Origin of the sequence: Enterobacter sp. MGH 33 (assembly GCF_000534535.1) — a bacterium.
Classification (GTDB): Bacteria; Pseudomonadota; Gammaproteobacteria; order Enterobacterales; family Enterobacteriaceae; genus Enterobacter; species Enterobacter hormaechei_C.
This window is the reverse complement of record NZ_KI973212.1, coordinates 2969277-3084619: the sequence shown is the minus strand read 5'-3', so window position 1 is coordinate 3084619 and position 115343 is coordinate 2969277. Positions and strand designations below refer to the sequence as shown.

The following is a 115343-nucleotide window of genomic DNA, read 5'->3' as shown; positions in this document are numbered from 1 at the left end:
CAGTGGCGTAGCCCATATGTTGACAGGCTTTGGTTGCCGTACCGTTATTAACATACTCATCAGACCAGGCGTTTTGCAGCATGGCCTGGCCATAGTCGAGGCGCACAATTCCGTTTGGGGCATCCGTACTGCTGACTTCTGCCTGACGGTTGATACTGCACCCGGCGAGCAACAGGATCGTTCCGGCTATGATTACACGTTTCATGGTTCACTCTGCGTGACGGGAAATACGCCATTGTAACCAACGCGATGGTACGCAATGGCTGGAATAGCCGGAGGATCTGCCCTCTCACTGTGCAACGAGCCGGGCCAGCGCGCGAAATTGTGAGCGCATCTTTGTTTTTTAAAACAAGTTTTCACTTAATTTGAAAGTGCGTTTGTTTGATAGTAAGGTTAAGTTGAAAAGGTATCCACAGCGGGATCGCCCGCCATGCATTCAGGAGAGACAAGATGAAAATTGCACTGATGATGGAAAACAGCCAGGCCGCTAAGAATCCCATCATCCTTAATGAGCTGAAAGCCGTTGCTGATGAGAAAGGTTTTCCGGTCTATAACGTCGGTATGAGTGATGAGAACGATCATCATCTCACCTATATTCACCTGGGCATCATGGCGAGCATTCTGCTTAACGCTAAAGCCGTTGATTTTGTTGTTACCGGCTGCGGTACCGGGCAGGGCGCGCTGATGTCCCTGAACATCCATCCGGGTGTGATTTGCGGTTACTGCATCGATCCTGCGGATGCTTTCCTGTTTGCGCAAATCAACAACGGTAACGCGCTTTCTCTGCCGTTTGCGAAGGGCTTCGGCTGGGGGGCAGAACTGAACGTACGCTTTATCTTTGAGAAAGCGTTTACCGGACGCAATGGCGAAGGCTATCCACCAGAGCGTAAAGAGCCGCAGGTGCGTAACGCCGGGATCCTGAACCAGGTGAAAGCGGCGGTGGTGAAAGAAAACTATCTGGATACCCTGCGAGCAATCGATCCTGAGCTGGTTAAAACCGCCGTATCAGGCCAGCGCTTCCAGCAGTGCTTCTTCGAGAACTGCCAGGACAAAGAGATTGAAGCCTTCGTGCGCGGTATTGTTGGCTGATTTACTTTGCCGGGCGGTGCGTTGCCTGCCCGGCAGATAGCGTTACTTTTTCGATGAGACCGCGCTGCCAGCATCTTTGGTCAGACGCAGCGTGTCAACCATTCCCACCAGGAAGATCAGCGCGATTGCCACAAATGCCAGCCGGAAGCTCATTCCCGGCATACCGGCAATCCCCATCGCCTCACTGACTTTTTCCCCGATACGAATACCAATCGCCCCGAGCGTGATCCCAAGCCCCACGGCAAGCTGCGTTGCGGTTGAAAACAGGGTATTGGCATAGCTCATCTGCGCCGATGGCACATCCGCAAAAGCCAGCGTACTGATGGCTGTAAACTGAATCGAACGGAAAACGCCGCCCAGATAAAGGATCAGCATGATGAGCCACGCGGGCGTCTGCGGCGTAAGAAACGCGCAGGCCAGCAACGCCAGGACATTCAACGCACCGTTAATCAGCAACAGCCGCTTAAACCCCAGGCTGCGGATAAGCGGCGTCGTCGCCGGTTTAATGGTGAGATTGCCAACGAAAACCGCCAGCACCAGCAGGCCAGAATGGAACGCGTCCATGCCAAAGCCGACCTGGAACATCAGCGGTAACAGGAACGGAACCGCGCTGATGGAGGCGCGAAACAGCGATCCGCCGTACAGGGTGACGCGAAACGTCGGCACCTGCATCGCATCGAGCCTGATCATCGGCCAGGTTGCCCGCTTAAAGTGACGCAGCGCCAGGCTTAAGGCGACGACACCGACGATAAACAGCGTGGCGGTTAATCCTGTTCGCAGAGGCTCTGCGCCCATCAACTCCATCGCATAAACCAGGCTCACCATGGCAAGGGTGGTGACAACAAAACCCGGTAAATCAAACGGTCGGCGCGTATCTTCATGCAGGTCTGGAATGATGCGCAGCGCCAGCAAAATGGCGATTATCCCCAGCGGCACGTTAATAAAGAAGATCCAGCGCCAGTCGGCATAGCTGGTAATGAACCCACCCAGCGGCGGGCCGATGATCGGCGCGACCAGCGCAGGCCACGTCAGGGTGGCGATTGCCGTGATGAGCTGATGTTTTGGCGTGGTGCGTAGCACGGCCAGGCGACCTACGGGCACCATCAGCGCGCCACCCATGCCCTGGAGGACGCGCATCGCAACGAACTGATCGAGCGTGGTGGACAGGCCGCAAAATACCGAGGCCAGCGTGAAGATCGCCAGCGCGAGGGCAAACACTTTTCGCGCGCCGAAGCGGTCGGCGATCCAGCCGCTGGCGGGGATCAGTACGGCCAGGGTGATCAGATAGGCGCTGATGCCGATATTCAGATCCACCGCCTGGTCGCCGAAGCTTTTTGCCATATCCGGCAACGCGGTGGCGATCACCGTCCCGTCCAGAAACTCCATAAAGAAAGCACCGGCCACCAGCAGCGCCGCAGGCGATAATCCACGGCTCTCTTTGCCGGATACGTTTTCACTCATTCTCTTCCTGCCCGCTCAAAAAATTTTATAAACATTTACTGGAATTTATAAGCCTGTAACGTGCGGATTTATCATGGCTTTTTTTAACAAACCAGCAGCACTGAGGGTTTAATAACCGTGATGCAGGTCACAAAATGGTTGATTTTTGTGATGGTGGTCATATTATAAGCGTATTGACAATAACACCTGCATAACACGTTACTGGAGCAACATAATGAAACTGCGCAAAATCCTGAAAAGCATGTGGGCAAACTACTGCACAACGTTTAAAGACGTCCCACCGGGTGCGATGTTCTGATAAAAAAACCTGCTTCGGCAGGTTTTTTTATGTCTGCGGTCGACGAGAAGGAGATGGAAGGGCGTCTGTTTTGCTACTATGGCGGCCTTTGAATAAGGAGAACCCCATGTCACAAAACCTGAGCGCCGATCAGGAACTGGTATCTGACGTCGTCGCCTGCCAGCTGGTTATCAAACAAATCCTTGATGTGATTGACGTTATCGCGCCGGTAGAAGTGCGCGAAAAGATGTCGACCCAACTGAAAAACATCGATTTCACCAACCATCCTGCTGCGGCGGACCCGGTTACGCTCCGCGCGATCCAGAAAGCGATTGCGCTGATTGAACTCCGCTTCACACCGCAGGGTGAGTCTCACTAAAATAAACCGATGTTTTAAAATTAGAAACTCTTTTCTGCTTTTACGTCGAAGGGCGACAGAGCCTGTCGCCCGCAGAAGGATCAGAAGAACGTCTGCACCAGCAGATAGCTCACCACGCAGGCACAGCTGACGCCAATCAGCCCCGGCAGAATAAAGCTGTGGTTGATGATGAATTTACCGATGCGGGTGGTGCCGGAGCGATCGAATCCGATACAGGCCAGATCGCTCGGATAGGTGGGCAGCACAAAGTAGCCGTAGGATGCCGGGAAGAAGGCCACCAGCATTTTCGGATCGATGCCCAGCATCAACCCCATCGGGGCGACCGCGGTCAAGGCCGCAGCCTGGCTGTTGACCAGTTTTGATACCAGGAACAGCACGATGGCATACGTCCAGGGATGACTCTTCACCACCCCCTCCAGCGCCATTTTCAGCTCGTCGAGATGCGCCTGAAAAAAGGTATCGCTCATCCATGCCACGCCAAACACCGAGAAAATCGCGACCATCCCCGCCTTAAACACCGCCCCGTTTGAAATGGCCGACGCATTCACCTTGCAGGTCATCAGCATGATGGCCCCGGCGATCAGCATCATCATTTGAATGACAAGGTTCATCGACAGGGCCGTCATTTTGCCTTTGATCTCAAACGCCGGACGCAGCTCGGGCAGCGCACCCAGCAGGACCACAACGGCAATCCCGGCGAAGAAGATCCACGTGGACCAGTAGGCCTGTTTCGGGAAGCGCTGATCCATCAACGTCTCCGTTCCTCCATAGATAAACTCCCGCTGTTTCGGATCTTTCAGCTTTTCCTGAAATTCAGGATCGTCTGCGAGGTTTTTCCCGCGGCGTAAGCTCCACAGTGCCGCAATGGCGACGCCAGACAGTGAGGCCGGTACGGAGACCGCAAGAATTTCGAGGATCCCCCACGCGTGGCCGATACCGTGCTGCGCACCCAGAATCGAGACCAGCGAAACGACGGCCACGGAAACGGGGGAGGCGGTGATCGCCATCTGAGAGGCCACCGAGGCCACCGCCATCGGCCGTTCCGGGCGTATGCCTTTTTTCAGGGCGATATCCGCAATGATGGGAAACATGGTGTAGACGACGTGGCCGGTCCCGCACAGGAAGGTCAACATCCAGGTGGTAAACGGTGCGAGAAGGGTGATGTGCTGGGGATGTTTACGCAGCAGGCGCTCTGCGAACTGCATCATTACATTCAGGCCACCGGCGGTCTGTAGCGTGGCCGCACAGCCGATGACGGCGAGGATCGTGAGCATCACGTCAACCGGCGGTTTACCGGGTTGCAGACCAAAGACAAAACTCAAAATAAACAGGCCGATACCGCTTATCAGCCCCAGGCCCATCCCGCCGAAGCGGGTGCCTATCAGCAGGCAGAGGATAATGACAATAAACTCAATGGTGATCATGATGCTCCCTCGTCAATGAATGTAATTAAACAAATCATTACACGATGTGTGGTTATTCATTGGGAGCAAGATCTGATTTGTTAAATGTCAGCAAAAGCAGGGAGTTGGTACCCACTCCCTGACGGGCTGAGGGATCCCCAGTAATTTGAAAGCAAAAGCGATAACGTTGCCTCAGAATAACTGAGGGCTTTCAGCGATGCCTCGGTCCGGCTGTAAATCGCTGAGGCGTTTCCTGTAGGCCGGGGCGAGGCGCAGGGATGCGCCGAGAGGGCGGGCTTTACAGGGATGTTACCTCCGCCCGTCCCCGATAAGCCGGAAGGAATAAGCCGAAGGCACCGCGAAGCGGCGATTTTCCGCCGGAAGCCCGGGTCGCCAGGGTGGTGGCGACTGAGCCACCCTGGCACGTTCACCGGTTATGCCGTGACAGAGTTGCAAGGAACATAAAGTGAACGGAATGACCACCAGAGCCGTATGTTCCCCCTCACCCCAGCCCTCTCCCTCAAGGGAGAGGGGGCCGTCTGTGCAGGCATTATTTTGTGGGGAACTCTCAGCCCTGACGGGAGCGGGTGAAGGACTTAGTGGTGTTGCACGGTCGCAATGTCGAGAAGATGGCGGTCCGTCTGCTCCAGACAAATCCCCGCGCGTTTCGCATTGCGGATTTCATCTGCGAGCGTCTTCAGCAGCATGCCATCCTGCTGCTGCTCTCTGTCCATATCGCGTAAAAACTTGAGGGTAATGATGTCCTGTTGCGCCTTGGCTTCATCAGCCAGTTTGCTCAGCTTCGCACAGCGTTGCTCATACTCTTCAAGCGTTTTCTGGAACAGATCTTCCAGAGAAGTGTAATTATCTTCAATCGTTTCAAGCTCTTTGACGGTAGGGTTTGCCCCGACAGCTTTCAAAAAGTTAAAGACGCGCATCATGTGCGTGACGTTACTTTGCGCCTGAGTACGAAAGAAGGTGGCAGTGCCGTTGAGGCTTTTTCTGGAACACCACGCGCTCAAATGCAGATGCAGATTTGAAGCATAAAACTCCAGGTTCATCTGGGCATTCAGTTTTTGCATCATCGTTTGGGTAGTCATTCTCATATCCTTATTGACTGTGGGACTTGATGTCCGCTACTTAACCTGACCCGGCAGGTATTGACGATTGAATGGCAGAAATAGATTTCTGCAAGGTAAAAAACTCGAAAATTCACTTCCTGTGTTCGATTAAAATAAGCATACGCTTCTCTTTGACTTAAGAAAACTCTTAATTGGGCTGTGTTTACCATACATTACAAATTTAAATATAGCCCAGAACAGAAAGAGGGGTAAGAGATTGAATTTGATATAACCTGTTGATTTTAATGGGTGTGAAATTAATATCGCTCATTTTTATCGTTTCAGGAAACGTTCTTTGGCGGGAAATTCTGTAAAAGTGTTAAATTAGAAATAATATCTGCAAATATATCCTGTCGTATCAAATTTGAGCTAAATCAATTTTCACTTAATATACGGTTCTGTGATCGCGTCGCAAGATTGTGATCTGATAAAGAGTGAAAATGAAACACTGTTTTACATCGTTTAATTCGTTGAGGTTTATGATGGCTAACGTTGCGGTGCTGCTGGCACCCGGTTTTGAAGAAGCAGAAGCGATTATCACGATTGATATTCTGCGGCGTTTACAGATTGAGGTGGAGACGCTGGCCTGTGCGGCGTCCCGTGCGGTAGTGAGTTACCACAATATCCCCATGGTGGCTGACAGTACGTTAACGGAGCGCATTAATACGCTGTATGACGCGGTCGTGTTGCCCGGTGGGCCGCAGGGGAGCGTCAATCTTGCGGCTAACCAAGAGGTGATCCGCTTTGTTTCCGCCCATGACGAGCAGGGCAAACTCATCTGCCCGATCTGCTCTGCGGCCGCGCGGGTGCTGGGCGGTAACGGGCTACTGAAGGGGCGCCGCTACGTCTGTTCCGGCGACCTCTGGCAGAGCGTTGATGATGGAGTATATGTGGATGCGCCGGTCGTGGTAGATAATAACCTCATCAGCGGCAAGGGGCTGGGGCACGCTTTTGACTTTGCGCTGGCGCTCTCTGCTCGTCTGTTGGGTGACGACGCCCCCGTGCGCGATCATGCTGAACACATCTATTACCGCTGGTAATTTTTTCTGCCGGGCGCTAAGGCGTCCGGGTTACAGGGATTTCTTAGCTGACCTTATGGATAATCCTGCTTAACTCCTTTCCATTTGTAGGACAATTACGTCCTTTTTTATGTCATTTTTCGCTGAATTTATGTACGCAATTACTGTAATTCTGCGGTGTGATGTCGCTCTCTTATGGATGATTAATTTCCCGCTAAAACTATCTCCAGCAATAACGCTTATGACGAGGTAAGCGCTAATGCCTTGTTTTAAGTCCGATTAAATAAGTTGTTCGCCATTATTCCCTACAGATAAGAATGCTAAAGCTGGAGTTTACCATGCACAAATTTACTAAAGCGCTGGCGGCCATCGGCCTGGCTGCCGTTATGTCACAATCCGCTATCGCTGAAAATTTAAAGCTCGGTTTTCTGGTTAAACAGCCGGAAGAGCCGTGGTTCCAGACCGAATGGAAATTTGCTGATAAAGCCGGAAAAGATTTGGGATTTGAGGTAATTAAAATCGCCGTACCTGACGGTGAGAAAACGCTGAACGCCATTGATAGCCTGGCGGCCAGCGGCGCGAAAGGTTTCGTTATCTGTACGCCGGATCCAAAACTGGGGTCAGCGATTGCCGCGAAAGCGCGCGGTTACGACATGAAAGTGATTGCGGTGGACGATCAGTTCGTGAACGCCAAAGGTAAACCAATGGATACCGTTCCGCTGGTAATGATGGCGGCCACTAAAATCGGTGAGCGTCAGGGCCAGGAGCTCTACAAAGAGATGCAAAAACGCGGCTGGGATGTCAAAGAGACCGCCGTGATGGCCATTACCGCTGACGAGCTGGACACCGCCCGTCGTCGTACCACCGGGTCCATGGACGCCCTGAAAGCGGCTGGCTTCCCGGAAAAACAGATCTACAAAGTTCCGACCAAATCCAACGATATTCCGGGCGCCTTTGATGCGGCGAACTCCATGCTCGTCCAGCATCCGGAAGTGAAGCACTGGCTGGTTGTGGGGATGAACGACAACACCGTACTGGGCGGCGTGCGTGCAACGGAAGGCCAGGGCTTTAAAGCACCGGACGTGATCGGGATCGGCATCAACGGCGTTGACGCCGTGAGCGAACTGTCTAAAGCGCAGGCGACCGGCTTCTATGGCTCTCTGCTGCCAAGCCCGGATGTCCACGGTTATAAATCCAGCGAAATGCTCTACAACTGGGTGACTAAAGGGGTTGAGCCGCCGAAATTCACCGAAGTGACCGATGTGGTGCTGATCACCCGCGATAACTTCAAAGAGGAGCTGGCGAAAAAAGGACTGGGCGGTAAGTAATACGCTGTGATTGCGCCCCTCACTCACAGTGAGGGGCCAGACGTACACACTACAGGAATCACGGAGTCGTTATGCAACAGTCTGATCCGTATCTCTCTTTCCGCGGCATCGGTAAAACGTTCCCCGGTGTAAACGCGCTGACCGATATCAGCTTCGACTGCTATGCCGGCCAGGTTCACGCCCTGATGGGGGAGAATGGCGCGGGAAAATCCACGCTGCTAAAAATTCTCAGCGGCAACTACACGCCCACCACCGGCACGCTGGCTATTCGCGGCGAAGAGGTGGCCTTTGCCGACACCACGGCAGCGTTAAATGCGGGCGTCGCTATCATCTATCAGGAGCTGCATCTCATTCCTGAAATGACCGTGGCGGAGAACATCTATCTGGGCCAGCTTCCGCATAAAAGCGGCGTGGTCAACCGCTCGCTGCTCAACTATGAAGCGGGCTTGCAGCTCAAGCACCTTGGGCTGGATGTCGATCCGCAAACGCCCCTTAAGTATCTCTCCATCGGCCAGTGGCAGATGGTGGAAATTGCCAAAGCGCTGGCACGTAACGCCAAAATTATCGCTTTTGACGAGCCAACCAGTTCGCTCTCGGCGCGTGAAATAGAAAATCTCTTTCGCGTGATCCGCGAGCTGCGCAAAGAGGGCCGCATCATTCTGTACGTTTCTCACCGAATGGAAGAGATTTTTGCCTTAAGCGATGCCATCACCGTGTTTAAAGATGGCCGCTACGTGCGCACCTTCACCGATATGCAGCAGGTCAACCATGACCAACTGGTGCAGGCGATGGTCGGACGCGATCTGGGGGATATTTACCACTGGAAACCGCGCGAGTATGGCCCTGAGCGTCTGCGTCTGGATAACGTCAAAGCCCCGGGCGTGCGCACGCCCATTTCACTCTCGGTGCGCAGCGGCGAAATCGTCGGGCTGTTTGGCCTTGTGGGGGCAGGGCGCAGCGAGCTGATGAAAGGGCTGTTTGGCGGCACCCGAATAACCCAGGGCCAGGTTTTCGTCGACGGGAAAAAGGTCGATATTCAGAAGCCTGCGCAGGCGATTAACGCGGGGATTATGCTCTGCCCGGAGGATCGAAAGGCCGAGGGCATTATTCCGGTGCACTCGGTGCGCGACAACATCAACATCTCTGCCCGGCGCAAGTTCATCCGTGCGGGATGTCTGATTAACGACGGCTGGGAGGCGAGCAACGCGGATCACCATATCCGTTCGCTGAACATCAAAACCCCCGGGGCTGAACAGCTGATCATGAACCTGTCCGGCGGCAATCAGCAAAAAGCCATTCTGGGGCGCTGGCTGTCGGAAGATATGAAGGTCATTTTGCTGGATGAGCCAACGCGCGGTATCGACGTGGGGGCGAAACACGAAATCTATAACGTCATCTATGAACTGGCAAAACGCGGTGTGGCGGTCCTGTTCGCCTCCAGCGATCTGCCTGAGGTGCTGGGCGTCGCCGACCGCATTGTTGTGATGCGTGAAGGTGAAATTGCCGGTGAATTGCTGCATGAACAGGCGAATGAACAACAGGCGTTGAGTCTCGCCATGCCTAAAGTTAGCCAGGCTGTCGCCTGAGTAAGGAGTCAATGATGTCCTCTGTTACTACATCCGGAGCGCCGAAGTCGGCTTTCAGTTTTGGCCGCATCTGGGACCAGTACGGCATGCTGGTGGTCTTTGCTGCCCTGTTCGTCGCCTGCGCGATTTTTGTGCCGAATTTCGCCACGTTCATCAATATGAAGGGGCTGGGGCTGGCTATCTCCATGTCTGGCATGGTGGCCTGCGGAATGCTATTCTGCCTGGCCTCCGGCGATTTTGACCTGTCGGTTGCCTCGGTGATTGCCTGTGCTGGCGTCACCACTGCCGTGGTGATCAACATGACCGAAAGCCTGTGGATCGGCGTGCTGGCCGGGCTGCTGCTCGGCGTGCTGAGCGGCCTGGTGAACGGGTTTGTCATTGCGCGCCTGAAGATTAACGCCCTGATTACGACGCTGGCGACCATGCAAATCGTGCGTGGTCTGGCCTATATCATCTCCGACGGGAAAGCCGTGGGGATTGAAGACGAGCGTTTCTTCACGCTGGGCTATGCCAACTGGCTGGGTCTGCCTGCGCCAATCTGGCTGACGGTAGGCTGTTTGATCCTGTTCGGTTTCCTGCTTAACCGCACCACGTTTGGCCGTAACACGCTGGCGATTGGCGGCAATGAAGAGGCGGCGCGTCTGGCGGGTGTTCCGGTCGTACGGACCAAGATCATTATCTTCGTGCTTTCCGGGCTGGTATCGGCGGCGGCGGGGATTATTCTGGCGTCGCGTATGACCAGCGGCCAGCCAATGACCTCCATTGGTTATGAGCTAATCGTCATCTCAGCCTGCGTTTTAGGGGGCGTTTCCCTCAAGGGCGGCATCGGAAAAATCTCATATGTGGTGGCGGGGATCCTGATTCTGGGGACCGTGGAGAACGCCATGAACCTGCTTAATATTTCTCCGTTCTCTCAGTACGTCGTACGCGGCCTGATCCTGCTGGCGGCGGTGATCTTCGACCGTTACAAGCAAAAAGCGAAGCGTACCGTCTGATTTATTTTTAGCCATCAATATGCTCAACTATTAACCATAGTTGACCCCCTGACCGGCCCGCCAGTTTTGCTGACGGGCCGGTTGCCAAATGGCGAGCACCGTCACACTGTCTATACTTACATGGCTGTTTTGTTCACTGTAAGGAGGATTAGGGTGGCTGACTTGTTAACCGCACCGCCTGTACTGCCCGGAAAATTTGCTTTCTTTTTTGACCTCGACGGGACGCTCGCCGGGATTGAACCGCATCCGGAAGACGTCGTTGTACCGGACACGGTGTTAGAGAATTTGCAGCAGCTCTCCCGACAGAACGAGGGGGCACTGGCATTGATTTCAGGGCGCTCAATGGCCGAGCTGGACGTGCTCGCCAGTCCTTATCACTTTCCGCTGGCCGGTGTGCACGGAGCGGAGCGCCGCGATATCCATGATCAACTGCATATAGTTTCACTCCCCGACACGCTGATTCAGGCGCTGCATACGCAACTCTCTTCGGCTCTGGAAATGCTTCCCGGTACGGAACTGGAAGCCAAAGGCATGGCCTTTGCGCTGCACTACCGTCAGGCGCCCCATCATGAGGCGGCGATCTTTGCGGTGGCAAGAAGCGTGGCGGAAGCCCATCCGGAGCTGGCGTTACAGCCGGGTAAATGTGTGGTCGAGATTAAACCGGCAGGAATTAATAAAGGCGCTGCCATTGCAGCGTTTATGGCGGAAGCGCCGTTCAAAGGGCGTACGCCAGTCTTTTTTGGGGATGACCTGACCGACGAGGCCGGGTTCAGGGTGGTAAACCAGGCCCAGGGCATGTCTGTCAAGGTTGGATCTGGTGAAACCATTGCCGGATGGCGGCTGGAAAATGTCGCCAGCGTCTGGCAGTGGATATCTGACGTCGCTAACCAGCAACAACAACAAATAGCGCAAAACAACGGGAGAAATCATTATGGGTCGCTTAGTCGTCGTCTCTAATCGCATCGCACCGCCGGATGATAAAAAAGCCAGTGCCGGTGGCCTGGCGGTCGGGGTATTAGGTGCCCTCAAAGCCGCGGGTGGTCTCTGGTTTGGCTGGAGCGGGGAAATCAGTAATGATGAGAAACCGCTAAAAAAGGTGTCACGGGGCAATATCACGTGGGCCTCCTTCGCCCTTAGCGAGAAGGACTACGATGAATATTATTCCGAGTTCTCAAACGCCGTGCTGTGGCCAGCGTTTCACTATCGTCTGGATCTGGTGAAATTCCAGCGTGAATCCTATGAAGGCTACATGCGCGTTAACGCGCTGCTGGCAGATAAACTGCTGCCGCTAATCGAAGAAGACGATATTTTATGGATCCACGATTACCATCTGCTGCCCTTCGCCAGGGAGCTGCGTAAACGGGGTGTGAAGAACCGGATCGGCTTCTTCCTGCATATTCCGTTCCCGACCCCGGAGATCTTTACGGCGCTGCCGCAGCATGATGAAATTCTTGAAGCATTGTCTGATTACGACCTGCTCGGTTTCCAGACGGAAAATGACAGGCTGGCGTTCCTCGACAGCGTGTCGGGTAAAACCCGGCTGGTCACTCACGGCGGCAAATCTCACACCGCGTGGGGACGAAATTTCCATACCGAAGTCTACCCGATTGGTATTGAGCCAGACGAAATCGCCGAGCAGGCCTCTGGTCCGCTGCCGCCGAAGCTTGCCCAGCTCAAGGACGAACTCAAGCACGTTAAGAATATCTTTTCGGTTGAACGACTGGATTATTCCAAAGGGTTGCCGGAGCGATTCCTCGCTTATGAAACCCTGCTGGATAAATTCCCGCAGCATCACGGCAAGATCCGCTATACCCAGATAGCGCCGACCTCGCGCGGTGAGGTTCAGGCTTACCGGGATATTCGTCACCAGCTGGAGACCGAAGCAGGGCGCATCAACGGGCGCTATGGTCAGCTCGGCTGGACTCCACTTTTCTATCTGAATCAGCACTTTGAGCGCAAAATCCTGATGAAAGTGTTCCGCTATGCGGACGTCGGGCTGGTCACCCCGCTGCGCGACGGGATGAATCTGGTGGCAAAAGAGTATGTAGCAGCACAAGATCCTGCTGACCCGGGCGTGCTGGTGCTGTCCCAATTTGCCGGTGCGGCAAACGAGTTAACCTCGGCGCTGATTGTGAACCCTTACGATCGCGATGACGTGGCAAATGCCCTGAACCGCGCGTTAACCATGCCGCTTGCGGAACGTATTTCACGTCATTCAGAAATGATGGAGACCATCGTCAAGAATGATATCAACCGCTGGCAGGCGCGTTTTATTGACGATTTGCGCGCGATCCAGCCGCAAACTCAGGAAGGTGATCTGCAAAAAAAGATCGCGACCTTCCCTAAACTCGCCTGATTTTCTCCGGGGGCATTAATTGCCCCCGAGAGGCACCAGCAGGACATCCACCTGGCTTGACGAAACGATGGATTTTGCCGAGCATGCCGCCCGGGAAAAAAAGCTCTGGTTATGATTTCCGCAAATGACAAGGTCAACATTCTGTTTCTGACAAATGTCGAGAATATGTCCACTTAACTCGCCGGTGGCAATCACCGTCTGGTGGACAGGATATTTTGCCCGCTCAACCAGCTCGCGCAGAAATTGCTGCGTTTCCTCCTGAAGAACCTCACGAATATCTTCCAGCATTGGCGCTGCCAGTTGATTATACATTTCGGGTTCAGCTGCCAGGGTGATCAGACTTATGCGGGCATTATTCGGGCGGGCAATGGAAACGGCACGGGCGACGAGTTGATGACTTTCGGGGGAAACCGCAACAGAAACAAGAAGATGGGAGTAACTCATCACACACTCCTTTTATGTCAGAATGACACGTTTCTCAAGCTTTACCGCGAATCTGCCGCTTCTGCAAGAGGCACATGCGACAATAGTGTGAAGCTTATCATAATTATTCATTAATTATTCTTATAAGAAGAATAACGAAATGGGGACGCTAAATGAAAGTAATTAACAACTTAACGTAAATCACACATTTAGCCTTCCGTGCTGTTAAATCGCGTTAACCGATCGTCAACGCAAGCGTGATGGTTACCCATGGAAACTTTTTTCTCGAAAGGAAAACTTAAGCTGCTGTTTTTACTTAATTAACTCCGCCTCTTCTCTGGCGTTCGCGCCCGTTGTGACGCGAAAGGGCAGTGCTTCTTCGACGTAGCAATTTTCATACCCGATCCCCTCATCCCTCTGCATGAGTATTCGTTCCATAAGAATATAAACAAGCTTCAGTTGCTCAATAAATAGTCAAATTACAAGTCACGCTGATGGATTTATGGGTTACATTCGCGTAAATTATGTGACGTAGATCACATTTTTTTTAAATTCCAGGGGGGGCTGCATTGTATGTGTCAAAACTGACGAGTAGAGTTTGCGTCGAATTAGGAAAAATCTTAGTTATTTGTAAGAAAAGATAAAATGTGTAACCGACATTTTGGCCATGTTAACCGGTCACGCGCTTTACGACGTACAAACCTAAATTCAACTATGCATTTGGCCTTTTCTTTTTATACCGGGTGATTTCCCGGCGACATCACGGGGTGCGGTCTTTCCGCATAAAAATAATAGTTGGTTATTCGGGATGGGAAAAATGCATACATCCGAGTTGCTAAAACATATTTATGACATCAATTTGTCGTATTTATTGCTCGCGCAGCGTTTGATTAGTCAGGACAAACCGTCAGCGATGTTTCGTCTGGGTGTTAACGAAGAGATGGCAACCATGCTGGGTGGATTAACCCTCCCGCAAATGGTCAAGCTGGCTGAAACCAATCAACTTGTCTGCCAGTTCCGTTTTGATAACCCGCAGACCATTACGCGTCTGACTCAGGAATCCCGCGTGGACGATCTGCAACAGATCCACACTGGTATTCTTCTCTCCACCCGCCTGCTCAACGAAATCAGCCAGCCTGATGACGTAGCCCGGAAGAAAAGGGCTTAACAATGAGCGAAAAAAGCATTGTTCAGGAAGCCCGTGATATCCAGCTGGCGATGGAACTCATCACGCTCGGTGCGCGTTTACAAATGCTGGAAAGCGAGACGCAGCTGAGCCGTGGTCGTCTGATCAAGCTGTACAAAGAATTGCGTGGTAGCCCGCCGCCAAAAGGCATGCTGCCGTTTTCGACTGACTGGTTCATGACCTGGGAGCAGAACATTCATGCTTCCATGTTCTGTAACGCCTGGCAGTACCTGCTTAAAACGGGCTTATGCAGCGGCGTTGATGCCGTGATCAAAGCCTACAAACTTTACCTTGAGCAATGCCCGCAGCAGGAAGAGGGACCCCTGCTGGCGCTGACCCGCGCCTGGACGCTGGTGCGTTTTGTTGAAAGCGGAATGCTTGAATTGTCCCGCTGCAACTGCTGTGACGGCAATTTCATTACCCACGCGCACCAGCCTGCGGGCAGCTTCGCCTGTAGTTTGTGCCAGCCTCCATCCCGAGCCGTAAAAAGACGTAAACTTTCCCGGGATGCTGCCGATATTATTCCACAACTGCTGGATGAACAGATCGAACACGCTGTTTAACCCGAACCTGTGGGCAAGATTCCAGCAGCGGTAAGCGATTACCGCTGCTTTTTTTTACCCTGCGTTCAGGTCATGCGCTCGAAATGAACGTCCTGCCATAGTCACTAGCGGAAGGATGATGTCGTGCTTATCTTATTAGGTTACCTGGTAGTTCTCGGTACAGTTTTCGGCGGTTACATGATGACCGGCGGGCACCTTGGAGCACTCTATCAACCGGCTGAACTTGTCATCATCGGCGGTGCAGGGGTAGGGGCTTTTATCGTTGGTAACAACGGTAAATCGATCAAGGGCACGCTGAAGGCGATTCCGCTGCTGTTTCGTCGCTCGAAATACACCAAAAGCATGTATATGGATCTGCTGGCGCTGCTCTATCGCCTGATGGCGAAGTCACGTCAGCAGGGGATGTTCTCGCTGGAGCGGGACATCGAAAACCCGAAAGAGAGCGAAATTTTCGCCAGCTACCCGCGTATTCTGGCCGACGCGATGATGCTCGATTTTATCGTCGATTACCTGCGACTGATCATCAGCGGCAACATGAACACCTTCGAAATTGAAGCCCTGATGGACGAAGAGATCGAAACCCACGAGAGCGAGTCCGAAGTACCGGCCAACAGCCTGGCGCTGGTGGGCGACTCGCTTCCGGCGTTCGGCATCGTGGCGGCGGTCATGGGCGTCGTTCATGCCCTGGCCTCGGCGGATCGCCCGGCGGCTGAACTGGGGGCGCTGATTGCCCACGCGATGGTGGGGACGTTCCTCGGTATTTTACTGGCCTACGGCTTTATCTCCCCGCTGGCGAGCGTGCTGCGCCAGAAGAGCGCCGAAACCACCAAAATGATGCAGTGCGTGAAAATTACGCTGCTCTCAAACCTCAACGGCTATGCGCCACCGATTGCCGTCGAATTTGGTCGTAAGACGCTTTACTCCAGCGAACGTCCGTCGTTTATCGAACTGGAAGAGCACGTGCGCGCGGTGAAAAACCCTAACCAACAGACGACAACTGAGGACGCATGAAAAACCAGTCCCATCCGATCGTCATCGTAAAAAAGCGCAAGCATAAGGGGCACGGGCACGGTTCTCACGGCTCCTGGAAGATCGCGTACGCCGACTTTATGACCGCCATGATGGCCTTCTTTCTGGTGATGTGGCTAATCTCCATCTCCAGCCCGAAAGAGCTTATTCAGATTGCGGAATATTTCAGAACGCCGCTGGCGACGGCGGTTACCGGCGGGCCGCGCATTTCTAACAGCGACAGCCCGATCCCCGGCGGCGGTGACGATTACACCCAGCAGCAGGGTGAAGTGAAAAAACAGCCTAACATCGACGAGCTGAAAAAAAAGATGGAGCAGGCGCGTCTGAAAAAACTGCGCGGTGACCTGGATCAGCTGATTGAAGCAGACCCTAAGCTGCGCGCGCTGCGTCCGCATCTGAAAATTGACCTGGTACAGGAAGGGCTGCGTATTCAGATCATCGACAGCCAGAACCGGCCGATGTTTAAAACCGGCAGCGCCGACGTGGAGCCCTACATGCGCGATATTCTGCGTGCGATTGCACCGGTGCTGAACGGTATTCCTAACCGCATTAGCCTGTCCGGACACACGGATGATTTCCCGTACGCCACGGGAGAGAAGGGATACAGCAACTGGGAGCTTTCTGCCGATCGCGCCAACGCCTCGCGTCGCGAGCTGGTGGCGGGTGGGCTTGATGATGGCAAGGTCCTGCGCGTGGTCGGCATGGCTGCAACCATGCGCCTGACTGACCGCGGACCGGATGACGCCATCAACCGTCGTATCAGTCTTTTAGTGCTGAACCAGCAGGCGGAGCAGGCCATCCTGCATGAAAACGCCGAAAGTCAGAATGAGTCACTGGACGATTTAAAACAGCCTGGGGCCGTCCCTTCGGCTGCCGTTCCAACATCGCCACCAGCCAATCCGAGGTGATAGCGTGAGCATGGATATTACCGATTTTTACCAGACATTTTTTGATGAAGCCGACGAATTGTTGGCCGATATGGAGCAACATTTGCTGGATCTGGTGCCCGAGGCACCGGACTCAGAACAGCTCAATGCCATCTTCCGTGCGGCGCATTCCATTAAAGGCGGAGCCGGAACGTTTGGATTTACCATTTTGCAGGAAACCACCCATTTAATGGAAAACCTGCTGGATGAAGCACGACGCGGTGAGATGCAGCTCAATACCGACATTATCAACCTGTTTTTGGAAACGAAAGATATTATGCAGGAACAGCTCGACGCCTATAAAAGTTCGGCAGAGCCTGATGCCGCCAGCTTTGAATACATCTGCAACGCGCTGCGTCAGTTAGCGCTGGAAGCCAAAGGTGAGGCGTCTGCGCCCGCTGTCCCTGCGGCAAAACTGAGCGTTGTTGACGCCGTGGCCGAACCCGATACGGCGCCTGACGCGCCCGCAGGAAAACTGCGCGTAGTGCTGTCACGTCTGAAGGAGAACGAGGTCAACCTGCTGGAAGAGGAGCTGGGGAACCTGGCGACGCTCAGCAACGTGGTGAAGGGCAAAGACAGCCTGGCCGCGACGCTCGACGGCGGGATTGGCCAGGATGACATCGTGGCGGTGCTCTGCTTCGTGATTGAAGCGGATCAGATTGCGTTTGAAACCGAGGCGGCGGCCGTTGAAGCGCCTGCTCCGGCAGAGAATACCCCTGCGGTAGTTGCCGCTGCCCCGGCCCTGAAAGCCGTGCCAAAAGAGACGGCCGCTCCGGCCCGCGGTGAAAAACCAGCGGCGCGTTCCAGCGAGTCCACGAGCATTCGCGTGGCGGTGGAGAAAGTGGATCAGCTGATCAACCTGGTGGGTGAACTGGTCATCACCCAGTCGATGCTGGCCCAGCGCTCCAACGAGCTGGACCCGGTGACCCATGGCGATCTCATCACCAGCATGGGCCAGTTACAACGTAACGCCCGCGATTTACAGGAATCGGTGATGTCCATCCGCATGATGCCGATGGAATATGTCTTCAGCCGCTTCCCGCGCCTGGTGCGCGACCTGGCCGGCAAGCTCAACAAACAGATCGAACTCACGCTGATGGGCAGCTCCACCGAGCTGGACAAGAGCCTGATTGAACGCATTATCGATCCGTTAACGCACCTGGTGCGTAACAGCCTCGACCACGGCATCGAGCTGCCGGAAAACCGCGTAGCAGCCGGAAAATCGCCCGTGGGCAACCTGATCCTGTCAGCGGAACATCAGGGCGGCAACATCTGCATCGAAGTGACCGATGACGGCGCGGGCCTGAACCGCGAGCGCATTCTGGCGAAGGCGATTTCGCAGGGAATGGCGGTCAACGAAAATATGACCGACGAAGAAGTGGGTATGTTGATTTTTGCCCCGGGCTTCTCAACCGCAGAGCAGGTCACCGACGTTTCCGGCCGCGGCGTGGGCATGGACGTGGTGAAACGTAACATTCAGGAGATGGGCGGTCACGTTGAGATCCAGTCTAAGCAGGGCGCGGGCACCACGATTCGTATCCTGTTGCCGCTGACGCTGGCCATTCTTGACGGCATGTCCGTTAAAGTGGCGGACGAAGTCTTTATTCTGCCGCTGAACGCGGTGATGGAGTCCCTCCAGCCGCGTGAAGAAGATCTGCATCCGCTGGCGGGCGGCGAGCGCGTGCTCGAAGTGCGCGGCGAGTACCTGCCGCTGGTGGAACTGTGGAAAGTGTTTGAAGTGGACGGGGCAAAAACCGAGGCCACGCAGGGTATCGTTGTGATCCTGCAAAGCGCCGGACGCCGCTACGCGCTGCTGGTCGATCAGCTGATTGGTCAGCATCAGGTGGTGGTTAAGAACCTGGAAAGTAACTACCGCAAAGTGCCGGGGATCTCTGCTGCCACCATCCTGGGTGATGGTAGCGTCGCGCTGATCGTCGATGTATCGGCACTTCAGGGATTAAATCGTGAACAACGTGTGGCGAACACAGCCGCCTGATTAAGTAAAAGGTAATAACATGACCGGTATGAGTAACGTAACGAAACTGGCGGGCGAGCCATCTGGACAGGAATTCCTGGTTTTCACTTTAGGGGATGAAGAGTACGGTATCGACATCCTGAAAGTGCAGGAAATTCGCGGTTACGACCAGGTAACGCGCATTGCGAACACGCCAGCGTTTATCAAGGGTGTGACCAACCTGCGCGGTGTGATTGTGCCTATCGTGGACCTGCGCGTGAAGTTTAGCCAGGGCGATGTGGAGTACAACGATAACACGGTGGTGATCGTCCTGAATCTGGGGCAGCGCGTGGTGGGGATCGTGGTGGATGGCGTGTCTGATGTGCTGTCGCTGACCGCCGATCAAATCCGTCCTGCGCCGGAGTTTGCGGTCACGCTGTCGACGGAATACCTGACGGGGCTGGGTGCGCTCGGCGAGCGTATGCTGATTCTGGTGAATATTGAGAAGCTGCTGAACAGCGAAGAGATGGCGCTGCTGGATATCGCGGCGAATCATGTAGCATAAAACAAAGCCGGGTGGCGGCTTCGCCTTACCCGGCCTACAAATGGCTCGAACACGTAGGCCGGGTAAGCGTCAGCGCCACCCGGCTCTTTTGTAACCTTACGCCTCCTGCTCCACCAGCGCTGCTTCCGCTTCCCGCGCCCCTTCATTCTGCGACAGCATCGCCGTTGCAATCCCGTTCCCCAGCACGTTGATGGCCGATCGTCCCATATCCAGGAAATGGTCAATCCCCATCAGGAGCAGGATCCCGGCCACCGGAATGTTAAAGCTCGGAATGGTCGCCGCCAGCACCACCAGCGACGAGCGCGGTACGCCCGCAATCCCTTTCGAGGCCAGCATCAACGTTAACATTAGCACCGTCACCTCGGTGAAACTCAGGTGAATGTTGTATGCCTGGGCGATAAACATCGAGGCGAACGAGCAGTACACCATGGAGCCGACCAGGTTAAACGAGTAGCCGATCGGCAGGACGAAAGAGGCGATATTACGTGAACAGCCGAAGCGCGCTAACTGCTCCAGCGTTTTCGGGTATGCCGCTTCTGAGCTGCTGGTGGTAAACGCGACCAGCACCGGATCTTTCAGCATCGCCACCAGACGTAAAATCTCTTTTTTCAGTACCATGTAACCTACCGCCAGCAATACCAGACAGGTCAGAAGGATCGCCACATAGTAACCGCCAATGAACGAGGCATAGTTCAGCAAAATGCCCAGACCCTGAGTGGCAATCACGGACGAAATCGCGGCAAAAATGGCCAGCGGCGCAACGTACATCACGTAGCCCGTCACTTTCAGCATAATGTGGGAGACCACATCCAGCGCCGCCACCAGCGGGGAGTTGAATTTTTGACCTAATGACGCGCCGCCGATACCGAAGAACATCGAGAAGACCACAATTTGCAGGATCTCATTGTTCGCCATCGCGCCGGCAATGCTGGTTGGAATGGTGTGTGACAGGAAGGCTTTCAGCGACATCCCGCTAACGGCCAGGCCGGTATCAACCGTCTCTGTCGGAATGCTCAGGTTCAGACCGCTGCCGGGTTGTTCAAGGGTAACAATAAACAGCCCCACCAGAATGGAAAGCACGGATGAGCTGATAAACCACACCATCGCTTTACCCCCGACGCGTCCAATCGTCGACGTTTCACCCAGCTTCATAATGCCCACCGTCAGGGTGCTGAACACCAGCGGGGCAATCACCATCTTAATCAGCCGCAGGAAAATATCGGTCAGCAGGGTGATGTTCTCCGACCAGGCCTGTATCGCGTCGGGCGAAGCATACTCATGGATTGCCGCACCTGAAAGAATGCCCGCCAGCATGAAAATCACGATGAAGAGCGTGAGTTTGTTTGCACTTGCCACAAAAAGATCCTCTATGCGCTAAAAGAGTTTCCTGCGTCAATGCATACAAAATTTTTATTTAAGCGCAGGAAAATATTCGGGGCATAAATTGAAGTAAAGCTGCGTGAGTTACAACTTGTTTTTAATTTTTATGAAATTCGTTGTTTTTACAATGACGATATATTGTGACGCGGATCACATTACAGGCGATATATCCTCAAATTAAGCAAGAATAATGCCCGTTTTATTTTGCTAACTCTTTGTAATGTTTGTTAATAGTCTGTTAATTGGAGGGCGGGTGTCTCACCTTCGTTGAAAGTGGTTGAAGCGTGAACCATAAACTAAATTCTCAGTAACCGCGCCGGGGAATGTTTAAGCGGGGCTAACATATTGAACAGTATGAATAAAATAGGGCAAGCGAACCATTATTTCTTCTGGAGGGTGGTAAATGAAAAGAAAACTTCTTTTTATCTGCGCGGGTACACTGCTGTCGGCGGCGACTGTCGGTCAGGCGCTGGCAGTCACCAGTAGCGGTACTATCGGGGCGACGCTGACGCTGACGAACGGTTGTTTGATCAACGGCTCGCCAACGCAAAACGGCATTAACTTCGGGACACTCGATTTCGGGACCCATCCTGCGACATTCTCCACCCTGACAACCCAGTTAACCGGAGCCAGCGGCGGAAACACCTTTACCATTCAATGTACCACTGCCAGTTACACGGTGGCGATCACCGGCAACACCAACGCGACCGCACCCGGAACCGTTGTTGGCACCCCTGGCACACCCGCCCGCTATCTGGTGAACACCGCCAATGCGGCACAGGGCGTGGCATACAGCCTCTATAGCGACAGCGGGTACAATAACGTGATCGCTAACAACGCCGCGTTGCCCGTAGCTTCCACAGCGGGCGGGGTGAACAGCTATACCCTCTACGGGCGCATAACGGGCGGCGGCAATAGCGTAACGGTTGTACCGGGAACCTATACCGACACGATTAACGTCAGCGTCACCTACTGATTCAGCCATGAAGGCATTGTGTTTATGTCTGCGCGAAAGCGCAGAGGGCGTCGTGCACCCTTTTTTGGCTCTGATCGTCGCGCTGATGATGATCTGCGACGCCGGGGCGGTAACCTCCCAGTCCTTCAGGGTGAGCGCGACGGTAGTACCAGGGTGCTCGGTGAGTACCGGCACGGGCGGGCGCTTTGGGACGCTGGATTTTGGAACCCGCAATGGCGTGGACAACACGCCGGTCAGCACCAGCTTTGTCGCCGACGGCGCGTTGTCCATCGCCTGCACGCCGGGCGTGGCGCTGAGCATGAGCATTGACGGCGGCCAGAATTACAGCTCGGTGCGACGGATGACGCGTTCAGGCGGGACCGAAGTTGTTGGTTACCGGCTCTATAGCAGCAGCTCTCTGGCGGCGAACAGTGAAATTGGGGTTAACCAGGCCATACCGATTACCTATACCAACAGCAATAACATCGCGCTGCCTCTTTTTGGCGTCGCGCTCCTGACGGGGTTTAGCCTGCCGGGAACATATTCAGATCAACTCACCGTGACCTTGTCATGGTAGGAAAGGGAGAACATCGATGAAGCCATTTTTCAGGCGATCGGGCCTGGTGGGTCTGTTGGGGGCAACGGCTCTGGCAGCGGGCCAGGCGCAGGCAGCGGCAACCATTCTTCTGTGGCCCATCGATCCGTGGCTGTCGGCAGAGGCCAGAGCAACTGAATTGTGGATCCAGAATCAGGGCAACAGCGCCACGACAATGCAGGTGCGTATTGTGCGCTGGAAGCAGGAGGGAGGATATGAGCGATACACCGCCCAGCAGGATGTGGTTGCCAGCCCGCCGATCGTGACCATCGCCAAAGGCAGTAAACAGCTTATTCGCCTCATCAAGCAGGGGACGATCCCGTCGGGGGTTGAGCAGGCTTACCGCATTATTGTGGATGAAATTCCCCAGCCGGATGCCAAAGCGGAACCGTCCATGGGCCTCAAACTGCAAATGCGCTATTCGATTCCTTTATTTGTTTATGGGCAGGGGATCCCCACCCTCAACGAAGGGGCGCACCACGCGCTGGCGAACACGCAACAGCTGAGCTGGCGGGTCGTTCAGGAGGGGGGGAAACCCGCGTTTCAGGTCCGTAATCAGGGGGATGTTCACGTCCGGCTCAGCCAGGTTGCGGTTGAGCAGGGCGGGCAAAAACGCACGGTTGCCGAGGGGCTGCTGGGTTATGTGCTGCCAGGCAGCACCCGAAGCTGGCCGCTTCCGGCAGGGATTTATCAGCCGAACCGGATGAGCGCGCAAATTAATGCCAGGGATACGCAATGGCAATCGACGCCCGTCAACTGAAACCGGCGATGATGATCCTGCTTTGCGTCAGTACCAGCGCCTTTGCCGAAACCGGCGACGACAGTTTACCGCCGCCGCCGGATGCACGGACGATGAACGGCGAAGCAGTATTCCAGCTCGCCCTGGTGCTGAACCACTATGACACGGGTCTGGTGGTGCCGGTGACGCAGCGTGAGGGCGCCTGGTTTATTTCGGGCGCGGATTTGCTCCGCGCCGGGCTGCCGCCCGCGCATGTGCCAGCCGGAGAGGTGAATCTCTCGACGCTTACGTCGGTACGCGCAGAGTACGACAGCACGGCCCAGCGCCTGTTGCTGACGGTCCCCCGGGACTGGGTTGCCGCGCGGATCACGCCTTTCAGTGAGCAGAGCACGCAAAGCAAACCGCACTATGGCCGCGGCGCGCTGCTCAATTACGACGTTTATACCAATCATTCCGAACACACGGGCGGCCAGGCGTCGGTCTGGCACGAGTTCCGTTATTTCAATGAGGATTATTCATTTTCATCGACGGGCTACGCCCGGCAGAATTTCACCGGTAACAGCGGACAGCAGGAAGGGTATGTGCGTTATGACTCTACGTTACTGATCACCAACGAAGAGGATGCCACCACCTGGTCCGCCGGGGACGTCATCAGCGATGCGCTGAGCTGGAGCACCAGCGTGCGCATGGGCGGGATCAGCTACGGGCGCGACTTCTCCCTGCGTCCGGATCTGGTGACCTGGCCACTGCCCGCGTTTTCCGGCGAGGCGGCCGTCCCGACCTCGGTCGATCTCTTTATTAATGGCTACCGTTCCGGCTCCACCCGCCTTCAGCCGGGGCCGTTTACCCTCACCAATCTGCCGTATATCAACGGTGCCGGGGATGCGGTACTGGTTACCACGGATGCGCTGGGACGTCAGGTGAGTACCACGCTGCCGTTTTATGTCAGCAGCGATCTGCTTAAGCAGGGGTTAAGCGACGGCGCCGTGACGCTGGGCAGCCTGCGGCGTAACTACGGTATTGAGAATTTTGACTATGGCCCGGCGGCGGGCAGCGGATCGTACCGCTACGGGGTGACCGACTGGCTGACGCTGGAGGGGCATGCGGAAGGGGCGGAGTCGCTGGCGCTCGGCGGTGCGGGCACGGTGCTGAAGCTCGGGCGTTTTGGCGTGGTAAATACCTCGTGGACCCAAAGCCGCATGCGCGGCGATAGCGGCGGCCAGATAAACTGGGGCTATCAGTACAACACCAGCGAGTTTAGCGTAGCGACCCAGCATACCCGACGCGACCGTGGCTTCGGCAATCTCGCCCTGTACGATCAGCCCACCGTTTATGATGAAAATGATAACCCCGTTGCCAGCCTGAGCCGCAATACCGACCAGTATTCCTTAACCTTTAACCTCGGCGGATACGGCAATATCGGCGCGGCGTGGATCGGCGTTGAGAGTTTTGACAGCCAGAAAACTGAACTGCTCAACCTCTCCTGGAGCCGTAATCTGTGGGGCTCAAGCAGTATTTATCTGGCTGCCAGCCGTGACCAGCAGCGAGGCGACTGGACGGTTGCGCTGTCGTTGCAGGTTCCCCTCGGCGAACGTGACAGCGCCGCCGTCACCTTTGAAAACACCCCTGACGCAGGCAGCACTCAACGCATTAACTACAACCACTCGATGCCTTCAGACGGCGGCTTTAGCTGGAACATGGCCTGGGCCAACCAGTCGCGGTCGAGTAACTATCAGCAGGCCACGCTCGGCTGGCGGAATAACAACGTGGAGCTACAGGGCGGCGGCTACGGTGAGAAGGGCATGATGACCTGGTGGGGCGAGGCGATGGGCTCTGTCGTGCTGATGGACGGTGAGCTGTTTGCGGCGAACAAAATCAACGATGCGTTTGTGGTGATCAGCACCGACGGTCATCCGGATGTTCCCGTCAGCTACGAAAACCAGCCGGTCGGAAAAACCAATAACAAAGGCTATCTGCTGGTGAGCGGCGTTTCCGCCTATTACCCGGCAAGTTACCGCATTGATACCCTGAACTTACCTGCGGATACCCGGCTGAAAGAGACCGAGCGTCGGGTGGCGATTCGTCGGCATAACGGTTATCTGGTGGATTTCCCGATGGAGCAGGAGCGGGTTGCCAGCGTGATCCTGCACGATGCGCAGGGCAATGCGATCCCGGTAGGAAGCCAGGTCAGACGCGCGTCCCGCAGCAGCGCGGTTGTCGGCTACGACGGCCTCGCCTGGCTGGAAAACCTCAACGACGTGAATCCGCTCGAGGTCATCACCCCGGAGGGTAAACGCTGTACGGCAACGCTGACCGTTGGCGCAAACCCTGAACATAAGCTGCAAACCTACGGTCCGCTGACCTGTCGGGAGGCGCCGTGAGACGCCTGTTAATCGCGCTCCTGCTGCTGTGCTCCGGCGGCAGCTGGGCGGCCTGTACCGTCAGTACGGTGAATGCCTCGTTTGGCAGCGTCACCTCGTTCGCACTCAGCGGCACCGGGGAAGTGGAAACGACGGGCACGCTGGTGGTGACCTGCGATACCGTTCTCAACCTGTTAACTAACGACTCGGTGACGCTGAATTACACCTCGGCATCCGTCTTCGCGAATAGCCGGGCGACCATGAAGCGTACGGACAACGCGGCTATTACCGATGTCATCCCTGCGCGGCTGTGCGGGGCGTCCGGCTGCGGCGGAAACAGTGAAATACAAATCAGCAAAGCCTATACCTGGAGCGGAAACACGCTGCTCGGGCTGCTGGGTTCAAGGCGCTACAACATTCCCCTTTATTTCCGGACCGTAATGGGGCAGAACGTCACCGCCGGGCCGTATCAGGTGTTGTTAACGTTCAGCATTAACTACAACGTGTGCGCCGTTGGCGCGGTCGGAGCGTGCCTGACCCCGCAAACCGGTACGGCAACCACCTCGATCCTCCTCAACATGACCGTCACCAACGATTGCAGCACCATGACCACGCCGGACGTGAATTTTAACAGCGCGCCGCTGGTGCAAAATTTTCCCACCGTTTCACAGTCGGTTGCCGTCACCTGCACCAAAGGCAGCACCTACACCATAGGCATTAATAATGGGGCAAATGCCCTGAACAACGTGCGTCGTATGGTCAGCGGCAGCAACTTCATGAGTTACGACATCTACAAAGAGGCGACCAGCAACCGCTGGGGTAGCAGCGGCAGCGAGCGCTGGGCCAGCGCCAGCTCATCGCAGGTCAGTACGGACGGGCTTTTACGTACCTACAACTACACCGCCAAAGTTCTGACCAGCCAGGCCACGCCGCCTGCCGGAACCTATACCGACACGCTGATTGTCGACGTCGCATTCTGACTCCCGCGCTTTTCCCTTTCGCAAATGTAAAGTTCCTGTGGCCTGTGCCGATAACACCGTTAATAAATCTATGAGAAGGTGTTGTATGTTGAACCGTATCCGCGTTGTCACAATGCTTATGATGGTGCTGGTCATTTTCGCACTTCTTCAGCTTACTTCTGGCGGCCTCTTTTTCTCGTCGTTAAAACAGAACCAGGACAGCTTCGCGGCCTCGAACGATTTGCGTATGCAGCAAAGCGAACTGACCACGACCTGGGATCTGATGTTGCAGACGCGTATCAACCTGAGCCGCTCGTCTGCCCGCATGATGATGGACCCAAATAACCAGCAGAGCAGCGCAAAAACGGAACTGCTGAAGAATGCGCGCGCCACGCTGGCAGACGCGGCGAAACATTACGACGCCTTCAAAAAAATCGCCCCTCAGCCGGCAATGGCGCAGGCGAGCGCGAACATAGATGAAAAATATCAGGCCTACTTCGCCGGCCTCACGGAGCTGGTGCAGTTCCTGGAGATGGGCAATATGGACGCCTATTTCGCGCAGCCGACCCAGGGAATGCAGAACGCCCTCGGCGCGGCACTCGGCGAGTACGCTAAAGCCAGCGGCGAGCTTTATCACTCCGCGTTCACGCAAAGCCAGAACGACTACCGTTTCGCGAAATGGCAGATGGCGGTTCTCGCCCTCGCGCTGGTCATCGTACTGGTGGCCGTGTGGTACGGCATTCGTCATATCCTGCTTAACCCGCTTGGCCGCGTCATTGCCCATATCCGTGATATTGGCCGGGGCGATCTCACGAAAACGCTGACCGTTTCTGGCCGCAATGAGATCACCGAGCTGGCAACCAGCGTCGACCATATGCAGCGTTCGCTGATTGATACCGTCGCCAACGTGCGCGAGGGGGCGGATGCCATCTATACCGGCACGAGTGAAATCGCGATGGGCAACAACGATCTCTCGTCCCGTACCGAACAGCAGGCATCCGCTCTGGAAGAGACGGCGGCCAGCATGGAGCAGCTCACCGCGACCGTGAAGCAGAATGCCGACAATGCCCGCCAGGCGTCGCAGCTTGCAGAAAGCGCGTCCGACACCGCCCAGCGCGGCGGTCGGGTGGTCGACGGCGTGGTGAAAACCATGCATGACATTGCCGACAGCTCGAAGAAAATCGCCGACATCATCAGCGTAATCGACGGTATCGCCTTCCAGACCAATATCCTGGCGCTGAACGCGGCCGTTGAAGCGGCGCGTGCGGGCGAGCAGGGGCGCGGGTTTGCCGTGGTCGCCGGCGAAGTGCGTAACCTCGCCAGCCGCAGCGCCAATGCGGCGAAAGAGATCAAAGCCCTGATTGAAGACTCTGTTTCACGCGTGGATACCGGCTCGGTGCTGGTGGAAAGTGCGGGTGAAACCATGAATGACATCGTGAATGCCGTGACGCGCGTGACGGACATCATGGGTGAAATCGCCTCTGCATCGGATGAGCAGAGTCGTGGTATTGACCAGGTCGCCCTGGCGGTATCGGAAATGGATCGTGTGACGCAGCAAAACGCCGCCCTGGTGCAGGAGTCCGCTGCCGCGGCCGCTGCGCTGGAGGACCAGGCGAGCCGCCTGAAAATGGCCGTCTCGGCGTTCCGTCTTACTTCAAAAACGACAAATACGGTCAGCTCGCGGTCGGCGTACAGCGAAGCAACCCCGGCGCCCGTGACAACACGTACGCGCGCAGCGGTGACCGGACAAGATGAAAACTGGGAAACATTTTGACTGACAATTAAACCGCGGCTGCTTGCCGCTTGATGGGAGCGTGGATGTTAAATCGTATTCGTATCTCGACCACACTGTTTTTGATTCTGATCCTGTGTGGGGTTTTGCAGGTTGGCAGTAACGGGTTGTCTTTCTGGGCGTTTCGCGATGGCTATCAGAATTTGCAGGAAGTTGAGACGAGTAATCAGCAGCGCTCCGCACTGGCACAAACGCGTGCCGTGCTGTTGCAGGCAAGCACTGCGCTGAACAAAGCAGGGACGTTAACCGCGCTGAGCTATCCGCCGGAGGATATTAAGGCGCTGATGGTCGTGGCCCGCAGCAGCCTGAAGCAGGCCGACGCGCAGTTTAAGGCCTTTACGGCGCAGGAGGCGGTCAGTGAGAAAGAGAAAGCGCTGAAAGTCGCCATGAAAAAGACCTTTGATGTGTGGTACGGCGATCTCGACCATCAGGCGACGTGGCTGGAGAACAACCAGCTTTCTGACTTCCTGACCGCGCCGGTGCAGGCGTCTCAGGCGGCGTTCGACGGCAGCTTTAACGCCTGGCAGCAGGATATTAACCAGTTTGTGGCGCGTGCCGGTGCGGACAGCCGTACCAGCTACCGCATGTCAGGGGCGATTTTCCTGACCATGGTGATCCTGGCCGCCCTGCTGACCGGCGGCTCGCTGTGGTGGTCGCGCAAAATGATCGTCCAGCCGCTGGCCATCGTCAGCAGCCACTTCGACAGTATGGCGAAGGGCGATCTGGCGCGTCCGGTGGCCGTGTATGGCAGGAATGAAATATCAGCGATTTTCGCCAGCCTGAAGGCGATGCAGGGGTCGCTGCGGGAAACGGTAAGCAACGTTCGCCAGGGCAGTTACGCCATGCATACCGGGATCTCCGAGATTGCGGCAGGCAATAACGATCTCTCATCCCGCACCGAACAGCAGGCGGCATCGCTGGCGCAGACGGCGGCCAGCATGGAGCAGCTGACCGCGACGGTAAGCCAGAACGCCGATAACGCGCGTCAGGCGTCCGACTTGTCAAAACAGGCGGCGATGACGGCGAAACGTGGGGGCGATCAGGCCTCTCACGTCGCCAGTACGATGCAGGAGATTGCCGCCAGCTCGCAGAAAATTGGCGACATTATCAGCGTCATCGACGGGATCGCGTTCCAGACCAATATTCTGGCGCTGAACGCGGCCGTTGAAGCGGCGCGTGCCGGGGAGCAGGGGCGCGGGTTCGCGGTAGTTGCCGGTGAAGTCCGAAACCTCGCCAGCCGCAGCGCCAATGCGGCGAAAGAGATCAAAGGGCTGATAGAAGAGTCGGTCTCCCGCGTTCAGCAGGGCTCCGCGCTGGTGGATACCGCCGCGCAGACCATGCACGAGATTGTCACCTCCGTGACGCGGGTTAACGACATTATGGGCGAGATTGCCTCGGCGTCTGATGAACAACGCCGTGGTATTGAGCAGGTGGCGCAGGCCGTTACACAGATGGATCAGGTTACGCAGCAGAACGCCTCACTGGTGGAAGAGGCGGCGGCGGCGACCGATCAGCTGGCAAACCAGGCGGATCACCTTACCGGGTTGGTCGCCGTATTTAATGTGAAAGAGCACGTTGAAGCAGTAACAGAAGTCGGACGGTCACAGGCCGTGCCCGTTGTATCCTGAATGTGATTAAGAAGGCGCTATGACATCACCCATGCCCTCAGGGCAAACGTCATTATTGTTGCAGATGACACAGCGCCTCGCGCTGTCCGACGCGCATTTTCGTCGGATATGTCAGTTAATCTACCAGCGTGCGGGGATCGTGCTTGCGGACCATAAGCGAGACATGGTCTACAACCGGCTGGTGCGGCGCTTGCGTACGCTGGGGCTGGATGATTTTGGCCGCTATCTGAGCATGCTCGAAGCGAACCAGAACAGCGCCGAATGGCAGGCATTTATCAACTCATTAACCACCAACCTGACCGCGTTTTTCCGCGAGGCGCATCACTTCCCGGTGCTGGCGGAACACGCCCGTCGCCGTAGCGGGGAGTATCGCGTCTGGAGCGCGGCGGCCTCTACCGGGGAAGAGCCGTACTCGCTGGCCATCACCCTGGCGGACACCCTGGGCATGGCGCCGGGCCGCTGGAAAGTGTACGCCAGCGACATCGATACCGAAGTGCTGGAAAAAGCCCGTAACGGCGTTTATCGCCAGGATGAGCTTAAAACGCTGTCTCCTCAGCAGCTACAGCGTTACTTCATGCGCGGTACCGGCCCGCATGAAGGACTGGTGCGCGTACGCCAGGAGCTGGCGAACTGCGTGGAATTTGCTCCCGTTAATTTACTGGATAAGCAGTACAACGTGCCGGGGCCATTCGACGCCATTTTTTGCCGTAACGTGATGATCTATTTTGATAAAACGACGCAACAGGACATCCTGCGTCGCTTTGTTCCGTTGCTCAAGCCTGACGGTTTACTGTTTGCCGGGCACTCGGAAAACTTCAGCAACCTCGTGCGTGAGTTTAGCCTGCGTGGGCAAACGGTATATGCGCTGAGTAAGGAAAAAGCATGAGTAAAATCAGGGTATTGTCTGTCGATGATTCGGCGCTGATGCGTCAGATCATGACCGAAATCATCAATAGCCACAGCGATATGGAGATGGTGGCGACAGCACCCGATCCGCTGGTCGCGCGGGATTTAATCAAAAAATATAACCCCGACGTGCTGACGCTGGATGTTGAAATGCCGCGCATGGATGGCATCGATTTCCTGGAAAAATTAATGCGCCTGCGCCCGATGCCGGTGGTGATGGTGTCATCTCTGACCGGTAAAGGTTCAGAAATCACCCTGCGCGCGCTGGAGCTGGGGGCGGTGGATTTTGTCACCAAGCCGCAGCTCGGCATTCGCGAGGGGATGCTGGCGTACAGCGAGATGATCGCCGAGAAAATCCGTACCGCGTCGCGCGCAAAACTCGCGGCCCACAAGCCGATGGCAGCTCCGGCAACCCTGAAGGCAGGGCCGTTACTCAGCTCGGAAAAGTTGCTGGTCATTGGGGCGTCAACCGGAGGAACAGAGGCAATTCGCCATGTACTCCAGCCATTGCCGCTCTCAAGCCCGGGTATTCTGATCACGCAACATATGCCGCCAGGGTTTACCCGTTCGTTCGCGGAGCGCCTGAATAAGCTGTGCCAGATCAGCGTGAAAGAGGCGGAAGACGGCGAGCGCGTGCTGCCGGGTCACGCCTATATCGCCCCGGGTGACAAGCACATGGAGCTGGCGCGCAGCGGGGCGAACTATCAAATCAAAATTCATGACGGGCCGCCGGTTAACCGGCACCGTCCGTCGGTGGATGTGCTGTTTCATTCGGTGGCGAAACATGCGGGGCGCAACGCCGTTGGGGTGATCCTGACGGGGATGGGCAACGACGGCGCCGCCGGAATGCTTGCGATGCACCAGGCTGGTGCCTGGACGATTGCGCAGAATGAAGCAAGTTGTGTGGTGTTCGGCATGCCGCGCGAGGCCATCAATATGGGTGGCGTAAGCGAAGTGGTCGATCTTAGCCAGGTAAGCCAGCAGATGCTGGCGAAAATCAGTGCCGGACAGGCAATACGTATTTGACTCAGGAGTATTATTTTATGGCGGATAAAGAGCTTAAGTTTTTGGTTGTGGATGACTTTTCCACCATGCGTCGCATTGTGCGCAACCTGCTGAAAGAGCTGGGCTTCAACAATGTTGAAGAAGCAGAAGACGGGGTGGATGCGCTGAACAAACTCCAGGCTGGCGGGTTTGGTTTTGTGATTTCCGACTGGAACATGCCGAACATGGACGGTCTCGAACTGCTGAAAACCATCCGCGCGGATGCGGGCATGGCCTCTTTGCCGGTGCTGATGGTGACCGCAGAAGCGAAGAAAGAGAACATTATTGCCGCTGCACAGGCGGGCGCAAGCGGCTACGTGGTGAAGCCATTCACCGCGGCGACTCTGGAAGAGAAGCTCGGGAAGATCTTCGAGAAACTCGGCATGTGAGGTGATGGATATGTTGCAACCTGCTATGAAACCCGTTGAAGAACATTCGCCGAGCGACATTATTGCCCGCATTGGTAGCCTGACCCGCATGCTGCGTGACAGCCTGCGTGAGCTGGGGCTGGACCAGGCTATCGCCGAAGCGGCGGAAGCCATCCCTGACGCGCGCGACCGTCTGGACTACGTCGTACAGATGACCGCGCAGGCGGCCGAGCGTGCGCTGAACAGCGTTGAAGCCTCGCAGCCGCACCAGGATGCGATGGAGAAGGGTGCGAAAGCGCTGAGCAAACGCTGGGATGAGTGGTTTGAGAACCCTATTGAGCTGGCGGATGCCCGCGAACTGGTAACGGATACCCGTCAGTACCTGGGTGACGTGCCGGGGCACACCAGCTTCACCAATGCCCAACTGCTGGACATCATGATGGCACAGGATTTCCAGGACCTCACCGGCCAGGTGATCAAGCGCATGATGGATGTGATTCAGGAGATTGAACGTCAGCTGCTGATGGTACTGCTGGAGAACATACCGGAACCGGCTGCCCGTCCGAAACGCGAGAACGAAAGCCTGCTCAATGGTCCACAGCTTGACACCAGCAAAGCGGGCGTGGTGGCGAGCCAGGATCAGGTGGACGATCTGCTGGACAGTCTTGGTTTCTGATTGCCCGTTCTGCCTCAGGTCGTTAACGCGGCCTGAGGCAGCTCAGAACAAAAACAGTGAAAAGAGCCCGAATAAACGGGCTTTTCCCGCCATTGGATTTTCTCTGCGCTGGCATGATACCCGTGAATTAATGGGCTGCGAGCAGGCACAGTGGCAGAAGAGAACGACGACAAAACAGAAGCCCCCACACCCCACCGACTTGAAAAAGCCCGTGAGGATGGGCAGATCCCCCGATCCCGAGAGCTGACATCCCTGCTGATCCTGGTGGTGGGCGTCTGCATAATCTGGTGGGGCGGGGAGATGCTCGCCCGCAGACTGGCGGGAATGCTCTCGGCTGGCTTACGTTTTGATCACAGCATGGTCAATGACCCCAATCTGATCCTCATTCAGATCATCAACCTTGTGAAAAGCGCGATGATCGCCTTGCTGCCGCTGATCGCGGGGGTGGTCATCGTGGCCCTGGTTTCGCCGGTCATGCTCGGTGGCCTGGTGTTCAGCGGAAAATCGCTGCAACCGAAATTTTCTAAGCTCAATCCGTTCCCCGGCATTGCGAAAATGTTTTCCGCGCAAACCGGGGCTGAGCTTCTTAAAGCGATCCTGAAATCGCTTCTTATGGGCAGTACCGCCGGGTTTTTTCTGTGGCACCACTGGCCGGAGATGATGCGCCTCATCAGCGAGTCCCCGATGACGGCGATGAAGAATGCCCTGAACCTGGTCGGGTTATGCTCGCTGCTGGTGGTACTCAGCATTATTCCGATGGTGGCGTTCGACGTTATCTTCCAGATCTATTCCCATATCAAAAAGCTGCGAATGTCGCGTCAGGACATCCGCGATGAATATAAACAGATGGAAGGCGACCCGCACGTTAAGGGCCGTATCCGCCAGATGCAGCGCGCCGCCGCGCGTCGGCGCATGATGGAAGATGTGCCGAAAGCCGACGTCATCGTCACCAACCCGACTCACTATTCCGTGGCGCTTCAGTACGACGAAAACAAAATGAGCGCGCCGAAAGTGGTGGCGAAAGGGGCCGGGCTGATTGCGCTGCGCATTCGTGAAATTGCCACGGAAAACCGTGTGCCGATCCTGGAAGCACCGCCGCTGGCTCGCGCGCTGTATCGCCACGCGGAAATTGGACAACAGATCCCGGGCCAGCTCTACGCCGCTGTCGCAGAGGTGCTGGCCTGGGTGTGGCAACTGAAACGCTGGCGTTTAGCGGGCGGTCAACGACCTGTAAAACCTGAGAACCTGCCGGTGCCTGAAGCACTGGATTTTTTGAACGAGAAGGACACTGATGGCTAATCTGGTGGCAATGTTGCGCCTGCCCGGCAACCTGAAATCGACGCAATGGCAGATCCTTGCCGGACCGATTCTGATCCTGTTAATTCTGTCGATGATGGTGCTGCCGTTACCGGCATTTATCCTCGACCTGCTTTTCACCTTCAACATTGCCTTGTCCATCATGGTGTTGCTGGTGGCGATGTTCACCCAGCGCACGCTGGAGTTCGCCGCGTTTCCAACGATCCTGCTGTTCACCACGCTGCTGCGCCTGGCGCTGAACGTTGCCTCCACGCGTATCATCCTGATGGAAGGGCACACCGGCGCGGCGGCGGCGGGCAAGGTGGTCGAAGCCTTCGGTCACTTCCTGGTGGGCGGCAACTTCGCCATCGGTATCGTGGTGTTCGTCATTCTGGTGATTATCAACTTCATGGTTATCACTAAAGGGGCGGGGCGTATCGCTGAAGTGGGCGCGCGCTTCGTGCTCGACGGGATGCCGGGCAAGCAGATGGCCATCGACGCCGACCTGAATGCCGGGCTGATCGCGGAAGATGAAGCGAAAAAACGCCGTGCCGAAGTGACCCAGGAGGCAGATTTCTACGGCTCCATGGACGGTGCGAGTAAGTTTGTGCGCGGTGACGCCATCGCGGGCATTCTGATCATGGTGATTAACGTCGTCGGCGGCCTGCTCGTCGGCGTGCTGCAACACGGCATGGACATGGGCCACGCGGCGGAAAGCTATACGCTGCTGACCATTGGTGATGGTCTGGTGGCGCAGATCCCGGCGCTGGTGATCTCCACCGCGGCGGGCGTGATTGTGACCCGCGTCAGCACCGATCAGGACGTGGGCGAGCAGATGGTGGGGCAGCTCTTCAGCAACCCGCGCGTTATGCTGCTCTCCGCGGCGGTGCTGGGCCTGCTCGGTATGGTGCCGGGCATGCCAAACCTGGTATTCCTGCTGTTCACCGCCGCGCTGCTGGGGCTTGCCTGGTGGATGCGTGGCCGTGAAACGCAGCCTAAGGCAGAGCCTGCGCCGGTCAAAATGCCTGAGAACACCCAGGCGGTGGAGGCCACCTGGAACGACGTACAGCTCGAAGATTCGCTGGGGATGGAAGTGGGGTACCGCCTGATCCCGATGGTGGATTTCCAGCAGGATGGTGAGCTGCTTGGCCGTATTCGCAGCATTCGTAAAAAATTCGCCCAGGATATGGGCTTCCTGCCGCCGGTGGTCCACATCCGGGACAATATGGATCTCCCGCCCGCGCGCTACCGCATCCTGATGAAAGGGGTGGAAATCGGCAGCGGTGATGCGTACCCTGGCCGCTGGCTGGCGATTAATCCGGGCACCGCCGCAGGCACGTTGCCGGGTGAGCAGACGACCGACCCGGCCTTTGGTCTGGCGGCAATCTGGATTGAGAGCGCCCTGAAAGAGCAGGCCCAGATTCAGGGTTACACGGTCGTTGAGGCCAGTACCGTGGTGGCGACCCACCTCAACCACCTGATTGGCCAGTTCTCCGCGGAACTGTTTGGGCGTCAGGAGGCGCAGCAGCTGCTCGACCGCGTAACGCAGGAGATGCCGAAGCTGACCGAAGATTTGGTGCCGGGCGTGCTGACCTTAACCACCCTGCACAAAGTGCTGCAAAATCTGCTCGATGAGAAGGTGCCCATTCGCGATATGCGTACCATCCTTGAGACGCTGGCCGAACATGCGCCGCTGCAAAGCGATCCGCACGAACTGACGGCGGTGGTGCGCGTGGCGCTCGGACGCGCCATTACCCAGCAATGGTTCCCGGGAACTGGCGAAGTGCAGGTCATTGGCCTGGACACGCCGCTGGAACGTCTGCTGCTTCAGGCGTTGCAGGGCGGTGGCGGGCTGGAGCCGGGTCTGGCGGACAGATTACTGGCGCAAACCCAGGAGGCGCTGGCGCGTCAGGAGATGCTGGGCGCGCCGCCGGTGCTGCTGGTGAATCACGCGCTGCGTCCGTTGCTGTCGCGCTTCCTGCGCCGGAGCCTGAACCAGCTGGTAGTGCTGTCGAATATGGAGCTGTCCGATAACCGCAATATTCGCATGACGGCGACCATAGGAGGGAAATAATGCGTAAGTGGCTGTGGATCTTACTTTTCCCGCTGGCGGCGCAGGCCGCAGGCGAGGGGGCATGGCAGGCCAGCAGTATCGGCTTGACGCTCAACCATCGGGGGGAGTCGATCTCCTCCCGTCCGCTGTCCGCCTCTGAGCCCGTGTCCGGGCAGATGACGCTGGTGGCCTGGAATTACACCCTGACGGGACCCACACCGGCCGGGTTGCGGGTGCGGCTGTGCTCGCTGACCCGCTGCGCGGAAATCGAGGGTCAACGTGGCACTACCCAGGCCTTCAACGGGGTGTCTGCTCAGGAGCCTTTACGCTTTATCTGGGAAGTGCCAGGCGGTGGACGTCTCATCCCGGCGCTGAAGGTTCAGCGCAACGAGGTGCTCGTCAACTACCGCTAACTGCCCGCCTTTTCGCCAGTCTCCAGGCATTTCTGAAGGCTGGCTCGCAAAAATGACCTTCCCTTTTGATACAAAAGAAACGCTGTTTTATAAATCAGTGACACGCGTATTGACACTCTTTGCGTTTTTGCCATTCACCACTTTGTGATGGCAGAAACAGAAAGGTATCAACAGGTCGATACTTTTACTGTAGCCGTGTAAAAACTCCCGGACGAGGTTGCTTACAGGGAGTCTCCCAAAACTGATTAGGGTTGACGGCAATGAAAACACGTAAAATTGGACTCCCAAATTATTTTGCTTACGGGTCAGGGGACTTCCTCGGGGCGGGGACTACCGCCCTGACGGCCGCCTGGCTTTTGTATTTTTATACCACCTTCTGTGGACTCACACCGATTGAAGCAACCTTTATCTTCGCTGCCGCACGGGTGCTGGATGCGGTTGTCAGCCCGTTAATGGGCTTTTTAACCGATAACTTTGGCACCACCTGGCTGGGCAAGCGTTTTGGCCGTCGTAAGTTCTTCATCCTGCTCGGTATTCCCTGCGTTTTCAGCTACTCGCTGATGTGGGTAGGGGACATGAGTTTCTGGTACTACCTGCTGACCTATCTGATCTTTGATATCGTCTACACCATGATCCTGGTGCCGTACGAAACGCTGGTGCCGGAGATGACGGACGATTTCAAACAGAAAACCAAATTCTCCGGGGCGCGAATCTCTATGGCGCAGATGTCCGCCATTCTGGCCTCCTTCCTGCCGGGGATCCTGCTCACGCATTTCGGCAAAGACAACGCGATCTCCTTCTTCTATGCAAGCCTGGTCTTCTCCGTACTCTGCGCGCTGATGCTTACTTTCGTCTGGTTCTTCACCTGGGAGCGTCCGCGGGAAGAGTGGTCTGAAGCGGCTCTGCATGCCGAGGAAGAGAAGAAAAAGCTGACCCTGGGCCAGAGCCTGAACCGTCTTTTTGTCGAATTAAGTTCGACGCTGCGCATCAAGATTTTCCGCCAGCATCTGGGGATGTACCTTGGCGGCTACATCGCCCAGGACGTCTTTAATGCGGTGTTCACCTATTACGTGGTATTTGTGCTGATGCAGGAGGCGTCAATGGCGTCCAACCTGCTGGGCACGATGGCCATCTTCCAGTTCCTCGCCGTGATCGGCATGATCCCGCTGTGCATTCGCTTCGGACCTGCGCCGTCTTACCGCATGGTGGTCGTGCTGTTTGGTCTGGCCTCGCTTTCTTACGCGGTGCTTTATTACGCGGGCCTGAGCGACGTTTACGCTCTGCTGCTGCTGATCTCTGCGGTTGCCGGTCTTGGCCGCGGGGGTATCAACTACGTACCGTGGAATACCTACACCTACATTGCTGACGTGGACGAAGTGATCACCGGTCAGCGTCGCGAAGGGATCTTCGCGGGCATCATGACGCTGACCCGTAAAGCGTCTCAGGCCGGTGCGGTGATGCTGGTGGGGATCGTGATGCAGATGTCGGGCTTTGTCAGCGGGCAAAAAGTGCAGCCTGCGGAAGTGAGCCACACCATTCTGATGATCCTGAGCGTTGGCACTATTCTGGTGCTGTTCTGCGGCTTCCTTGTCTCCCTGCGCTTCAAACTCAATTTGCAGACCCACAGCACCCTGCGTGAAGAGACCGCGAAAATGCGCGAGTCCGGCCATGCGATGCCAGAGGCGGTGACCCCGCAGGCCCGCGCTACCGTGGAGATGCTGGCCGGACTGCCGTATGAATCCCTGTGGGGCAACAACAACATCGGTTATCTGAATCGCAATAAGCCGGCGGCACCTTCGCTGAAGGATCGCGCGGTACTGAATTCGACATACAACAGAGGTTAAGATGATGAAAGTTTGGCCTGTCAAACATAGCCCGTTACTGCGTCAGCCTGAGCGCTTTATCGCCAGGGATGAGCTGAAATCGCTGATTCAAAAGGTGACGCATAACCTGGTCAATATCCACGACAAAACGGGTGAGTTTTTGCTGCGGCTGGACGACGGGCGCGTGATCGACACCAAAGGCTGGGCCGGATGGGAATGGACCCACGGCGTCGGTTTATACGGTATCTGGCAGTATTACTGCCAGACCGGTGACGAAGGCATGCGCGAGATTATCGACAGCTGGTTTGCTGACCGTTTCGCTGAAGGCGCAACCACCAAAAACGTGAATACCATGTCGCCGTTCCTGACGCTGGCGTATCGCTACGAAGAGACCAAAAACCCTGCCTGGCTGCCGTGGCTGGAAAGCTGGGCGGAATGGGCGATGAATGAGATGCCGCGTACCGAACATGGCGGCATGCAGCACATCACCCTGGCGGAAGAGAACCATCAGCAGATGTGGGATGACACGCTGATGATGACGGTGCTGCCGCTGGCGAAAATCGGCAAGCTGCTGAACAAGCCGGAGTACGTCGAGGAGGCGATCTATCAGTTCCTGCTCCACGTACAGAATCTGATGGATCGGGAGACCGGGCTGTGGTTCCACGGCTGGAATTACGACGGCAATCACAACTTTGCCCGGGCTCGCTGGGCGCGCGGCAACAGCTGGCTGACCATCGTGATCCCGGATTTCCTCGAGCTGGTGGATCTGCCGGAAAACAACGCCGTTCGTCGCTATCTGGTGCAGGTACTGAACGCGCAGATCGCCGCACTGGCAAAATGTCAGGACGAGAGCGGATTGTGGCATACGCTGCTGGACGATCCTGATTCTTATCTGGAGGCGTCGGCCACGGCAGGGTTTGCCTACGGCATTCTGAAAGCCGTGCGCAAGCGTTATGTCGGCGCAGAGTACGCAGAGGTGGCGGAGAAAGCGATTCGCGGCATCGTGCAAAACATCTCGCCGGAAGGGGAGCTGCTGCAAACGTCCTTCGGGACGGGGATGGGGAGCGATCTGGCGTTTTACCGCCAGATACCGCTGACCTCGATGCCGTATGGCCAGGCAATGGCGATTCTGTGTCTGACGGAATATTTGCGGAAATATTTCTGATAATAAAAAACCCGGCGCTCGCCGGGTTTCTTTTTTACATACGTTCTACGGTTTCGATACCCAGGGTATCCAGACCGAGCTTCAGTGTCTTCGCCGTCAGCTGCGCCAGCTTCAGGCGGCTGTGACGCACCGCTTCGCTCTCAGCAGAGAGGATAGGGCAGTGTTCGTAGAAGCCAGAGAACAGACCGGCCAGATCGTACAGGTATGCACACATAACGTGCGGCGTACCGTCACGCGCGACCACGGAGAGCGTCTCTTCGAACTGAAGCAGGCGGGCAGCCAGCTGTGCTTCACGGTCTTCGGTAAGGGTCACCGTAGCATTCGCCAGCACGCTTTCGTCGATATTGGCTTTACGGAAGACGGAGAGTACGCGGGTATAAGCGTACTGCATATATGGCGCCGTGTTGCCTTCAAACGCCAGCATGTTGTCCCAGTCGAAGATATAGTCGGTGGTACGGTTCTTGGAGAGATCCGCGTATTTCACCGCGCCGATCCCAACCGCGTTAGCCAGTTTCTCCAGCTCGTCAGCAGGCATATCCGGGTTCTTCTCGGCCACCAGGCGACGCGCGCGTTCCAGCGCTTCATCCAGCAGATCGGAAAGCTTCACGGTGCCGCCCGCACGGGTTTTGAACGGCTTACCGTCTTTACCCAGCATCATGCCGAACATGTGATGCTCCAGCGGCACGGAATCCGGCACATAACCCGCTTTACGCACGATAGTCCACGCCTGCATCAGGTGCTGGTGCTGACGGGAGTCGATGTAATACAGCACGCGATCCGCATGCAGGGTTTCGTAACGGTATTTCGCACAGGCGATGTCGGTGGTGGTGTAGAGATAGCCGCCATCCTTTTTCTGGACGATCACACCCATCGGTTCGCCTTCCTTGTTTTTATACTCATCAAGGAACACCACCGTTGCGCCTTCGCTTTCCACCGCCAAATTTTTAGCTTTCAGGTCTGCCACAATGCCTGGCAGCATCGGGTTATACAGGCTTTCACCCATCACGTCGTCACGGGTCAGGGTCACGTTCAGACGGTTATAGGTAAGCTGGTTCTGGGACATGGTAATGTCCACCAGCTTGCGCCACATCTCGAGGAAGTACGGGTCGCCACCTTGAAGTTTTACCACGTAGCTGCGCGCGCGCTCGGCGAAGGCTTCATCTTCGTCATAGTGCTTTTTGGCTTCACGGTAGAAACCTTCCAGGTCTGCCAGCGCCATTTCGCCTGCGTTTTCCTGCTGCTGCTTTTCCAGATACGCGATCAGCATGCCGAACTGCGTGCCCCAGTCGCCTACGTGGTTAGCGCGGATCACCTTGTGACCAAGGAACTCCAGGGTACGCACCGCCGCGTCACCGATGATGGTGGAGCGCAGGTGACCGACGTGCATCTCTTTCGCCACGTTTGGCGCGGAGTAGTCAACCACCACGGTCTGCGCTTCTGGCTGAGCCACGCCCAGACGGTCAGACTTCAGCGCCGCGTCAACGTGGCTTGCGAGGAATGCAGGCTCAAGGAAAATGTTGATAAAGCCTGGACCGGCGATTTCGGTTTTGCTGGCGATGCCGGTGAGATCCAGATGCGTCAGTACCTGCTCAGCGAGCTGTCGCGGCGGCATGCCCAGTTTTTTAGCCACTGCCATCACGCCATTAGCCTGATAGTCGCCAAACTGTACTTTCGCTGACTGACGAACCTGTGGTTCGCAATCCGCAGGCGCACCTGCGGCAATCAGTGCCTGACTGACTTTTTCTGAGAGAAGAGCCTGAATATTCACCTGGATACCTTACGTTTTTGATGCGGGTAAAAAACACCCACGCCAGTTTAAGAATTTAGGGCGGGAGTATACTGCAAATGCCTTCGGGCGTCAGCCCTGCGGGGGGCGAAGATCGCTCAGAATCCAGGCGAAGACGGTATGCATAATCATGCAGTCGAAAAAACCGTGATTCTGCGGTTGGTCGACAGAGGGCAACAGAGTAAATTAGCGGCTTTGCGACACGAAACGAGACTGACCTATGGCGAACTGGCATACCATTGACGAACTGCATGATATTTCCGCAGATTTACCGCGCTTCACTCAGGCGTTCACAGAACTTGCCACCCGTCTCGGGCTGGATATCGCGCCGCTTGAGGCCGATCACATCTCTTTGCGCTGCCACCAGAATGCCACCGCCGAACGCTGGCGGCGTGGCTTTGAGCAGTGCGGAGAACTGCTGTCGGAGAATATCATTAACGGTCGCCCGATCTGCCTGTTCAAACTTCACGCGCCGGTAACGGTGGCGCACTGGCAATTCACCGTTGTGGAACTGCCCTGGCCAGGAGAGAAGCGTTATCCGCACGAAGGCTGGGAGCATATCGAAATTGTTCTGCCTGGGGAGCCCGAGACGCTGAACGCCCGTGCGCTGGCGCTGCTTTCCGACGAGGGGTTAAGCCAGCCGGGTATTTTCGTCAAAACCAGCTCGCCAAAAGGGGAGCGCGAACGCTTACCGAACCCTACGCTTGCCGTAACGGACGGCAACGTGACGGTGAAATTCCATCCCTGGACAATCGAGCAGATCGTCGCCAGCGAAGCGTAAGCATTGTGAGCGTCGATCCAGACATCAATCGGGCAACGTGCCACGATGGTACGTTGAGTGAAATTTAAGGAGGATGACATGGCGCTGCTGGAAATTTGTTGTTACAGCGTGGAGTGTGGCGTCACTGCGCAACGGCACGGGGCCGATCGCATCGAGCTTTGCGCGGCACCGAAAGAAGGGGGATTAACCCCGTCCTTTGGCGTGCTGAAATCAGCCCGCCAGGCCATCACCATTCCGGTGCACCCGATTATTCGCCCGCGCGGCGGTGATTTTTGTTATACGGCGGGTGAGTTCAGTGCCATGCTTGAGGATATCGCCCTCGTCCGTGATTCCGGTTTTCCGGGGCTGGTGATCGGTGTGCTGGACGAAGACGGCAACATCGATCTTCCGCGTATGCGTCAGGTCATGCGCGCCGCCCGGGGGATGGCGGTCACTTTTCATCGTGCGTTCGATATGTGTAAGGATCCGATACAAGCCTTTGATACGCTGGCAGAACTGGGCGTGGCGCGCGTTCTGACGTCGGGCCAGCAGTCCTCGGCTGAAAAAGGACTGAAATTAATTACGGAACTAAAAGCACATTCCGGTGTTCCAATAATCATGGCGGGCGCAGGAGTACGCGCCAGCAATCTGGAACTGTTTTTAAACGCAGGGGTGGAAGAGCTGCACAGCTCGGTGGGTAAATGGATACCTTCACCCATGCGTTATCGCAATACAGGGTTGTCAATGTCGACGGATGCTGAAGCGGATGAGTACTCACGCTACGGTGTGGATGGAGAGTCGGTTGCGGTAATGAAATCGTTGATTGAACGTCATCACGTGTAGCAACGTACCGATTTTTACCGCGCATCATGTCGCCCAATATGATGCTTGCTTGTACCAGGCCCCTGCAAATTACACAGGGGCCTTTTTTTCTTTTTTGCCCGGTGGCGCTGCGCTTACCGGGCCTACGAAATCACGCGTAGGCCGGGTAAGGCGCAGCCGCCACCCGGCTAAAGGCTACGGCTTGGTCGCAATCAATACCGCACGCATCGGGGCCGGATAGCCTTCGATGGTTTTACTGTGATCGTCCGGGTCGAGGAATTGCTCCAGCGATTCGGTGATCATCCAGTCGGTGCGGCGCTGTTCCTCAACCGACGTCACGCACACATCGGCGATGCGTACATCGACAAATCCACATTTCTCCAGCCAGTTCTTCAGCGCCAGCGCGGAAGGGATGAAGTAAACGTTGCGCATCTGCGCATAGCGATCGCCCGGCACCAGAACGGCATGTTCATCGCCTTTGATGACCAGCGTTTCCAGCACCAGTTCGCCGCCGCTGACCAGCTGATCTTTCAACTGCCAGAGATGCTCCAGCGGGGAACGACGGTGGTACAGCACGCCCATCGAGAAAACGGTATCAAACGCTTTCAGGGCAGGGAGTTGCTCGATACCCAGCGGCAGCAGGTGCGCACGCTGGTCGTTACCCAGGAGCTTACGCACCGCTTCAAACTGGCACAGGAACAGCTGCATCGGATCGATACCGACGGCCAGATGCGCGCCTGCGCCGATCATGCGCCACATGTGATAGCCGCTACCGCAGCCCACGTCCAGAATAGTGCGCCCGGTCAGGTCGGATAAATGCGGCAGAACGCGATCCCACTTCCAGTCGGAGCGCCACTCGGTGTTGATATTTACACCGTACAGCGAGAACGGCCCTTTGCGCCACGGCATCAGGTTACGCATCAGCGTTTCGATGCGGTTGAGCTGCCCGGCCGGGAGCGGCTCTTCGCTCTCCGCCGTCACGCTGTGCAGCAAATCCAGACGATGAGGCGTCAGTTCAGGCAGAAACTCCACGGCGTTGGACCACTGCTTCAACAGACCATGCTGCTGATCGCGCTGCCAGGTGGCAATTTGCGCAGGCAGGGTTTCCAGCCAGTGGGAAAGGTGGTTTTTGGCAATCAGCTGATAGAAATTACCGAACTCGATCATGCTGCGTCTCCGGCTTTAAGCGCCACCAGAGAACCAAAGTTAAAGCACTGGAACCACAGTTCGCTGTGTTCAAATCCGGCTTTGCGCAGGCGCGCTTTGTGGGTTTCTACGGAATCCGTCAGCATGACGTTTTCAAGCATGCTGCGCTTCTGGCTGATCTCCAGCTCGCTGTAGCCATTTGCACGCTTGAAATCATGGTGCATGTTGAACAGCAGTTCGCCCACGCTGGCGTCTTCAAAGCTGAATTTCTCAGACAACACCAGCGCGCCGCCCGGGTTCAGGCCTTGATAAATTTTATCCAGCAACCGCTGACGATCGTCCGGCACCAGGAACTGAAGGGTAAAGTTCAGTACCACCATCGAGGCGTTCTGGATGTCGATATCGCGGATATCGCCTTCTACCACCTCCACAGGCGTAGGGGCTTTATACGCGTCAATGTGGCGACGGCAGCGTTCGACCATGGCCGGTGAGTTATCGACAGCCACAATCTTGCAGCCTTCGTGATGAACGTTACGACGAATAGACAGCGTTGCCGCTCCCAGCGAACAGCCCAGGTCATAGACCTGCGTGCCGGGTTGAACAAAACGCTCCGCCAGCATGCCGATCATGGAGATAATATTGGAATAACCGGGAACAGAGCGCTGGATCATATCCGGGAAGACTTCGGCTACCCGTTCATCAAAGGTCCAGTCGCCCAGGCTGGCGATAGGCGCGGAAAAAAGCGTGTCGCGATCTGACATAACGTAAAAAATCCGGGAAAAATAAAGGGGCATATTGTGCGCTAATGGAAGGAGAAAACCAACTCCCACGGCATATACCAAAGGTTAGCCAGCACCATCAGCAAAAGCGAGCACCAGGTCGCGCTCATGCCGGAACGACGCCAGCGGATCAGACGGTGGTGAAAACCATAATAATGCATCAAACGTCCTGCTATCAGCAGCAGCCCACAGACGTGCACCATCCAGGTTTCAGCGCCATCCATCTCCATTAACAGCAGTAAAATTAACGCGACGGGAATGTACTCGACCGCGTTGCCGTGGATGCGGATTGCGCTTTGTAGCTCAGAAAAGCCCCCGTCACCGTACGAGACGCGGTACTGCATTCTCAGGCGCACAACATCAAATGAAAACTTAATCAGCAGTAATGCACCTAACACCGCATACAGCGCGCTGACCATACTAACTCCCTGTTTTTGGCAGATGGCACGTCTCTATGATAGGGGGTGATTTCAGAAAAGAGAAGATTGTTGTGGGATGGACGGCGCGGGGCCAACCGACGGAACCGCCTGCTGCAAGGCTTGCCAGAGAGCATCGACCAGTTCAGGCGCCTGTGCGATATCCGGCGTATGTAAAAAAAGGTACGGCGTGGTGGTGTGCTCCCATTTCGCCAGCGTTTGCAGCCAGACGGCGAACATCTCCTCATTTTGCTGCATGTTATCGCTGCCGATAAACCGGACCATCGGGTTCTGTGCCGTTACGATCGCGTGGACGGGCACTTTAGGTTTTTTGCGCTGGGCATCAACAACGGCTTCGCTGTGCGGGATTGCGCTATGTACGGGGCGGCTGTCGAGGATCACGCGGTTGACCGATCGTTCATGCAGGCCGCGATTGAGCGCTTTCTCCGCGTCGCCCTTGGCAAAGAATTCCGGATGCCTTACTTCTACGCCGTAGGTGAAGCCATGCGGCAGGGCGTCGAGAAACTGCCAGAGGGCAGGCAGGTCGCGCGGGCCAAACGTGGCGGGAAGCTGGAGCCAGTACTGGCCAATACGGTTGGCCAGAGGCGACATCCGGGTGAAAAACTCGTGGGTTAAATCATCGCAGTTGCGCAGCGCGGCGTTGTGGGAGATGGTCGCCGGGAATTTAAAGCAAAAGCGGAAGTCGTCGCTGGTTTGCTCGCGCCAGCGTTCGACGATCTCCGCGCGGGGCAGAGCGTACAGCGTGGTATTGCCCTCCACGCAGTTAAAGTGTCGGGCATACTCTTCAAGGCTGGTAATACCCAGGCGCACCCATTTCGGGTGCGACCACTGGGGCAGGCCCACGTACATCATAGCGCGCTGAGGATCTCATCCGTGCTGCGCACGCGACCGATACGCGGGAAGATATGGGTCATGCTGCCCTGGTGCTGATCCGCAGAGGCTGCGCTGCACGCATCTTCCGCGATCACCAGGTTAAAGCCCAGCTCCCAGGCGTTACGGGCGGTGGATTCCACACCGATGTTGGTGGAGATCCCGCACAGAATAATCGTGTCGATCCCGCGACGGCGCAGCTGGAGCTCCAGGTCGGTGCCGTAGAATGCGCCCCACTGGCGTTTGGTGACTTCTATATCGCTGTCGCGTTTACCGAGCGAGACAGGATATGTCCACCAGTTGTCCGGCAGCGCCTGCGCCGGGGCCTTGGCATCAACCGGCTGCTTTAACGCTTCGGCGAAATCAGCGGACCAGCCGACGCGCACCATAACAACAGGCGAGCCGCTGGCGCGGCATTTTTCTGCCAGGCGCGCAGCGCGGCTGACCACATCGTCAGCGGTGTGCGGACCACCGGCAAAAGGCAGAATGCCTTCCTGTAAATCAATGACCACAAGGGCGGTTTTGGTGGCATCAAGTGTAAACATCGTCACTCCCGTCAAATGATTGCTTTTCTACACCTTACGACGTGATGGCCTGTTATCGGTCGGATAATTTTGTTAATTTTTGTGAGAATAGGCAATAAGAGTTCAGCAAACGCGCGTCAGGCCGTGCTTCGCTCTTATCGTGCGGCAGAATTTCCAGTATAATAGCCGCCTTTTTTCATCCAGTTGTGACATACAGAAAGCTGCGACATCGTAGCCTGCGAGACAGGCGACAATCAGCCTGCGGCTAATTAAGGGATATCTCATGCGTACAGAATATTGCGGGCAGCTGCGTCAGTCCCACGTCGGGCAGCAGGTCACCCTGTGTGGTTGGGTCAATCGTCGTCGCGATCTTGGTAGCCTTATCTTTATTGATATGCGTGACCGCGAAGGTATCGTTCAGGTGTTCTTCGATCCGGATCGCGCTGATGCGTTGAAGCTGGCTTCTGAGCTGCGCAATGAGTTCTGCATTCAGGTGACGGGCACCGTGCGTGCGCGTGACGAGAAAAACGTCAACGCCGACATGGCGACCGGCGCTATCGAAGTGCTGGCGTCCGATCTGACGATCATCAACCGCGCGGAAGCGCTGCCGCTGGACTCCAACCACGTCAACACCGAAGAAGCGCGTCTGAAATACCGCTACCTGGATCTGCGTCGTCCGGAAATGGCTCAGCGCCTGAAAACCCGTGCGAAAATCACCAGCCTGGTGCGCCGTTTTATGGATGACCACGGTTTCCTTGATATCGAAACCCCGATGCTGACCAAAGCCACGCCGGAAGGCGCGCGTGACTACCTGGTGCCATCCCGCGTCCATAAAGGCAAATTCTACGCGCTGCCGCAGTCACCACAGCTGTTCAAACAGCTGCTGATGATGTCCGGCTTCGATCGCTACTATCAGATCGTGAAATGCTTCCGCGACGAAGACCTGCGCGCTGACCGTCAGCCAGAATTTACCCAGATCGATGTGGAAACCTCCTTCATGACCGCTGAGCAGGTGCGTGAGGTGATGGAAGCCCTGGTGCGTAGCCTGTGGAACGACGTGAAAGGCGTTGAGCTGGGCGATTTCCCTGTCATGACCTTCGCGGAAGCCGAGCGTCGCTACGGTTCCGACAAACCAGACCTGCGTAACCCGATGGAGCTGGTGGACGTGGCAGACCTGGTGAAAGCCGTTGAGTTCGCGGTCTTTGCTGGCCCGGCTAACGATCCGAAAGGCCGCGTGGCTGCCCTACGCGTTCCGGGCGGTGCTGCCCTGAGCCGTAAGCAGATTGACGACTACGGCAACTTCATCAAGATCTACGGCGCGAAAGGTCTGGCCTATATTAAAGTAACCGAGCGTGCAAAAGGTCTGGAAGGCATCACCAGCCCGGTGGCGAAATTCCTGAATGCGGACATCGTGGAAGCGATCCTTGAGCGCACCGGCGCGCAGGACGGCGACATGATTTTCTTCGGCGCAGACAACAAGAAAGTGGTTGCGGATGCGATGGGCGCGCTGCGTCTGAAGCTTGGCAAAGACCTGAACCTGACCGACGAAAGCAAATGGGCGCCGCTGTGGGTAATCGACTTCCCGATGTTTGAAGACGACGGTGAAGGCGGCCTGACCGCGATGCACCACCCGTTCACCTCGCCAAAAGAGATGACGGCAGCAGAGCTGAAAGCGGCGCCGGAAGACGCGGTGGCAAACGCCTACGATATGGTCATCAACGGCTACGAAGTGGGCGGCGGTTCCGTGCGTATTCACAGCGGTGAAATGCAGCAGACCGTGTTCGGCATTCTGGGCATTAACGAGCAGGAGCAGCGCGAGAAGTTTGGCTTCCTGCTGGACGCCCTGAAGTACGGTACCCCTCCGCACGCGGGTCTGGCCTTCGGTCTTGACCGTCTGACCATGCTGCTGACCGGCACCGACAACATCCGTGATGTGATCGCCTTCCCGAAAACCACCGCAGCGGCGTGTCTGATGACTGAAGCGCCAAGCTTTGCCAACCCGGCCGCGCTGGCTGAGCTGGGCATTGAGGTGGTGAAGAAGGAAGAGAAAAACTGATATGGCATATAAGCGTCCCGTTTCGGTTCTGGTGGTCATTTATGCAGAAGACACGAAGCGGGTGCTGATGTTGCAGCGGCGCGACGATCCGGATTTCTGGCAGTCGGTTACCGGCAGCCTGGAAGAGGGGGAGACCGCGCCGCAGGCCGCCGCGCGTGAAGTAAAGGAAGAGGTCGCCATTGACGTTGCTCGCGAGCAACTGACCCTGAAGGACTGTCAGCGCACGGTGGAGTTTGAAATTTTTAGCCATTTACGTCATCGCTATGCACCGGGAATTGAGCGCAATACGGAATCGTGGTTCTGCCTTGCGCTTCCCCATGAGCGGGAGATCGTGTTCACGGAACACCTGACCTACCGCTGGGTGGATGCGGCGGATGCCGCCGCACTGACCAAGTCGTGGAGCAACCGGCAGGCGATTGAAGAATTTGTAATTAACGCTGCCTGAGAAGGCGCGATTTTTGGAGAACTTTTTATGGCAGGTCATAGTAAGTGGGCCAACACCAAACACCGCAAAGCGGCACAGGATGCCAAACGCGGTAAAATCTTTACCAAAATCATTCGTGAGCTGGTGACAGCGGCGCGTCTGGGCGGCGGCGATCCGGCCTCTAACCCACGTCTGCGCGCAGCGGTGGATAAAGCCCTGTCCAACAACATGACGCGTGACACCCTGAACCGTGCCATCGCACGTGGCGTGGGCGGTGATGAAGACGCGAACATGGAAACCATCATTTATGAAGGTTACGGTCCTGGCGGTACGGCGGTGATGGTTGAGTGTCTGTCCGACAACCGTAACCGTACTGTTGCGGAAGTGCGTCACGCGTTCACCAAAACTGGCGGCAACCTGGGCACTGACGGCTCAGTAGCGTACCTGTTCAGCAAAAAAGGCGTCATCTCCTTCGAGAAAGGCGACGAAGATGCGATCATGGAAGCGGCGCTGGAAGCCGGTGCGGAAGACGTGGTGACCTACGACGACGGCGCTATTGATGTTTACACCGCATGGGAAGAGATGGGTGCCGTGCGCGATGCGCTGGAAGCGGCTGGCCTGAAGGCGGATAACGCTGAAGTCTCCATGATCCCGTCTACCAAAGCGGACATGGATGCGGAAACCGCACCGAAACTGCTGCGTCTGATCGACATGCTCGAAGACTGCGACGACGTGCAGGAAGTGTATCACAACGGTGAAATCTCTGATGAGGTTGCAGCGACTCTCTGATGAGAGCCTGTAAACCGTTTACGGGAGACGCGTGATGTCGATTATTCTCGGGATTGACCCCGGCTCACGCGTCACCGGCTATGGCGTTATCCGTCAGGTGGGACGCCAGCTAACCTACCTCGGCAGCGGTTGTATTCGCACCAAAGTGGACGATCTGCCATCGCGCCTGAAGCTCATCTATGCGGGCGTGTCGGAGATCATCACCCAGTTTCAGCCGGACTATTTCGCCATCGAGCAGGTCTTTATGGCGAAGAACGCTGACTCGGCGTTAAAGCTCGGTCAGGCGCGCGGCGTGGCGATTGTTGCCGCCGTGAACCAGGATCTGCCGGTGTTTGAGTACGCGGCCCGTCAGGTTAAGCAGACGGTGGTGGGCATTGGTAGCGCGGAGAAAAGCCAGGTGCAGCACATGGTGCGTACCCTGCTGAAGCTCCCTGCGAACCCGCAGGCTGACGCCGCCGATGCGCTGGCCATTGCGATTACCCACTGTCACGTCAGCCAGAATGCGATGCAAATGAGCGAGTCGCGGCTCAATCTGGCGCGAGGCAGGTTACGATAATGACAAATCAGGCTGGATGTTTATCCAGCCTTTTTTTATTATGTCGGCAGTTAATTTCTTCCAGAACGCAGGAGCGTCACGTGATAGGCAGACTCAGAGGCATCATCATTGAAAAACAACCCCCGTTAGTACTGCTGGAAGTGGGTGGCGTGGGCTATGAAGTCCATATGCCAATGACCTGCTTCTATGAGCTGCCGGAGGCGGGCAAAGAGGCGGTTGTCTTTACCCAGTTTGTGGTGCGTGAAGACGCTCAGCTGCTGTACGGCTTCAATAACAAACAGGAACGCACCCTGTTCCGCGAATTGATTAAAACCAACGGCGTCGGGCCGAAGCTGGCCCTGGCGATTCTGTCCGGTATGTCAGCGCCACAGTTTGTGAACGCCGTTGAGCGTGAAGATCCAGCTGCGTTAATTAAACTTCCTGGCATCGGGAAGAAAACCGCCGAGCGTTTGATTGTCGAGATGAAGGACCGCTTCAAAGGTCTGCATGGCGATCTGTTCACGCCGGCAGCCGATCTGGTGCTGACTTCCCCGGGCGCGCCTGCATCTGATGATGATGCCGAGCAGGAAGCGGTTGCCGCGCTGGTGGCGCTGGGCTATAAACCTCAGGAGGCCAGCCGGATGGTGAGCAAAATTGCTAAACCGGATGCCAGCAGTGAAACCCTGATTCGTGAAGCGCTGCGCGCTGCATTGTGAGGTAAAGGATGATTGAAGCAGACCGCCTGGTATCGGCAGGCACTATTCAGCCAGATGACGTGGTGGATCGCGCGATCCGTCCCAAACTGCTGGATGAGTACATCGGCCAGCCGCAGGTTCGTTCTCAGATGGAGATTTTCATCCAGGCGGCAAAGCTGCGCGGCGATGCGCTCGATCACCTGCTGATTTTTGGTCCGCCGGGGTTAGGTAAAACCACCCTGGCGAATATCGTCGCCAACGAAATGGGCGTTAACCTGCGTACCACCTCCGGCCCGGTGCTGGAGAAAGCAGGGGACCTGGCGGCGATGCTGACCAACCTCGAACCGCATGACGTGCTGTTTATCGATGAGATCCACCGTCTTTCACCGGTGGTGGAGGAAGTGCTCTATCCGGCAATGGAGGATTACCAGCTGGATATCATGATCGGTGAAGGTCCGGCCGCGCGCTCGATCAAAATCGATCTGCCGCCGTTTACCCTGATTGGCGCCACGACCCGCGCCGGCTCGCTGACCTCACCGTTACGCGACCGGTTTGGTATCGTGCAGCGTCTGGAGTTTTATCAGGTGCCCGACCTTCAGCATATTGTGGGGCGCAGCGCGCGCTACATGGGGCTGGATATGAGCGAAGAGGGGGCGTTTGAAGTGGCGAAGCGCTCCCGCGGTACGCCGCGTATCGCCAACCGCCTGCTGCGCCGGGTGCGTGACTTTGCCGAGGTGAAGCACGACGGCACTATATCGGCCGAGATCGCCGCCCAGGCGCTGGATATGCTGAATGTCGATGCCGAAGGTTTTGACTACATGGACCGTAAGCTGCTGCTGGCGGTGCTGGATAAGTTCTTTGGCGGGCCAGTAGGGCTGGATAACCTGGCGGCGGCAATTGGCGAAGAGCGTGAGACTATCGAGGACGTGCTGGAGCCGTATCTGATCCAGCAGGGTTTCTTACAGCGAACCCCACGTGGTCGTATGGCGACGGTGCGGGCGTGGAATCATTTCGGTATTACGCCGCCCGCGATGCCGTAAGCAGCGATAAATGGTAGCCCCGGTAAGCGAAGCGCCACCGGGGATATGCTGACTACTGCGCGGTCTTTTTCATCATACTGAAAATAAACAACACCGCCGCGCACAATACCACCGACGGCCCTGCTGGCGTGTCATAAAACGCCGAGAAGGTTAACCCGCCCGTCACCGCGATCATTCCGATAATCAACGCGATACCGGCCATTTGCTCCGGCGTACGCGCAAAACGGCGCGCCGTGGCGGCAGGGATTATCAGCAGCGACGTGATGATCAGCGCGCCAACAAACTTCATCGCCACGCCGATGGTTAACGCCGTCACCAGCATCAATAGCAGCTTCACGCGCTGAAGCTTCACGCCGTCGACAAAGGCCAGATCCGGGCTGACGGTCATAGCCAGTAAATTTCGCCACTGCCACAGCAGGATCCCGAGCACCACCGCCACGCCAATGGCAATGGAAATCAGATCTTCGGGCGTGACGGCCAGCAGATCGCCGAACAGATAGGCCATCAGGTCCACGCGGATGTTTGACATCAGGCTCACTACCACCAGGCCCAGCGACAGGGCGCTGTGCGCCATAATGCCGAGCAGGGTATCAATTGCCAGATGAGGGCGTTTTTCCAGCCAGACCAGACCGGCAGCCAGCAGCAGCGTGACGACAATCACCGCATAAAACGGGTTCACGTCCAGTAACAAACCAAACGCCACACCCAGCAATGAAGCATGGGCCAGCGTATCGCCGAAATAGGACATTCTGCGCCAGACGACAAACGAGCCGAGTGGACCCGCGGCGCAGGCAAGCATAATCCCGGCCAGCCAGCCGGGCAGTAACAGTTCAATCATGAGTGTCCATTTCCCCGACGCAGGACGATTCGTCCCTGTAAATCATGGCGGTGATTGTGATTATGACGATAGATGCCCAGCTGCTCGGCGCCACGATGGCCAAACATAGAGATAAATTCCGGATGCATTGACACCACTTCCGGCGTGCCGGAACAACAAATGTGATGGTTCAGGCACAGCACTTCGTCGGTTTTGGCCATCACCAGATGCAGATCATGGGACACCATCAGCACCGCGCAGTTTAGCTCCCGACGGAGCTGGTCAATCAGATCGTACAGCGCAACCTGACCGTTGACGTCAACACCCTGCGTCGGCTCGTCCAGGACCAGCAGCTGAGGGCTGCTGAGCAGGGCGCGGGCAAGTAATACGCGCTGGGTTTCACCGCCCGACAGCTTTTGCAAGGGCGCCTCAACAAGATGTCCCGCCTGAACGCGTTTCAGCGCCGGGAGGATATCCGCTTTACGCGTACCGGGACGGAGGCGCAGGAAGCGGCTCACCGTCAGGGGCAGGGTGGCATCGAGGTGTAATTTTTGCGGCACATAGCCGATACGCAACTTGTCTTGGCGGACGATAACACCTGCGTCAGGGGCTACCAGGCCTAATACGACGCGTACCAGCGTCGACTTGCCTGCACCGTTAGGGCCGAGCAGCGTGAGTATTTTGCCGGGCTTCAGATTCAGCGACACGTCAGAAAGGACGCGGCGCTGGCCGAATAAGACCGAAACATTTTCAAGAGAAACTAAAGTCGTCATGTCAATTTAAGCTTGCAGAAGTCATCGAATGTTATAATATCACATTCCACGCATTCATTACGATGATTAGTCGCATTATGTTACAGAAAAATACGCTTCTTTTCGCAGCTTTATCCGCTGCTCTTTGGGGTACAACAGCACAAGATGTTAACGCCGCCGTTGTCGCTTCGCTTAAACCGCTTGGATTTATCGCCTCTGCCATCGCGGATGGGGTCACTGAGACCCAGGTTCTGCTGCCTGATGGTGCTTCCGAGCATGATTATTCCCTGCGTCCATCTGATGTAAAACGCTTACAGAACGCGGACTTAGTGGTCTGGATTGGTCCTGAGATGGAAGCGTTCATGCAGAAGTCAGCCAGTCAGCTTCCCGCTGAGAAACAGGTGACGATTGCCGGGCTGTCCGGCGTGAAACCGTTACTCATGAAAGGAGCTGAGGACGAGGGTGACGAACACGACCACGACCATGCTCACGGTGAAAAAGGTGACGACCATCACCATCACGGCGAATACAACATGCATCTCTGGCTCTCCCCAGAGATAGCGCGGCTTACAGCGGTTGCAATCCACGACAAATTAGTGGAACTTATGCCGCAAAGTCGAATCAAACTCGACGCCAACCTGAAGGATTTTGAGGCTCAATTAGCCGCAACCGACAAACAGGTAGGTAACGAGCTCGCACCGCTTAAAGGAAAAGGGTACTTCGTTTTTCATGATGCCTACGGGTATTACGAGAAACATTACGGTCTGACCCCGCTGGGGCATTTTACCGTCAACCCTGAAATTCAGCCTGGTGCGCAGCGTTTACATGAAATCAGAACACAGTTGGTTGAGCAAAAAGCGACATGCGTTTTTGCTGAGCCACAGTTCAGGCCAGCGGTCGTAGAAGCCGTGGCCAGGGGAACATCCGTGCGCATGGGAACCCTTGACCCGCTAGGTACGAACATCCAGTTGAGCAAAGCGAGCTATTCGCAGTTCCTCAGCCAACTGGCGAATCAGTATGCGAGCTGCCTGAAAGGAGATTAACGAGGAAGTGAATACGTGCAACAGATAGCCCGCTCTGTCGCCCTGGCATTTAACAATCTGCCTCGACCCCACCGCGTTATGCTGGGGTCGCTTACAGTTCTCACATTAGCGGTCGCCGTCTGGCGGCCCTATGTTTACCACCCGAGTTCCGCCCCAATCATTAAAACCATCGAACTGGAGAAGAGCGAGATCCGCTCTCTGCTGCCTGAGGCCAGCGAGCCTATCGATCAGGCCGCTCAGGAAGATGAAGCGATTCCCCAGGATGAGCTGGATGACAAGATCCAGAATGAAGCCGGCATTCATGAATATGTTGTTTCTACTGGCGATACGCTGAGCAGTGTCCTGAACCAGTACGGTATCGACATGGGCAACATCAGCCAGCTCGCCGCATCCGATAAAGAGCTGCGTAACCTGAAAATTGGTCAGCAGCTTTCCTGGACCCTAACGCCCGACGGCGATCTGCAACGTCTGACCTGGGAGATGTCCCGTCGCGAAACCCGCACCTACGATCGCACTGCAAACGGTTTCAAAATGACCAGCGAATTGCAGCAGGGCGACTGGGTTAACAGCGTCATGAAAGGGACCGTCGGCGGCAGCTTTGTTTCCAGCGCACGCGATGCCGGCCTGACCAGCGCTGAAATCAGCTCGGTGATCAAAGCCATGCAGTGGCAGATGGATTTCCGCAAACTGAAAAAAGGCGATCAGTTCTCTGTCCTGATGTCCCGCGAAATGCTGGACGGTAAGCGCGAGCAGAGCCAGCTGGTGGGCGTTCGTCTGCGTTCAGACGGCAAAGACTACTACGCTATTCGCGCGGAAGACGGTAAGTTCTATGACCGCAGCGGTACGGGTCTGGCAAAAGGCTTCCTGCGTTTCCCAACGGCGAAACAGTTCCGCGTCTCCTCCAACTTCAACCCGCGTCGTCTGAACCCGGTAACTGGCCGCGTAGCGCCGCACCGTGGCGTTGACTTCGCCATGCCGCAGGGCACGCCAGTGCTGGCGGTAGGGGATGGTGAAGTGGTCATGGCGAAACGCAGCGGTGCTGCTGGCTACTACGTTGCTATTCGTCACGGTCGTACGTACACCACCCGCTACATGCACCTGCGTAAACTGCTGGTCAAACCGGGCCAGAAAGTGAAACGTGGCGATCGCATCGCGTTGTCCGGTAACACCGGCCGGTCGACGGGGCCGCACCTGCACTACGAAGTGTGGATCAACCAGCAGGCAGTTAACCCGCTGACGGCAAAACTGCCGCGCACCGAAGGGCTGACCGGCAAAGATCGCAAAGATTACCTGGCGCAGGTGAAAGAGGTGATGCCGCAGCTGCGCTTCGACTAAGCTCTCCTGATTTAAAAAGCCGGCGTCAGTATGCGCCGGCTTTTTCTTTTGTGCGCGGGCGGCAGCCTCGCTACACTATCCGAATATATTTTTGCGTCACCAGACCCTGGAACCCGCATGGAAACCAAAAAAAACAATATTGAGTACATTCCTGAGTTTGAAAAATCTTTTCGCCACCCGCGTAACTGGGGCGCCTGGCTTGGCGTATACGCGTTTGCTGGCATGGCGTTGCTACCTGCTTCCCTCCGCGATCCGGTGCTCGGCAAAGTGGGGCGCCTGGCAGGGCGCTTAGGTAAAAGCGCACGCCGCCGCGCGCAAATAAATCTGTTGTACTGTTTTCCGGATAAAAGCGACGCCGAACGCGAAGCAATCATTGATGACATGTATACCACCGCGCCACAGGCCATGGCGATGATGGCGGAACTGGCGCTGAAAGGGCCGGAGAAGATCGTCGAACGCGTTGACTGGAAAGGGCTGGAGATCATCGACGAGATGCGTCGCAATGATGAAAAGGTGATTTTCCTGGTGCCGCACGGCTGGGGGGTAGACATTCCGGCGATGTTAATGGCGTCGCAGGGCCAGAAAATGGCGGCGATGTTCCATAATCAGGGAAACAAAATCTACGACTTCGTCTGGAATACCGTGCGCCGTCGCTTTGGCGGGCGTTTGCACGCCCGAAACGATGGCATTAAGCCTTTCATTCAGTCGGTACGTCAGGGTTACTGGGGCTACTATCTGCCCGATCAGGACCACGGCCCGGAACACAGCGAGTTTGTCGATTTCTTCGCAACCTATAAAGCCACGCTACCCGCGATTGGTCGCCTGATGAAAGTCTGCCGCGCCCGCGTGATCCCACTGTTCCCGGTTTATGACGGTAAAACGCATCGCCTGAGCATTGAGGTACGTCCGCCGATGGACGATCTGCTGACCGCAGACGATCACACCATCGCACGTCGCATGAATGAAGAGGTGGAGGTGCTGGTGGGGCCGCATAAGGAGCAATATACGTGGATCCTGAAGCTGCTCAAAACGCGTAAACCTGGCGAAACAGAGCCGTATAAGCGTAAAGAGCTTTTCCCGAAGAAATAGGAAACCTTCACCCCTCTCCCCTTAGGGGAGAGGGGATTGGAGCTTACTCTACGGTCAGTACGCGGGTGGTATTGGTTGAGCCGATGGTGCTCATCACGTCACCCTGCGTCACGATAACGATATCACCGGATACCAGATAACCTTTGTCGCGCAGCAGGTTCACGGCATCGTGCGCGGCGGCCACGCCGTCGTTGGTGCTGTCGAAGTATACTGGCGTCACGCCGCGATACAGCGCCGTCAGGTTCAGCGTACGCTCGTGACGGGACATGGCGAAGATCGGCAGACCGGAGCTGATACGGGACGTCATTAGCGCGGTACGGCCAGATTCGGTCATGGTGATGATCGCCGTGACCCCTTTCAGGTGGTTGGCTGCGTACATCGCAGACATCGCAATCGCTTCTTCCACGTTGTCGAACTGAATGTCCAGGCGGTGTTTAGAGACGTTAATGCTTGGGATCTTCTCTGCACCCAGGCACACGCGCGCCATGGCGGCCACGGTTTCTGCCGGGTACTGACCTGCCGCGGTTTCCGCTGACAGCATCACCGCATCGGTACCATCCAGCACGGCGTTCGCCACGTCCATGACTTCCGCACGGGTTGGCATTGGGTTGGTGATCATGGATTCCATCATCTGGGTGGCGGTGATCACCGCGCGGTTCAGCTGACGCGCGCGACGGATCAGCGCTTTCTGGATACCGACCAGTTCAGGGTCGCCAATTTCCACGCCCAGGTCACCACGGGCAACCATCACCACGTCAGACGCCAGGATCACGTCGTCCATCGCGTCCTGATCGCAGACCGCTTCAGCGCGTTCCACTTTCGCAACGATTTTCGCATCGCAGCCTGCATCGCGCGCCAGGCGGCGAGCATAGTTCAGATCTTCGCCGCAGCGCGGGAAGGAGACGGCCAGGTAATCCACGCCGATCTGCGCTGCGGTCACGATATCCGCTTTGTCTTTATCGGTCAGCGCTTCGGCAGACAGGCCACCGCCGAGTTTGTTGATGCCTTTGTTGTTGGAGAGCGGGCCGCCGACGGTCACTTCGGTGAATACCTTCATACCCTGAACTTCCAGCACTTTCAGCTGTACGCGTCCGTCGTCCAGCAGCAGGATGTCGCCAGGCACAACGTCAGCAGGCAGACCTTTGTAGTCGATACCCACTTTTTCCTTATCGCCTTCGCCTTTGCTCAGGTTGGCATCCAGCAGGAATTTATCGCCGATGTTGAGAAAGACTTTGCCTTCTTTAAAGGTCGATACGCGGATTTTTGGACCTTGCAGGTCACCGAGGATAGCAACATGGCGGCCCAGTTTAGCTGCGATTTCACGCACTTTGTCGGCACGTAATTTATGGTCTTCTGGCGTACCGTGAGAGAAGTTCATGCGCACCACGTTGGCACCCGCGGCGATAATCTTTTCGAGGTTATTATCGCGGTCGGTGGCCGGGCCTAAGGTGGTGACGATCTTGGTTCTGCGAAGCCTTCTGGACATGTAATACTCCGTTGACTGAAACAACTTTGGTGTTGCGTGAACATAGAATCGGCCTTCATCTATCGCAAGGCAGTAGCGAGGGGACCGAATGCCGTAAATCGTACATCGTAGTTATTAGGGAACATCGCTCTTTATAAGCAATTCTTTATCAAAACGCGATTCTTTCAGGGCTTCCTTGACCCGCTTCAAGTTATCCCGGAATTTTGCGCCCCGGCGTAAGGTAAAACCGGTCGCCAGCACGTCGATGACCGTCAACTGCGCCAGGCGGGAGACCATCGGCATGTACATGTCGGTGTCCTCCGGTACGTCCAGGGTAATGGCGAGCGTCGCTTCCCGGGCCAGCGGCGTACCTGCCGTCGTCAGGGCGATGACCATCGCATCGTTGTCACGCGCGAGCTGCGCCAGCTCCACCTGGCTCTTGGTGCGGCCCGTATGGGAGATGAGTACCACGACATCATCTTCACTACAATTCATACAGCTCATGCGTTGCAGCACAATGTCATCGGAGTAAATCACCGGCACGTTAAAGCGAAAGAACTTATTCATGGCGTCATGCGCCACGGCGGCGGACGAGCCAAGGCCAAAGAAGGCAATCCGTTTGGCCTGCGTGAGAAGATCGACCGCGCGATTCACTGAACTCATGTCCAGAGACTGGCGAACGTGGTCGAGCGTGGCCATAGCCGATTCAAATATTTTTGCGGTGTAAGCATCAACGCTGTCGTCTTCATCTACATTGCGATTAACATACGGGGTGCCGTTTGCCAGACTTTGGGCCAGATGCAGTTTAAAATCAGGAAAGCCGCGCGTGTCCAGACTACGACAGAATCGATTGACCGTCGGTTCGCTGACGCCCGATTCCTGTGCCAGAGCGGCGATGCTTGAATGAATCGCCTGAGCGGGCGCGGCGAGAATAACTTCAGCCACTTTGCGCTCGGATTTGCTAAGGTGTTCCAGTTGAAACTGGATTTTTTCCAGCATGTTCATTGTTAACAAGACGCTCATGAGGGCATAAACGATTTCATAAAGAGATGAAATCTTGATTCGATTTAGCCGATATTACCCCCGGGACTCCCGAAAGGGTAATCGTCGACAAGAAATGTTGTTGTTTTTTTTCATTACTTGATCGACGTCGGGTTTTGCTCTGACCCTGTTGCGCAAAGAATCGACGTTTGTTGCGTCATCAGACGGGCGTAATGGCCCGGGCGACGAAAAATCACCGTATCGCACGCGACGTTAAGCGCTAATGGTTTCAGGAAACGCGTAAAAGCAGTACAGTGCATTGTAATAAAATTACAACGATACCTGGCAGAGTACCAGGCGATCTAACTGAGGAGAATGACATGGCGGTAACGCAAACAGCCCAGGCATGTGACCTGGTCATTTTCGGCGCGAAAGGCGATCTTGCACGCCGAAAATTGCTGCCTTCCCTGTATCAGCTCGAAAAAGCGGGCCAGATTCATCCCGACACCCGGATCCTTGGGGTAGGGCGTGCAGACTGGGATAAGGAGGCTTATACCAAAGTCGTGCGCGAGGCGCTCGAAACGTTCATGAAAGAGAAAATCGATGAAAGCCTTTGGGATAAGCTGAGCGGGCGTCTCGATTTCTGCAACCTGGACGTCAACGATGTAGGCGCCTTTACCCGTCTGGGTGAAATGCTTGACCAGGAAAATCGTGTCACTATTAACTATTTCGCCATGCCGCCAAGCACCTTCGGCGCCATCTGCAAAGGTCTGGGCGAGGCGAAGCTGAACGCCAAACCGGCGCGCGTGGTGATGGAGAAACCGCTGGGTACGTCGCTGGCGACCTCGCGTGAAATCAACGACCAGGTGGGCGAGTTCTTTGAGGAGTGTCAGGTTTACCGTATTGACCACTATCTGGGCAAAGAGACGGTACTGAACCTGCTGGCGCTGCGTTTTGCCAACTCCCTGTTCGTGAACAACTGGGACAACCGCACTATCGACCACGTGGAAATTACCGTGGCGGAAGAGGTGGGCATCGAAGGCCGTTGGGGCTACTTCGACCAGGCCGGCCAGATGCGTGACATGATCCAGAACCACCTGCTGCAAATTCTGTGCATGATTGCCATGTCTCCACCGTCAGATCTGACGGCCGACAGCATTCGTGACGCCAAAGTGAAAGTGCTGAAATCACTGCGCCGTATTGACCGCTCCAACGTGCGTGAGAAAACCGTGCGCGGCCAGTACACCGCAGGTTTTGCCCAGGGGAAAAAAGTTCCTGGCTATCTGGAAGAAGAGGGCGCGAACAAGTCCAGCAACACCGAGACGTTTGTGGCGATCCGCGTGGATATCGACGACTGGCGCTGGGCCGGTGTGCCGTTCTACCTGCGTACCGGGAAACGTCTGCCGGCAAAATGCTCCGAAGTGGTGGTCTACTTCAAAAATCCGGAACTGAACCTGTTCAAAGAATCCTGGCAGGAACTGCCGCAGAACAAACTGACCATCCGTCTGCAACCGGACGAGGGTGTGGATATTCAGATCCTCAACAAAGTGCCGGGTCTTGATCACAAACACAACCTGCAAACCACCAAGCTGGACCTGAGCTACTCTGAAACCTTCAACCAGACGCATCTCGCCGATGCTTACGAGCGTCTGCTGCTGGAAACCATGCGTGGTATCCAGGCGCTGTTCGTCCGCCGCGATGAAGTGGAAGAGGCGTGGAAGTGGGTCGACTCTATCACCGAAGCGTGGGCAGCCGATCAGGACGCGCCAAAACCGTATCAGGCGGGAACATGGGGACCTGTCGCCTCCGTTGCGATGATCACCCGTGATGGCCGCTCCTGGAACGAGTTTGAATAACCCCCTTCTCTAGCCCAAAGGTGTTATTTTACCGGTAACATGATCTAACACAGCAAGTGGCATAATTTTTATCTTTTAAGCTCCGCGTGGATTCACCCGCGGAGCTTTTTTTATTACACTCCCTTCAGACATTTTGCCCCTGTGCTCCGGATATCAGGCGTTTCAGCGTTGTTAACAACCGTCAGAAACTGTGTAAACTCCCGAGCCTGGACAGATAAATTAGAGGAGCTTTTATGAATCCGACATTGTTACGCGTAACACAACGCATCGTTGAACGCTCGAAAGAGACCCGTGCTGCCTACCTTGCCCGCATCGAACAGGCGAAGAGTGAAACTGTCCATCGCTCTCAGCTGGCCTGCGGGAATCTGGCCCACGGCTTTGCGGCCTGCCAGCCTGGTGATAAAGACGCGCTGAAAAGCATGTTGCGTAACAATATCGCCATCATTACCTCCTATAACGACATGCTTTCAGCCCACCAGCCGTATGAGGCCTACCCGGCTATCATCCGCAATGCGCTGCACAGCGTGAACGCGGTGGGCCAGGTTGCAGGCGGCGTGCCGGCCATGTGTGATGGCGTAACCCAGGGCCAGGACGGTATGGAGCTGTCCTTGCTGAGCCGCGAAGTGATCGCCATGTCGGCGGCAGTGGGCCTCTCTCACAACATGTTTGATGGCGCGCTCTATCTGGGCGTGTGCGACAAAATCGTCCCGGGGCTGGTGATGGCCGCGCTGTCGTTTGGCCATCTGCCAGCGATTTTTGTGCCGTCAGGCCCGATGGCTAGCGGTCTGCCAAACAAGGAAAAAGTCCGTATCCGCCAGCTGTATGCCGAAGGAAAAGCGGACCGTCAGGCACTGCTGGAAGCGGAAGCCGCGTCCTATCATGCGCCGGGCACCTGTACGTTCTACGGTACGGCCAACACCAACCAGATGGTGGTGGAGTTTATGGGTATGCAGCTGCCGGGCTCGTCGTTCATCCAGCCGGATGCGCCACTGCGTAAAGCGCTGACCGAAGCCGCAGCCCGTCAGGTGACGCGCCTGACCGGTAACGGCAACGAGTGGATGCCAATGGGCAAAATGGTGGATGAAAAAGTCATCGTAAACGGGATTGTCGCCCTGTTGGCGACCGGCGGTTCAACCAACCATACCATGCACCTTGTCGCGATGGCGCGCGCGGCGGGCATTCTGATCAACTGGGATGACTTCTCCGATATCTCCTCCGTGGTACCGCTGATGGCGCGTCTGTACCCGAACGGTCCGGCGGACATCAACCACTTCCAGGCCGCGGGCGGCGTGCCGGTGTTGATGCGCGAGCTGCTGAAAGGCGGCCTGCTGCATGAGGATGTCAACACGGTGGCGGGCTTTGGCCTGCATCGCTATACCCTTGAACCCTGGCTGAACAACGGTGAGCTGGACTGGCGCGAAGGGGCGAGCGACTCGCTCGATCCTCAGGTTATCGCAACCTTCGAACAGCCGTTCTCTCCTCACGGCGGCACCAAAGTGCTGAGCGGTAACCTTGGACGTGCCGTGATGAAAACCTCTGCCGTGCCGGAAGAGAATCAGGTTATTGAAGCCCCGGCGGTGGTGTTTGAAAGCCAGCACGACGTTTTACCTGCCTTTGACGCGGGTCTGCTTGATAAAGACTGTGTGGTCGTGGTGCGTCATCAGGGACCAAAAGCGAACGGGATGCCAGAATTACATAAACTTATGCCGCCGCTTGGTGTATTATTGGACCGCCGTTTCAAAATTGCACTGGTAACCGATGGACGCCTTTCAGGGGCATCCGGTAAAGTGCCTTCAGCGATTCATGTCACCCCGGAAGCCTACGACGGCGGCCTGCTGGCGAAAGTGCGTGATGGTGACATGATCCGCGTTAACGGTCAGACAGGCGAGTTAACCCTGCTGGTGGATGAAGCAGAGCTGGCGGCGCGTCAGCCACATATTCCTGACCTGAGCGCGTCACGCGTGGGTACCGGACGCGAAATGTTTGGTGCGTTGCGTGAGAAACTCTCCGGTGCGGAGCAGGGCGCAACCTGTATTACGTTTTAAGACGACTTGATTTTAACGATCTGGCGAGAGAAAACTCTGATGAAAAACTGGAAAACAAGTGCAGAAGCAATCCTGACCACTGGCCCTGTCGTGCCGGTTATTGTGGTAAACAAACTGGAGCACGCTGTCCCAATGGCGAAGGCACTGGTTGCGGGTGGCGTTCGCGTTCTGGAAGTGACCCTGCGTACCGCCTGTGCGATGGATGCGATCCGTGCTATCGCCAAAGAAGTGCCGGAAGCGATCATTGGTGCCGGTACGGTTCTGAATGCGCAGCAGCTGGCGGAAGTGACCGAAGCGGGCGCACAGTTTGCCATCAGCCCGGGGCTGACTGAGCCGCTACTGAAAGCCGCAACCGAAGGTTCTATTCCGCTGATCCCGGGTATCAGCACCGTTTCTGAACTGATGCTGGGCATGGACTACGGCCTGAAAGAGTTCAAATTCTTCCCGGCTGAAGCGAACGGCGGCACCAAAGCGTTGCAGGCCATTGCGGGCCCATTCTCCCAGGTGCGTTTCTGCCCAACGGGCGGCATCTCTCCGGCCAACTACCGTGACTATCTGGCGCTGAAAAGCGTGCTGTGCATCGGCGGCTCCTGGCTGGTTCCGGCGGATGCGCTGGAAGCAGGCGACTGGGATCGCATCACTAAACTGGCTCGCGAAGCGGTAGAAGGCGCGAAACAGTAAGTTTGTTTGCCGGGTGTCGGCTGCGCCTAACCCGGCCAGCCAGACAGTTAAAACGGGCCTTTCGGCCCGTTTTTTTATCCTGCTACGCTGACGTTCGCAGCCGCTCTTTTTGCTCTCGCGACGGCTTCGTCCACATTTTCCCCGGTCGCTAATGCCACGCCCAGACGACGGCTTCCGTCGATCTCCGGTTTGCCGAACAGCCGGACCTGCAAGCCTGCGCCAACCGCACCTTCGACGTTATCAAAGGTGACATTCTGGCTGGTCAGCTGCGGCAGGATCACCGCCGAGGCTGCCGGGCCGTACTGACGGATGCCGCCAACCGGCAGACCGAGGAAAGCGCGTACGTGCAGCGCGAACTCAGAGAGATCCTGTGAAATCAGCGTAACCATCCCGGTATCGTGCGGACGAGGGGAGACTTCGCTGAAGATCACCTCGTCGCCGCAAACAAACAATTCCACGCCGAACAGGCCGTAGCCGCCCAGCGCCAGCACCGTCTTGCGGGCGATCTCCTGTGCGCGTGCCAGCGCCAGCGCGCTCATCTGCTGCGGCTGCCAGGATTCGCGATAATCGCCGTCTTCCTGCCGATGACCAATCGGGTCGCAGAAATAAACGCCATCCACGGCGCTGACGGTGAGCAGGGTAATTTCAAAATCAAACTTCACCACGCCTTCCACGATGACGCGCCCGGCCCCGGCTCGGCCGCCCTGCTGGGCATAGTCCCAGGCGTTGTCCAGCGTGCTGCTGTCGCGGATAAAGCTCTGCCCTTTGCCGGAGGAGCTCATTACCGGCTTAATGATGCACGGGTAGCCAATCTCCTCTACGGCCTGGAGAAACGCAGCTTTATCCCCGGCAAAACGGTAGCTGGAGGTCGGGAGCTGTAATTCTTCTGCCGCCAGGCGACGAACGCCTTCCCGGTTCATGGTCAGTTTTGCCGCAGTGGCGCAGGGCACCACGCGCTGGCCTTCCTGTTCAAGGGCAATCAACATCTCAGTGGCAATGGCCTCAATTTCAGGTACCACGAAATCCGGTTTTTCGTCGGCAATTAACCCCCGCAGCGCATTACCGTCAAGCATATCGATGACGTGCGAGCGATGCGCGACGTGCATGGCGGGCGCATTCGCGTAACTGTCCACCGCAATCACTTCCACACCTAAACGCTGGCATTCAATGGCCACTTCTTTACCCAGTTCACCCGATCCCAACAGCATGACGCGCGTCGCGGCGGGACGCAGCGCGGTTCCTAAACGAGTCATAAAAATCCCCCTGAAAAAGATGCGGGCAGTATAAACGAAAACGTTTGCGTCTGTCTTGTATGGGGATAACCGGACAGGGGGGAAATTTGCGCTTCTTTAGCACTGACAGACATTTCCTGACACCCGCTCGCTTAGGCTGTGAAGGTTACGCACTGTTACGTGAGGAAAAATATGTCAGGCTGGATGAATCAACTGCAATCCCTGTTGGGACAAAAAGGCTCGTCGTCGGGCGAGCAGGGTCTGAGCAAGCTGCTGGTGCCGGGTGCGCTCGGCGGGCTGGCCGGTTTGCTGGTTGCCAATAAATCATCGCGGAAACTGCTTACCAAATACGGTACCGGCGCGCTGCTGGCGGGCGGAGGGGCTATTGCAGGCTCCGTCTTATGGAACAAATACAAAGACAAGGTGCGCAGCGCGCATCAGGATGAACCGCAGTACGGGAAGCAGGTATCGCCGTTAGATTTACGCACCGAGCGGTTGATCCTCGCCCTGGTCTTTGCGGCCAAGAGCGACGGGCATATTGATGCCAGTGAACGTGCCGCAATTGAACAGCAGATGCGGGAAGCGGGCGTTGAGGAGCAGGGCAGGGCGCTGGTGGCGCAGGCCATCGAACAGCCCCTCGATCCGCAGCGTCTGGCGCAAAGCGTGAAAAACGAAGAAGAGGCGCTGGAACTCTATTTTCTGAGCTGTGCCGCCATCGATATCGATCACTTTATGGAGCGCAGCTACCTGAACGCCCTGGGCGATGCGCTGAAGATCCCACAGGACGTTCGTGAGGGAATTGAGCAGGATATTCAGCAGCAGAAGCAGACCCTCGTGGGCTAGAAGGCCATGTTTCGCTTGCATCATACGCGTGTTTTGCCAACCTTATAGGATGTAAAACGAAAAAGTAAGAATGCCATGCCTCCAAAAGCCCGACGTACTCCTTATGCGATCACCACGCATGGCGATACGCGTATAGATAACTACTACTGGCTGCGGGACGATTCTCGTTCCCGGCCAGAGGTGCTGGACTATCTGCACGAGGAAAACGACTATGGCCGCCAGGTCATGGCCAGCCAGCAGGCGCTTCAGGATCAACTTCTGAAGGAAATGGTGCAGCGTATCCCCCAGCGTGATGTCTCTGCCCCGTGGTGCAAAAACGGTTATCGCTATCGCCATATTTATGAGCCGGGAAACGAATATCCCATCTACCAGCGCCAGTCTGTGCTGAGCGCCGAGTGGGATGAATGGGAGATCCTGCTGGATGCAAACAAACGTGCGGCCCACAGTGAGTTTTATACGCTGGGCGGCATGTCCATTTCCCCCGATAACGCCATTATGGCGCTGGCTGAGGATTACCTCTCCCGCCGCCAGTACGGTTTGCGTTTCCGCAATCTTGAAACGGGAAACTGGTATCCCGAAATGCTGGATAATGTCTCCCCCGATTTCGTCTGGGGTAACGATTCAGAAACGGTCTACTACGTTAAAAAGCATGTCTCAACGCTGCTGCCTTATCAGGTCTGGCGTCATACGGTGGGGACCGATTCCGCCGACGATGAACTGGTGTATGAGGAAAAAGACGAGACGTTCTATGTCAGCCTGCACAAAACGTCGTCTCGCCACTACGTGATCATTTTCCTCTCCAGCGCCACCACCTCAGAAGTGCTGCTGCTGGATGCAGAGCTGCCGGATGCGCAGCCTCTGTGCTTCCTGCCGCGCCGTAAAGATCATGAGTACAGCCTGGATCACTTCCAGCACAGCTTTTACCTGCGTTCGAACCGCGAGGGCAAAAACTTTGGCCTTTATAAAACCAAAGTGCGCGATGAACGCAAATGGGAAGTGTTAATTCCCGCGCGCGATCAGGTGATGCTGGAGGGGTTCACCCTGTTTACCGACTGGCTGGTGGTGGAAGAGCGTCAGCGCGGACTGACCAGTATCCGCCAAATCAACCGCAAAACCCGCGAAGTGGTGGGCATTGCGTTCGATGACCCGGCTTACGTAACGTGGATCGGCTTTAACCCGGAACCGGAATCGTCCCGCCTGCGATACGGCTATTCGTCGATGACCACCCCGGATACGTTGTTTGAACTGGATATGGACACCGGGCAGCGTCAGGTGATTAAACAGGCTGAGGTCCGGGGTTTTGAGTCGGAAAATTATCGCAGTGAGCACCTGTGGGTGACCGCACGCGACGGCGTTGAAGTCCCAGTGTCGCTCGTCTATCACAAGGCGCACTTCAACAAAGGTAAAAACCCCATCCTCGTCTATGGCTATGGCTCCTATGGATCCAGCATGGACGCCGATTTCAGCAGCAGCAGGCTGAGCCTGCTCGACCGCGGTTTTGTTTATGCGATTGCCCATATTCGCGGCGGCGGCGAGCTGGGTCAGCACTGGTATGAAGACGGAAAATTTCTCAAAAAGAAAAATACCTTTAATGACTACCTTGATGTTTGCGATGCGCTGATCGCGCAGGGTTATGGCGATCCGCAGCTCTGCTTTGGCATGGGGGGCAGCGCCGGGGGCATGCTTATGGGCGCCGTGATCAACCAGCGGCCTGAACTGTTTAAAGGCGTTATCGCCCAGGTGCCGTTTGTGGACGTGGTGACGACCATGCTGGATGAGTCCATTCCACTGACCACCGGGGAGTTTGAGGAGTGGGGGAACCCGCAGGATGAAACCTATTATCGCTACATGAAAGAGTACAGCCCGTACGATAACGTCGAGGCGAAAGCCTATCCGCATATGCTGGTGACCACCGGCCTGCACGATTCCCAGGTACAGTACTGGGAGCCCGCGAAATGGGTGGCGAAGTTGCGTGAGCTGAAAACTGACGATAATTTGCTGCTGCTGTGTACCGATATGGACTCGGGGCACGGAGGGAAATCAGGGCGATTTAAATCCTATGAGGGGGTGGCGCTGGAGTACGCCTTTTTGATTGGCCTGGCGCAGGATACGCTGCCAGGCCGGGCGGGGACTCAGGCTTCGCCTAAATAATGCTTCAGCGTCAGGCGCAGTTCCGGGCTCATTCTGTCGAGGTTGTTGTACAGCCAGCGCAGATAGCCCGGATCTTTGTTCGCCACTTCCGATACTGGCTTCCCGCGATATTTTCCGAACGTAAAGGTGGTCAGTAGCGCGGGGCGCCCGGTAATGGTCGCCATATCGTCTGGCGTCCAGCCGGAAGTATTCATGATATCAATCAGGAGCGCTGCGGTGATGTAGCAGTCGTAAAGAGCGCGGTGATGATGCAGCCCTTCCGGCGTCCGTACGCTGAGTTTGCGCGACTTATACAGCGCCATATTGCTGTATTTGATCCCCGGCCACAGACGGCGCGCCAGCTTCATAGTGCAAATCCATTCGCCGGGCATCTCCGGCAGCACGCGGCGGTCAAAGCTGGCGTTATGGGCCACATACCACTGGCTACCGTGGTAAAGAGGGATGATCTCTTCAATCCACGGCTTATCAGCCACCATCGATTCCGTAATACGATGTATCGCCATCGCCTGCGCACTGATGGGACGATCCGGGCGCACCAGATGGCTCATGGGGTTGACTATCTTTGCGTCAATCACGTCGACAGAAGCGACTTCCACAATTCCACCCTGCAAATCACAGGTTTCGGTATCGATAACGCGCAGCATTGATCGCTCCTGATCCAAAAATGCCTAGCCTAATGGAATGATATCGCCTTGCCAACCCTGTTGGCCTAAAGAACCGGTTAGCAGCAGTTCTCCCTTATCGGCACGTACGATCAGCTGACCTTTTTCATCCCATAACGCGCTACCGCCGCGCGCGTTCGCCATTAATACCGCGATGGCGTACTTGTGCGCGAAGCGTTGTAACGAACCGATGGATTGCCGCCAGCGATGCTCGCCCACGGCCAGGCTGCTGGTGAACAGCGTTGCCTCCGGGTCCAGTTCCGGGGCGTCAGCCTGGTTATCCACGATGGTTAACCGTTTATCGCCAGGAATAACACCTGCACCGTTGCCCTGCGGATAACGCCGGATGGTCGACAGGTTAGGGGTGAAAAGCGCGAGTCCTTTCTGGCGCTGGCCGTGTTGCTGGAGTGTAATACCAGCAATCACCGTGATGAAACGTGACTGGGCGGCGTGAAGGAGGGGGGCAAGCTGCAAATCGTCAGGGGGTGGGGGTAAGGATGTTCCGCCTGGGCCGGTAAGCGAAAGCTCCGGAAAGACGATTAAATCGCACCCATGCCAGGCAGCCTCGGCAATAAAGTGCAGGTGATGTTTTACGTGCTCATCAACACAGTTGTGCCGCGGGGCATACTGAGCCGCGGCAATATTCCATCGTGACATCGTGACTTCCTTATACACTAAGTCGCTGGGATTTTAAGATTACACCTAAATTTATCAGGGTTTTCTTATCCTGCCACATAACGCGTAAGGAAGTGTAACGAGACGTTAAGCTTATTTAACTTTAGGTTCGTACGGCAGGCGCGAGAGATTGACGGAGGCGAGGCGATGCGCAATGAGACGTTCGCGAAACCAGTCGCGCAGATGCGCGGGTTGTTCACGCTCTACCACTTCAGCCACGACGGGCATGTTGTAACGCTCTTTGAATGCGACCCCCGCGGCGGCGAGATCGACATTCACTTTGTCCATCTCGTCCTGAGGAAGGGCGGCCAGGTTAACGTTCATTTCCTTCTCCTTTTTCTGCGGCGGCAACGTTACCGCGATTGTTCAACGATGACAAGGGAGCAAAGGATGTTCCTCGACTCGTTAATTATACAGAGTTATTCTTTAGCATTCAGGCATAACGAAAAGGAATGATTGTGATGCATTTTACCCCTTCCCGTGTCGCGTGCGCGCTGGCATTTCTGCTCTCTTCAGCCATCACGCCCTCAGTTCTGGCCCATGCGCATCTTAAGCAGCAATCCCCGCAGGAAAATACCGTTGCGGTGGCACCAGAGGTCATTACCCTGAACTTCTCGGAAGGCATTGAGCCTGCCTTCAGCGGCGTGGTGGTGACGGACGCGCAGCAGCACAAGATCCAGACCGGCGCGGTGAAGCGTGACGAGAAGGATAACGCAAAGCTGATTGTTCCTCTTGAGAAACCGTTGACGTCCGGCACCTACACGGTGGACTGGCATGTGGTCTCCGTGGATGGCCACAAAACCAAAGGCAGCTATCACTTTAGCGTGAAATAGCATGCTGACCCTGAGCTACGTCGCGTTACGCTTTATCCATTTTGCTGCGCTGATGCTGCTTTTCGGCAACGCGCTTTACAGCGTCTGGTTTGCGCCGTCTTCGTTGCAGCGCCTCATGACCCGGCGTTTCCAGCGGCAGCAGAAACTCGCGGCCTTAATCGGCCTGATAGCGGCTCTGCTGATGTTTGGCCTGCAAAGTGGGTTGATGGGCAACGGCTGGGGCGATGTCATTCGTCCGGCGGTCTGGCGCAGCGTGCTGGGAACGCAATTTGGCGGCGTCTGGTTGTGGCAAATGGTGCTGGCCGTTGTGACGGCGGGCGCTGCATGGCTTACCCCGCAAAAAGGCTCTCGGCTGTTACTGCTCGCGATGGGGCAGCTGGTGCTGCTGGCAGGCGTGGGACATGCCGCGATGAACGGTGGCGCACCGGGAGCGTTGCATCGTCTCAACCATGCGCTTCACCTGCTCTGCGCCGCGACCTGGGTGGGTGGTTTACTGCCGCTGCTGTTTTGTATGCGTCTGGCGAAAGGCCGCTGGCAGCCAGCCGCTATCTTTACCATGATGCGCTTCTCCCGCGTGGGGCATTACGCCGTGGCAGGCGTGCTGCTGACCGGGATAATCAATACGCTCTTTATTGTTGGCATAAACGTGCCGTGGCAGGCGCCTTATGTCCAGCTGTTGTTGTTCAAATGTGCGCTGGTCATGATGATGGTGGCAATTGCGCTGGCGAATCGGTATTTTCTTGTGCCACGCTTTCGCCCGGAGGCCGGGCGGGAACAACAGATTTTTATCAGGATGACACAGGCAGAGGTGGTGCTGGGCGCGCTGGTACTGGCGGCCGTCAGCCTGTTCGCGACCTGGGAACCCTTCTGACAAGGTTAAATAACATATGAAAAAGACACTGCTTTCTCTTTTACTTCTCACTTGTGCCAGCAGTGCGTTAGCCGCGCCGCAGGTCATCACTGTCAGCCGGTTTGAAGTGGGTAAGGACAACTGGGCATTTAATCGTGAAGAAGTCATGCTTACCTGCCGTCCCGGTAACGCGCTGTATGTCATCAATCCCAGTACGCTCGTGCAGTATCCGTTAAATGACGTGGCGGAGCAGCAGGTTGCCAGCGGGAAAAGTAACGGACAGCCTGTCAGCGTGATCCAGGTAGATGACCCGGCAAACCCCGGGCAGAAGAAGAGTCTGGCACCGTTTATTGAGCGCGCTGAAAAGCTCTGCTAGCCGTCAGGTTTCCAGTAAAAAAAAACCGCAGGTGCTTGTAAAAGCTCTGCGGTTTTTCACATTTAGTGATGTTCTGACGCTTTTTTTCAGACCACTTTTACTGTGGACTGGAAAACCTGACGTCGTCATCTATTCTTAAAGGGCAAGGCGATTGAGCCTGCATTAATGCCAACTTTTAGCGCACGGCTCTCTCCCAAGAGCCATTTCCCTGGACCGAATACAGGAATCGTATTCGGTCTCTTTTTATCTGCATGAAAATAAACGATAAAATCCGGTTTTAGTCTCAGCAGAAGGTTCACTTCCTGTGCGCCTGCTTCAAACATACCACAACCCGGCAGGCGTAAGTCCAGTCCTTTTTGGCTGTTTTGTTAAATTTTTGTTTGTATTTTGCCTGAGACGACTGCGGGATCAATGCGCGCATGTACGGAAGCCGCAATATCATCAAGTAACGCAAAGCGGCGACGGTATTCGGCGCGTTTTTTGCTGGCAATCTCCTCCAGCGCTTTACGCTCCATCTGGAGCGGCAACTGCCAGCAGAAGGGGGAGAGTTTCTTTCCGTTCAGGCCTTCCCAGAACTCGTCGTAGCTGGCGTGAAAATGACGGCCTTTGCTCAGACGGTAGCGCAGCGCGCGGAAAACATGGCCTTCATCGCTGACGGCAAAAATCGCGCTAATGTTCGAGCGTGAGGCAAGCTGGAAGATCACCTCCATCAGCACGCGTTTCGGGAAAAGCCCATGGCAGGCACGGGTAGCCTGCTTAATCACCTCCCGTGAAACATGACGACGTGGACCCTGAAGGCCGCCGATCACCAGCACCGTACGGCCGTTACTGCGTGCGACACAGAACGTCAGGCTGGCAAGCAGCGTATTGTCATTGTCGTGCAGCCAAAGCGTGCTTTCGCCTTCGCGTTCGGCCTTACCTGCGGACGAGGCGTGGACGGTATAGATTTCGCCGTTTTTTGCCTCGAACCGGACAACCGGCACCTCTTGCGGGCTGGTCAGCGCGTGGACGAGGGCGATGTTTTTCAGACTATCAATCCACTGATAGTGGCTGACGATAGCATCGGCCCGATCGTTTGAGTTCAGGCCGCGCATCAGATACTGGCGGTGAGTTTTGCTCGGCAAGGTAATTTGAGAGGTGAGCAGCCTGTCGAAATCATCGCGCCCGGACAGGGCCTCCAGCATGCGATGGGTGGAGGACCAGAATAAAAGCGAGCGCAGAAGGAACTTTAACCGGTAATCACGTTTGTGCCAGATTGGGCCGGGAACGCGTTTTCCTCTCACCAGTTCAGAAATAATATTTGTGCGATGCGGATAAAAAACATCGTTTTGCAGGTGTATGTTTGACACGTGAAAATCCCTCTTTTTATTCCGCTCTATTTTAAAGGCCAGGGAATAAGGGATTAATAGCGCAGCGATCTTTATTTCCGGCTGGTTTATGGTTTGTTTGGATTCGCGAAATCCGACGCCAGCTCATGACATTTTCTGTGGCGGCTATACTTCTTACAGGAGGCGTTATGTATCAGAAAATAGAGGGAGAACACTGGCGTCATGTCTGGGTTGTCAGCGATATTCATGGTTGCTATCAGTGGCTTATGGATGAGCTGAAACGACGGCATTTTAATCCTGATACGGATCTGCTGATCTCGGTGGGGGATATTATCGATCGCGGGCCTGACAGCGTAAAATGTTTACAGCTGATGCAGGAAAACTGGTTTTATGCGGTACGCGGCAATCACGAGCAAATGGCGTTAGATGCGCTTGAAAATAATGATTTTAGTCTCTGGTCGATAAATGGCGGTAACTGGTTTACCGGGCTTAAGGACGCTCAACAAAAACAGGCGAAGGGTTTACTCGATGCGTGTCGGGACTTACCGCACATTATTGAAATAACCTGCAAAAACGGTCTGAACGTGATTGCTCATGCGGATTATCCCTCCGCCGAATATGGCTGGCATAAGCCGGTGGATGCCCAGCGCGTGCTGTGGGATCGCGACCGGTTAATGGGCTTTATGGTGGGCAAAGGGCAGGGCATTAGCGGCGCGGATCACTTCTGGTTTGGACATACGCCTGTGGACAAACGCTACGATTTTAACAATCTGCACTACATTGATACGGGGGCAGTATTCGGGGGCTTTCTGACGCTGGCGCAGCTTCAGTAATAAATAACCCGCCTTCGGGCGGGTTCTCTTTGGGTCAGGCAAGACGCAAGACCCAGGCATCGGTTTTACTGTCGTAATGCTCACGGTACAGAACGGAATGTTCCCCATCAAGGATCGCCGGGACGCTGGTATCTGCATCCCAGGCGTCCAGCTGCATGCACAAATCCGGATCGGATTTGCAGGGAATACTTAACGTTCGTTCGCCTTGTGATTCGCCGCGCAATTCAGCGTCGTCGATTTCAAAAGCGCCAATGCGTACGCTGGTTTTCGTCATAATGCTCTCCGGTTTGTTGCCCAAAATCTGGTATGACCAGTGCAGTCACCCATTTTTGATCCTAGACAAGGAGAGCGAAATCGCCAGTAAAAAAATGCGCTTTTTTTAGGCGCTGCGGTTGTTACCGGTAAACAGGCGGCCATCGCGTACCAGTTCGCGCGGATAGCTGTTTTTCAGCCGCGAGCCGACTTTTTTCGCCAGCCCCAGCGGATAACCCTGATACGTCACGATGACTTCATCCTGTGACGGGCCGTCTTCCGGGTAAACGTCACGACCGCGATACCACTCTTCCGCTTCCTGATGCGTCAGGGCAAAGGTGTTCTCACTGCCGGCCAGCGCAATGACCGCTTCGTGCTGCCAGCGATAGCCTTTGTTGTGGATCTCCGCCAGGCGAATACCGAGGCGGGAGAAACGCACCTTACCAATCAGCGGTTCGATGTTGACCGGGAACAGCCACAGCTCTTTGTCACGCATCCAGAGGCACAGGCTCTCATCCCAGTGCAGGCCGACTTTGCTCGCAGCCGCTTGCGCCTGTGCCGCCTCACGGCCTTTGACCGGCGTGAACGGGAAGTTGCCGACCTTAAACTTAGGGGCAGGCAAAGGATCGACGGCGCGGGTTTTACGCAGACGGGCAACAAAGAAGCCTTCGCAATCGTAAATCTGCGGGAAGACATGCAGGAAGCCTTCAGGCGTGGCCGCATGACTGGCCGAGTCGAAGAGGGTGTCCAGCGGCAGAAACTCGACGGCATCCGCATAGCGTTGCTTGAGCCACAGGCAGACGTCCTCGTTTTCATCGCGATTCAGCGTGCAGGTAGAGTAAACCAGCGTCCCGCCTGGGCGCAGGGCATGAAACGCGCTGTCGATCAGTTCGCGCTGTGTGGCGGCGATCTCTAGGTTGCTTTCAACGGACCAGTTTTTTAACGCATCAGGATCTTTACGCACCACGCCTTCGCCGGAGCAGGGCGCGTCGAGCAGGATGGCATCAAAGGCTTCCGGCAGGGCAGCGCCAAACACGCGACCATCGAAGTGCGTTAACGCGACGTTGTGGATCCCGCAGCGGCTGATATTGGCATGCAGGACTTTAACGCGGCTGGCGGAAAATTCGTTGGCGAGGATCGCGCCGCGGTTGTTCATCCGGGCGGCAATCTGCGTGGTTTTAGAGCCCGGCGCCGCCGCGACATCCATAACCCGCTCAGGCTGGTTCCCGTCGGCAAACAGCGCAGCAACCGGCAGCATGGAGCTGGCTTCCTGAATATAAAACAGCCCGCTCAGGTGCTCGGCGGTGCTGCCGAGCGGCAGGCTCTCCTCGTCATCCCGTTCGATCCAGAAACCCTCTTCACACCACGGCACTGGCGTTAATTGCCAGCCGTAGGGGGAGACGAGATCCAGAAACGCCCCGACGCTGATTTTCAGCGTATTGACGCGAATACTCCGGCGTAAAGGGCGCTGGCATGCGGCGACGAAATCGTCGAAAGAGAGATGAGCAGGAAGCGCCTCGCGCATCTGTGCGAGGAATTGTTCGGGAAGAAATACGGAGTTTTGAGCCACGGGCACACCACAGGGAAACATTCAGGTGCGCAGTGTAACATAAAGGCTCCGGCGCGTTGACACCGGAGCCTGCGAGATTAACGCGGCAGCGCCGTTCCCCATTCGCGCCACTCTTTCGGTTCACTTTCCAGCAGCAGGAAGTGTTTACCTGCCTGCGCCTTAGGCGCCAGAGGCGTGCCAGGCGGCGTCGCGAAGGCAATGCCGCCGCGAATGAACTGATTAAAGGTCCCCGTTTTGACCACGCCACCGGTCAGGCCGAAGTCCAGCGAGTAGCCTGAAGCGAGCCAGAACACCGAGTTGTTGCGCACCAGATGCTGATAACGCTGGCTGATGCGCAGGCCGACCATCACGCGATCGGACAGATTACCCAGCGTCAGGCTTGTTACTGTCCCTACTTCAATGCCGCGGAACAGGACCGGCGTACCGATGCCCAGCGAACCGGCTTCCGGCACTTCAACCACAATGCTCAAACCGTCCAGATAACGGGAGTCGGTGATAGTGGCCTCCTGCAACTCAAATTCACGACGTGCGTTGCCGCGACCCGGTTCAACGTTAATGTACGGCTGAAGTATGGTATCGAGATGCTCAACCCCTGCGGCAGAAATTTGCGGCGTAACCACCGAGAAGCGCGAGCCTGCCCGGGCGAACGTCTGCACATATTCCGGATAAAGCACGGCGGTCGCCTGCACTTCATTGCGTGCGGTGATCAGCGTCAGCTTCTGGACCTGCCCGATATCAATGCCGAGATAGCGGATGGGCATGCCTTCTGCCAGTTTACCGGCATCAAAGGTGTGCAGAGTAATCTGCCCCCCGACCGCGCGCGCCGCGGTTTCGGACGGGAAGAGGATCCGCTTGTCACCTTTACGCATGTTGCCGCCGGCGCCGCTCAGGTTATCGAAGCTGATCGCACCGCGCAGGGCACGGGAGAGAGGCGATGCCTGTACGGTCAGCCCGCTGCCGTTGAGCTGCACTTTCGCGCCACCCTCAGCCCAGAACACGCTGTTTGGCGTGAGCAGCTTGCGGTACTCCGGCTTGATATGCAGTTCGATATCAAACGCGTCCGCACGAGGACGAACGGTGATCACTTCCCCCACCTCAAACTTACGGTAAAGCACGACGGAGCCTGCCTGGACATCCGGCAGCGTTTCAGCGCTTAAGGTCAGCGTGGTGGTTGGCAGGTCGCCGAGGCTGTTTTCAATGGCTTTGTCCAGATTGGCGAACAGCGGATAGCTTTCGCGCAGCGCACCTTTGCTGCCCGGCAGAATGCGGATCCCGCCGTTAACCCACTCACTGGCGCTGGCGCCGAGGAACTCAACCCCGTCCAGACCCATCTTCACGTCGACCCGACTGTTAACCACAAATTTACTGTCGCCGTGGACCAGGTTGCCGTACTGCGGATCGATGGCGGCGGAGAAGGAGACCCCTTTTTCCGACAGCTTACGTTCGAGGACCTGGCCCACCTGCACACCGTGCAGGATCAGCGGTTGCCCGGCTTCAATACCGTAGCTTTCCGGTGCATTCAGCGTAACCGTCAACACGCCCGGTTTTTGCAGCAGGGCTTTATCCGCCGGCGCGATAACAAAGTTTTTGTTCGGCGCACCTTCACCGGGGATCAGCTCAAAGGTGCTTCCCGTCAGCAGAGAACTGATGCTGGCGTCGCTGAGGGAGAGCTTCGGATTACGCAGTTCAATGCGCGTTTTTTCCCGCAGGAGATCCACCACACTCGGATCCACCGTCATTTCGCCGGTAACGGAACCGCCCGCATTGAGGGTTAATTTTGTCAGTTGCCCGACCTCTAAACCCTGGTACATCAGCGGGGTCGAACCGGCTTTCAGGCCTTTGGCATCCGGCAGGGTCAGCTTGACGATGACACCGCGCTGGCTGTGCGCCAGGTCGGCGTACAGGCCAAAGGTATCTTCCGCGGCGGCAGGGCTGGAGTTAGCAGGTGAGTCAAAGGCGATAGCGCCATTCACCAGCGCCGCCAGGCTCTCAAGCTTCACTTTCGCACCGCTTAAGCTCAGGTCGGCATCGACGCCTGAGACGTTCCAGAAGCGGCTGCCTTTTTTTACCAGGTTGGTAAAACGGCGCTCGATGAGTACATCAATGGTCACGCCATCTTTGTTCGGGTTAATGGCGTAGTCGTAAACGCGGCCTACCGGAATTTTGCGGAAATAGACCAGAGAACCACTGTTCAGCGAGCCCAAATCCGGCGCGCGGAGATGGATCATCAAATCGCCGTTATTCAGCCTATATTTCGGCTGGGTATCCAGCGCAACAAAGTGATCCTGTGGCTCACCTTTGCCGGGCATCATGCCGATATAGTTACCGCCCACAAGCGCATCCAGCCCGGAAACGCCGGCCAGGGAGGCTTTAGGCGTGACCAGCCAGAACTGCGTTTCGGCACGCAGGGCATCCTGCATATCAGACTTAATGCTCGCCCGGACCTGGATTTTGTTCAGCCCTTTGCCGAGGGAGATATCCTGCACGGTACCCACTTCCACCCCCTGGAAGCGAACGGGGGTACGTCCGGCGACAATGCCGTCCGCAGACTGGAAATCAATCGTGATGGTACTTCCGCGATCTTCATAGCTCGTCCAGATAAGCCAGCCTGCGATCATCAGCGCGATAACAGGCAGCAACCAGAATGGCGAAATGCGGCGTTTTGTTTTAATTCTCGCTTCAGTCGGCGAAGCGGGCGTTTCCTGACTCATGTGCGTCCCAAAGTAAGCGGCTGTCCAGCCATTCCACTGCAAGAATAGTCAATATCACCGCAGAGCCGAAATAAAAAGCTGCGGGTCCCATGGTAAAAGCAAGTAACTGATCGCGATTGATGAGCGACATCATCAGCGAAATCACGAACAGATCCAACATCGACCAGCGACCAATCCAGGTCACAAATCGCAGAAGCAGGATGCGGGTGCGTAGTCCTTGTTCGCATTTAAAGTGAATGCTGATAAGCAGCGTAAACATCACCACCACTTTGGTAAAGGGCACCAGAATACTGGCGATGAAAACAATGGCGGCGACCCCCACGTTACTGTGCGCCAGAGAGATAATCCCCGAAAGGATAGTATCTTCCTGACGGGCGCCGTTCACATAAATTACGGAGATCGGCAGCATGTTGGCCGGGAATAAAAATACCAGGGAGGCGATTAGCGCCGCCCAGCACTTTTGCAGGCTGTTGTTGCGTCGCAATCTTAACGGAATGTGGCAGCGTGGGCACCTCCCGCGTTTATCCGGAAAACCGGTGTAATGGCAGCCCAGGCAGACGCGCAGGTTTTCATCAGGCCGGGTCGCGGGGCGCTGCGGGTAAAATCGCTCCCAAAGCTGTTCAACATTGAGATGAATCAGGGTCAAAATACTCAGCAGGACCAGTGAAATAAACGCGAAAAGTCCAATGCCGGGTTGTAAAAACGCATAATCCTGCACCTTGATGGAGGCCACGCCAATGCCTACCAGATAGATGTCCAGCATCACCCACTCCTTGAGCTTTTCCAGCATGAGCAGGACAGGGCGCAGGTTCATCCCCAGAATGTTGCCAAACCACAGGTAGGCAATTGCCGCGACCAGCACCAACGGCGCGCCAACGACGCAGAACAGCACCATGGCGGCCGTAAGCGGATCGCCCTGGCGCGTCATCTGCCAGATCCCCTGCAACACGTTAGCGTCAATACGCACGCCAAGCAGGTAGAGCTTTAACAGCGGCTCGGTCCAGGCGAAGGGCATCAGCAGCAGCATGGTGACCGCCATTGCTGCCAGACGCGTCAATGACCAGTCCCGGCCATCGCGGATTTTGGCATCGCAGCATGGACAAAAAGCACTTTGGTGCGATTTCATCTTCGGCAACATAAAAAGCGTATCGCACTGGGGACAACGCTGATAATGTGCACGGGGCAGAGCCTGGCTTACCGTACGGACAACGATCTTTCGTGTCGGCGTAATTTGGGGTGTTTTTAGGGCCATCAGTCGCACACAGATTAGTATTGTTGAAAGTTATAATAACTCATGAACGGATTCATCTTGAGCATGAGCGCATTTAATGCTTATTTTAATAGGCTATGCGGTAACTATGTAAGATAACTAAGTGGTTGAATAATGAACAAAACAGAATTCTACGCGGATCTGAATCGCGATTTTAAGGCATTAATGGCAGGGGAAACCAGTTTCTTAGCCACTCTGGCAAATACCAGTGCGTTACTGTTCGAACGCCTTTCTGACGTGAACTGGGCGGGCTTTTATCTGCTGGAAGGCGACACGCTGGTGCTGGGGCCTTTCCAGGGTAAACTCGCCTGCGTACGCATCCCGGTAGGTCGTGGCGTGTGCGGTACCGCAGTGGCGACTCGTCAGGTTCAGCGTGTCGAAGATGTTCATGCGTTTGACGGCCACATTGCCTGCGATGCCAGCAGCAATTCTGAAATCGTACTGCCGCTGGTGGTTAAAAATCAGATTATTGGCGTTCTGGATATCGACAGCACGGTCTTCAGCCGCTTTACTGCCGAGGATGAGCAGGGGCTGCGCGCGCTGGCCGCAAACCTGGAAAATGTTCTGGCAGAGACCGATTATCATAAATTCTTTGCGAGCGTCGCAGGATAATCAACGGATAACGTAGCATTTACTGATAGCGTCATTATAATGTCGCCTGTTCATGCCTGCGCTTGTTGGCAACGTCCGTTGTAATCAGGAAATTTCATGGAAAATCAACCTAAGTTGAATAGCAGTAAAGAAGTTATCGCATTTCTGGCCGAGCGTTTCCCGCAGTGCTTCAGCGCTGAAGGTGAAGCGCGTCCTCTGAAAGTCGGTATCTTTCAGGATCTGGTCGCGCGCGTTGAGGGGGAGATGAACCTCAGCAAAACGCAGCTTCGTTCTGCCTTGCGCCTTTATACCTCGAGCTGGCGTTACCTGTACGGTATCAAGCCGGGTGCGACCCGTGTCGACCTTGACGGCAACCCGTGCGGTGAGCTGGACGAGCAGCACGTAGAACATGCGCGTAAGCAGCTTGAAGAAGCCAAAGCTCGCGTGCAGGCACAGCGTGCGGAACAGCAGGCGAAAAAACGCGAAGCCGCAGCGGCAAACGGTCAGGAAGACGCCCCTCGTCGCGAGCGTAAACCGCGCCCGGCACCGCGTCGTACTGAAAATAACGATCGCAAACCGCGTGCTGACAAACCAGCAGCTAAAGCCCCACGTGCGCCGCGCGAAGAGCCGCGCCACACCCCGGTTTCTGACATCAACGCACTGAGCGTAGGTCAGTCACTGAAGGTGAAAGCGGGTAACAACGCGATGGACGCCACCGTACTGGAAATCACCAAAGATGGCGTTCGTGTACAGCTGACTTCTGGTATGTCAATGATTGTACGCGCAGAACACTTGTTGTTCTGAAACGGAGGCCGAGCCTGGCATGAACACTTTTTTTAAGCTCACCGCGCTGGCTGGCCTGTTTGCTATAACAGGCCACGCTTTCGCTGTGGACGATATTACGCGTGTTGATCAAATTCCGGTTCTCAAGGAAGAGACTCAGCACGCGACGGTGAGTGAGCGCGTGACGTCGCGCTTTACTCGTTCGCACTATCGTCAGTTCGATCTCGATCAGGCCTTTTCGGCCAAAATCTTTGACCGTTATCTGAACTTGCTGGATTACAGCCATAACGTACTGCTGGCCAGCGATGTTGAACAGTTCGCTAAACGCAAATCCGAAGTGGGTGATGAGCTGCGCTCCGGAAAGCTCGATCTGTTCTACGATCTGTACAACTTATCGCAAAAGCGCCGTTTTGAGCGTTATCAATACGCGCTGAAAGTGCTGGAACGTCCGATGGACTTCACCGGCAACGACACCTTTAATCTGGACCGCAGCAAAGCGCCATGGCCGAAAGACGAGGCTGAACTGAATGCGCTGTGGGACGGAAAAGTCAAATATGACGAACTGAGCCTCAAGCTTACAGGCAAAGACGAGAAAGAGATCCGTGAGACGTTAAATCGTCGATACAAATTCGCTATTCGTCGTCTGGCGCAGACCAACAGTGAAGATGTTTTCTCGCTGGCGATGACCGCGTTTGCGCATGAAATTGATCCGCACACTAATTATCTCTCTCCACGTAACACCGAACAGTTCAATACCGAAATGAGCCTGTCTCTGGAAGGTATCGGTGCTGTGCTTCAGATGGACGATGACTACACCGTAATCAACTCCATGGTGGCCGGTGGCCCTGCGTCGAAAAGCAAAGCGATCAGCGTAGGCGACCGTATTGTCGGTGTGGGTCAAACCGGAAAGAGCATGGTGGACGTGATTGGCTGGCGTCTTGATGATGTTGTTGCGCTGATCAAAGGGCCGAAGGGCAGCAAAGTTCGCCTGGAGATCCTGCCAGCCGGTAAGGGGACTAAAACCCGTATCGTTACTCTCACCCGTGAGCGTATCCGTCTGGAAGATCGCGCGGTGAAAATGTCGGTGAAAACCGTGGGTAAAGAGAAGGTTGGCGTTCTGGATATCCCAGGTTTCTACGTCGGCCTGACCGATGATGTGAAAGTGCAGCTCCAGAAGCTTGAAAAGCAGAATGTCAGCAGCGTGATCATTGACCTGCGCAGCAACGGCGGCGGGGCATTGACCGAGGCCGTCTCGCTTTCCGGGCTGTTTATCCCGTCTGGCCCGGTGGTACAGGTGCGCGATAACAACGGTAAAGTGCGTGAAGATGCCGATACCGATGGTGTGGTCTACTATAAGGGTCCGCTGGTGGTGCTTGTCGATCGCTTCAGCGCCTCTGCATCGGAAATCTTCGCTGCTGCCATGCAGGATTACGGCCGGGCATTAATCGTCGGCGAACCGACGTTTGGCAAGGGCACCGTTCAGCAATACCGCTCTCTGAACCGTATTTACGACCAGATGCTGCGCCCTGAGTGGCCTGCGCTGGGCTCAGTACAGTATACCATTCAGAAGTTTTACCGCGTCAACGGCGGCAGTACGCAGCGCAAAGGCGTGACGCCGGATATCATGATGCCGACAGGTACCGAAGAGACGGAAACGGGCGAGAAGTTTGAAGATAACGCGCTGCCGTGGGATAGCATTGATGCCGCGACATTCGTGAAATCGGGTGATATGAAACAGTTCGGACCGGAACTGCTGAAAAATCACAACGATCGCATCGGGAAGGATCCGGAATTCCAGTACATCATGAAGGACATCGCGCGTTTCAACGCTTTGAAAGCGAAACGGAACATTGTGTCTCTGAACTACGCCCAGCGTGAGAAAGAGAACAATGAAGATGACGCGACACGTCTGGCGCGTATCAACGATCGCTTCAAACGTGAAGGCAAGCCTCTGCTCAAAAAACTGGACGATCTGCCTAAGGATTACCAGGAGCCCGATCCGTATCTGGACGAGACGGTGCATATCGCGCTTGATCTCGCGAAGCTGGAAAAAGAGAAACCTGCCCTGCAACCTGCTCCGACAAAATAATCCCCCAACAGGCACAAGAAATTGTGCCTGTTTCTTTATGTACCTCCTCCTTCCGTCAGGCAGATTTCCAATTGTGTAAAGTTGTGTCTTTCTGGTGACTTACGCCGTCTGGATGCTTGAAAATAGCCGTAATACCCATACGATGTGGGTAATCGCATAGTGCGTTTTGTTAAACTGAGGTTAAAAGAATATTATGATGCGAATCGCGCTCTTCCTGCTCACCAACCTGGCGGTGATGGTGGTATTCGGGCTGGTGCTAAGCCTGACGGGAATTCAGTCGAGCAGCGTTCAGGGTCTGTTGATTATGGCGCTGCTGTTTGGTTTCGGTGGCTCTTTCATTTCACTGCTGATGTCCAGGTGGATGGCACTGAAATCCGTGGGCGGTGAAGTTATTGAGCAACCGCGTAACGATATGGAGCAGTGGCTGATGAGCACGGTTGCTCAGCAGTCAAAGCAGGCGGGCATTGCCATGCCGCAGGTAGCCATCTACCACGCGCCGGATATTAACGCGTTTGCTACCGGTGCGCGTCGTGACGCGTCCCTGGTGGCCGTCAGTACCGGTCTGCTGCAAAACATGAGTCGTGACGAAGCGGAAGCGGTTATTGCTCACGAGATCAGCCACATCGCCAATGGCGATATGGTCACCATGACCCTGATCCAGGGCGTGGTGAACACCTTCGTTATCTTTATTTCTCGTATTCTGGCACAGATTGCTGCCGGGTTTATGGGTGGCAACCGTGATGAGGGTGAAGAGAGCAACGGCAACCCGCTGATCTATTTTGCTGTTTCAATGGTGCTGGAGCTGGTGTTCGGTATCCTGGCAAGCATCATTACCATGTGGTTCTCCCGTCATCGTGAGTTCCACGCGGATGCCGGTTCCGCGAAACTGGTGGGTCGTGAAAAGATGATTGCTGCGCTGCAACGTCTTAAAACCAGCTACGAGCCGCAGGAAGCAAACAGCATGATGGCCTTCTGCATCAACGGCAAATCAAAGTCGCTGAGCGAGCTGTTTATGTCTCACCCGCCGCTGGATAAACGTATTGAAGCGCTGCGTAGCGGCGAATACCTGAAGTAACGTAATCGAGTTGAAAAGAACCGGGCTGGAGCCATTCTCCGCCCGGTTTTTTTATGCCTGCGCCTTTGGCTGGGTGACGCGAAGGCCGCTAATGACAGCCGCGAGGGTCGCCAGGGTCCCTGCGGTAATCAGCGCAACCTGTGTCGCATTCTGCCCGGCAAGGTTAAACATCAACGCCACCAGTGCGGCCCCGGTGCTTTGCCCTAACAGTCTTGCCGTGCCCAGCATCCCGCTGGCGCCACCGCTGCGATGACGTGGGGCAGAGGTGATAATCGTGTGGTTATTAGGGGACTGGAACAGACCAAAACCGGCCCCGCACAGGATCATGCGCCAGATAATATCCAGATCCCCCGGCGAGGCGGGCAGGAGCGCCAGCGCAAACAGCCCCACCGCCATGACAACCAGCCCAATCGCCCCCAGAAGCCCGGCATGGACGCGCTCAATAAGGTAACCGGCCAGCGGGGCCATCACCATGGTTGCCAGAGGCCAGGGCGTGAGCAGCAAGCCTGTCTCCACTTCCGAACGGCCAATCACGCTCTGCAAAAAGAACGGCAGCGCAACCAGCGCCAGCATCTGGGCGCAGAACGAGCAAATGGAGGTACAAATGGATAGCGAAAACAGCGGAATACGTAGCAAATCCACCGGCAGTAACGGCACGGGCAGCGCCAGCTGACGTCGTACAAAGAAAAAGCCGATGATAAGCATGGCAACGATTTCTGCGGCAATGAGCGACAGAGACTGTCCCTGCGCAAATCCGCTCAGCGCCGTAATCAGCAGGCCAAAAGTCAGCGCGTTCATCACGGCGCTGGGCAGATCGAAACGTGGCATGGTGCTTTTCGGACCATTTTCCGGAAGATAGCGCAGGGCGAAGAAGATCGCCACAATGCCCAGCGGCACGTTAATGGCAAACAGCCACTGCCACGAGGCAACGGACAGGATGGCGGCGGCAATCGTTGGGCCGGCGGCGGACGACACGGCCACAATAAAGGAGTTAATGCCCATGCCGCGCCCCAGGTGGCGTTGAGGATAAATAAGCCGTATCAGGGCCGTGTTCACGCTCATTAGCGCCGCGCCGCCAAAGCCCTGCGCGATACGCGCCAGCGTAAGGGTGTGCAGTGAATCTGAAAGGGCACAGAAGAGCGAGGTGAGGGTAAAGACCACCAGCCCGCACTGGTAAACCCGGCGATAACCAAACATATCGCCCAGGAAAGAGAGTGACAGAAGGGAAATCACAATCGCTATCTGGTACGCGTTCACAATCCAGATGGAGCTTGCCGGCGAAGCATTAAGGTCTTTGGCAATGGTAGGAAGAGCCACGTTGGCAATCGCACCGTCAAGGACAGCCATCGAAATACCGATGACAATAGTGGCAATTGCCCCGTACCGCTGCGGTAAGGGCAGGCCATCAGAAACGTTTTTTTGCATGGGGAAAGAATGACTCAGCGTGAAATTATTTTCAGAGTAACTATTTTAGCATCGTTATTTCGGTTTTATGTCGCAGATTTGTAACGAAGTAAACCCAGATAGATTGCAGCACGCATCACACGAATTTATAATAAAAACCGGTTCTGATTTTTATAAAACACTCTCCATGAGGTGATAAATGGCAATCGCAGATTTGGATAAGCAGCCAGATTCTGTTTCTTCCGTGCTGAAGGTGTTTGGCATCTTGCAGGCGCTCGGAGAAGAGCGTGAAATTGGTATTACAGAGTTGTCGCAGCGTGTGATGATGTCGAAAAGCACCGTTTATCGCTTTTTGCAGACGATGAAATCATTGGGTTATGTCGCGCAGGAAGGAGAATCAGAAAAATATTCTCTGACCCTGAAACTGTTTGAACTGGGCGCCCGCGCCTTGCAGAACGTGGATCTGATCCGCAGCGCTGACATTCAGATGCGTGAACTTTCACGACTGACGAAAGAGACAATTCACCTCGGTGCGCTGGATGAAGACAGCATTGTTTACATCCACAAAATTGACTCTATGTACAACCTGCGCATGTATTCACGTATCGGTCGTCGTAACCCGCTGTACAGCACCGCAATTGGTAAAGTACTGCTGGCCTGGCGCGATCGCGAAGAGGTGAAGCAAATCCTTGACGGGGTGGAGTACAAACGCAGCACCGACCGCACGATTACCAGTACGGAAGAACTGCTGAGCGTGCTGGATAAAGTGCGTGAGCAGGGTTACGGGGAAGATAACGAAGAGCAGGAAGAGGGGTTGCGTTGCATCGGTGTGCCGGTGTTTGACCGCTTCGGCGTTGTCATTGCGGGCCTGAGCATTTCGTTCCCAACGCTGCGTTTCTCTGAAGAGCGTCTTCATGAATATGTGGCGATTCTGCATACCGCAGCGCGCAAAATTTCAGAGCAGATGGGCTATAACGATTATCCGTTCTGATCGACGCCACCAATAAAAACGCCGCACTTTTGCGGCGTTTCTGTAAGCGAAATTCAACGCGGATTAACCGTTATCAACCACAACAGATGATTTACGCAGCACAGGACAGTTGGTTAACCCGATGATCCCGCTGTCGGAATGGATGTACTGAGCCGTGCTTATCCCCTGGGCGGTAAGATATTTACACTGGATACCCAGACCCGCGGCATTTTCTTTGCTCCCCATTAATACGCCGTACCCACTTAATAACAGGCCGATCCAGACAATGGCCAGTACAATTACTGTACGAATAAGTAAACGCATCGTTGCCTCTTTTTTCTTTGTTGTCATAGAGTAAGCGTAACGGCTTTACGCAGTGAAACAAGTGCACGATTCCGAAAAGCGTCTGTTGAAGGTACAGTTAGCCCCTGTTTAAGATAACCGTGATAACCTGGCTGTATCAGGTCATAAGACGGAGTGTGGAGTGAAAAAAATACGCTGGGTAATTCTGATTATAGTGTTGATAGCATGCGTGGTGCTGTGGACGCAGACTATCAATGTGATGTGCGATCAGGATGTACAGTTCTTTAGCGGCATTTGTTCAATCAATAAGTTTATCCCCTGGTAGAGACCATTTTTACGCTGAGTGATGTCCTTACGCGGCGGCAGTGGTAAAATGGCGGTTTTTACTGAGGTGGTGAAATGGGTGAGTTACTGAATTCGGGGCTGCTGAGCATTGCATCCCTGGTAATGTCTTTGGTGGTGCTGGTCGTTGGGCTGGTGCTGTGGTTTTTCGTTAACCGCGCCAGCTCCCGCACAAACGAGCAGATTGAGCTGCTGGAAGCATTGCTCGATCAGCAGAAACGGCAGACTGCGCTGCTGCGTCGTTTGTGCGAAGCCAACGAGCCGGAGGAGAAAGCGGTACCGAAGGACGCTGTTGCTCAACAACAAGACGAGGAAGACTTCATTCGCCTGGTAGCTGAACGATAGTCTGCCCGGAGCGGGGAGGTGGCCTGACGTACGGCGTAAATCCCCTCCCTTATCAAATGCATCCCACAACTTCCCGGCATTTAATTAAGCAGCAGTTAACTCATGTTTTAGCACACTGAAAACTGGCGAATATTTATCCTTATTTAACAAATTCAGTTTCGTTGAATAAATAGTGTGCTTTATCTTTCCTGAAGTGTTTTATTTTTATCGAAACGTTTTGCTTGCCTTGTTTTGAGGCAAAGTCATAAAAATTTCATTATTTTGGTGCAGAATAACACTTATTAAATGGTGGTTTTTAATACAGTTAGCAAAATGTAATTAACATCGTATATTCCCTGACACATGTTGGTGCGTTGCAATGTTTTCAGCATAACTTTTCACAAAATGTTCTAACTCAGTCATTCCTTTAAAGAAATTCTGGGATTGGGATGGACGCTTTGAAATGATTGAGCTATGTTTAAAAAGTCTTTGATTACAGGGCGCGTCAACGCACCCTGCGGGCAGTGAGGTCAGGTGGCGCTTCATTTGACAATTCGCATAACTGTGCAGATTGTTATGGAGTAACGTCTGAATTTGTGCGGCGGATCGAGACACGTTTAAAAATGGCTTGCCATATTAAACGTTGTGTGTGATAACACGTTTTGGGTCAAACGAGGTACAGTTCTGTTTATGTGTGGCATTTTCAGTAAAGAAGTCCTGAGTAAACACGTTGTCGTTGAATACCGCTTCTCTGCCGAACCTTATATTAGTGCCTCAAGCAGTAATGTCTCAGTTTTATCTATGTCAAAGCCCGCGGGCTAAGAAAACACTCTAAGGAATTTTGCAAATGGCAAAGATTAAAGGTCAAGTTAAGTGGTTCAACGAGTCTAAAGGTTTTGGTTTCATTACTCCTGCTGACGGCAGCAAAGACGTGTTCGTACACTTCTCTGCAATCCAGGGTAACGGCTTCAAAACTCTGGCTGAAGGCCAGAACGTTGAGTTCGAAATTCAGGATGGCCAGAAAGGCCCAGCTGCGGTTAACGTAACTGCTATCTGATCGAATCACTGCTGACTGAAGCGCTCAGCGCTTCGATCTCAGACATAAGCCTCGCCGATGCGGGGCTTTTTTATTCGCTTATTTTTCAAAATATTACGTAATCCTCCTCTGTTATTATCTTGTTGCAAACCCGCGAGATTATTAGCATTGTTTTCCCGCCTTATTATCCGCTTTTCCCGTTAAATCAGGGCGTTGATTAACAGCCCTGGGGTTAAGGTGAAAAAAAAGACAATAACCACCACCGGAAATTTTACTCCGGCACGTTTTGCACTTCTGTGTCTCGCCATCTTTTGTAGCCTTGCGTTTCTGCTGGGCCGCGTAGCGTGGCTACAAATTATCAAACCGGATAATCTGGTGAAGCAGGAGGATATGCGCTCCCTGCGCGAAGTGGCGATAGACGCCCCGCGTGGGATGATTGTTGACCGTGAAGGGCGACCCCTTGCGGTGAGCGTACCCGTCCAGGCCGTCTGGGCCGATCCCAAAACAGTGCTGGAAAAAGGGGGGATCGGTTTTGACTCGCGCTGGCAGGCCCTGGCAAATGCCTTACACCTTTCTCTGAGCACGCTCGCATCGCGAATTAACAGTAACCCGCACGGGCGATTTATTTACCTGGCCCGTCAGGTTGATCCCGCCCAGGCAAAGTGGATCGATAAGCTGCGTCTCCCCGGTATCAACCTTCGCGATGAGTCCCGCCGCTTTTATCCTGCCGGGCACGTGGCGGCGAACCTGATTGGCTTCACCAATATTGATGGTCAGGGCATTGAGGGCGTCGAGAAAAGCTTTAACACGCAGCTTACCGGGAAGGCAGGCGTGCGGCTGGTCAGGAAAGATCGCTACGGACATGTGGTGGAGAACCTTACGGAGGTGGCTCCCGTACCTGCACATAATATCCAGCTTAGTATCGATGAACGCCTGCAAACTATCACCGAAGACGCGCTGGATAATGCCGTGGCGTGGAACAAAGCCGAGTCAGGCGCGTCGGTGCTGATTAATATCCGGACGGGCGAAATTCTGGCGATGGCGAGCTTCCCCGACTTCAATCCCAACAACCGGGAAGGGGCAACGCTGGATGATTTTCGCAATCGCGCGATCAGCGACACCTTTGAACCTGGCTCGACCGTTAAGCCTCTGGTGCTGATGACGGCGCTACAGCAGGGGCTGGTACAGCCTGACAGCGTGATAGATACGCATCCCTACACCATTGATGGTCATCGTATTCGTGATGTGGGCTACTACCCCGAGCTGACGATGACCGGGATTTTGCAAAAATCCAGCGACACAGGCGTATCCCGTCTTTCGCTGGCGATGCCCGTGCAACGGTTACTGGATACCTATAAAAACTTTGGTTTTGGCGAGAGTACCGGGCTTGGTTTAACGGGGGAAAGCGCAGGTTTACTGCCGCAGCGAAAATTCTGGAGTCAGTTAGATCGGGCGACCTTTGCCTTTGGGTATGGCCTGATGGTAACCCCCCTCCAGCTGGCGCATGTGTATGCCACCATCGGCAGCTACGGCATTGAACGGCCTCTGTCCATCACCCGTATTGACCCGCCGGTGATTGGCAAGCGGGTGATGCCCGAGGAAATTGTTCACGAGGTGGAACATATGATGGAGAGCGTTGCGTTACCCGGCGGTGGCGGGGTCAAAGCGGCGGTGCGTAACTATCGCGTGGCGATAAAAACCGGGACGGCCAAAAAAATCGATGAACATGGTAAGTATGTGGATAAATACGTCGCCTATACCGCAGGCGTTGCGCCTGCCAGCGATCCCCGTTTCGCGCTGGTGGTGGTGATCAACGATCCGCAAAACGGTGCCTACTATGGCGGGGCCGTTTCTGCGCCCGTGTTCAGCGAAATTATGGGTAACGTCCTGCGCCTGGAAAACGTGAAGCCAGACGGGCTGCCGGCAGATTCTGACCATCTGATCGTGATGCGTCACCCAGCCGTTTATAACCCTGGCGAATAGCGGTACACTTCGCCTTTTGGTTTACGCTTGGAGCTGTCATGTCTTTCAGTTGTCCCCTTTGCCACGCGCCGCTGACGCGCGCGGAGAAAACGTTTATCTGTCCACAGGGACATCAGTTTGACCGGGCGAAAGAGGGCTATGTAAATCTTCTGCCGGTACAACACAAGCGCTCCCGGGACCCGGGTGACAGCGCGGAGATGATGCAGGCGCGCCGGGCGTTTCTCGATGCCGGGCACTATCAACCGCTCAGGGATGCCGTTGTCGCCTTACTCCGTCAATATCTGACAGAAGGCGCATCCGCCATGCTGGATATCGGCTGCGGCGAAGGTTACTACACCGCCACGTTTGCTGACGTGGCGGCTGAGAAGGGCGCCGAAACTTACGGGCTGGACGTGTCGAAAGTGGCAATCCGTTCGGCAGCCAAACGCTACTCAGCGGTAACGTTCTGCGTGGCCTCCAGCCACCGCCTGCCGTTTGAAGAAGCGAGTATGGACGCCGTGGTGCGTATCTATGCGCCGTGCAAGGCAGAGGAGCTGGCGCGCGTCGTTAAGCCCGGCGGCTGGGTTATCACCGTCACGCCAGGGCCGCGTCATCTGCTGGAGTTAAAAGGGCTGATCTATGATGAAGTTCACCTGCATGCGCCGCACTCTGAACAGCTGGCGGGCTTTGCGTTAAAGCAGGCGCAGTCGGTAGCGTATGAAATGACGTTGCAGGGAAGTGAAGCCGTGGCGTTACTGCAAATGACGCCGTTTGCATGGCGGGCAAAACCAGAGGTGTGGGAAACGCTGGCAGCGCAGACAGAATTTCGCTGCCAGACGGATTTCAGCATCCATTGCTGGCAGCGCGAAGGTTAACCCGCGAAGTGTGCCCAAAGGATTTGGGCACCAATCCCGATCAACACGATACCGCCCAGAATTTCGGCTCGTTTGCCTAACAGCGGGCCAATGAACCGACCCACCATCATCCCCAGCGTTGACATGATCAGCGTGGCGCAGCCAATCGCCAGCGCGGTGGCGATAATATTGACCTGCAAAAACGCCAGACCGACACCCACGGCCATTGCATCCAGGCTGGTTGCGATGGCGGTTGTCACCAGAAGCCAGAAGCCGTGGCGTTGCAGCGGCGCATCATCTTCATCGCCGTTACCACGAAAGCCTTCAATCACCATGCGTCCTCCGAGGAACACCAGCAGCACGAAAGCAATCCAGTGATTCCACTCCAGCACGAACTGGCTGGCGAGCATCCCCAGACCCCAGCCGATAAGCGGCGTCAGCGTTTCGATAGCACCAAATATGAGACCGGTACGCAGGGCGTCGGAAAATTTAGGTTTATGGAGGGTGGCACCTTTACCAATAGAGGCGGCAAATGCGTCCATGGACATGCCAAAAGCCAGAAGGATCGTAGCGGAGATATTCATAAGAGCGTCCAGACCGGGGATATCCATATGACACATCACTGCCCCCAGTAAACAGCAGTTGATGTATCTATGGTCTCGCCTGATCGCTTTTGGCACAGTAAGTGTGCTGAAAACGATCCGTACGCGCCACGTTTTTCAACGAGTATGTTGACACGTACATTTCCCGCAGGCAGGAAATCGGCTACTCCCCAACGACGGGCGCAACCTTAACATATTTTGAGAATATAAAACAACAACGAAGATGGCTTTATATAGCCACTATGTTGATAACGATTTTCATTTAGATTTATGCGTGAAAATATCGTTAACAAATATAAGGCAATTAACAATGGAGATATAGCACCGGCTATATTGCTGGTTTAAGAATAATGCAATATATAGCCGATGCTATAATATTAACTCATTGAGTTTTAACGAGTAATTTGTAGATCTTTTCCAGGTCATCAATATTTTTGACCCGGATGAGCAGGCGGCGTTGTTCTAATTGCATCACCAGAACCCCGTCTTCGGATAAATTCATCTCTTTAATACGGTTATATTCTATCCAGACATTGGCGAAGAAGAATCCGTGTTTTTTAAAAATGAGTTTTGGCGAGCGGATCCAGAACAGGTAAATCGCCATTAATGTCAGCGCACATAATAACCATGTGGTTAATATTGCGCCGTGGCTGGTCACATTATTGTAAATCAGGATGACTACCAGACCGGCGAAGATAAACGCATCAATGCGTCCACGGCGTAAGAGGGGAAGGGTCAGCAGCGTCTCGCCGTGGCGGCGAGGCATAATGAACTCGTCATAGATCGCGTAAGCCAGAAGGGCAACAATAAATAAAACCAGTACGGTGTCCGTGACAGTCATTCATCCTCCAGATAAAAAGACCGGGGGCAAGCCCCCGGTCGGTAACGCATTTTATTACAGACCCAGAAGGCCGACGGCGTAGCCCGCGATACCGATGACGAAGAAGCCAACGATGATCCACAGCGGGTTCACTTTCTTACGCAGCAGCCACATACAGGCGAAGGTTAACAGCAGCGGTACCAGGCCCGGCATCAGCTGGTCCAGAATCGTCTGCACGGTGGTAACGCGCGTCTGACCATCCTGACCAGTGATCGTCGATACCACCAGCGGGATGTTCACGTGCGTCCACTTGTTAACCAGCGCCCCCATTACAAACAGGCCGAGGATTGACGCCCCCTCAGTCAGTTTTTGCAGGAAGCCGCCGCCCATATCCTTAACGATATCCACCCCTTTACGATAGCCGTACGCCACGCCGTAGTAACGGGTCAGCAGACGCACCGCGTTGAACAGGATGAAGAACAGCAGAGGACCGAGCAGGCTGCCGCTCATGGCGATCCCGGCGCCCAGCGCCGCAAAGACTGGACGCACGGTACCCCAGAAGATCGGGTCGCCCACGCCTGCCAGCGGCCCCATCAGACCAACTTTGATACCGTTGATGGCACCATCGTCGATTTCAGCCCCGTTCGCACGCTGCTCTTCCATTGCCAGCGTCACGCCCAGAACAGGCGCCGCAACATAAGGATGGGTGTTGAAGAATTCCAGGTGACGCTTAATTGCCTGACGGCGTGCTTCGTTGTTTTCCGGATACAGGCGTTTGATGGCCGGCACCATGGAGAAGCAGAAGCCGAGCGCCTGCATACGTTCGAAGTTCCATGAACCCTGAAACAGGTTAGAACGGATGAACACGCCACGAATATCACCCGGAGTGAGTTTTTTCTCAGTGGTAGTTTTTGTCATATCAACCATTTCGCTCACCTGTTAGTCCAGTTCGTTATCGAGATCGTTGCTACCAGCAGCCTGCGCAGGGGCACCCGCGACACGGTTGTATTTCGGGCTGAGCTGGATATAAAGAATCGCCATCACCGCACCAATCACACCCAGCGCAACCAGGTTGAAGTTGGTGAACGCAGCGGTAACGAAGCCAAGGTAGAAGAATGGCATCAGGTAGCCCGCGCGCATCATGTTGATGACCATCGCATAACCGACCACCACGATCATACCCCCGGCGATATTCAGACCGCTGGTAACCACTTCAGGGATCGCATTCAGCATGCCCTGAACTTCGCTGGTACCGACAGAAATCGCCACGATAACCGCAGGGATTGCGATACGCATCGCTTGCAGGAACAGGGAAGAAACGTGGATCCAGGAGAGCGCGGTGAGGTTGCCGTTTTCGGCCGCCTTATCCGCCGCGTGCTGGAAGGCAACGGTAATAGTACGGACGATAATGGTCAGCACCTGACCCGCTGCGGCCAGCGGGATGGCCAGCGCGATACCGGCACCAATACTCTGATGACCAGCGATAACCAGAACGGTTGAAATAATGGACGCCAGCGCGGCATCTGGCGCAACTGCCGCACCGATGTTCATCCAGCCGAGGGCGATCATTTCCAAAGTACCACCGATGATGATACCGGTTTTCATGTCACCGAGAACGGCGCCAATCAACGTACAGGCCACCAGAGGGCGGTGGAACTGAAATTCATCAAGTACGGACTCCATACCCGCAATACATGCGACGATGAACACCAGCACAATCTGAAGAGTAGTAATCTCCATTGCACTTCTCCTATTACATAAGCTCTATATGAAAAACCGGCCCGGGCTTATTTCCCCACTTTGCCGATCAAATCCATCATTTTCAGTTTCTGGTCCGTGGAAACCTTACGGGCTTCCAGTTCGATACCGCGTGCATTCAGTTTGTTGAAGGCCTCGATATCTTTCGCATCCACTGAAATCGCGTTGTTGACCTGCGTTTTGCCCTGACGGAATGCCATACCGCCAATGTTAACGGAGGTGATTTTCACGCCGCCTTCAACAATGCGTTCGACGTCTGTCGGGTTGGTGAAGAGAAGCATCACGCGCTCACCCGCATATTTCGGGTTGTTGTAAACGCGGATCATTTTGGCGACATCCACGACGTGCGCGGTGACGCCCGGCGGTGCAACCTGGGTAAGAAGGGTTTTACGGACAGTGTCGGCGGCCACTTCGTCACTGACCACGATGATGCGTTGTACGTTGGTCTCTTTGGTCCAGCGTGTTGCCACCTGGCCGTGGATCAGACGGTCATCAATACGCGCAAGGCCGATAACCATGTAATCGTTCGGACCCATTGGCTTCGCCGGTGCTGCCGCCCTTGGTGCAGCAGGGGCAGGGGCCGGTTTTTCAACCGGCTGCGCTTTCAGCGCCTTCACGCCTTCGCGACCGGTTTCCACCGCCAGTGCCACCAGTTCATCAAAACCTGGGTTGTCGTCACGCGCCATGAAGGTTTCCACCAACATCGGGATATTCACCCCGGCGACGACTTCATAATGCTCTTTATCGACGACAATGCGGCTGGCAGCGTTGAACGGGCTGCCGCCCCATGTATCCACGAGAAACAGCACGCCTTTGCTGGTATCCAGCTTCTCAAGCTGAGCAGTGTATTTTTCAATCAGCGTCTCGGCATTTTCACCGGGAACGAAATCGATCCAGCCGACGTTTTCCTGCTCGCCCAACAGCATTTCTGCCGTTTTGAGTAACTGCTCCGCAGCCCAACCATGTGTGCCTATGACAATAGCAATGGTCACTTGCTACCTCCTTTTATTATCATGTATACGTCTGCCAGGCAGGCGTACTGAGAATCGTATTGGCGAACCGAATCGATTCAGATAAGGGTTAGAGTTCAAAAAACTAAGACTTCCGCGAATTATTTTAGATAGTGAAAAAATAATTTATGTGATGAAGATCCGTAATTTAGCTACGCCTTACAGATTTTTCTTTAAGTTAATCCGCGTGTGTTACAGAAGTTTGCAAAGGAACGTAAATCTTTGCTAAAAACCAATTGTCTCTGATATGTTTAGCGTCCGTTTAATTATTCAGGAGTATAGGGCTACAGCCCACTATATGGACCGTCACCGACGTCAGTCATCTTCCAGGCCATTCCGCGCCTTATTCATCGGCGATCTTCGCCACGCATCGACTCTCATTCCCTTTGAAATGCCCGAAATTAGCGGGGCACCGTTTTGTCATTCCTTTAGCAGGAGCGTGTCATGGAATTCTTAATGGACCCGTCAATCTGGGTAGGCTTGCTTACGCTGGTCGTGCTGGAGATCGTTCTCGGTATTGATAACCTGGTGTTTATCGCCATCCTCGCGGATAAGCTGCCGCCGAAACAGCGTGATAAAGCCCGTCTGATCGGCCTCTCGCTGGCGCTGATCATGCGTCTGGGCTTGCTGTCTGTGATCTCGTGGATGGTTACCCTGACGAAGCCGCTGTTCACCGTCATGGATTTCACCTTCTCCGGCCGCGATTTAATCATGCTGGTGGGGGGACTGTTCCTGCTGTTCAAAGCCACAACAGAGCTGCATGAACGGCTGGAGAACCGGCAGCACGATGATGGTCACGGTAAGGGGTACGCCAGCTTCTGGGTGGTTGTTCTCCAGATTGTGGTGCTTGATGCGGTCTTCTCTCTGGATGCGGTGATTACGGCAGTCGGCATGGTGAACCATCTGCCGGTGATGATGGCGGCGGTGGTGATTGCGATGGCGGTAATGCTGCTGGCGTCAAAACCGCTGACGCGTTTCGTCAACCAGCATCCGACGGTCGTTGTGCTGTGTCTGAGCTTCCTGCTGATGATTGGTCTGAGCCTGGTGGCAGAAGGGTTTGGCTTCCATATTCCGAAAGGCTACCTGTACGCCGCGATTGGCTTCTCGATTCTGATCGAGCTGTTTAACCAGATTGCGCGCCGTAACTTTATTAAGCAGCAGTCGAATCAGCCGCTGCGAGCCCGTACCGCAGATGCGATTCTGCGACTGATGGGTGGACGTCGTCAGGTCAACGTGCAGGCTGATAACGAGAACCGTAACCCGGTTCCGGTGCCGGAAGGCGCGTTTGTGGAAGAAGAACGCTACATGATCAACGGCGTGCTTTCGCTGGCTTCCCGCTCCCTGCGCGGCATTATGACGCCGCGCGGTGAGATCAGCTGGGTGGACGCCAACCTGAGCGTCGACGAAATTCGTCAGCAGCTGCTCTCCTCGCCGCACAGCCTGTTCCCGGTCTGCCGGGGTGAGCTGGATGAGATTATCGGTGTGGTACGCGCAAAAGAGATGCTGGTGGCGCTGGAAGAGGGCGTTAACGTCGAGGCCGTAGCGGCCGCGTCGCCCGCCATCGTGGTACCGGAGACGCTGGATCCGATCAACCTGCTGGGCGTATTGCGTCGTGCCCGCGGGAGCTTTGTTATCGTCACCAATGAATTTGGTGTGGTACAGGGCCTGGTGACGCCGCTGGACGTGCTGGAAGCCATTGCCGGTGAATTCCCTGATGCGGATGAAACCCCGGAAATCGTTGCCGACGGTGACGGCTGGCTGGTGAAAGGCACCACCGACCTGCACGCGCTCTCGCACACGCTGGGCGTCGAAAACGTGGTCAATGATGATGAAGACATTGCCACCGTCGCGGGGCTGGTGATTGCCGTTAACGGGCAGATCCCGCGTATTGGTGATGTGCTGGAGCTGCCGCCGCTGCAAATTACCATCGTCGAAGCCAACGACTATCGCGTTGATATGGTGCGTATTGTTAAAGAGCACTCTGCACACGACGAAGAAGAGTAACGCTATCTAGCGTAACGGCAGTAAGGGCACGATGTGTCCGTTGTGACGGGCTGGCGGAGAGTGACTTTCCGCCAGCCATTTCGGAAACTCGCGCAGCGGCATTGGCCGCGCATACAAGTACCCCTGCAAAATATGTACGCTGTGACGGCGCAGGTAGCGTGACTGCTCCTCGGTTTCCACCCCTTCCGCAACCAGTTCAATATTCAGCCGCTGACCCAGCGCAATAATAATATCCGTTACCGTTGAGTTCACGGCGTCGGTGCCGATCGCGGTGGTGAAGGATTTATCAATTTTCAGCACATCCGGATGCAGTTTTTCTAGCCATGAAAGTGAGCTGTTGCCGGTACCAAAATCATCAATCGCAAGTTTCACCCCTTTGCGGTGCAGCTCCCGCACGATGCGGTAATCCACATCCAGCAACGCATCGCGTTCGGTTAACTCCACGATCAACTGTTGAACAGGGCTGGCGTTAAACCAGATGCGGTTGAGATCCTGGATCAGCGCAGCGCGGCGAAAATGGCTGGCGGCCACGTTAATGCCGATATGGAAATCGCGCGAGGCCGGGAAATAGCCTATCTGCCGCACCGTTTCGCTGATGACGTAGCGGGTAAGCGGAACAATCAGGTTATGTTCTTCGGCCAGAGGGATAAAGACATCGGGCGAAATCCATCCCTGACGCGGGTTGTTCCAGCGCAGGAGGATCTCGACGCCGACGCATTCCCGGGTGCGGGCATTCACCAGCGGCTGGCAGAAGAGCTCAAACTCCCTGGCCGCAATTCCCATATTGATTTCCCAGGTGAAACTGATGCGCCGCGCGGTGGCGAGCCAGGCGATATAGCCCATCAGTAAGCTGAGCATTAACGCCAGCGGCAGCTGGGTGGGCAGATTTTTTAACGCCATTTCGCCAGGCCCGGGGCCGCTCACCGTGACGCTGAAAGGGTAATGCTGTGACGATTGTTCCAGCAGGGAGGCGTTTTCATCGAAGGTCGGCGTAGTCGTCACCTGTTGCCCGTCGCGGAGGAAGTTATCTCCTACTCTCAGGACAACGTCGGTGATCTGCGGCCGCTGCGGCTCGAGAATCATTTTAGTGATGAGATCGATATTCACCACCTCCATCACCCCGTCGTTGCCGTCGCTCGCGAGGGGAGACCACTGAATCAGTACCGGGCTGCCTTTTACCAGCCACCGATCGGTCAGCAGCAACAGCCTGGATTCACTGACCGGCAGCTCCGGCACAAACTCACTGACGGGCACATTACGGCTGCCAAAGACGCTTGAGCAATAAAGTATTCCGTCTTGAATGAGGGCGATGGAGCGTACGGTCTGGAGGATCGCCGCCTGTTTTCGCAGGATCAGATTTGCTTCGGAACAGGGCATGCCAACCAGTGAAAGTAGCGTTTCCCGCTGGGCCTCTAACGAAAGAAGCACCTTATCAAGCGCACGCACGGTGTGGTGGGTAAAGTCGTGGATCCGATCCTGATTTATGTTGCGCTGTGAAATAAAGCGAATACCCAGCGTCAGGACGAGCGTAACGAGCGCAACCGTGACACAGACGATAACGCGTTTTCGGCGATAGTCTTTAATGATCGTTTGTGCAGTTTGCATGAACGGTCGCCTGTTAAGCACCGGCCGGAAAAGCCAGACGCAACAGTGACAGTGTAGTGGGGAATACGTGAAGCGACGAGACGAGAGGGGAAAATTCGCCCATCCGTTGCAGATGGGCGAAAGGAAGGCTTAGTCGCACTGCACCTTAATGGCCAGACCGCCGCGCGAGGTCTCACGGTACTTCGCGTTCATGTCCTTGCCGGTTTCGTACATAGTTTCAATAACCTTATCCAGCGACACGCGTGGCTCGCTGGTACGGCGCATCGCCATACGTGAGGCGTTGATCGCTTTGACGGAGGCGATGGCGTTACGCTCAATGCACGGCACCTGCACCTGGCCGGCAACCGGGTCACAGGTCAGACCGAGGTTGTGCTCCATACCGATTTCCGCCGCCACGCACACCTGCTCAGGGCTGGCGCCCAGCAGTTCCGCCAGACCCGCTGCTGCCATAGAGCAGGCCACGCCCACTTCACCCTGACAGCCTACTTCGGCACCAGAGATGGACGCATTCATTTTGTACAGCGCGCCGATAGCACCTGCCGCGAGGAAATAGCGGATATAGATGTCCGGCGTCACGGGCTCAATAAAGTGATCGTAATAGGCCAGCACCGCCGGAACGATACCGCACGCGCCGTTGGTTGGCGCCGTCACGACGCGACCACCCGCTGCGTTCTCTTCGTTAACCGCGAGGGCAAACATGTTCACCCAGTCGACCACGTTCATTGGGTCATTGGAGAACTTGTCGGTAGTGACCAGCATGCGGCGCAGAGCAGAGGCACGACGCGGCACGCGCAGTGGCCCAGGCAGAACACCCTCGGTGTTCATCCCGCGGTCAATACAGGCGCGCATGGTTTGCCACACGTTAGCAAAATAGTCTTCGATCTCTTTCTTGCTGTGCAGCGCCAGTTCGTTCTGCATCACCATGCCTGACAGGGACAGACCGGTCTCTTTGCAGTAGCCCAGCATCTCGGTGGCCGATTTAAACGGATAGGGCACATTGACGTCACCCGCGGTCTCTTTACCAAAGTGTTCTTCGTCAACGATAAAGCCGCCGCCGATGGAGTAGTAAGTTTTGCTGTAGATCTCTTTTTCGCCACTCCAGGCGTGGATGGTCATGCCGTTTTCATGCAGCGGCAGGTTGTCGCTACGAAAACGCATCCCGTCATCCTGCGGGAAGTCCACTTCGTGCTGGCCGTTAGCCAGCAGCAAACGACCGCGCGTTTCCACGTCGCGGATAAATGCCGGAATGGCATCAATATCAACTGTGTCCGGCATATTGCCCGCCAGACCCATAATAATGGCGATATCGGTGTGGTGGCCTTTACCCGTTAATGACAGTGAACCGTAAACGTCTACGGCGACACGGGTAACGCTTTCCAGTAATCCTTTTTCGACCAGATCATCGACGAACTGTTTACCGGCCTTCATCGGCCCTACAGTGTGGGAAGAAGATGGACCAATCCCCACTTTGAACATGTCGAATATACTAATCACTTTCACACTCCTGACAGGGTTACTGGGGTTCCAGTAACGATGTTATAACTGCGCATAGTGTAAGAGGGAACACCAACCTCGGCTTAACTATTCACATGAATTAAACTAATGGTTAACGATGGTTTTGCTAATAGCGCGACGCCGATCGCAAACCTGCCAGAAAAGGGTGGAATGTAAAGTATAGTCAAGGCTTCAGGCCGATTTGCAGGGCCAGCTCACGAATGATGCCTGCCGTCATGCCCCAGACAAAATAATGCTGATACCACGACAGCCAGACCCGATGATCGTGTCCGCGGCGGTGAATATCCAGCGGGTGATAGCGACCCAGACGAAGGGCCTCTTCCAGCGGCATTTCGAATACCGCTGAAACTTCATCGACGCTGGCGTGATACTGAAGATCGGGCGGAATAATGCCAACGACCGGTGTGACCTGAAAACCGGTTACGCTGTCCACTGGCGGCAGCACGCCGATCACCTCGACCGCCTCCGGGGGGATCGCCACTTCCTCATGCGCTTCGCGCAGTGCGGCGGCAATCAGGGATGCATCGGTGCTGTCCACCGCGCCGCCCGGGAACGCAACCTGACCGGCGTGTTTTCGCATATGCGGTGAGCGCTGGGTAAGCAACAGACCCGGCTGCTCACGACGCACGACCGGGATCAGCACCGCCGCCTGACGTTGATTCAGCGTGGCGCGGCTAACCTGGGGCCGCAGAAGCTGAAAGCGCGACAGAAAATCATCCAGCGTCAGGTTGTCTTTCTTCACCGTGAGTTCTCCAGTTGTTTCAGGATACGATTCACTTTATCAAAGGTTTCCTGATATTCCGCCTCCGCCTGGCTGTCGGCCACAATGCCACCGCCTGCGGAACAGTACAGGTTACCGTCGCAGGCCGTCAGGGTGCGAATAGTGATGCTGGTATCCATGGTGCCGCACAGACTCACATAGCCGATGCTGCCGCACCAGGCGTTGCGGCGATGCGGTTCCAGTTCGTCGATGATCTCCATCGCCCGGACCTTCGGCGCGCCGGTAATGGAGCCGCCCGGAAACGCGGCGCGGAGCAGATCGCAGGCGGTTCGCGAGGCCGGCAGACGTGCGGTGATGGTGCTGACCAGATGATGCACCGCCGGGAATGGCTCCACGACGAACAGCTCCGGCACGCGCACGCTGCCCGGCTCGGCGACGCGGCCAATATCATTGCGCATCAGATCGACAATCATCAGGTTTTCAGCGCGATCTTTCGGCGAGGCCGCCAGCGTCTCCGCCTGCTGACGGTCGGCGTCGGCATCGGCAAGGCGCGGCAGGGTGCCCTTTATCGGGCGGGTCTGAATCATATCGTCAGCCAGGTGAATAAAACGCTCAGGTGAAAGGCTGAGGATGGCGCCGTGTTCAAGGCGTAAAAATGCGCTGAACGGGGCCTTATTGCTGGCATTGAGGCGGGTAAACGCCTGCCATTCGTCTCCCTCGTATGCCGCCTGGAAACGCTGGGCGAGGTTGACCTGATAACAGTCGCCGCTGTGAAGATACGCCTGCACGCGGGAGAATTTTTCCGCGTATTCCTCCGCGCTCATGTTCGAGCGCCAGCCGGAGGTTAGCATAAAGCGTTCCGGGGCGGCGGGCCGTTGCGCCTCAAGCCAGGCCAGACGCGCCTGCACGTCCCGGTGGCTTAGCAGAGAAACCGTCTGCTTACGGTGATCCACGATCAGCGCCCAGTCATAGAGCCCCACCGCCATATCCGGCAGGGAAATATCCGCCTGCGCATGCTCGGGCAGCTTTTCGAAACGGCGACCCAGATCGTAACCAAACAGGCCCAGCGCGCCCCCCTGGAAAGGCAGATCCGGATCCGGTGTGGCAGATAAGCCCAGAGCATGGATCTCGTTCTGGAGCCGCATCAGCGGATCGTCCGTTGGCGACAGCGCATCGGTCGTCAGCGTTTTAACCGGGTCGGCCACCAGAATATCAAAGCGGCTGTAGGGATGATCCGCATGCCCGGAGTGCAGGAGCATCGCAAAAGGCAGGTGGCTCAGACGGGCAAACCAGAACTCGGCGGCGTCTGCACGCCAGGGCAAGGTCATAACAGTGGGGAAGCGCATGTTCATGTATGGCATACTACCGGGCAGCGTGAAATAATTAGCGCGAATAATTTAGCAGGAGTTAACGATGTTTGCAGGTTTACCTTCTCTCAGCCATGACCAACAGCAGAAAGCCGTTGAACGTATTCAGGAGCTGATGTCCCAGGGGATGAGCAGCGGACAGGCAATTTCTCAGGTCGCGGAAGAACTTCGCGCCACCCATACCGGCGAGCGGATCGTGGCGCGCTTTGAGGATGAAGATGAAGAATAACCGGCTTACACTGCCGCGATAATCTTGATCTCAGCCTTATATTCCGGTTTCATCAGCGTGGCCTGTACGGTGCAGCGTACAGGCGCGTGACCCGCCACCACCCACGCATCCCAGGCTTTATTCATCGCCGCGAAATCGTCTTTATTCGCCAGAAAAATCGTCGCATCCAGAATGCGGGATTTATCGCTGCCCTGTTTTTCCAGTACGGCGTCGATCTGCGCCAGGGTGTTGGCGGTCTGCTCGAAGGCGTCAGCGTCCAGATTGGCAGGGACGCCGGTGTAGTACAGCGTCTGGTTGTGGATCACCACATCGGACCAGCGGGCTTCGGCATCAATGCGCGTAATTGTCATAAACGTATCCTCGTTATCTTTCGTCGTCAGGCGGCAAGACTGCCATAATGTTCCGCCGTCGTCACTATTTGGGGTGGCACCGGAGAGAAGGGGCTGACATAATCCCTGTGCAAAAATACAGTGAGAGAACACCGTGGCAGACGATTTTTCCCCAGAAGGTCAGTTAGCACAGGCTATTCCCGGCTTTAAACCGCGCGAACCCCAACGTCAGATGGCGCATGCCGTCGCGCACGCCATCGACAAGGCTCAGCCGCTGGTCGTGGAGGCCGGCACCGGTACGGGGAAAACGTATGCTTACCTCGCTCCTGCGCTGCGGGCGAAAAAAAAGGTGATCATCTCTACGGGATCAAAAGCGCTCCAGGATCAGCTCTACAGCCGCGATTTACCCACGGTGGCGAAAGCGCTGAAATACAAAGGGCGTCTGGCCTTGCTGAAAGGGCGTTCTAACTACCTGTGTCTGGAGCGTCTTGAACAGCAGGCGCTGGCGGGCGGCGACCTGCCGGTACAAACCCTGAGCGATGTGATCGTCCTGCGCGCCTGGGCCAACCAGACGGAGGAGGGGGACATCAGCACCTGCGCGAGCGTGCCGGAAGACTCCCCGGCCTGGCCGCTGGTGACCAGCACCAATGACAACTGCCTCGGCAGCGACTGCCCGCTGTATAAGGACTGTTTTGTGGTGAAAGCGCGTAAAACCGCGATGGACGCCGACGTGGTGGTGGTGAACCATCACCTGTTTCTTGCGGATATGGTGGTCAAGGACAGTGGTTTCGGCGAGCTGATCCCGGAGGCGGAGGTGATGATCTTCGATGAAGCCCATCAGCTACCGGACATCGCCAGCCAGTATTTTGGTCAGTCGCTCTCCAGCCGTCAGCTTCAGGATCTGGCGAAAGATATTACCATTGCCTATCGCACCGAACTCAAAGATACCCAGCAGTTGCAGAAGTGCGCGGACCGCCTGGCGCAATGCGCACAGGATTTCCGCTTACAGCTTGGCGAGCCGGGCTATCGCGGCAACCTGCGCGAACTGCTCGCAGACAAAAATATCCAGCGCGCGCTGCTGCTGCTCGATGATGCCCTTGAACTCTGTTACGACGTGGTGAAGCTGTCCCTCGGACGTTCAGCGCTGCTGGACGCCGCTTTCGAGCGCGCCACGCTCTACCGTGGGCGGCTGAAGCGGCTGAAAGAGATCAACCAGCCGGGCTATAGCTACTGGTACGAATGTACCTCGCGCCACTTCACCCTGGCGCTCACGCCGCTGACCGTTGCTGATAAATTCAAAGAGGTGATGGCGCAAAAGCCCGGCACCTGGGTCTTTACCTCGGCCACGCTGTCGGTCAATGACGATCTGCACCACTTTACCGAGCGCCTCGGCATTGAGCAGGCGGAATCCCTGCTTCTGCCGAGCCCGTTCGACTATGAGAAACAGGCGCTGCTGTGCGTGCCGCGCAATCTGCCGCTGCCTAACCAGCCGGGCGCGGCGCGCCATCTGGCGGCCATGCTGAAGCCGATGATTGAGGCCAACAACGGGCGCTGCTTTATGCTCTGCACCTCACACGCCATGATGCGCGAACTGGCCGAGCAGTTCCGCGCCACCATGACGCTACCGGTGCTGTTGCAGGGGGAAACCAGCAAAGGCCAGCTGCTCCAGCAGTTTGTCAGCGCCGGTAATGCCCTGCTGGTGGCGACCAGCAGCTTCTGGGAAGGGGTGGACGTGCGCGGCGATACGCTCTCGCTGGTGATTATCGATAAGCTGCCGTTCACATCGCCGGACGATCCGCTCCTGAAAGCGCGCATGGAGGATTGCCGTCTGCGCGGGGGCGATCCGTTCGACGACGTCCAGCTGCCGGACGCGGTCATCACGCTTAAACAGGGGGTAGGGCGACTGATCCGCGACGTCACCGACCGCGGGGTGCTGGTGATCTGCGACAACCGCCTGGTGATGCGTCCCTACGGCGCCACCTTCCTCGCCAGCCTGCCGCCCGCGCCGCGCACGCGGGATATTAAACGCGCGGTCCGCTTCCTGGCGAACCCGACGGCGGAGTAATTCTTCCCGGAGTGTGTTAAGATGCGCGCCATTTTGTGACTGACCATTGCGAGAGCGCGACGACTGATGCGAATTCTGGCTATTGATACCGCGACAGAGGCCTGTTCCGTTGCCCTGTGGAACGACGGTACGACTTTTGCTCATTTCGAAGAGTGCCCACGGGAACACACCCAACGTATTCTGCCCCTGGTAAAAACCATTTTAACCGAGGGCAACACCGCCCTGACTGACCTCGACGCGCTGGCCTACGGCCGTGGTCCGGGCAGCTTTACGGGCGTACGTATCGGGATTGGCATTGCGCAGGGGCTGGCGCTGGGCGCTGACCTGCCGATGATCGGCGTCTCAACGCTTGCGACCATGGCTCAGGGCGCCTGGCGCATGACCGGGGCCACCCGCGTGCTGGCTGCGATTGATGCCCGTATGGGGGAAGTCTACTGGGCGGAGTACAGCCGTGACGAAAACGGCGTCTGGCACGGCGAAGAGACGGAAGCGGTGCTTAAACCTGAAGCCGTCACCGGGCGCCTGAAGCAGCTCTCCGGTGAGTGGGCGACGGTCGGAACCGGCTGGCCGGCATGGCCTGAGATGGCGAAGGACACCGGCCTTACGCTGGTGGACGGTAACATGCTCCTGCCCGCCGCAGAAGATATGCTGCCGATTGCCTGTCAGCTGCTTGCCGCAGGAAAAACCGTGGCGGTTGAACATGCTGAACCGGTTTATTTACGAAACACCGTCGCGTGGAAGAAACTTCCTGGCCGCGAGTGAATCTCAGTAACAGGAACTGAGAAAAAGGAGTCGCATCATGGCGGTTCAGACTAAAGTTGTACGCTTTCTTATGGCAGGCGCGGTTGCCATAGCACTGAGCGGGTGCGTCACCGTTCCTGATGCGATCAAGGGCACCAGCCCGACGCCACAGCAGGATCTGGTACGCGTGATGAATGCCCCGGAGTTGTATGTCGGGCAGGAAGCGCGGTTTGGCGGCAAGGTGGTTGAAGTGTTAAACCAGCAGGGGAAAACCCGGCTGGAGATTGCCACTGTCCCGCTGGACGACGGCGCGCGGCCTGTTCTGGGTGAAGCCTCGCGCGGGCGGATCTACGCTGACGTCAGCGGCTTCCTCGATCCGGTAGATTTCCGCGGGCAGCTGGTAACCGTCGTCGGACCGATTACCGGTTCGGTGGCGGGGAAAATCGGCAATACGCCATACAAATTTATGACCATGCAGGTGAACGGCTACAAACGCTGGCGTATTGCCCAGCAGGTGGTGATGCCGCCACAGCCAATTGATCCGTGGATGTGGGGACCGCATCCGTATCGTTACGGCTACGGTGGCTGGGGTTGGTACAATCCAGGCCCTGCACAGGTTCAAACAATCGTAACTGAGTAACTTACTGTTATTGTTAGGAAAGAGACAGCGGCTCAGCCGCTGTCTCTGTTTTTTTACGGATAAAACGAAAAAAAAGAGTGACGCGCTTCGCAACCTGCAATCTGAACAATTAATAAACTGGTACGCTGAGTTAATATAATGTTAACAAACTGTTTATTATCGGGGCTGTGATGACGACGAACACTCATTTCAGAGGTGATGCATTGAAAAAGGTTTGGCTTAACCGTTATCCCGCGGATGTCCCTGCGGAGATCAATCCTGACCGTTATCAATCCCTGATTGAATTATTTGAACACTCGGTACGGCGTTACGCTGACCAGCCTGCATTTGTGAATATGGGCGAAGTGATGACCTTCCGTAAGCTGGAAGAGCGCAGCCGGGCGTTTGCAGCCTATTTACAGGAAGGGTTGGGCTTGCAGAAAGGGGATCGCGTCGCGCTGATGATGCCAAACCTGCTGCAATACCCGGTGGCGCTGTTCGGGATCCTCAGGGCAGGGATGATCGTGGTTAACGTTAACCCGCTCTATACCCCGCGCGAGCTGGAACATCAGTTGAATGACAGCGGCGCGGCGGCGATTGTGATTGTCTCCAACTTTGCCCACACGCTGGAAAAAGTCGTTGAAAGAACCCAGGTTAAACACGTCATCCTGACGCGCATGGGCGACCAGCTCTCTACCGCGAAAGGTACGCTGGTCAACTTTGTCGTTAAATACGTTAAGCGGCTGGTGCCGAAATACCACCTGCCGGATGCCATCTCTTTCCGCCGCGCCCTGCATGCGGGCTACCGGATGCAGTACGTGAAGCCGGAGATCGTGTCCGAGGATCTGGCATTTCTGCAATACACGGGCGGTACCACCGGCGTGGCGAAAGGGGCGATGCTGACCCACCGAAATATGCTGGCGAACCTTGAGCAGGTTAATGCCACCTACGGGCCGCTGCTGCACCCGGGCAAGGAGCTGGTGATCACCGCGCTTCCGCTGTATCACATTTTTGCGCTGACCATGAACTGCCTGCTGTTTATTGAGCTTGGCGGTCAAAACGTATTGATCACCAACCCGCGCGACATTCCGGGGCTGGTCAAAGAGCTGGCGAAATACCCGTTCACCGCCATGACTGGCGTGAACACCCTGTTTAACGCGCTGCTTAACAATAAAGAGTTCCAGCAGCTCGATTTCTCCACGCTGCACCTCTCTGCGGGTGGCGGGATGCCAGTTCAGCAGGCGGTTGCCGAGCGCTGGGTGAAACTCACCGGGCAGTATCTGCTGGAAGGCTATGGCCTGACGGAGTGCGCCCCGCTGGTCAGCGTTAACCCGCATGATATCGACTATCACAGCGGCAGTATCGGTCTGCCGGTCCCGTCGACGGAAGCAAAACTGGTGGATGATGAGGATAACGAAGTGCCTCACGGCGAGCCAGGAGAGCTGTGCGTCAGAGGGCCGCAGGTGATGCTGGGCTACTGGCAACGTCCGGATGCCACGGATGAGATCATCAAAGACGGCTGGCTGCACACGGGCGACATCGCGGTGATGGATGACGAAGGCTTCCTGCGCATCGTCGATCGCAAGAAAGATATGATCCTGGTGTCAGGGTTCAACGTCTATCCGAACGAAATCGAAGACGTGGTGATGCAGCACAGCGGCGTGCTGGAAGTAGCGGCGGTGGGCGTTCCCTCCGGCAGCAGCGGTGAAGCGGTGAAGATATTTGTGGTCAAGAAAGATCCTTCTCTGACCGAGGATGCGCTGATAACGTTTTGTCGCCGTCAGCTGACGGGCTATAAAGTGCCGAAGCTAGTGGAATTCCGGGATGAGCTGCCGAAATCCAACGTCGGGAAGATATTACGACGAGAATTACGTGACGAAGCCCGTGCCAAAGTGGACAATAAGGCCTGAGCTTCACGTTAATCGCCCAGACGCCGGTTAAGCCGGCGTTTTTTATGGGCGCAAACAAAAGAGAGTCCGATTTGAATTACCAGATGATCACTACCAACGACGAGCTGGCTTCGCTGTGCGAGGTGACGCGTGAATTTCCCGCTATCGCCCTGGATACGGAATTTGTCCGCACCCGAACGTACTATCCGCAGCTGGGTCTGATTCAGATGTATGACGGCAAACACGTGTCGTTGATTGACCCCCTCGGCATTACCGACTGGGCGCCAATGCGCGAGCTGTTGCTGGATACCGCCGTGACCAAATATCTGCACGCGGGCAGTGAAGATCTGGAAGTCTTTCTCAACACCTTTGGCATCATGCCGCAGCCGCTGATTGATACCCAGATCCTCGCGGCGTTCAGCGGTCGTCCGCTCTCCTGGGGTTTTGCGGCGATGGTGGAAGAGTACACCGGTCTGACGCTGGATAAGAGCGAATCGCGTACCGACTGGCTCGCGCGTCCGCTGACGGCGCGTCAGCTTGAATACGCCGCGGCAGACGTCTTTTATCTTCTTCCAATTGCCGGCCAGCTCATGAAAGAGGCTGAGGCGTCCGGTTGGCTGTCTGCCGCACTGGACGAGTGCCGCATGACGCAGCAGCGTCGCCAGGAAGTGGTTGATCCGAAAGAAGCCTGGCGTGACATCACCAACGCCTGGCAGCTGCGCACCCGTCAACTGGCCTGTCTGCAATTGCTGGCTGACTGGCGTCTGCGTAAAGCGCGTGAGCGCGATCTGGCGGTTAACTTCGTGGTGCGTGAAGAACACCTGTGGGCGGTGGCGCGCTATATGCCGGGTAGCCTTGGTGAACTGGACAGCATTGGCCTTTCCGGAAGTGAGATCCGTTTCCACGGTAAAACGCTGATCGCGCTGGTAGAGAAAGCTCAGCAGCTGCCAGAGGACGCACTGCCAGAACCGCTGCTTAACCTGATGGATATGCCGGGCTACCGCAAGGCGTTCAAAGACATCAAAGCGCTGGTGCAGACGGTGGCGGGGGAAAGCAAACTGAGTGCCGAACTGCTGGCTTCACGTCGTCAGATTAACCAGCTGCTGAACTGGCACTGGAAGTTGAAACCGCAAAATGGTTTACCGGAACTGGTCGCCGGATGGCGGGGGGAACTGATGGCCGAACGCCTGAATACCCTGCTGGAAGGGTATCCGCGCTAAAGAATTGTAGCCCCGGTAAGCGCAGCGCCACCGGGGAAATTGCCGGGCGTCGCGATGCTTACCCGGCCTACAAAACCACAAATAGATTAACGCGACTCTTCCGCTTCCGGAAGCGTCACGTTCAGCTCCAGAATCGAAATATCCCCGTCTTTTTGCTCCAGCTGAACGGTGACCATTTCCGGGTCAATCTGCACGTATTTGCAGATCACTTCCAGAATGTCTTTGCGCAACTGCGGCAGGTAGTGCGGTTCGGCGTCGCTACGACGACGTTCCGCCACAATGATTTGCAGACGTTCTTTTGCGATGTTGGCGGTGCTTTTTTTCCGCGAGAGAAAAAAGTCCAGTAATGCCATAACTTATCCTCCGAACAGGCGTTTGAGGAAACCTTTCTTCTCTTCTTCAATGAAGCGGAAAGGACGTTCTTCTCCCAGCAGACGGTCAACGGTATCCGCATACGCTTTACCTGCGTCTGCCTGTGTATCCAGGATCACGGGCTCGCCCTGGTTAGAGGCGCGCAACACGGACTGATCTTCCGGGATCACGCCAACCAGTTTGATGCGCAGGATCTCCAGCACGTCTTCCATGCTCAGCATGTCACCTTTGTTCACCCGGCCCGGGTTGTAGCGGGTCAGCAGCAGGTGCTCTTTGATTGGCTCCTGGCCATTTTCCGCACGGCGGGATTTCGAGGCCAGAATGCCGAGAATACGGTCGGAGTCACGTACTGACGAGACTTCCGGGTTGGTGGTGATGATGGCTTCATCCGCGAAGTAGAGCGCCATCAGCGCGCCGGTTTCGATACCGGCCGGGGAGTCGCAGACCACGAAGTCGAACTCCATCTTTTTCAGATCGTCGAGCACCTTTTCCACGCCTTCGCGAGTCAGCGCGTCTTTATCACGGGTCTGGGACGCCGGAAGAATGTAGAGGTTCTCGGTACGCTTATCTTTAATCAGCGCCTGGTTAAGGGTGGCATCGCCCTGAATGACGTTCACAAAGTCATACACCACGCGACGCTCGCAACCCATGATCAGGTCCAGGTTACGCAGACCGATATCGAAGTCAATTACGACGGTTTTCTTTCCCTTCTGGGCCAAACCAGTAGCGATGGCCGCGCTGGAGGTGGTCTTGCCAACGCCTCCTTTACCCGAAGTCACAACAATAATGCGTGCCATAGAAATTCCTTGTTAAAAGGGATCAATTTAACGGTTGAACGGTCAAAGCGTTATCTGCCAGTTGCAGACGGGCCGCTTTGCCATAAAATTCGGCTGGGATTTTATCGCTCAGCCAATATTCACCTGCGATAGACACCAGTTCTGCCGTCAGGTGAGTACAAAAAATTTGTGCTTCTCGATCGCCGCTGGCACCCGCAAGCGCACGCCCACGCATCATACCGTAAACGTGAATATTGCCATCTGCAATCAGTTCTGCGCCCGCACTGACGTGGCTTGTAACAATCAGATCACAGTTTGGCGCATAAATGCGCTGACCGGAACGAACCGGCAGATCAATCAATCGCGTTTTTGTGACTGGGGCTACATTTTGCGCCGGAGGCGGGGGAGCGGGAACGGTTGCAGGCGTTGCACGCGGGGCTTTTTCTTTGCCCTCGTTTAACAAGGGCAAACCCGCGCGTTCAATTTCGGCTTTTAACTCTGCGTCTTTGCAGCCGCTAATACCCACGATGCGCAACCCCGTGGAGACGACGGCCTGCTGGAGTCGCTTCCAGTTAACCGGCCCCTCAAGGTCGCTTACATTGACGACGACAGGAGCATGCTTAAGAAAAGCGGGAGCCTGCGCGATTTTGTCTTCTAACGCCTGACGAATAACCTCGGGTTTTGCATCATGCAAATGAACCACTGATAAGGTGAAGCTACTGCCTTTAAGCTCGATGGGCGTATTTGACATCCTGGCCTTACTCAATTTGCTATTAACCGCAACACATCGCCGCGATATTCCGAAGAGTATCAGGCATGTTATAGTCAGGAGTATATTGAGGCAAGCAACCACCCGTTAATTCAGAGTAAAAACATGTTTTGTGTGATCTACAGAAGTACCAGCCGCGACCAGACCTACCTTTATGTCGAAAAGAAAGACGATTTTTCCCGCGTGCCTGAAGAATTAATGAAAAGCTTTGGCCGACCGCAGCTGGCGATGCTGCTGCCGCTGGACGGCCGTAAGAAGCTGGTGAACGCCGATCTTGAGAAAGTCAAAAAGGCGTTAATCGAGCAGGGCTATTATTTACAGCTTCCGCCGCCACCGGAGAATTTATTAAAACAGCATCTTGAGGTGAGCGGAAAGAAATAAGCCCGGGTCCTTCCGGGAACAACTCATCAACCGATTAGGGGTCGACCATGTATCAACATCATAACTGGCAAGGTGCATTACTGGATTATCCCGTCAGCAAAGTGGTCTGCGTGGGCAGCAACTATGCAAAACATATTCAGGAGATGGGCAGCGCCGTGCCGGAAGAGCCGGTTCTGTTTATTAAGCCAGAAACCGCACTGTGCGATATTCGCCAGCCGCTGGTTCTGCCGCAGGGACTGGGCTCGGTGCATCATGAAGTGGAGCTGGCGGTGCTGATCGGCGCGACGCTGCGCCAGGCAACTGAAGAGCATGTAGAGAAGGCGATTGCGGGTTACGGTGTCGCGCTCGACCTGACGCTGCGTGACGTCCAGGGCAAAATGAAGAAAGCGGGGCAGCCGTGGGAAAAAGCCAAGGGTTTTGATAATTCATGCCCGATTTCCGGTTTCGTTCCGGTGAGTGAATTTACCGACGATCCGCAGAACACGCCGCTCAGCCTGAAGGTCAACGGCGAGATCCGCCAGCAGGGAACAACCGCTGACATGATCCATAAGATCGTTCCGCTGATTGCCTACATGAGCCGCTTCTTCACCCTGAAACCTGGCGACGTGATCCTCACCGGCACTCCGGAAGGTGTGGGGCCGCTGCTTAGCGGCGACGAACTGGACGTCAGTTTTAACGGCCTGTCGCTGAAAACCCGCGTGCTGTAAAAGCACCTTGCCGCCTGAAAAGGGCGGCAAAACTTGCATCAACGTGCCAGACTCGTTATAAGGTGCGCTCTATTTTGACGTGTGGACATCCCGATGAACGACATTCCTTTCTGGCAAAGCAAAACTCTCGACGACATGACCGACGCGGAGTGGGAATCGTTGTGTGACGGCTGCGGGCAGTGCTGCCTGCATAAGCTAATGGATGAAGATTCGGACGAGATCTATTTCACCAACGTAGCCTGCAAGCAGTTAAACATCAAAACCTGCCAGTGCCGCAACTATGAGCGCCGTTTCGAATATGAGCCGGACTGCATCAAGTTAACCCGTGAAAATCTGCCGACCTTTGAGTGGCTGCCGCATACCTGCGCGTATCGCCTGCTGGCGGAAGGAAAGGATCTGCCGACATGGCATCCGCTGTTGACGGGGTCGAAAGCGGCGATGCACGGTGAACGTATTTCCGTGCGCCACATTGCGGTGAAAGAGTCCGAGGTGCGCGACTGGGAAGACCACATTATGAATCACCCTAATCGGTGATAATAAAAAACCCGCCGAGGCGGGTTTTTTATTGTGCGCAATTTTGTCGGGTGGCGCTGCGCTTACCCGACCAACAAAACTGACGTTGCCGTTTTGCTTTTACCTTCCAAAAAGATCGCGTTTCTTTGGTTTGAACGGCTGGGCAATCAGCACCAGCAGCGCCACCACAAAGTAGGCGACAAAAATGCCCACCAGCCACTGCGGCATCTCCAGCGTCAGGAACTCCCACTGGCGTACAGAGCAGTCACCGGAGGCCACAAACACCTGCGGCAGCCATTTATCCAGCGGCAGCCAGCTCGGGAAGCGGGCGGCAAAATCGCAGGTCATAAACGGCGACGGGTGAAGCTGCATCTGGGTGTGCTCCCAGGCAAGCGCAATCCCTTTCCCGGCGCTGTACAGCCAGATGGCAATTGCCGCATAGCGTAACGGTGATTTGGGTGCAATCGCACCTACCAGACCCGCGCCCATAATGCCGAACAGCGCACAACGCTCATAAATACACAGTACGCAAGGTTTCAGCCCCATCACATGCTGAAACCACAGCGCGACCATTTCCAGCGCAAAGGCGGTCAGGGCCATCAACAACCACGCTCCGCGACCGCGTGAGCACTGGTTCAAAAATCGCAACATAATCATTTCCCTGGAACATGCTTAGACAGCGCAGTGTAAACGAATTTTAATGCGCCGCAAGTATACCTGCTTGCAATAACCATTGCGTACAGGGAACGAGAGTAATTTTGATGCACAGCAAACCAACCAGGGTAAGCACCAGCGTATACGGCAGCGCCATCCAGACCATTCTTCCATAAGAAAGTCGTATGAGTGGTGCCAGCGCCGAGGTCAGCAGGAAGAGGAATGCCGCCTGACCGTTCGGGGTTGCCACGGAGGGGAGGTTGGTTCCGGTGTTGATCGCCACCGCCAGCAGCTCGAACTGTTCACTGCTGACAATCCCTTGCTCCATCGCGGCTTTGGCCTCATTGATGTATACCGTCCCGACAAAGACGTTATCGGATATAGAGGACAACAGACCGTTAAACAAATAGAACAGCGTTAGCTGCGAATCTGGCGTAGCCTGAAGCACAAACGCGATGATCGGCGCGAACAGATGTTGGTCAATAATCACCGCCACGACCGCGAAAAACACCGCCAGCAGGGCGGTAAACGGCAGCGCTTCGGTAAAGGCTTTTCCGATAGCATGTTCGTCCGTAACGCCGCCCAGGCTGGTTGCAAGGATAATTACCGACAGGCCAATCAGCCCCACCTCGGCAAGGTGGAAGGCCAGCGCCGCGATAAGCCACACGCCGATGAAACCCTGTGCAATCAGGCGCAGCGTCTCCTGGCGCGTGCGTTGTTTGCGGCTCTGCTCGTCAAACTTATGCAGCTCCTGGCGGACCTGATCGGGCAACTTAGCGCCATACCCAAAGAGGTTGAATTTTTCGACCAGCACACAGG

General features: G+C 55.8%; 114 protein-coding genes, 1 pseudogene and 1 riboswitch (2 of these 116 cut by a window edge). Of the genes and pseudogenes, 72 read left to right on the top strand and 43 right to left on the bottom strand.

The features are described 5' to 3' along the window. Nucleotides 1-205, bottom strand: the 5' portion of a protein-coding gene (yecR, locus tag L379_RS09640; RefSeq protein ID WP_015570249.1) for a YecR family lipoprotein. The gene continues 134 nt to the left of window position 1, outside the view; 205 of the gene's 339 nt are visible here — the first part of the coding sequence; its start codon is at nt 203-205; its stop codon lies off the left edge, out of view. A gap of 245 nt (nt 206-450) precedes the next feature. Here yecR and L379_RS09645 point away from each other — a divergent pair, with 245 nt between their 5' ends. Continuing rightward, nucleotides 451-1089: an RpiB/LacA/LacB family sugar-phosphate isomerase gene (locus L379_RS09645; RefSeq protein ID WP_003859680.1), complete on the top strand. Its 639-nt coding sequence runs from the start codon at nt 451-453 to the stop codon at nt 1087-1089. Nucleotides 1090-1131: 42 nt separating this feature from the next. Here L379_RS09645 and L379_RS09650 read toward each other — a convergent pair whose 3' ends face one another. Continuing rightward, entirely contained in the window at nt 1132-2550 is a 1419-nt protein-coding gene (locus L379_RS09650) for an MFS transporter (RefSeq protein ID WP_032654014.1), read from the bottom strand. 214 nt (nt 2551-2764) lie between these two features. Between L379_RS09650 and azuC the strand changes: the two genes are divergently transcribed. Next, nucleotides 2765-2848 carry a stress response protein AzuC gene (gene azuC / locus L379_RS25900; protein WP_003859682.1) on the top strand — a complete coding sequence of 28 codons (84 nt, stop codon included), beginning with the start codon at nt 2765-2767 and terminating at the stop codon, nt 2846-2848. A gap of 106 nt (nt 2849-2954) precedes the next feature. Next, the gene (locus L379_RS09655; RefSeq protein WP_003859683.1) at nt 2955-3206 is read left to right on the top strand and encodes a DUF2766 family protein; all 252 of its coding nucleotides are present in this window, start codon (nt 2955-2957) and stop codon (nt 3204-3206) included. Between the two features lie 80 nt (nt 3207-3286). Here the strand turns inward: L379_RS09655 and L379_RS09660 are convergent, their stop codons facing one another. Next, nucleotides 3287-4630, bottom strand: coding sequence for an anaerobic C4-dicarboxylate transporter (locus L379_RS09660; RefSeq protein ID WP_032654011.1), 1344 nt, complete (start codon nt 4628-4630; stop codon nt 3287-3289). 575 nt (nt 4631-5205) lie between these two features. After that, nucleotides 5206-5709, bottom strand: coding sequence for a non-heme ferritin-like protein (locus L379_RS09665; RefSeq protein WP_032654009.1), 504 nt, complete (start codon nt 5707-5709; stop codon nt 5206-5208). Nucleotides 5710-6212: 503 nt separating this feature from the next. Here L379_RS09665 and L379_RS09670 point away from each other — a divergent pair. The 6 genes from L379_RS09670 (at nt 6213) to otsA (ending at nt 13014) form a co-directional block, all read left to right on the top strand. Then, nucleotides 6213-6770: a DJ-1/PfpI family protein gene (locus L379_RS09670; RefSeq protein WP_017384423.1), complete on the top strand. Its 558-nt coding sequence runs from the start codon at nt 6213-6215 to the stop codon at nt 6768-6770. Between the two features lie 317 nt (nt 6771-7087). Then, the gene (gene araF, locus L379_RS09675) at nt 7088-8077 is read left to right on the top strand and encodes an arabinose ABC transporter substrate-binding protein AraF (RefSeq protein ID WP_017384422.1); all 990 of its coding nucleotides are present in this window, start codon (nt 7088-7090) and stop codon (nt 8075-8077) included. Between the two features lie 71 nt (nt 8078-8148). Then, nucleotides 8149-9663 (top strand): L-arabinose ABC transporter ATP-binding protein AraG, encoded by a 1515-nt coding sequence (gene araG / locus L379_RS09680; protein ID WP_003859688.1) that lies wholly within the window; start codon nt 8149-8151, stop codon nt 9661-9663. Nucleotides 9664-9677: 14 nt separating this feature from the next. After that, nucleotides 9678-10658, top strand: a complete 981-nt coding sequence (araH, locus tag L379_RS09685; protein ID WP_003859689.1) for an arabinose ABC transporter permease AraH — start codon at nt 9678-9680, stop codon at nt 10656-10658. A 153-nt stretch (nt 10659-10811) separates the two neighbouring features. Then, nucleotides 10812-11615 carry a trehalose-phosphatase gene (gene otsB, locus L379_RS09690; protein ID WP_017693229.1) on the top strand — a complete coding sequence of 268 codons (804 nt, stop codon included), beginning with the start codon at nt 10812-10814 and terminating at the stop codon, nt 11613-11615. Further along, entirely contained in the window at nt 11590-13014 is a 1425-nt protein-coding gene (gene otsA / locus L379_RS09695) for an alpha,alpha-trehalose-phosphate synthase (protein WP_032654006.1), read from the top strand. The genes otsB and otsA overlap by 26 nt, the downstream gene beginning before the upstream one ends. 15 nt (nt 13015-13029) lie before the next feature. On the opposite strand, the gene uspC is transcribed toward otsA, so the two are convergent. After that, nucleotides 13030-13458 carry a universal stress protein UspC gene (uspC, locus tag L379_RS09700; RefSeq protein ID WP_017384418.1) on the bottom strand — a complete coding sequence of 143 codons (429 nt, stop codon included), beginning with the start codon at nt 13456-13458 and terminating at the stop codon, nt 13030-13032. 796 nt (nt 13459-14254) lie between these two features. Here uspC and flhD point away from each other — a divergent pair. The 6 genes from flhD (at nt 14255) to cheW (ending at nt 19660) form a co-directional block, all read left to right on the top strand. Beyond that, nucleotides 14255-14605, top strand: a complete 351-nt coding sequence (gene flhD, locus L379_RS09705; RefSeq protein ID WP_003859693.1) for a flagellar transcriptional regulator FlhD — start codon at nt 14255-14257, stop codon at nt 14603-14605. Between the two features lie 2 nt (nt 14606-14607). Then, entirely contained in the window at nt 14608-15186 is a 579-nt protein-coding gene (flhC, locus tag L379_RS09710; protein WP_003859695.1) for a flagellar transcriptional regulator FlhC, read from the top strand. Nucleotides 15187-15309: 123 nt separating this feature from the next. Continuing rightward, nucleotides 15310-16197: a flagellar motor stator protein MotA gene (gene motA / locus L379_RS09715; RefSeq protein ID WP_003859696.1), complete on the top strand. Its 888-nt coding sequence runs from the start codon at nt 15310-15312 to the stop codon at nt 16195-16197. Further along, complete coding sequence (gene motB / locus L379_RS09720; protein ID WP_017693230.1) at nt 16194-17123, top strand: flagellar motor protein MotB; 930 nt, start codon at nt 16194-16196, stop codon at nt 17121-17123. Before motA ends, motB begins: the two co-directional genes overlap by 4 nt. Nucleotides 17124-17127: 4 nt before the next feature. Next, nucleotides 17128-19137, top strand: coding sequence for a chemotaxis protein CheA (gene cheA / locus L379_RS09725; protein ID WP_017384416.1), 2010 nt, complete (start codon nt 17128-17130; stop codon nt 19135-19137). A gap of 19 nt (nt 19138-19156) precedes the next feature. After that, nucleotides 19157-19660, top strand: a complete 504-nt coding sequence (gene cheW, locus L379_RS09730; protein WP_003859699.1) for a chemotaxis protein CheW — start codon at nt 19157-19159, stop codon at nt 19658-19660. 96 nt (nt 19661-19756) lie between these two features. On the opposite strand, the gene L379_RS09735 is transcribed toward cheW, so the two are convergent. Beyond that, nucleotides 19757-21016 (bottom strand): dicarboxylate/amino acid:cation symporter, encoded by a 1260-nt coding sequence (locus tag L379_RS09735; RefSeq protein ID WP_023303909.1) that lies wholly within the window; start codon nt 21014-21016, stop codon nt 19757-19759. Nucleotides 21017-21443: 427 nt separating this feature from the next. On the opposite strand from L379_RS09735, the gene L379_RS09740 reads away from it, so the two are divergent. The 16 genes from L379_RS09740 (at nt 21444) to L379_RS09815 (ending at nt 39812) form a co-directional block, all read left to right on the top strand. Beyond that, nucleotides 21444-22016 carry a Csu type fimbrial protein gene (locus L379_RS09740; RefSeq protein WP_023303908.1) on the top strand — a complete coding sequence of 191 codons (573 nt, stop codon included), beginning with the start codon at nt 21444-21446 and terminating at the stop codon, nt 22014-22016. A gap of 7 nt (nt 22017-22023) precedes the next feature. Continuing rightward, complete coding sequence (locus L379_RS09745) at nt 22024-22572, top strand: Csu type fimbrial protein (protein ID WP_015570265.1); 549 nt, start codon at nt 22024-22026, stop codon at nt 22570-22572. A gap of 16 nt (nt 22573-22588) precedes the next feature. Further along, complete coding sequence (locus L379_RS09750; protein WP_032654003.1) at nt 22589-23350, top strand: fimbrial biogenesis chaperone; 762 nt, start codon at nt 22589-22591, stop codon at nt 23348-23350. Next, a complete protein-coding gene (locus L379_RS09755) occupies nt 23326-25710 on the top strand; it encodes a fimbria/pilus outer membrane usher protein (RefSeq protein WP_023303905.1) in 2385 nt (794 codons plus the stop codon). The genes L379_RS09750 and L379_RS09755 overlap by 25 nt, the downstream gene beginning before the upstream one ends. Continuing rightward, complete coding sequence (locus L379_RS09760) at nt 25707-26669, top strand: Csu type fimbrial protein (RefSeq protein WP_017384412.1); 963 nt, start codon at nt 25707-25709, stop codon at nt 26667-26669. The genes L379_RS09755 and L379_RS09760 overlap by 4 nt, the downstream gene beginning before the upstream one ends. Before the next feature lie 85 nt (nt 26670-26754). Beyond that, nucleotides 26755-28422 (top strand): methyl-accepting chemotaxis protein II, encoded by a 1668-nt coding sequence (tar, locus tag L379_RS09765; RefSeq protein ID WP_023303904.1) that lies wholly within the window; start codon nt 26755-26757, stop codon nt 28420-28422. A 44-nt stretch (nt 28423-28466) separates the two neighbouring features. After that, nucleotides 28467-30068 carry a methyl-accepting chemotaxis protein IV gene (tap, locus tag L379_RS09770; RefSeq protein WP_017693235.1) on the top strand — a complete coding sequence of 534 codons (1602 nt, stop codon included), beginning with the start codon at nt 28467-28469 and terminating at the stop codon, nt 30066-30068. 19 nt (nt 30069-30087) lie between these two features. After that, the gene (gene cheR, locus L379_RS09775) at nt 30088-30954 is read left to right on the top strand and encodes a protein-glutamate O-methyltransferase CheR (protein ID WP_017384409.1); all 867 of its coding nucleotides are present in this window, start codon (nt 30088-30090) and stop codon (nt 30952-30954) included. Further along, complete coding sequence (locus L379_RS09780) at nt 30951-32000, top strand: protein-glutamate methylesterase/protein-glutamine glutaminase (protein ID WP_014884341.1); 1050 nt, start codon at nt 30951-30953, stop codon at nt 31998-32000. The genes cheR and L379_RS09780 overlap by 4 nt, the downstream gene beginning before the upstream one ends. Nucleotides 32001-32017: 17 nt before the next feature. After that, the gene (gene cheY / locus L379_RS09785; protein ID WP_000763862.1) at nt 32018-32407 is read left to right on the top strand and encodes a chemotaxis response regulator CheY; all 390 of its coding nucleotides are present in this window, start codon (nt 32018-32020) and stop codon (nt 32405-32407) included. A 10-nt stretch (nt 32408-32417) separates the two neighbouring features. Further along, entirely contained in the window at nt 32418-33062 is a 645-nt protein-coding gene (cheZ, locus tag L379_RS09790) for a protein phosphatase CheZ (RefSeq protein ID WP_003859718.1), read from the top strand. A gap of 150 nt (nt 33063-33212) precedes the next feature. Then, entirely contained in the window at nt 33213-34361 is a 1149-nt protein-coding gene (gene flhB, locus L379_RS09795; protein WP_006811100.1) for a flagellar biosynthesis protein FlhB, read from the top strand. Further along, nucleotides 34354-36432, top strand: a complete 2079-nt coding sequence (flhA, locus tag L379_RS09800) for a flagellar biosynthesis protein FlhA (protein WP_003859723.1) — start codon at nt 34354-34356, stop codon at nt 36430-36432. Before flhB ends, flhA begins: the two co-directional genes overlap by 8 nt. Then, nucleotides 36432-36824: a flagellar protein FlhE gene (locus L379_RS09805; protein WP_023303901.1), complete on the top strand. Its 393-nt coding sequence runs from the start codon at nt 36432-36434 to the stop codon at nt 36822-36824. The genes flhA and L379_RS09805 overlap by 1 nt, the downstream gene beginning before the upstream one ends. Before the next feature lie 260 nt (nt 36825-37084). Continuing rightward, a complete protein-coding gene (locus tag L379_RS09810) occupies nt 37085-38668 on the top strand; it encodes an MFS transporter (RefSeq protein WP_032654000.1) in 1584 nt (527 codons plus the stop codon). Between the two features lie 4 nt (nt 38669-38672). Further along, a complete protein-coding gene (locus L379_RS09815) occupies nt 38673-39812 on the top strand; it encodes a beta-galactosidase BglB (protein ID WP_026080697.1) in 1140 nt (379 codons plus the stop codon). A 34-nt stretch (nt 39813-39846) separates the two neighbouring features. Here the strand turns inward: L379_RS09815 and argS are convergent, their stop codons facing one another. Then, complete coding sequence (gene argS / locus L379_RS09820) at nt 39847-41580, bottom strand: arginine--tRNA ligase (RefSeq protein ID WP_023294934.1); 1734 nt, start codon at nt 41578-41580, stop codon at nt 39847-39849. A gap of 238 nt (nt 41581-41818) precedes the next feature. On the opposite strand from argS, the gene L379_RS09825 reads away from it, so the two are divergent. Further along, nucleotides 41819-42379 (top strand): VOC family protein, encoded by a 561-nt coding sequence (locus tag L379_RS09825; RefSeq protein WP_015570274.1) that lies wholly within the window; start codon nt 41819-41821, stop codon nt 42377-42379. A 78-nt stretch (nt 42380-42457) separates the two neighbouring features. Next, nucleotides 42458-43201 (top strand): copper homeostasis protein CutC, encoded by a 744-nt coding sequence (cutC, locus tag L379_RS09830; RefSeq protein WP_032653997.1) that lies wholly within the window; start codon nt 42458-42460, stop codon nt 43199-43201. A gap of 174 nt (nt 43202-43375) precedes the next feature. Here cutC and cmoB read toward each other — a convergent pair whose 3' ends face one another. From cmoB to L379_RS09855, 5 genes are read right to left on the bottom strand one after another with little or no spacing between them, the layout of a single operon-like run. Continuing rightward, nucleotides 43376-44347, bottom strand: coding sequence for a tRNA 5-methoxyuridine(34)/uridine 5-oxyacetic acid(34) synthase CmoB (gene cmoB, locus L379_RS09835; RefSeq protein ID WP_017384403.1), 972 nt, complete (start codon nt 44345-44347; stop codon nt 43376-43378). Then, nucleotides 44344-45087 (bottom strand): carboxy-S-adenosyl-L-methionine synthase CmoA, encoded by a 744-nt coding sequence (cmoA, locus tag L379_RS09840; protein WP_003859735.1) that lies wholly within the window; start codon nt 45085-45087, stop codon nt 44344-44346. The genes cmoB and cmoA overlap by 4 nt, the downstream gene beginning before the upstream one ends. A 41-nt stretch (nt 45088-45128) precedes the next feature. Further along, nucleotides 45129-45524, bottom strand: coding sequence for an MAPEG family protein (locus L379_RS09845; RefSeq protein ID WP_003859737.1), 396 nt, complete (start codon nt 45522-45524; stop codon nt 45129-45131). A 51-nt stretch (nt 45525-45575) separates the two neighbouring features. Then, entirely contained in the window at nt 45576-46394 is an 819-nt protein-coding gene (locus tag L379_RS09850) for a DUF72 domain-containing protein (protein ID WP_023303897.1), read from the bottom strand. After that, nucleotides 46391-46957 carry a hydrolase gene (locus tag L379_RS09855; protein WP_015570278.1) on the bottom strand — a complete coding sequence of 189 codons (567 nt, stop codon included), beginning with the start codon at nt 46955-46957 and terminating at the stop codon, nt 46391-46393. The genes L379_RS09850 and L379_RS09855 overlap by 4 nt, the downstream gene beginning before the upstream one ends. Nucleotides 46958-47219: 262 nt before the next feature. Between L379_RS09855 and aspS the strand changes: the two genes are divergently transcribed. The 6 genes from aspS (at nt 47220) to ruvB (ending at nt 52475) form a co-directional block, all read left to right on the top strand. Then, a complete protein-coding gene (gene aspS / locus L379_RS09860; RefSeq protein WP_017384352.1) occupies nt 47220-48992 on the top strand; it encodes an aspartate--tRNA ligase in 1773 nt (590 codons plus the stop codon). Between the two features lies 1 nt (nt 48993). Further along, the gene (gene nudB, locus L379_RS09865) at nt 48994-49437 is read left to right on the top strand and encodes a dihydroneopterin triphosphate diphosphatase (RefSeq protein ID WP_032653994.1); all 444 of its coding nucleotides are present in this window, start codon (nt 48994-48996) and stop codon (nt 49435-49437) included. Between the two features lie 27 nt (nt 49438-49464). Beyond that, on the top strand, nt 49465-50205 hold the full coding sequence (locus tag L379_RS09870) for a YebC/PmpR family DNA-binding transcriptional regulator (protein ID WP_003859747.1): 741 nt from the start codon (nt 49465-49467) through the stop codon (nt 50203-50205). A 34-nt stretch (nt 50206-50239) separates the two neighbouring features. Then, nucleotides 50240-50761, top strand: coding sequence for a crossover junction endodeoxyribonuclease RuvC (ruvC, locus tag L379_RS09875; protein WP_003859749.1), 522 nt, complete (start codon nt 50240-50242; stop codon nt 50759-50761). Between the two features lie 80 nt (nt 50762-50841). Further along, entirely contained in the window at nt 50842-51456 is a 615-nt protein-coding gene (gene ruvA, locus L379_RS09880) for a Holliday junction branch migration protein RuvA (RefSeq protein ID WP_003859751.1), read from the top strand. A gap of 8 nt (nt 51457-51464) precedes the next feature. Continuing rightward, on the top strand, nt 51465-52475 hold the full coding sequence (gene ruvB / locus L379_RS09885) for a Holliday junction branch migration DNA helicase RuvB (protein WP_003859753.1): 1011 nt from the start codon (nt 51465-51467) through the stop codon (nt 52473-52475). 52 nt (nt 52476-52527) lie between these two features. On the opposite strand, the gene znuB is transcribed toward ruvB, so the two are convergent. After that, nucleotides 52528-53313 (bottom strand): zinc ABC transporter permease subunit ZnuB, encoded by a 786-nt coding sequence (gene znuB, locus L379_RS09890; protein ID WP_032653991.1) that lies wholly within the window; start codon nt 53311-53313, stop codon nt 52528-52530. Continuing rightward, on the bottom strand, nt 53310-54065 hold the full coding sequence (znuC, locus tag L379_RS09895; protein ID WP_032653988.1) for a zinc ABC transporter ATP-binding protein ZnuC: 756 nt from the start codon (nt 54063-54065) through the stop codon (nt 53310-53312). The genes znuB and znuC overlap by 4 nt, the downstream gene beginning before the upstream one ends. A gap of 77 nt (nt 54066-54142) precedes the next feature. Between znuC and znuA the strand changes: the two genes are divergently transcribed. The 3 genes from znuA (at nt 54143) to lpxM (ending at nt 57511) form a co-directional block, all read left to right on the top strand. Next, entirely contained in the window at nt 54143-55087 is a 945-nt protein-coding gene (gene znuA / locus L379_RS09900; protein ID WP_032103662.1) for a zinc ABC transporter substrate-binding protein ZnuA, read from the top strand. Between the two features lie 15 nt (nt 55088-55102). After that, entirely contained in the window at nt 55103-56422 is a 1320-nt protein-coding gene (gene mepM, locus L379_RS09905; RefSeq protein ID WP_003859762.1) for a murein DD-endopeptidase MepM, read from the top strand. A gap of 117 nt (nt 56423-56539) precedes the next feature. Further along, complete coding sequence (gene lpxM / locus L379_RS09910; RefSeq protein WP_015570283.1) at nt 56540-57511, top strand: lauroyl-Kdo(2)-lipid IV(A) myristoyltransferase; 972 nt, start codon at nt 56540-56542, stop codon at nt 57509-57511. Between the two features lie 43 nt (nt 57512-57554). Here lpxM and pyk read toward each other — a convergent pair whose 3' ends face one another. Continuing rightward, nucleotides 57555-58997: a pyruvate kinase gene (gene pyk / locus L379_RS09915; RefSeq protein ID WP_003859767.1), complete on the bottom strand. Its 1443-nt coding sequence runs from the start codon at nt 58995-58997 to the stop codon at nt 57555-57557. 114 nt (nt 58998-59111) lie between these two features. Beyond that, a complete protein-coding gene (locus tag L379_RS09920) occupies nt 59112-59981 on the bottom strand; it encodes a MurR/RpiR family transcriptional regulator (RefSeq protein ID WP_003859769.1) in 870 nt (289 codons plus the stop codon). Between the two features lie 356 nt (nt 59982-60337). Here L379_RS09920 and zwf point away from each other — a divergent pair, with 356 nt between their 5' ends. The 3 genes from zwf to kdgA all read left to right on the top strand — a co-directional run bounded on the left by zwf (nt 60338) and on the right by kdgA (nt 64539). Further along, nucleotides 60338-61813 carry a glucose-6-phosphate dehydrogenase gene (zwf, locus tag L379_RS09925; RefSeq protein WP_003859771.1) on the top strand — a complete coding sequence of 492 codons (1476 nt, stop codon included), beginning with the start codon at nt 60338-60340 and terminating at the stop codon, nt 61811-61813. Nucleotides 61814-62046: 233 nt separating this feature from the next. Next, nucleotides 62047-63858, top strand: a complete 1812-nt coding sequence (edd, locus tag L379_RS09930; RefSeq protein ID WP_017384346.1) for a phosphogluconate dehydratase — start codon at nt 62047-62049, stop codon at nt 63856-63858. A 39-nt stretch (nt 63859-63897) separates the two neighbouring features. After that, the gene (kdgA, locus tag L379_RS09935) at nt 63898-64539 is read left to right on the top strand and encodes a bifunctional 4-hydroxy-2-oxoglutarate aldolase/2-dehydro-3-deoxy-phosphogluconate aldolase (RefSeq protein WP_003859774.1); all 642 of its coding nucleotides are present in this window, start codon (nt 63898-63900) and stop codon (nt 64537-64539) included. Between the two features lie 74 nt (nt 64540-64613). Here the strand turns inward: kdgA and purT are convergent, their stop codons facing one another. Continuing rightward, on the bottom strand, nt 64614-65792 hold the full coding sequence (gene purT, locus L379_RS09940; RefSeq protein WP_032653985.1) for a formate-dependent phosphoribosylglycinamide formyltransferase: 1179 nt from the start codon (nt 65790-65792) through the stop codon (nt 64614-64616). A gap of 171 nt (nt 65793-65963) precedes the next feature. On the opposite strand from purT, the gene L379_RS09945 reads away from it, so the two are divergent. Next, nucleotides 65964-66614, top strand: a complete 651-nt coding sequence (locus L379_RS09945) for a tellurite resistance TerB family protein (protein ID WP_015570286.1) — start codon at nt 65964-65966, stop codon at nt 66612-66614. A 75-nt stretch (nt 66615-66689) separates the two neighbouring features. Further along, nucleotides 66690-68765: an oligopeptidase B gene (ptrB, locus tag L379_RS09950; protein WP_017693247.1), complete on the top strand. Its 2076-nt coding sequence runs from the start codon at nt 66690-66692 to the stop codon at nt 68763-68765. Here the strand turns inward: ptrB and exoX are convergent. The 3 genes from exoX to L379_RS09965 all read right to left on the bottom strand — a co-directional run bounded on the left by exoX (nt 68747) and on the right by L379_RS09965 (nt 70426). Continuing rightward, nucleotides 68747-69409: an exodeoxyribonuclease X gene (exoX, locus tag L379_RS09955; RefSeq protein ID WP_032653982.1), complete on the bottom strand. Its 663-nt coding sequence runs from the start codon at nt 69407-69409 to the stop codon at nt 68747-68749. The two genes, ptrB and exoX, sit on opposite strands and share 19 nt — an antisense overlap. 24 nt (nt 69410-69433) lie before the next feature. Then, complete coding sequence (locus L379_RS09960; protein WP_003859783.1) at nt 69434-70084, bottom strand: carbon-nitrogen hydrolase family protein; 651 nt, start codon at nt 70082-70084, stop codon at nt 69434-69436. 111 nt (nt 70085-70195) lie between these two features. Next, nucleotides 70196-70426 (bottom strand): DNA polymerase III subunit theta, encoded by a 231-nt coding sequence (locus L379_RS09965; RefSeq protein ID WP_003859784.1) that lies wholly within the window; start codon nt 70424-70426, stop codon nt 70196-70198. 137 nt (nt 70427-70563) lie between these two features. On the opposite strand from L379_RS09965, the gene yobA reads away from it, so the two are divergent. Genes yobA through L379_RS09980 form a run of 3 tightly spaced genes read left to right on the top strand, consistent with a single transcriptional unit; the run spans nt 70564 to nt 72161 of the window. Then, nucleotides 70564-70935: a CopC domain-containing protein YobA gene (gene yobA / locus L379_RS09970; protein WP_017384342.1), complete on the top strand. Its 372-nt coding sequence runs from the start codon at nt 70564-70566 to the stop codon at nt 70933-70935. 1 nt (nt 70936) lies between these two features. After that, nucleotides 70937-71806: a copper homeostasis membrane protein CopD gene (gene copD, locus L379_RS09975; protein ID WP_032653979.1), complete on the top strand. Its 870-nt coding sequence runs from the start codon at nt 70937-70939 to the stop codon at nt 71804-71806. Nucleotides 71807-71822: 16 nt separating this feature from the next. Next, nucleotides 71823-72161 (top strand): YebY family protein, encoded by a 339-nt coding sequence (locus L379_RS09980; protein ID WP_003859787.1) that lies wholly within the window; start codon nt 71823-71825, stop codon nt 72159-72161. A gap of 125 nt (nt 72162-72286) precedes the next feature. Here the strand turns inward: L379_RS09980 and L379_RS0124140 are convergent, their stop codons facing one another. Beyond that, complete coding sequence (locus L379_RS0124140; protein ID WP_032653975.1) at nt 72287-72484, bottom strand: hypothetical protein; 198 nt, start codon at nt 72482-72484, stop codon at nt 72287-72289. Nucleotides 72485-72529: 45 nt separating this feature from the next. Continuing rightward, nucleotides 72530-73510 carry a VirK/YbjX family protein gene (locus L379_RS09985; protein ID WP_032653972.1) on the bottom strand — a complete coding sequence of 327 codons (981 nt, stop codon included), beginning with the start codon at nt 73508-73510 and terminating at the stop codon, nt 72530-72532. Between the two features lie 167 nt (nt 73511-73677). Between L379_RS09985 and pphA the strand changes: the two genes are divergently transcribed. Further along, nucleotides 73678-74322 (top strand): protein-serine/threonine phosphatase, encoded by a 645-nt coding sequence (pphA, locus tag L379_RS09990; protein ID WP_015570293.1) that lies wholly within the window; start codon nt 73678-73680, stop codon nt 74320-74322. A gap of 34 nt (nt 74323-74356) precedes the next feature. On the opposite strand, the gene L379_RS09995 is transcribed toward pphA, so the two are convergent. The 4 genes from L379_RS09995 to yebS form a co-directional block, all read right to left on the bottom strand. Continuing rightward, nucleotides 74357-74596 carry a YebV family protein gene (locus L379_RS09995; protein WP_003859885.1) on the bottom strand — a complete coding sequence of 80 codons (240 nt, stop codon included), beginning with the start codon at nt 74594-74596 and terminating at the stop codon, nt 74357-74359. Between the two features lie 105 nt (nt 74597-74701). Next, on the bottom strand, nt 74702-76165 hold the full coding sequence (gene rsmF, locus L379_RS10000; protein WP_032653969.1) for a 16S rRNA (cytosine(1407)-C(5))-methyltransferase RsmF: 1464 nt from the start codon (nt 76163-76165) through the stop codon (nt 74702-74704). Between the two features lie 56 nt (nt 76166-76221). Continuing rightward, nucleotides 76222-78855 (bottom strand): PqiB family protein, encoded by a 2634-nt coding sequence (locus tag L379_RS10005; RefSeq protein WP_032653966.1) that lies wholly within the window; start codon nt 78853-78855, stop codon nt 76222-76224. Next, nucleotides 78824-80107 carry a membrane integrity lipid transport subunit YebS gene (yebS, locus tag L379_RS10010; protein WP_020480541.1) on the bottom strand — a complete coding sequence of 428 codons (1284 nt, stop codon included), beginning with the start codon at nt 80105-80107 and terminating at the stop codon, nt 78824-78826. The genes L379_RS10005 and yebS overlap by 32 nt, the downstream gene beginning before the upstream one ends. 132 nt (nt 80108-80239) lie before the next feature. Between yebS and L379_RS10015 the strand changes: the two genes are divergently transcribed. From L379_RS10015 to htpX, 4 genes are all read left to right on the top strand, one after another. After that, complete coding sequence (locus L379_RS10015; protein WP_006811006.1) at nt 80240-80737, top strand: GAF domain-containing protein; 498 nt, start codon at nt 80240-80242, stop codon at nt 80735-80737. Nucleotides 80738-80833: 96 nt separating this feature from the next. Further along, the gene (gene proQ / locus L379_RS10020; RefSeq protein ID WP_003859895.1) at nt 80834-81520 is read left to right on the top strand and encodes an RNA chaperone ProQ; all 687 of its coding nucleotides are present in this window, start codon (nt 80834-80836) and stop codon (nt 81518-81520) included. Between the two features lie 19 nt (nt 81521-81539). Further along, the gene (gene prc, locus L379_RS10025; protein ID WP_015570296.1) at nt 81540-83588 is read left to right on the top strand and encodes a carboxy terminal-processing peptidase; all 2049 of its coding nucleotides are present in this window, start codon (nt 81540-81542) and stop codon (nt 83586-83588) included. Nucleotides 83589-83781: 193 nt separating this feature from the next. Beyond that, the gene (htpX, locus tag L379_RS10030) at nt 83782-84663 is read left to right on the top strand and encodes a protease HtpX (protein WP_015570297.1); all 882 of its coding nucleotides are present in this window, start codon (nt 83782-83784) and stop codon (nt 84661-84663) included. 51 nt (nt 84664-84714) lie between these two features. Here the strand turns inward: htpX and L379_RS10035 are convergent, their stop codons facing one another. After that, complete coding sequence (locus tag L379_RS10035; RefSeq protein ID WP_032653963.1) at nt 84715-86088, bottom strand: MFS transporter; 1374 nt, start codon at nt 86086-86088, stop codon at nt 84715-84717. 178 nt (nt 86089-86266) lie between these two features. Between L379_RS10035 and kdgR the strand changes: the two genes are divergently transcribed. After that, nucleotides 86267-87058 (top strand): DNA-binding transcriptional regulator KdgR, encoded by a 792-nt coding sequence (gene kdgR / locus L379_RS10040; protein WP_015570299.1) that lies wholly within the window; start codon nt 86267-86269, stop codon nt 87056-87058. A gap of 63 nt (nt 87059-87121) precedes the next feature. Here kdgR and L379_RS10045 read toward each other — a convergent pair whose 3' ends face one another. Then, nucleotides 87122-87361: a YobH family protein gene (locus L379_RS10045; RefSeq protein ID WP_017384332.1), complete on the bottom strand. Its 240-nt coding sequence runs from the start codon at nt 87359-87361 to the stop codon at nt 87122-87124. Between the two features lie 160 nt (nt 87362-87521). Between L379_RS10045 and mgrB the strand changes: the two genes are divergently transcribed. The 6 genes and pseudogenes from mgrB to rlmA all read left to right on the top strand — a co-directional run bounded on the left by mgrB (nt 87522) and on the right by rlmA (nt 91879). Then, nucleotides 87522-87665 carry a PhoP/PhoQ regulatory lipoprotein MgrB gene (mgrB, locus tag L379_RS0124135; protein WP_003859906.1) on the top strand — a complete coding sequence of 48 codons (144 nt, stop codon included), beginning with the start codon at nt 87522-87524 and terminating at the stop codon, nt 87663-87665. A 74-nt stretch (nt 87666-87739) separates the two neighbouring features. Further along, the gene (locus tag L379_RS10050) at nt 87740-88027 is read left to right on the top strand and encodes a YebO family protein (protein ID WP_017693259.1); all 288 of its coding nucleotides are present in this window, start codon (nt 87740-87742) and stop codon (nt 88025-88027) included. A 669-nt stretch (nt 88028-88696) separates the two neighbouring features. Continuing rightward, nucleotides 88697-88841, top strand: a pseudogene (locus L379_RS0124130) (DUF2627 domain-containing protein). Between the two features lie 12 nt (nt 88842-88853). Then, nucleotides 88854-89063, top strand: a complete 210-nt coding sequence (gene cspE, locus L379_RS10055) for a transcription antiterminator/RNA stability regulator CspE (RefSeq protein ID WP_001062678.1) — start codon at nt 88854-88856, stop codon at nt 89061-89063. 216 nt (nt 89064-89279) lie between these two features. Next, nucleotides 89280-91025: a peptidoglycan glycosyltransferase FtsI gene (gene ftsI, locus L379_RS10060; RefSeq protein WP_032648589.1), complete on the top strand. Its 1746-nt coding sequence runs from the start codon at nt 89280-89282 to the stop codon at nt 91023-91025. 38 nt (nt 91026-91063) lie between these two features. Further along, nucleotides 91064-91879, top strand: a complete 816-nt coding sequence (gene rlmA / locus L379_RS10065) for a 23S rRNA (guanine(745)-N(1))-methyltransferase (protein ID WP_032653960.1) — start codon at nt 91064-91066, stop codon at nt 91877-91879. Here the strand turns inward: rlmA and mntP are convergent. The 5 genes from mntP to manX form a co-directional block, all read right to left on the bottom strand. Continuing rightward, complete coding sequence (mntP, locus tag L379_RS10070; RefSeq protein WP_023296797.1) at nt 91876-92442, bottom strand: manganese efflux pump MntP; 567 nt, start codon at nt 92440-92442, stop codon at nt 91876-91878. The genes rlmA and mntP overlap by 4 nt on opposite strands. 1 nt (nt 92443) lies before the next feature. Continuing rightward, a riboswitch (yybP-ykoY riboswitch) is annotated at nt 92444-92644 on the bottom strand. Nucleotides 92645-92842: 198 nt separating this feature from the next. Then, a complete protein-coding gene (locus tag L379_RS10075) occupies nt 92843-93301 on the bottom strand; it encodes a DUF986 family protein (protein ID WP_032653957.1) in 459 nt (152 codons plus the stop codon). 54 nt (nt 93302-93355) lie between these two features. Then, nucleotides 93356-94207: a PTS mannose transporter subunit IID gene (locus L379_RS10080; protein WP_006810994.1), complete on the bottom strand. Its 852-nt coding sequence runs from the start codon at nt 94205-94207 to the stop codon at nt 93356-93358. 12 nt (nt 94208-94219) lie between these two features. Next, nucleotides 94220-95020, bottom strand: coding sequence for a PTS mannose transporter subunit IIC (gene manY, locus L379_RS10085; protein ID WP_032653954.1), 801 nt, complete (start codon nt 95018-95020; stop codon nt 94220-94222). A gap of 47 nt (nt 95021-95067) precedes the next feature. Continuing rightward, entirely contained in the window at nt 95068-96030 is a 963-nt protein-coding gene (gene manX / locus L379_RS10090) for a PTS mannose transporter subunit IIAB (protein WP_017384327.1), read from the bottom strand. Between the two features lie 462 nt (nt 96031-96492). Here manX and yoaE point away from each other — a divergent pair, with 462 nt between their 5' ends. Beyond that, nucleotides 96493-98052 carry a CNNM family cation transport protein YoaE gene (gene yoaE / locus L379_RS10095; protein ID WP_006810992.1) on the top strand — a complete coding sequence of 520 codons (1560 nt, stop codon included), beginning with the start codon at nt 96493-96495 and terminating at the stop codon, nt 98050-98052. Between the two features lie 6 nt (nt 98053-98058). On the opposite strand, the gene L379_RS10100 is transcribed toward yoaE, so the two are convergent. From L379_RS10100 to pabB, 4 genes are all read right to left on the bottom strand, one after another. Beyond that, nucleotides 98059-99657: an EAL domain-containing protein gene (locus L379_RS10100; RefSeq protein WP_032653951.1), complete on the bottom strand. Its 1599-nt coding sequence runs from the start codon at nt 99655-99657 to the stop codon at nt 98059-98061. 129 nt (nt 99658-99786) lie between these two features. After that, entirely contained in the window at nt 99787-101151 is a 1365-nt protein-coding gene (sdaA, locus tag L379_RS10105) for an L-serine ammonia-lyase (RefSeq protein WP_017384325.1), read from the bottom strand. Between the two features lie 184 nt (nt 101152-101335). Continuing rightward, a complete protein-coding gene (locus L379_RS10110) occupies nt 101336-101914 on the bottom strand; it encodes a CoA pyrophosphatase (RefSeq protein ID WP_032653949.1) in 579 nt (192 codons plus the stop codon). Then, the gene (pabB, locus tag L379_RS10115) at nt 101911-103245 is read right to left on the bottom strand and encodes an aminodeoxychorismate synthase component 1 (RefSeq protein ID WP_032653946.1); all 1335 of its coding nucleotides are present in this window, start codon (nt 103243-103245) and stop codon (nt 101911-101913) included. Before pabB ends, L379_RS10110 begins: the two co-directional genes overlap by 4 nt. Nucleotides 103246-103306: 61 nt before the next feature. On the opposite strand from pabB, the gene L379_RS10120 reads away from it, so the two are divergent. Continuing rightward, nucleotides 103307-103489 (top strand): YoaH family protein, encoded by a 183-nt coding sequence (locus L379_RS10120; protein WP_003859925.1) that lies wholly within the window; start codon nt 103307-103309, stop codon nt 103487-103489. A 5-nt stretch (nt 103490-103494) separates the two neighbouring features. On the opposite strand, the gene L379_RS10125 is transcribed toward L379_RS10120, so the two are convergent. Continuing rightward, nucleotides 103495-103839 (bottom strand): RidA family protein, encoded by a 345-nt coding sequence (locus L379_RS10125; protein ID WP_032653943.1) that lies wholly within the window; start codon nt 103837-103839, stop codon nt 103495-103497. A 133-nt stretch (nt 103840-103972) separates the two neighbouring features. On the opposite strand from L379_RS10125, the gene L379_RS10130 reads away from it, so the two are divergent. The 5 genes from L379_RS10130 to rnd all read left to right on the top strand — a co-directional run bounded on the left by L379_RS10130 (nt 103973) and on the right by rnd (nt 110352). Further along, nucleotides 103973-105883: an ATP-dependent DNA helicase gene (locus L379_RS10130; RefSeq protein ID WP_032653940.1), complete on the top strand. Its 1911-nt coding sequence runs from the start codon at nt 103973-103975 to the stop codon at nt 105881-105883. Between the two features lie 66 nt (nt 105884-105949). Beyond that, on the top strand, nt 105950-106645 hold the full coding sequence (tsaB, locus tag L379_RS10135; protein ID WP_032653938.1) for a tRNA (adenosine(37)-N6)-threonylcarbamoyltransferase complex dimerization subunit type 1 TsaB: 696 nt from the start codon (nt 105950-105952) through the stop codon (nt 106643-106645). A 37-nt stretch (nt 106646-106682) separates the two neighbouring features. After that, on the top strand, nt 106683-107264 hold the full coding sequence (locus L379_RS10140; RefSeq protein WP_015570309.1) for a Slp family lipoprotein: 582 nt from the start codon (nt 106683-106685) through the stop codon (nt 107262-107264). 203 nt (nt 107265-107467) lie between these two features. Then, nucleotides 107468-109153, top strand: a complete 1686-nt coding sequence (gene fadD / locus L379_RS10145; protein ID WP_017693264.1) for a long-chain-fatty-acid--CoA ligase FadD — start codon at nt 107468-107470, stop codon at nt 109151-109153. An 83-nt stretch (nt 109154-109236) separates the two neighbouring features. Further along, complete coding sequence (gene rnd, locus L379_RS10150; RefSeq protein ID WP_126514059.1) at nt 109237-110352, top strand: ribonuclease D; 1116 nt, start codon at nt 109237-109239, stop codon at nt 110350-110352. An 86-nt stretch (nt 110353-110438) separates the two neighbouring features. Here rnd and minE read toward each other — a convergent pair whose 3' ends face one another. From minE to minC, 3 genes are read right to left on the bottom strand one after another with little or no spacing between them, the layout of a single operon-like run. Then, a complete protein-coding gene (minE, locus tag L379_RS10155) occupies nt 110439-110705 on the bottom strand; it encodes a cell division topological specificity factor MinE (RefSeq protein WP_003859937.1) in 267 nt (88 codons plus the stop codon). A 3-nt stretch (nt 110706-110708) separates the two neighbouring features. Next, nucleotides 110709-111521, bottom strand: a complete 813-nt coding sequence (minD, locus tag L379_RS10160; RefSeq protein ID WP_003859938.1) for a septum site-determining protein MinD — start codon at nt 111519-111521, stop codon at nt 110709-110711. Between the two features lie 22 nt (nt 111522-111543). Beyond that, entirely contained in the window at nt 111544-112251 is a 708-nt protein-coding gene (gene minC / locus L379_RS10165) for a septum site-determining protein MinC (RefSeq protein WP_015570311.1), read from the bottom strand. 123 nt (nt 112252-112374) lie between these two features. Between minC and L379_RS10170 the strand changes: the two genes are divergently transcribed. The 3 genes from L379_RS10170 to L379_RS10180 all read left to right on the top strand — a co-directional run bounded on the left by L379_RS10170 (nt 112375) and on the right by L379_RS10180 (nt 113891). Continuing rightward, nucleotides 112375-112650, top strand: coding sequence for a YcgL domain-containing protein (locus L379_RS10170; RefSeq protein WP_032653932.1), 276 nt, complete (start codon nt 112375-112377; stop codon nt 112648-112650). Between the two features lie 47 nt (nt 112651-112697). Further along, nucleotides 112698-113357 carry a fumarylacetoacetate hydrolase family protein gene (locus tag L379_RS10175; protein ID WP_032619529.1) on the top strand — a complete coding sequence of 220 codons (660 nt, stop codon included), beginning with the start codon at nt 112698-112700 and terminating at the stop codon, nt 113355-113357. A 93-nt stretch (nt 113358-113450) separates the two neighbouring features. Then, the gene (locus tag L379_RS10180) at nt 113451-113891 is read left to right on the top strand and encodes a YcgN family cysteine cluster protein (protein ID WP_015570314.1); all 441 of its coding nucleotides are present in this window, start codon (nt 113451-113453) and stop codon (nt 113889-113891) included. 99 nt (nt 113892-113990) lie between these two features. Here the strand turns inward: L379_RS10180 and dsbB are convergent, their stop codons facing one another. Next, nucleotides 113991-114521 (bottom strand): disulfide bond formation protein DsbB, encoded by a 531-nt coding sequence (gene dsbB / locus L379_RS10185; RefSeq protein ID WP_017693268.1) that lies wholly within the window; start codon nt 114519-114521, stop codon nt 113991-113993. Nucleotides 114522-114567: 46 nt separating this feature from the next. Then, nucleotides 114568-115343 carry the 3' portion of a Na(+)/H(+) antiporter NhaB gene (nhaB, locus tag L379_RS10190; RefSeq protein ID WP_017693269.1) on the bottom strand. It continues 763 nt past the right edge of the window, so the window shows 776 of its 1539 coding nt (coding positions 764-1539); its start codon lies off the right edge, out of view; it ends in the stop codon at nt 114568-114570.

Excerpts from the sequence above, each read along its gene's own strand:
- L379_RS09645 (WP_003859680.1), top strand. The coding sequence starts at position 451 with ATGAAAATTGCACTGATGATGGAAAACAGCCAGGCCGCTAAGAATCCC.
- L379_RS09650 (WP_032654014.1), bottom strand. The coding sequence starts at position 2,550 with ATGAGTGAAAACGTATCCGGCAAAGAGAGCCGTGGATTATCGCCTGCG.
- azuC (WP_003859682.1), top strand. The coding sequence starts at position 2,765 with ATGAAACTGCGCAAAATCCTGAAAAGCATGTGGGCAAACTACTGCACA.
- L379_RS09655 (WP_003859683.1), top strand. The coding sequence starts at position 2,955 with ATGTCACAAAACCTGAGCGCCGATCAGGAACTGGTATCTGACGTCGTC.
- L379_RS09660 (WP_032654011.1), bottom strand. The coding sequence starts at position 4,630 with ATGATCACCATTGAGTTTATTGTCATTATCCTCTGCCTGCTGATAGGC.
- L379_RS09665 (WP_032654009.1), bottom strand. The coding sequence starts at position 5,709 with ATGACTACCCAAACGATGATGCAAAAACTGAATGCCCAGATGAACCTG.
- L379_RS09670 (WP_017384423.1), top strand. The coding sequence starts at position 6,213 with ATGGCTAACGTTGCGGTGCTGCTGGCACCCGGTTTTGAAGAAGCAGAA.
- araF (WP_017384422.1), top strand. The coding sequence starts at position 7,088 with ATGCACAAATTTACTAAAGCGCTGGCGGCCATCGGCCTGGCTGCCGTT.
- araG (WP_003859688.1), top strand. The coding sequence starts at position 8,149 with ATGCAACAGTCTGATCCGTATCTCTCTTTCCGCGGCATCGGTAAAACG.
- araH (WP_003859689.1), top strand. The coding sequence starts at position 9,678 with ATGTCCTCTGTTACTACATCCGGAGCGCCGAAGTCGGCTTTCAGTTTT.
- otsA (WP_032654006.1), top strand. The coding sequence starts at position 11,590 with ATGGGTCGCTTAGTCGTCGTCTCTAATCGCATCGCACCGCCGGATGAT.
- uspC (WP_017384418.1), bottom strand. The coding sequence starts at position 13,458 with ATGAGTTACTCCCATCTTCTTGTTTCTGTTGCGGTTTCCCCCGAAAGT.
- flhD (WP_003859693.1), top strand. The coding sequence starts at position 14,255 with ATGCATACATCCGAGTTGCTAAAACATATTTATGACATCAATTTGTCG.
- flhC (WP_003859695.1), top strand. The coding sequence starts at position 14,608 with ATGAGCGAAAAAAGCATTGTTCAGGAAGCCCGTGATATCCAGCTGGCG.
- motB (WP_017693230.1), top strand. The coding sequence starts at position 16,194 with ATGAAAAACCAGTCCCATCCGATCGTCATCGTAAAAAAGCGCAAGCAT.
- cheW (WP_003859699.1), top strand. The coding sequence starts at position 19,157 with ATGACCGGTATGAGTAACGTAACGAAACTGGCGGGCGAGCCATCTGGA.
- L379_RS09740 (WP_023303908.1), top strand. The coding sequence starts at position 21,444 with ATGAAAAGAAAACTTCTTTTTATCTGCGCGGGTACACTGCTGTCGGCG.
- L379_RS09745 (WP_015570265.1), top strand. The coding sequence starts at position 22,024 with ATGAAGGCATTGTGTTTATGTCTGCGCGAAAGCGCAGAGGGCGTCGTG.
- L379_RS09750 (WP_032654003.1), top strand. The coding sequence starts at position 22,589 with ATGAAGCCATTTTTCAGGCGATCGGGCCTGGTGGGTCTGTTGGGGGCA.
- L379_RS09755 (WP_023303905.1), top strand. The coding sequence starts at position 23,326 with ATGGCAATCGACGCCCGTCAACTGAAACCGGCGATGATGATCCTGCTT.
- tar (WP_023303904.1), top strand. The coding sequence starts at position 26,755 with ATGTTGAACCGTATCCGCGTTGTCACAATGCTTATGATGGTGCTGGTC.
- tap (WP_017693235.1), top strand. The coding sequence starts at position 28,467 with ATGTTAAATCGTATTCGTATCTCGACCACACTGTTTTTGATTCTGATC.
- cheR (WP_017384409.1), top strand. The coding sequence starts at position 30,088 with ATGACATCACCCATGCCCTCAGGGCAAACGTCATTATTGTTGCAGATG.
- L379_RS09780 (WP_014884341.1), top strand. The coding sequence starts at position 30,951 with ATGAGTAAAATCAGGGTATTGTCTGTCGATGATTCGGCGCTGATGCGT.
- cheY (WP_000763862.1), top strand. The coding sequence starts at position 32,018 with ATGGCGGATAAAGAGCTTAAGTTTTTGGTTGTGGATGACTTTTCCACC.
- cheZ (WP_003859718.1), top strand. The coding sequence starts at position 32,418 with ATGTTGCAACCTGCTATGAAACCCGTTGAAGAACATTCGCCGAGCGAC.
- flhA (WP_003859723.1), top strand. The coding sequence starts at position 34,354 with ATGGCTAATCTGGTGGCAATGTTGCGCCTGCCCGGCAACCTGAAATCG.
- L379_RS09805 (WP_023303901.1), top strand. The coding sequence starts at position 36,432 with ATGCGTAAGTGGCTGTGGATCTTACTTTTCCCGCTGGCGGCGCAGGCC.
- L379_RS09810 (WP_032654000.1), top strand. The coding sequence starts at position 37,085 with ATGAAAACACGTAAAATTGGACTCCCAAATTATTTTGCTTACGGGTCA.
- L379_RS09815 (WP_026080697.1), top strand. The coding sequence starts at position 38,673 with ATGAAAGTTTGGCCTGTCAAACATAGCCCGTTACTGCGTCAGCCTGAG.
- L379_RS09825 (WP_015570274.1), top strand. The coding sequence starts at position 41,819 with ATGGCGAACTGGCATACCATTGACGAACTGCATGATATTTCCGCAGAT.
- cutC (WP_032653997.1), top strand. The coding sequence starts at position 42,458 with ATGGCGCTGCTGGAAATTTGTTGTTACAGCGTGGAGTGTGGCGTCACT.
- cmoB (WP_017384403.1), bottom strand. The coding sequence starts at position 44,347 with ATGATCGAGTTCGGTAATTTCTATCAGCTGATTGCCAAAAACCACCTT.
- cmoA (WP_003859735.1), bottom strand. The coding sequence starts at position 45,087 with ATGTCAGATCGCGACACGCTTTTTTCCGCGCCTATCGCCAGCCTGGGC.
- L379_RS09845 (WP_003859737.1), bottom strand. The coding sequence starts at position 45,524 with ATGGTCAGCGCGCTGTATGCGGTGTTAGGTGCATTACTGCTGATTAAG.
- L379_RS09850 (WP_023303897.1), bottom strand. The coding sequence starts at position 46,394 with ATGATGTACGTGGGCCTGCCCCAGTGGTCGCACCCGAAATGGGTGCGC.
- L379_RS09855 (WP_015570278.1), bottom strand. The coding sequence starts at position 46,957 with ATGTTTACACTTGATGCCACCAAAACCGCCCTTGTGGTCATTGATTTA.
- aspS (WP_017384352.1), top strand. The coding sequence starts at position 47,220 with ATGCGTACAGAATATTGCGGGCAGCTGCGTCAGTCCCACGTCGGGCAG.
- nudB (WP_032653994.1), top strand. The coding sequence starts at position 48,994 with ATGGCATATAAGCGTCCCGTTTCGGTTCTGGTGGTCATTTATGCAGAA.
- L379_RS09870 (WP_003859747.1), top strand. The coding sequence starts at position 49,465 with ATGGCAGGTCATAGTAAGTGGGCCAACACCAAACACCGCAAAGCGGCA.
- ruvC (WP_003859749.1), top strand. The coding sequence starts at position 50,240 with ATGTCGATTATTCTCGGGATTGACCCCGGCTCACGCGTCACCGGCTAT.
- ruvB (WP_003859753.1), top strand. The coding sequence starts at position 51,465 with ATGATTGAAGCAGACCGCCTGGTATCGGCAGGCACTATTCAGCCAGAT.
- znuB (WP_032653991.1), bottom strand. The coding sequence starts at position 53,313 with ATGATTGAACTGTTACTGCCCGGCTGGCTGGCCGGGATTATGCTTGCC.
- znuC (WP_032653988.1), bottom strand. The coding sequence starts at position 54,065 with ATGACGACTTTAGTTTCTCTTGAAAATGTTTCGGTCTTATTCGGCCAG.
- znuA (WP_032103662.1), top strand. The coding sequence starts at position 54,143 with ATGTTACAGAAAAATACGCTTCTTTTCGCAGCTTTATCCGCTGCTCTT.
- lpxM (WP_015570283.1), top strand. The coding sequence starts at position 56,540 with ATGGAAACCAAAAAAAACAATATTGAGTACATTCCTGAGTTTGAAAAA.
- pyk (WP_003859767.1), bottom strand. The coding sequence starts at position 58,997 with ATGTCCAGAAGGCTTCGCAGAACCAAGATCGTCACCACCTTAGGCCCG.
- L379_RS09920 (WP_003859769.1), bottom strand. The coding sequence starts at position 59,981 with ATGAACATGCTGGAAAAAATCCAGTTTCAACTGGAACACCTTAGCAAA.
- zwf (WP_003859771.1), top strand. The coding sequence starts at position 60,338 with ATGGCGGTAACGCAAACAGCCCAGGCATGTGACCTGGTCATTTTCGGC.
- edd (WP_017384346.1), top strand. The coding sequence starts at position 62,047 with ATGAATCCGACATTGTTACGCGTAACACAACGCATCGTTGAACGCTCG.
- kdgA (WP_003859774.1), top strand. The coding sequence starts at position 63,898 with ATGAAAAACTGGAAAACAAGTGCAGAAGCAATCCTGACCACTGGCCCT.
- purT (WP_032653985.1), bottom strand. The coding sequence starts at position 65,792 with ATGACTCGTTTAGGAACCGCGCTGCGTCCCGCCGCGACGCGCGTCATG.
- L379_RS09945 (WP_015570286.1), top strand. The coding sequence starts at position 65,964 with ATGTCAGGCTGGATGAATCAACTGCAATCCCTGTTGGGACAAAAAGGC.
- ptrB (WP_017693247.1), top strand. The coding sequence starts at position 66,690 with ATGCCTCCAAAAGCCCGACGTACTCCTTATGCGATCACCACGCATGGC.
- exoX (WP_032653982.1), bottom strand. The coding sequence starts at position 69,409 with ATGCTGCGCGTTATCGATACCGAAACCTGTGATTTGCAGGGTGGAATT.
- L379_RS09960 (WP_003859783.1), bottom strand. The coding sequence starts at position 70,084 with ATGTCACGATGGAATATTGCCGCGGCTCAGTATGCCCCGCGGCACAAC.
- L379_RS09965 (WP_003859784.1), bottom strand. The coding sequence starts at position 70,426 with ATGAACGTTAACCTGGCCGCCCTTCCTCAGGACGAGATGGACAAAGTG.
- yobA (WP_017384342.1), top strand. The coding sequence starts at position 70,564 with ATGCATTTTACCCCTTCCCGTGTCGCGTGCGCGCTGGCATTTCTGCTC.
- copD (WP_032653979.1), top strand. The coding sequence starts at position 70,937 with ATGCTGACCCTGAGCTACGTCGCGTTACGCTTTATCCATTTTGCTGCG.
- L379_RS09980 (WP_003859787.1), top strand. The coding sequence starts at position 71,823 with ATGAAAAAGACACTGCTTTCTCTTTTACTTCTCACTTGTGCCAGCAGT.
- L379_RS0124140 (WP_032653975.1), bottom strand. The coding sequence starts at position 72,484 with ATGTTTGAAGCAGGCGCACAGGAAGTGAACCTTCTGCTGAGACTAAAA.
- pphA (WP_015570293.1), top strand. The coding sequence starts at position 73,678 with ATGTATCAGAAAATAGAGGGAGAACACTGGCGTCATGTCTGGGTTGTC.
- L379_RS09995 (WP_003859885.1), bottom strand. The coding sequence starts at position 74,596 with ATGACGAAAACCAGCGTACGCATTGGCGCTTTTGAAATCGACGACGCT.
- rsmF (WP_032653969.1), bottom strand. The coding sequence starts at position 76,165 with ATGTTTCCCTGTGGTGTGCCCGTGGCTCAAAACTCCGTATTTCTTCCC.
- L379_RS10005 (WP_032653966.1), bottom strand. The coding sequence starts at position 78,855 with ATGAGTCAGGAAACGCCCGCTTCGCCGACTGAAGCGAGAATTAAAACA.
- yebS (WP_020480541.1), bottom strand. The coding sequence starts at position 80,107 with ATGGCCCTAAAAACACCCCAAATTACGCCGACACGAAAGATCGTTGTC.
- L379_RS10015 (WP_006811006.1), top strand. The coding sequence starts at position 80,240 with ATGAACAAAACAGAATTCTACGCGGATCTGAATCGCGATTTTAAGGCA.
- proQ (WP_003859895.1), top strand. The coding sequence starts at position 80,834 with ATGGAAAATCAACCTAAGTTGAATAGCAGTAAAGAAGTTATCGCATTT.
- prc (WP_015570296.1), top strand. The coding sequence starts at position 81,540 with ATGAACACTTTTTTTAAGCTCACCGCGCTGGCTGGCCTGTTTGCTATA.
- htpX (WP_015570297.1), top strand. The coding sequence starts at position 83,782 with ATGATGCGAATCGCGCTCTTCCTGCTCACCAACCTGGCGGTGATGGTG.
- L379_RS10035 (WP_032653963.1), bottom strand. The coding sequence starts at position 86,088 with ATGCAAAAAAACGTTTCTGATGGCCTGCCCTTACCGCAGCGGTACGGG.
- kdgR (WP_015570299.1), top strand. The coding sequence starts at position 86,267 with ATGGCAATCGCAGATTTGGATAAGCAGCCAGATTCTGTTTCTTCCGTG.
- L379_RS10045 (WP_017384332.1), bottom strand. The coding sequence starts at position 87,361 with ATGCGTTTACTTATTCGTACAGTAATTGTACTGGCCATTGTCTGGATC.
- L379_RS10050 (WP_017693259.1), top strand. The coding sequence starts at position 87,740 with ATGGGTGAGTTACTGAATTCGGGGCTGCTGAGCATTGCATCCCTGGTA.
- cspE (WP_001062678.1), top strand. The coding sequence starts at position 88,854 with ATGGCAAAGATTAAAGGTCAAGTTAAGTGGTTCAACGAGTCTAAAGGT.
- rlmA (WP_032653960.1), top strand. The coding sequence starts at position 91,064 with ATGTCTTTCAGTTGTCCCCTTTGCCACGCGCCGCTGACGCGCGCGGAG.
- mntP (WP_023296797.1), bottom strand. The coding sequence starts at position 92,442 with ATGAATATCTCCGCTACGATCCTTCTGGCTTTTGGCATGTCCATGGAC.
- L379_RS10075 (WP_032653957.1), bottom strand. The coding sequence starts at position 93,301 with ATGACTGTCACGGACACCGTACTGGTTTTATTTATTGTTGCCCTTCTG.
- L379_RS10080 (WP_006810994.1), bottom strand. The coding sequence starts at position 94,207 with ATGGTTGATATGACAAAAACTACCACTGAGAAAAAACTCACTCCGGGT.
- manY (WP_032653954.1), bottom strand. The coding sequence starts at position 95,020 with ATGGAGATTACTACTCTTCAGATTGTGCTGGTGTTCATCGTCGCATGT.
- yoaE (WP_006810992.1), top strand. The coding sequence starts at position 96,493 with ATGGAATTCTTAATGGACCCGTCAATCTGGGTAGGCTTGCTTACGCTG.
- L379_RS10100 (WP_032653951.1), bottom strand. The coding sequence starts at position 99,657 with ATGCAAACTGCACAAACGATCATTAAAGACTATCGCCGAAAACGCGTT.
- pabB (WP_032653946.1), bottom strand. The coding sequence starts at position 103,245 with ATGAACATGCGCTTCCCCACTGTTATGACCTTGCCCTGGCGTGCAGAC.
- L379_RS10120 (WP_003859925.1), top strand. The coding sequence starts at position 103,307 with ATGTTTGCAGGTTTACCTTCTCTCAGCCATGACCAACAGCAGAAAGCC.
- L379_RS10125 (WP_032653943.1), bottom strand. The coding sequence starts at position 103,839 with ATGACAATTACGCGCATTGATGCCGAAGCCCGCTGGTCCGATGTGGTG.
- tsaB (WP_032653938.1), top strand. The coding sequence starts at position 105,950 with ATGCGAATTCTGGCTATTGATACCGCGACAGAGGCCTGTTCCGTTGCC.
- L379_RS10140 (WP_015570309.1), top strand. The coding sequence starts at position 106,683 with ATGGCGGTTCAGACTAAAGTTGTACGCTTTCTTATGGCAGGCGCGGTT.
- rnd (WP_126514059.1), top strand. The coding sequence starts at position 109,237 with ATGATCACTACCAACGACGAGCTGGCTTCGCTGTGCGAGGTGACGCGT.
- minE (WP_003859937.1), bottom strand. The coding sequence starts at position 110,705 with ATGGCATTACTGGACTTTTTTCTCTCGCGGAAAAAAAGCACCGCCAAC.
- minD (WP_003859938.1), bottom strand. The coding sequence starts at position 111,521 with ATGGCACGCATTATTGTTGTGACTTCGGGTAAAGGAGGCGTTGGCAAG.
- minC (WP_015570311.1), bottom strand. The coding sequence starts at position 112,251 with ATGTCAAATACGCCCATCGAGCTTAAAGGCAGTAGCTTCACCTTATCA.
- L379_RS10170 (WP_032653932.1), top strand. The coding sequence starts at position 112,375 with ATGTTTTGTGTGATCTACAGAAGTACCAGCCGCGACCAGACCTACCTT.
- L379_RS10175 (WP_032619529.1), top strand. The coding sequence starts at position 112,698 with ATGTATCAACATCATAACTGGCAAGGTGCATTACTGGATTATCCCGTC.
- L379_RS10180 (WP_015570314.1), top strand. The coding sequence starts at position 113,451 with ATGAACGACATTCCTTTCTGGCAAAGCAAAACTCTCGACGACATGACC.
- dsbB (WP_017693268.1), bottom strand. The coding sequence starts at position 114,521 with ATGTTGCGATTTTTGAACCAGTGCTCACGCGGTCGCGGAGCGTGGTTG.